The sequence below is a fragment of the Variovorax sp. PDC80 genome, assembly GCF_900115375.1.
GTDB lineage: Bacteria > Pseudomonadota > Gammaproteobacteria > Burkholderiales > Burkholderiaceae_C > Variovorax.
This window is the reverse complement of sequence record NZ_FOWG01000010.1, coordinates 279,202-394,544: the sequence shown is the minus strand read 5'-3', so window position 1 is coordinate 394,544 and position 115,343 is coordinate 279,202. Positions and strand designations below refer to the sequence as shown.

The following is a 115,343-nucleotide window of genomic DNA, read 5'->3' as shown; positions in this document are numbered from 1 at the left end:
CATCCGGTTCGGGTGTCCGCTGCGCCGGGCAGCGGGCCCACGCTACGCCTGTTTGCTTCAGAGGGCTCGACTTTCGTGCACGTCGCAGCCGTGCAGTCGCAGCGCGCGCCGCCTTGTAGGCCAACAGGCCTTTCTCGCGCGCAGGCCGATGAAACGAGCACGGGTGGCCGAAAGAGAGTACGGTCGGCAGACGTTCACAGTTCTCGCGATCGCGCGGCAGCTCTTGATCCGTCACAAGGAGCCGTAGCCATGTCAGCCCCCCTCTCGTCCATCCCTTCGCACGCCGACCTCATCGGCAGCGACGTCGATTCCCTCGCCTCCCACATGCGCCATTGCGCGCGCGCGCACGGCCGCTGGTCCTCGCTGCGCGGCCGCCTGCAGCAGCTGCACGCGCTCGCGGCCGGCCGCATCGTCACCCTGGCATGCGCCGCCGTGGTGCTCGGCATCGGCCTGTTCCTCGCGGCTTGAGCGCCGCGGCCATCGTCCACAGGCTCGACGGACTGAGCGCCTACGCGCGCAACCTGCTGCTCAACCCGCACGATCCGGTGGCGCCACCGATCCGCGCGGAGCTGTTCGGTGCCCAGCGTTTCGAACAGCATGGGCGCAGCCTCGCGCGCGCGCAGGCGGTGGTGGCGGACGACGACCGCGCGCGCCACGCATGCGAGCGCGCGCCGTTCTTCCCGCGCGTGCACGAGAACCTCGAGTCGCTGCGCAGCGCCTTCGACTACATCGCGCTGATCTCGCAGAGCGGGCGCTACGTGTCGCCGGCCGCGGAATGGCTGCTCGACAACTTCCACCTGGTCGAGGCGCAGCTGCAGCAGATCCAGGACGGCGTGCCGCGCAGCTATTACGCGCGCCTGCCCAAGCTCGCGCGCGCGCCGCTGGCTGGCCTGCCGCGCGTCTACGGCATCGCCTGGGCCTACGTGGCCCACACCGACAGCGTGCTCAACCAGGCGCTGTTCACTGCCTTCCTCGATGCCTACCAGGACGTCGACGAACTCACGCTGGGCGAACTCTGGGCGCTGCCCACCACCTTGCGCGTGGTGCTGCTCGAGAACCTGCGCCGCGTGGCCGAGAGCATCGCCGAGCACAAGGTGGCGGGCGAGATCGCGCACGCGGCCTGGGACGCGGCCGCGCGGCTCGACGCGGCCGACCTCGACGTGCTGTTCCGCGCGCTGCACAGCCACGGCCTGCAGCACAGCTACCTCACGCAGCTGTGGCAGCGCCTGCCGGGCGAGCATGGCGAGAACATGCCCGCGCTGGTGCGCTGGACCGAGCTGCACTGCCCGAACGGCGCGGCGCTGATCCGCGATGCGCAGGACGCGCAGGTGGCCGCCAACCTGACGGTCGGCAACATCATCACCACGCTGCGCATGGTCGGCCAGGTGGAGTGGAACGACCTGATCGAGCCCGTGAGCCGTTCGCTGCGCGTGCTGCGCGAGCTGCCGAGCTTCGCGGCCGAGAGCGAGCCCACGCGCCAGCAGATCACGCATGCGATGGAGCAGGTGGCGCGCCAGAGTCGGCGCTCCGAGCGCGACGTGGCGCAGGCCGTGGTGCAGCTGGCCATGGCGGCCGCGCACGACGGCAGCTATACGCGAGAACCCGATGTCGACCCGGCGGACGAGACCGCCGGCTACTACCTGTTCGGCCAGGGTCTGCCCGCGCTCGATGCGCTGCTGCGCCCGCGCGCCGACGCCGTGGGCCCTCGCGCGCGCCGCGCCGCGCGGCACGGCGCGCGCTCGTGGCGGCTGCCGCTGTACGCCTTCGCGGTCGTGCTGGTCACCGGCCTGCTGTTGCTGGCCGCCGCGCGCGGGCTGCCGCACCGCGGCGACTGGTTGTCGGTGCTGGCGCTCGTGCTGCTCGCCTGGCCGCTGTCGGAAGCGGTGACCGCGCTGGTCCAGCGCATCGTCGCGGAATCGGTGCGCGTGCAGGCGCTGCCACGGCTCGATTTCGCGGCCGGCATTCCCGCGCGCCACCGGGTGCTGGTCGCGGTGCCGGCGATGCTGGTCTCGGCCGAGGGCAACGCGCAGCTCGCGCACCGGCTCGAGCTGCACTGGCTCGCCAACCGCGAGGCGCACGCCCAGTTCGCGCTGCTGACCGACTGGGTCGATGCGCCGCTGGCGACGCTGCCCGGCGACGCGCCGCTGCTCGAGGACGCGCTCGCACGCATCGCGGCGCTCAACGCGCGCCATCCCGCGGCCGAGGGCGCGCTGCCGCGCTTCGTGCTGCTGCATCGCCCGCGCAGCTGGAGCGACACCGAGCAGCGCTGGATCGGCTGGGAGCGCAAGCGCGGCAAGCTCGAGATGCTGCTGCGCCTGCTCGCGCAGGGCGAGGCCGAGGGCTTCCTGCCGCTGGCGCCCGGCAGCTTCGCGACCGGCCGCACGCCCTACGTGCTCACGCTCGACAGCGACACCGTGCTGCCGCCCGGCGCGCTGCGCGAGCTGGTCGCGGTCGCCGCGCATCCGCTCAACGCGCCGCGTGTCGATGCTGCGCGCCGCCGCGTGGTCAGCGGCTACGGCATCCTGCAGCCGCGCATCGTCACGCCCTTCGGGCCGCGCGAGGAGCGCTCGCTGTTCCGCTGGATCTTCGCGGGCGCCTGCGGGCTCGATCCCTACAGCAACAGTGCCTCCGACGTGTACCAGGACGTCTTCGGCAGCGGCTCGTTCACCGGCAAGGGCCTGCTCAACGTGCGTGCCGTGCATGCGGTGCTCGACCGCCGGCTGCCCGACGACGCGGTGCTGAGCCACGACCTGCTCGAAGGCTCGATGGCGCGCTGCGCGGTGGTGAACGACCTGGTGCTGGTGGAGGACTTCCCGCACCACGCGGGCGTGTTCGCCTCGCGCGTGCACCGCTGGGTGCGCGGCGACTGGCAGCTGCTGCCGCTGATGCGGCGCGCTCGCCACTACGGCATCGACGGCGTGGGGCTCTGGAAGATGGGCGACAACCTGCGCCGTTCGATGGTGGTGCCGGCCTCGTTCGCGCTGCTGGTGCTGGTGGTGTTCACGCATGCGCTGCCGCTGGGCTGGACCTTGCTGGCCGTGGCCGCGGGACTGACCATCGGCCCGGTGCTCGGCGCGCTGGCCGGGCTGGTGCCGACGCGGCGCGCGATCGAGCTGCGCCATTTCTTCGACGTCGGCGCGGTCGAGTTGCTGCGCGCCCTGGCCGGCGCGGCCTGGCAGTTCGTGCAGCTCGCCGCGCAGGCGCGGATGCTGCTCGACGCGATGGCGCGCGCGCTCTGGCGGCTGCTGGTGAGCCGGCGGCGCCTGCTGCAATGGACCACCGCCGCGCAGTCGCAGGCCCAGTCGAGCCAGCGCCTGACCGCGTTCCTGCGCGGTGGCGGCGCGGTCGGGGGGGCCTGCCTGCTGCTGGCCGTGGCCGCGCACTACAGCGACTGGCCGGTGCTGGCCCCGCTGCTGTTCGTGCTGTGGGCACTGGCACCGGTCGCGGCCTGGTGGGGCAGCCGGGTCGAGACCGGGCGTCCCGATGCGCTCGACACCGGCCAGCGCGACTACCTCGAGGCGCTGGCGCGCGACACCTGGCGCTTCTTCGAGCACGTGGTCGGCGCGCAGGACAACCACCTGCCGCCCGACAACCTGCAGACCGATCCCGAGCCGGCCCTGGCGCACCGCACCTCGCCGACCAACATCGGCATGTACCTGCTGGCGGCCGCCTGCGCGCGCGAGTTCGGCTGGATCGGCAGCACCGAGCTGGTGGCGCGGCTGACCGCCACGCTCGGCAGCGTCGACCGGCTTCACAAGCACCAGGGCCACCTGTGCAACTGGTACGACACGCAGACGCTCGAGCGGCTGGCGCCGGCCTACGTCTCGAGCGTGGACAGCGGCAACCTGGCCGGCCACCTGATCGCGGTGGCGCAGGCCTGCCGCGCCTTCGCGGCGCAGGACGCGGCCGGCGGCGGCACGGCCGGGGCACCGAACGGCGAGGCCCTCGAGGCGCTCGCGCGGCGCTGCGAGGCGCTCAGCGACGGCATGGACTTCCGCGGCCTCTACGACCCGAAGCGGCACCTGTTCCACATCGGCCTGCGCGTGGACGACGACGTGCTCGACGCCAGCTACTACGACCTGATGGCCTCGGAGTCGCGACTGCTGAGCTTCCTCGCGATCGCCAAGGCCGACGTGCCGCGGCGCCACTGGATGGCGCTGGGCCGGCCCTTCCTGCTGGTGGGCTTCCGGCCCGGCCTCAAGTCGTGGTCGGGCTCGATGTTCGAGTACCTGATGCCCTCGCTGGTGATGCCCGAGCCCGACGACGGCCTGCTGCAGGTGGCCAATGCCGCCGCCATCGCCGAGCACCGCGCCTTCGCGCGCGCGCAGGACCTGCCCTGGGGCGTGTCGGAGTCGGCCTATCACGGCCGCGACCATTCGCTGGCCTACCAGTACGCGCCCTTCGGCGTGCCGCGGCTCGCGCTGCGCCGCACCCCGCCCACCGACCGCGTGGTGGCGCCCTATGCGAGCGCGCTGGCCGCGGTGCTCGCGCCGGCCGAGGCGACCGACAACCTGCGGCTGCTCGAATCGCTGGGCGCGCGCGGCGCCTACGGCTTCCACGACGCGGTCGACTTCACCGCCTCGCGCCAGCACGAGGGCCAGGCCTTCACCGTGGTGCGCAACTTCATGGCGCACCACCAGGGCATGACCCTGGTGGCGCTGTGCAACGTGCTGCGCGACGACGCGCCGCGCCGCTGGTTCGGCAGCGCGGCCGTGGTGGAGGCGCATCTCTCGCTGCTGCACGAGCGCACGCCGCGCCAGATCATCGGCAGCGCCGACCCGCGCTCGCCGCCCGAGCCCAGTCGCGGCGAGCTGCCGCCGATGTTCCAGCCACGGCTGGTCGATCCGCTGGCGCCGGGCCCGCAGCCCACGCACCTGCTGTCGAATGGTCGCTACACGGTGGCGCTGCGCGCCAGCGGCGCCGGCGTGAGCCGCTGGCGCTCGTTCAACGTGACGCGCTGGCGCGACGACCCGCTGCGCGACGGCTACGGCACCTTCTTCTACCTGCGCGACGACGCGAACGACACGCCCGTTTCGCTGACCGCGCTGCCCGCGCCCGGCATCGACTGGGATTACCGCACCCGCTTCCTCGCCGATCAGGTGCAGTTCGATGCCAGCGGGCCGGGCCTGCAGGTGCGCACCACGGTGCTGATCAGCCCCGAGGACGACACCGAGCTGCGCAGCATCACGCTGCAGAACACCGGCGAGCGCACGCGCACGCTCGAGCTGTTCTCGTACTTCGAGCCGGTGCTCTCGAACCCCAAGGCCGACGAGGCCCATCCGGCCTTCGCCAACCTGTTCGTCGAGTCGCGCTGGCGCCCGGACCTGCGCGCGCTGCTGATGTCGCGCCGGCCGCGGCTGCAGGGCGATCCGGCGGTGGCGGCCGTGCATTTCGTGGCCTCGGTCGATGCCCACGTGATCGCCATCGACTGCATGACCGACCGCCGCGCCTTCGTCGGCCGCAACCGCACGCTGGCGGCGCCGGCGATCGACATGCAGCCGCTCGATGCCACCGGCGCGCCCATCAACGGGCTCGATCCCATCGCCTGCCTGCGCGTGCGGCTGTCGATCGCGCCGGGCGCCACCGCGCGGCTGGGCTTCGCCACCGCGGCCGACGACAGCATCGAGGCGCTGATGCCCACCATCGACCGCTACCTCGAGCCGATGCACGTGGAGCGCACGAAGCGCATGGCCGCCACGCTGGCGCAGGTGCGCCTGCGCGACCTCACGATCACGCCGGCGCAGAACGTGGCGCTGCAGGACCTGACCACCATCCTCACCTACACCACGCCGCGCCCGATGGGCGAGCGCGGCCTGTTCGACCTGCGGCAGATCTGGCGCTTCGGCATCTCGGGCGACAAGCCGATCGTGCTGGTGCTGATCCATTCGGTGAGCGGCATGGGCCTGGTCAACGCACTGCTGCGCGCGCAACCGTGGTGGGGCTTCGGTGGCGTGGCCTGCGACCTGGTGGTGATCAACGGCGAGCCGGCCTCCTACCTGCTGTCGCTGCAGCGCGAGATCGAGACCTTGCGCCAGCGCGTGCTGCAGCAGACCCGCAACAGCTTTCCGCGCAACGACACGGCCGGCTTCTACCTGCTGCACGAGCAGGAGGTGTCGGCCGCCGAGCGCGCGGCGCTGTCGAGCATGGCGCGCGTGGTGTTCACCGCCGACGGGCGTGCGCTCGACGTGCAGGTGGCCGCGCTGCGCGAGGCGCGCGGCATGGGGCCGTGGGCGCCCGAGGCCGTGCTGCCGCCGGCCGTGCCGCTGGCAAGCGGAGCCGCGTCGAGCCTGCCGGCCGAAACCGTCGCGGGCGAGTTCGATGCCGCGAGCGGCGAGTTCCGCTTCGAGGTGGGCCTGGCACGCCGCACGCCGCGTCCATGGATCAACGTGATCGCCAACGCGGGCTTCGGCTTCCAGGTCTCCGAGTGGGGCAACGGCTTCACCTGGGCCGGCAACAGCCGCATGCACCAGCTCACGCCGTGGTCGAACGATCCGGTGCAGGACCCGGCCTTCGAGCACTACCTGCTGCAGGACCTGGCGACGCGCGAGCTGCTGCCGCTCACGCCGGCTGGGCGAGGTGGCGGCGGCGGTGGCGACGGTGCGCCCGACGACCTGCTGCACCGCGTTCGCCACGGCCAGGGCTACACCGTCTTCGAATGCCGGCTGGGCGGGTTGTCGCTGAGCACCACCTTCCTGGCCGACCGCGACGATGCCGTGAAGATGGTGCATGTTCAACTGCGCAACGAGGGCGGCGGCACGCGCCGGCTGCGCGCGCTCGCGATGGCCGAATGGCAGCTGGGCGCCGCGCGCGGCGAGCGCCGCAGCGTGCGGACCTGGAAGCAGGACGATCTGCCGGCCGTGTTCGGCGAGCAGCGTGAATCGAGCGGTGGCTTCGGCGGCGGCACGGCCTTCCTGATGCTCGCGGGGCTGCCGGGTGCGGCCCAGTGGACCTGCGATCGCAACGAGTTCTTCCGCGGCCGCGGCATCGTCGAGGTGCCCGACAGCCTCGGGCGCCGCGGCGGCAGCGGGCTCGATGCCTGCGCGGCCGTCGATGGCGAATTCAGGCTGGCCGCGGGCGAGAGCGCGAGCTTTACCTTCGTGCTGGGCCATGCCGACAGCGCCGAGGCCGCCATCGCGCTCGCGCGGCGCTGGCGCGAACGCGACGTGCCGGCCGCGCTCGCGCAGGTCGGCGGCTTCTGGGACGAGCTGCTGGGCCGGCTGCAGGTACGCACGCCCGATCCGCTGTTCGATGCGATGGTCAATCGCTGGCTGGTCTACCAGACCCTGGCCTGCCGGCTGTGGTCGAAGGCCGGCTTCTACCAGGCCGGCGGCGCCTTCGGTTTCCGCGACCAGCTGCAGGACGCGATGGCCTTCGCGCTCACCGATCCCAAGCGGCTGCGCGCGCAGATCCTGCTCAACGCGGCGCGGCAGTTTCCCGAGGGCGACGTGCAGCACTGGTGGCACATGCCCGGCGGCGCCGGCGTGCGCACGCATTTCTCCGACGACCTGCTGTGGCTGCCGTTCGCGGCCGCGCACTATGCGCAGGTGACGGGCGACGCCACGCTGTTCGACGAAAGCGTGGGCTTCATCGAGGGCGCGGCGATCCCGGCCGGCGCCGAGGACGCCTACTACACGCCGCAGCATGCCGGCCGCGTCGCTAGCCTCTACGAGCACGGCGCGCTGGCCATCGACCGCAGCCTCGCGACCGGCACGCATGGCCTGCCGCTGATGGGCACGGGCGACTGGAACGACGGCATGAACCGGGTCGGCCACGAGGGCCGCGGCGAATCGGTCTGGCTCGCGTGGTTCCTCTGCAGCGTGGTCGAACGCTATGCGCCGATCGCGCAGGCGCGCGGCGAGACCGAACGCGGCGCGCGCTGGCTGCGCGCGCGCGAAGGCTGGATCGCCGCGCTGCACGACGCGGGCTGGGACGGCGCGTGGTTCCGCCGTGCCTTCTTCGACAACGGCGCGCCGCTGGGCTCGGCCGCCAACGACGAGTGCCGCATCGACCTGATCGCGCAGGCCTGGTCGGTGCTGTCGGGTGCCTCGGACGAAGGCCACACCCACGCCGCGATGGCCGCCGCGAAGACGCATCTGCACGACGACACGGCCGGGCTGCTGCGCCTGCTCGCGCCACCGTTCGTGCAGTCGGCCAACAACCCGGGCTACATCCAGGCCTACCCGCCGGGCGTGCGCGAGAACGGCGGGCAGTACGCGCATGGCGCCGTGTGGGGACTGATGGCGCAGGCGCTGCTCGGCGACCGCGAGGCGGCCTGGGCGAGCTTCGAAGGCCTGAGCCCGGCCCATCGCGCCAGCGATCCGCGGCGCGGTCCGACCTACGAACTCGAGCCCTACGTGATGGCCGGCGACATCTACGGCGCCGCTCCCTACGTTGGGCGCGGCGGCTGGAGCTGGTACACGGGCTCGGCCGCGTGGCTGCACCGCGCGGCGGTCGAAACGCTGCTGGGCCTCACGGTGAAGGGCGACGCGCTGTCGCTCGCGCCGCGCGTGCCCGCGCACTGGCCGGCCTTCGAGATCGAATTGCGGCTCGGGGAGCGCGCGTTCACGCTGCAGTGGGGCGAGCCGCAAGGCGCTGCCGCCGCCACCCACCATGCGGTGGAGGGCGACTGGATCGACTGGCGGGCGTTGCCCGCGAAGGCGGTGGTTCGGATCGGCAGGCGCTCGGGCGCCTGAACCGCCGGCGCCCGGCTCACAGCAGCCCGGTCAGGGTCGCGCGGCTCACGGCCTGCGCGCGCGAATGCACGTTGAGCTTCTTGTAGATGTTCTTCATGTGGGCATTGACGGTCTGCATCGAGATGCCGAGACCTAGGCTCACGGTGCGTGTCGCCTGGCCGCGTGCCACGCAGTCGAGCACCTCGCGCTCCCGCGTCGTCAGCACGATGTCCAGCGGATGGGCGTCGGGCGTGGGCCGCTCGACCGAATGCCGCCCCATGCGCGCCAGCAGCCGCCGCGACAGCCTGGGCGTGATGGCCGCGCCGCCATTGACCACCTGCAGCACGGCCTGCGCGAAGCTCTGCTGCCACGCGTTCTTCAGCAGGTAGCCCGTGGCGCCGACCTCGAAGGCACGCAGCACGTGGGCGTCGTCCTCGAGCGCGGAGACCACGATGATCTCGCAGTGGCTCTGCTGCTTGCGCGCATCGCGGATCAGTTCGAAGCCCGAGCCGTCGGCCAGGCGCAGGTCGAGCATCAGCACGTCGAACTCTTCCGACGCGAGCAGGCGCCGCGCGTCGCGTGCGCTGCCGGCCTGGCCCTGAAGCCGGATGCGCATGTCCGACAGCAGCTCCTGCGCGATGACGCGGCGCATGCCCTCGTCGCCGTCCACCAGCAGCACGCGCACGGGGGCGTCGTCCTGCCCGGTCATGAAATGCGGCCATTGCGGCTCGCCGGGCCGGCAGACCCCGGTCCCGTCACGGGTGCGGTAGCGGGTGATGCGGCCGCCGTCGAGCCTGGCGAACGTCTCGGAATCGGACGATGTTTCGTCTGTCATGAGTAACTCCCTTGTGTCAAAGCGACCTGAATGTTTTATGGGGTCGCGGAATCCACGAATGGAGTACTTTCTAATTGCTTTGAATGTAGGCCAGGGCGCTGTCGATACCGCAAGCGAGGGGTGATGGGTACGTAGTCGAAAGGCCCAAGTTGCCCACCGCGACGGCGGAACTCCTGTACGCTGCATCACGAGTCAACCAAGGAACCGTGATGAAGAAGAAGACCGCGATCGTCACGGGCATCAGTGGCCAGGACGGCGCCTATCTGGCGCAACTGCTGCTGGCCAAGGGCTATGTGGTCCATGGCACCTACCGCCGCACCAGCTCGGTCAATTTCTGGCGCATCCAGGAGCTCGGCATCCAGGACCATCCCGATCTGCATCTGGTCGAGTACGACCTCACCGACCAGGGAAGCTCGCTCAGCCTGGTTCAGCAGACCGAGCCCGACGAGATCTACAACCTCGCGGCGCAAAGCTTCGTCGGCGTCAGCTTCAACCAGCCGGTGGCTACGGCGCACATCACCGGCATCGGGGCGCTGCACCTGCTCGAGGCGATCCGCCTCATCGACCGGCGGATCCGCTTCTACCAGGCATCGACCTCCGAGATGTTCGGCAAGGTGCAGGCCGTGCCCCAGGTCGAGGGCACGCCGTTCTATCCGCGCAGCCCCTACGGCGTGGCCAAGCTCTATGCGCACTGGATGACCGTCAACTACCGCGAGAGCTACGGCATCTTCGGCAGCTGCGGCATCCTCTTCAATCACGAAAGCCCGCTGCGCGGGCGCGAGTTCGTGACGCGCAAGATCACCGACGCCGTGGCCCGGATCAAGCTCGGCAAGCTCGAGGTGCTGGAGCTGGGGAATCTCAATGCGCAGCGCGACTGGGGCTTCGCGCAGGAGTACGTGGAGGGCATGTGGCGCATGCTGCAGACGAGCGAGCCCGATACCTACGTGCTGGCGACGAACCGTGCCGTGACCGTGCGCGACTTCGTTCGCCTGGCGTTCCGGGGCGCGGGGATCGAGGTGGAATTCAGGGGCGTCGACGAGGCCGAGACCGCCGTCGACACGGCGACCGGCAGGACGGTGCTGCGCGTGAACCCGAAATTCCACCGCCCCGCCGAGGTCGACCTGCTGATCGGCGACCCCAGCAAGGCCAGGGACCAGCTGGGATGGGCGCCCACGACCACGCTCGAGCAGCTCTGCCAGATGATGGTGGACGCCGACCTGCGGCGCAACGAGGCCGGCTTCTCGTTCTGAGCGCCGCGTCGCCTCAGGCGGGCTGCGCTTCGGGCAGGGGACGCGGGCTGTTCCACTCCACCGTCGGCGTCGCGACGGCGCCTTCGCCAGCGATCGACAGCAGCGCCTGGTTCTGCGCATCGCCGCGATCCGCCACGATGCCGCAGCGCCCGTAGCTGTCGTCGAAACGCACGATGTCGTCCTCGCCGAGATAGCTGCCGGTCTGCACCTCGATCACCTCCAGCGTCGTCTTGCCCGGGTTCTCGAGCCGATGCACGCAGCCCAGTGGCAGGTAAATCGATTCGTTCTCGCGCACCAGCCTGACCTTCCCGTCGCAGGTGGTCTTGGCCGTGCCCTGCACCACGATCCAGTGCTCCGAGCGGTGGTGATGCATCTGCAGCGACAGCTTGGCGCCGGGCTTGACCGTGATGTGCTTGACCTGGAAGCGCTCGCCGTTGTCGATGCTGTCGTACGCGCCCCAGGGCCGCACCGTGCGCCGGTGCTCGGTGGCCTCGGGACGGCCCTCGAGCGCCAGCATGCGCACCACCTCCGCGACCTGCTCCACGCAGCCCGCGCTCGCGACCAGCAGCGCATCGGGCGTGTCCACGATGATCAGGTCCTCGGTGCCCAGCGCCACCACCGGGCGGTGCGGCGCATGGATGAAGGTGTTGCGCGCGCGCAGGCTGCGGCCCTTGCCGCTCGTGCGGTTGCCGGCCTCGTCCGCGGGATGCAGGGTCGCGACCGCGTTCCAGCTGCCCACGTCGCTCCATGCGCCCTCGAAGCGCACCATCGCGATGTCGGGGTGCTTCTCGAGCACCGCGTAGTCGATGCTCTCGCTGCGGCAGGCCTGGAAGGCCTCGGCGCCGAGGCGGCGGAAGCTGCCGTCGATCGACGAAGTCGCGAGCGCGCGCTCGCAGGCGAGCAGCACGTCGGGCGCATGCGCGCGCAGGGCCGCGACCAGCGTGCCGGCGCGCACGAGGAAGATGCCCGCGTTCCAGCAGAAGCCGCCGTGCGCGAGCAGCGCCGCCGCCACCTCGGCCTGGGGCTTCTCGAGGAAGCGCGCCACTGCGTGGCTGCGGCCGTCGGCCGAGGCGGCCCCCACCTCGATGTAGCCGTAGGCTGTGCTCGCGAAGGTCGGCGCCACGCCGAAGGTCACGATGCGACCGGCGCGCGCGGCCTCGACGCCGGCGTGCACGGTGCTCGCGAACAGCTCGGCATCGGGGATGTGATGGTCGGCGGGCGCGAACAGCAGCAGCTCGTCGGCCCCGGCCTGCAGCGCCGCCACCGCCATCGCGGCCGCGGTGTTGCGCCCCACGGGCTCGAGGATCTGGCACCCGCCGACGCGGGCGGCATCCACCGTCTCGCGCACCAGGAAGCGGTGTTCCTCCGCGGCGATGCAGGTGATCTCGCCATGCAGGCCGCGCAGGCGCTCCAGCGTGAGCTGCAGCAGGCTCTTGCCGCCCACCAGCGGCGCGAACTGCTTGGGCAATGCCTTGCGCGACAGCGGCCACAGGCGCGTGCCGCTGCCGCCGCACAGCACGACGGGATGGATGATGGAAGTGGTCATGGGGTGTCCGATGAAAGAAAAAGGAGGAGAAGAGGAAGGGCGGCGGCTCAGAGCTGGCCGGTGTGCGTCGCGAAGCTCACGGCCTGCGCGCGCGAATGCACCTGCAGCTTCTTGTAGATGTTCTTGATGTGGGCATTGACGGTCTGGCCCGAGATGCCGAGCCGTTCGCTGATCTCCTTGGAGACGCAGCCGCGCGCCACGCAGCGCAGCACCTCGCGCTCGCGCGTGGTCAGCGTGGCCTCGCGCTGCGGCGCGTCGGGCGGTGGATCGCCGGCCTGCTGGCTCAGGCGCGCGAGCAGGCGGCGCGACAGCCGCGGCGTGATCGCCGCGCCGCCGTTGACCACCTGCAGCACGGCCTGCGCGAAGCTCTGCAGCCAGGCGTTCTTCAGCAGGTAGCCGGTGGCGCCGAGCTCGAAGGCGCGCATCACGTGGGCATCGTCCTCGAGCGCCGAGACCACGATGATCTCGCAGTAGCTGTGCTGCTTGCGCGCCTCGCGGATCAGGTCGAAGCCGGTGCCGTCGCCCAGGTGCAGGTCGAGCATCAGCACGTCGAACTCCTGCGTCGCCAGCAGGCGCCGCCCCTCGCGCACGCTGCCGGCCTGCGCCTGCAGCTGGATGCGCATGTCCGACAGCAGCTCCTGCGCGATCACGCGCCGCATGAACTCGTCGTCGTCCACCAGCAGCACGCGCACCGGTGCGTTCTCCTGCCCGGTCAGGAAGTGCGGCCACTGCGGCTCGGCCGGCGGGCAGACGCCCGTGGTGTAGCTCGCGCGGCGCGCGAAGGTCCGGCCGGACTCCGGCGTCTCTAGAGAGGAAGGAACGGTATCGGACATGAAGGGATCCCTGGTTGAGTGGAAGGCGTTCTGGGTAGCGGGAGCGGTGGGGGTGGCGGCGGCGGCGCGGCCTCGTCGAAGCCGTGCGGATTGCCGACCTGCCAGCGCCAGCTGTCGGCGCACATGTCGTCGAGGCTGCGGCGCGCGCGCCAGCCGAAGCGGGCCTGGGCGCTGCCCGCGTCGGCCCAGTAGGCCGGCGCGTCGCCGGGGCGCCGCGGCCCCAGGCGCAGCGCGATCGCGCGGCCGCTGGCGCGCTCGAAGGCCGAGACCACCTCGAGCACCGAGGCGCCGCGCCCCGTGCCGAGGTTGGCCATCAGGATCCCCGGCTCGCGCGTCACGTGGCGCAGCGCGGCCACATGGCCCTCGGCCACGTCCATCACGTGCACGTAGTCGCGCACGCCGGTGCCGTCGGCGGTGTCGTAGTCGGTGCCGTGCACCACGAGGTGGGCGCGCGTGCCCACCGCCACCTGCGAGATGTAGGGCATGAGGTTGTTGGGGCGGCCGTTCGGGTGCTCGCCGATCAGGCCGCTCTCGTGCGCGCCCACGGGATTGAAGAAGCGCAGGCAGGCGATGCCCCAGCGCGCGTCGGCGTGCGCCAGGTCGAGCAGCACGGTCTCCACCATGGCCTTGGTGCGGCCGTAGGGATTGACGGCGGCGTGCGGCGCGCTCTCGGGGATCGGCGAGCGCGCCGTGTCGCCGTACACCGTGGCCGAGGACGAGAACACCAGCCGGCGCACGCCGGCGCGGTCCATGGCGCGCACCAGCGCCAGCGTGCCCGCCACGTTGACCTCGTAGTAGCCGAGCGGGTCGTCCACCGAATCGCCGACCGCCTTCAGCCCCGCCAGGTGCAGCACCGCGCCGAAGGCATGCGCGGCGAACACCCGCTCGAGTGCCGCGGCATCGCGTACGTCGGCGCGCACCAGGAGCGGTGCCACGCCCGTGATGGCCGCGATCCGCTCCAGCGAGCGCGCGCTGCTGTTGACCAGCGTGTCGAGCACCACCGGCAGGTAGCCGGCCGCGATCAGCGCCACGCAGGCGTGGCTGCCGATGAAGCCCGCGCCACCGGTCACGAGGATTTTGGGAGGGGAGAAGGCGGCGTTCATGGCGATGCGGGCTGCTCGCTGCGGTTCGCGAGGCAGCGCAGCAGCTCGGCCTCGAGGCGCCGGAAGATCGCGTCCTGGTCCAGCTCGGCCTCGGCGAAGGCGCGGCCGGCCGCGCCCAGGGCCTCGCGCCGCGAACGGCAGGCCGCGAGCTGCGCGATCGCGTCGGCGAGCGCGCGCGCGTCGCCCGGCGGCACCACCACGCCGCGGCCCGTCACGGCGCGGCCGAGCTCGGTGTCGGGATGCGCGGTCACGATCACGGCCCGCCCACTCGCGAGCATGCCGGTCAGCTTCGAGGGCATCACCAGGTCGGCGGCGTCGGCGCGTTGCGGCAGCACGTGGATGTCGGCGCTGCCGAGCAGCTCGTCGAGCCGCTCGGCCGGCTGCAGGTCGAGGAAGTGCACGTGGCGCAGCCGCAGGCAGGCATCCATCAGCGCCGCGCGGCTCGGCCCGTTGCCGCAGATGACGAAGTGCAGCGCCGGCGCATCGGCCAGCAGCGCGGCCGCCTCTGCCAGCAGCTCGATGCCCTGCTTGTGGCCCAGGCTGCCCGCGTAGAGCACCAGCACCGCGTCGGGCGCGATGCCGAGCGCGGCGCGGTAGCCGCCGGCGGGATTGGGTGCCTCGGGATCGCGCGGTGGGGCCGGCCGGATCGCACGCAGGTCGACGCCGTTCGGGAACAGCACCAACCGATCCGGCGCCACGCCCTTGTCAGCGGCCTTGGCGAGCATCGCGGCCGAGATCGTCGAGACGCGGTCGAAGCGGCCCATCAGCCAGCACTCGGCCGCCAGCGCCATGCGCCGCACGCGGCCGCCGCGCACCAGGCCCAGGCCGAAGGCCGCGTCCACCTCGTAGTCCTGGATATGCAGCCACGATTTGCAGCGAAACAGCTTCGACAGCAGCAGCACGCCGGGCGCGCAGAACAGCGGCGGCTCCACCACCATCACCACGTCGGGCCGCCAGCGCGCCTGTGCCAGCAGCAGCGGCAGGCTCGACAGCATGAACGACGCGAGGTGCGCGAGGCGGGCCAGGGTGCGCGGACGCGCGGGCACCCAGGTCGGCGCGCGCCAGACATCGACACCCTGCCAGTCGCCGCGGCGGTAGGCCCAGGCCGAATGGCCCTCGGCCACCTGCCACTGCGGAAAGAAGGGCGGCGCCGCGATCACGCGCACCGCGTGGCCCCTCGCGCTCAGCCAGCGCGCCATCTCGCCCGAGTACTTGCCCACGCCGGCCAGCTCGGGCGCGAAGTTCATCGAGTGCAGCAGGATCTTCATGGCCGGCTCCGCAACGCGCCGTGCGCCAGGCCGCGCGCCATGCGCACGATGGGATAGCTGCCGAACTCCAGCCGCATGCGCAGCTCGTAGAGCACGAAGTCGCTGACGCAGGCGAGCAGGAACACGTAGTGCGGCTGGCCCGGAAAGGCCCGGATCACCACGGCGTACGACAGCAGCCGCAGCGCCACCTCGAGCAGCGCCCAGCGCGCCAGCGAGGCCACCGGCACGCGCAGCGCGAGCAGCATCTCGTGGTGCACGGTGTAGGTGCGCAGCAGGAAGTAGGGCGCGATGCACAGGAAGATCTCGAGCGCCTCGCGGCCGACCTTCAGCAGCGGCGCGGCCAGCACGATCAGCGCGGCCAGCCCCGCGAACAGGCCGCAGCCCAGCAGGAAGGATTGCCGTGCGAGCTTGAACACCGAGGCATCGAGCGCCTCGGCGCTCGCCGTGCGCATCGCCGGGGTCTTGGTGTAGAGGAAGGCCTGCACGAACTGCGAGGGCGCCTCGGCCAGCAGGAACGCGAGCTTGAAGGCGCCCACATAGCCCAGCGGCATGAAGAAGGCCACCACCAGCAGGTCGGACTTGCGCAGCAGGAACAGCAGCAGCGAATAGACGGTCGCGCCGCCCTGGGCCGAGAGCGCCAAGGTGGCGGCCCCGCGTGGCGGCCGGCTGGCGCGGCCCGCGCGCACGATGGCCACGGCCACCAGCACGAAGGCGAACAGGTTGATGGCCAGCAGCTGCGGCACGTCCAGGGCGTCGCCCGCGTGGCCCAGCGCGGCGAGGCCCGCCACGCCCAGCACCAGGATGCTCGAGCGCAGGCCGGATTCGAGGTTCAGCAGCCCCGCGTGGCCGAGCCCGCGGCTGTAGGCGAGCCGCAGGCTGTTGAACGAGAAGACGGCGAGCGTGGCGGCGACCAGCACCAGCGCCGTGCCGGATGCGGGCACGCGCTGCAGCGCCAGCATGCCGAGCGCGAGCAGCAGCGCGATCGGCAGCCCGATCGCGAGCGTGCGCACCAGGTCGCCGCGCTGGATGCGCGGGCCCGGGCCGGCGGCGTGGCGCGAGAACAGCAGCGAACTGCCGAGCGTGCCGATCACCAGCGCCGCCTCGAGCACCGACTGGTAGATCGAGTAGGCACCGAAGCGCGCGGGTGCCACGTGGGCGGCCAGCAGGAAGACGGCGAGGAAGCCCGAGAGATAGACGTAGAAGCGCGACGCCAGCGCACCCAGCCCGTGCAGCGGCAGCGCGCGCAGCAGCCCGGCGGCGGGCAGGCTGCGCAGTGCGGGCGGCAGGCGGAGCGGTCGGATCGGCATGGTGGGTGTCGCGATCGGCGCGTTACTTCGAGGGCGGCAGGTCGGCGAGGCGATCCGCGGCGGGGGCGCGCCGCGCGAGCAGGCCCATGCCGAAGGCCCGGTTCTTGGCCCGGCGCGCGAACTGCAGCCCGTAGGTCAGCAGCGCGACCCGGCGCGTGCCGCCGCGCAGCGCATGCGCCATCGCCAGCTTCGCGCGGCCCTGGAAATGCAGGGCCAGCGCGTTCACCGTCTCGCCGGCCTGCGTCGTGAGGCAGGGCTGGCCGTCGCGGTAGGTCAGGTGCTTGGCGCCGCCCAAGAGCCGGAATTCGTCGGCGCGCAGGTTGTGGGCGCTGCTGATGTTGTGGTCGATCACGCAGCCGCCGAACACGCGGTTGATCGGCCGCGCATTGCCGCTCGCCTGGGCCCACAGATGCAGCAGCGTCATGTCCGATACGCCGCCGCGCTCGCCCCGGGCCGCGAAGCGCGCGGCGATCTCGCGCAGCGTCGCGCGCCCCGCGCGGCTGGTGTAGGTGTCGAGCACGAAGGCGACGAAGCCGGCCAGCCCCGCGGCGCTCCAGTAGCTCACGTGCGGCGATATCTGGCACGGGTCCCAGCCATCGAGGGGCTCGATGAACGAGCCCGAGAAGTCGGCCTCGCCGACCAGGCGACGCACATGCGCGCCGAGGCCGCGGAACAGCAGCACGTCGCTGTCGAGCAGCACGAACTCGCGGCATTCGGGCTGCGCCTCGAGGTGGGCGGCCAGCAGGAAGTAGCGCCGGAAGCAGATCTTCTCGAACGCGGGCGTGTTGCTCGACAGGTGCACGTAGCTGCGGCACAGGCGCTCATAGTCCGCGCCGGCCTCGGTGCCCGCGAGCACCAGCAGGTTCTCCCGCGCGCGGGCCGCCGATTCGCGGCACAGCGCCAGGGTCTTGTTCTGGCGGTCTTCCACCACGATGAAAAGAAGCGGTTGGGTCATGGTCGGCGAGGCCTGGGGCGGGAGCGGTGAATTCAGGGAGCGGGCGCCGTCGCGCTGCGCACCAGCGCGACATGCGCGGGCAGGAAACGGAAGTCGGCATTGAGCGGCAGGTCGAGCGTGAACAGCCCCTTGCGCGCGACCGCCTCGGCGATCCAGCCGCGCAGCTGGGCCGCGGCGAAGCGCGGCGCGGAGACGCGGCCCCACGAGGCGGCCAGCGGCGTCAGCACGTGGAACATCAGGTCCGAGGGCGGCGCGGCCAGCTGCGCGGGCGGGTCCATGAACTCGCCGGCCATCAGGTTCTGGCATGGCGCGGCCTTCAGGCTGAAACGTTGCGGCCCCTCGCCCGCGTTGAAGGCGAGCCAGCGGTCGCTCGCGCCGCTGCGGGCGGCGCCGCACAGCGCGTTCCAGTCGGAGGGCGTCATGTCGCGCGTGTTGTAGGTGCCGTCGAACCACCAGCCGCGCGCCAGCGTGCCGTAGCGCTGCGACCACTCGCCGATCACCTGCGACCAGCCCGCGATGAAGCGCGCGGGCGGCGGCTGCTGTTCCGAGACGTCGCCGAGGCAGCCCATCAGGTAGCGATCGTCCTGCGGCGCGCGAAACGGCAGGTACAGCACCATCGCGATGCCGCGGCGGCGCAGCGCGCGGCCGATCTCCAGCGGCAGGTCGCGCGGCGGGCGGTCGCGCGCGCTGGCCGGGCACAGCGCCTCGAGCGCGGCATTGGGCGCGATGTACTGGCCGCTGTTCTGCCCCAGCGTCAGCACCAGGTAGGAGGCGCGCATCTCGGCCAGCGTGGCCGCGAAGGCCTCGACGTCGAAGCGCGCCATGTCGGCGATCGAGCGGCGGTCGGGCAGGTAGTGGACCATCACGCCGAAGCCGGGCGGTGCCAGCGCGGGCCATTGCGCGGCGAGGCTCGGGTCCGCGGGAACGGTGGTTTGGGCGGTGGCCGTCGCGGCGAACAGCGTCGTCGCCACGATCCGCGCCAGGAACGAACGAAGCGTGCGGGTCACGGCAGTGCGGCCTCGAAGGAAGCGGCCGTGCGCTGCAGCCCGAGATAGCGCGCCGCCACCGCCGCGGGCGTGCAGGCCGACGCGTTCGCCCATGCCGGGCGTGCCTGCCGGTGCGCCGCGAGATGGCGCGCCAGCGCGTCCAGGTCGCAGCACCGCTCGTCGACGAGGAAGGCATAGCCGCCGAACAGCTCGCGGTGCACGGGGATGTCCGACAGCAGCAGCGGCACGCCCAGCGTCGCTGCCTCGGCGGCGGAGAGATTGAAGCCCTCGAAGCGCGACAGCGAGATGAAGGCCTGCGCGCCGCGGTAGAGGCCGATCAGCTCCTCGCGCGACACCAGCCCGCGGTGGCGCACGCAGCCGCGCAGCGAGGGCGTCTCGGCCGCCACCATGCGCGCCACCTCGGCCGCGCCGTTGCCCGTGATGTCGAGCCGGTCGACCAGCCCCGCGCGCTTCATGCGCTCGAACAGCCGCAAGGTGCCGCCGAAGTTCTTGTGCGGGTAGTAGTGGTAGGCCGCGATCAGGTAGCGCTCGCCCGTGGGCGCGGCCTCGGGTGGGGCCTGCATGGCGACCGCGTCGACCGGGTTGAAGATCACCGTCGAATGCGCGCAAGACCCGAAATGGCGCTCGAAGTCCTGCTGGCTGCTGCGGCTGATGAACACCACCTGCGCGAGGCTGCGCGCGAGCCGGCGCAGGTTCCAGTCGAGCCACAACCGCTTGGCGCGGCTGAAGTGCTCGGGATGCGCCTTGTACTGCAGGTCGTGCACGATCACGATCGCGTCGCGGTGCCGGCCGAACAGAGCGAAGGGCAGGAAGTAGTTCGGGAACAGCGAGCACAACTGTCGTTCCGCCCGCCAGGCATGCAGCTGGTGGAGGTTGTAGAGCAGCGTCTCGAGCACGAAGCGGCTGAGCCCGGTGCGGCGTGCCAGTTCGAACAGCCGCGGGTGCCGCTCGCTGGCCGAGGCGATCGCCTCGCCGGCCGACAGCCGCATGCTGCGCAGCAGCACCTCGCAGACGTTGAGCACGCCGCCGGCGCCTCGGTTGAGCCGCAGCGTGTCGTAGAAGAGATAGTCGGGCATCGTGGGGCTCATGCGTGGGTGGCGGGACGGGGTGCGAGCGCGCGGCGCGCGGGACCGAAGCCGGTGCACAGGGCACCGACCAGCAGCGCCGCGATCAGCCCCGAGGCCGCGAACGGACCCCAGCCCAGGATCGGCCCGCGCATGAACGGCACGTAGGCCGCGAGCAGCACCAGCGCCGCGAGATAGCCGCGCGAGAGCGGGCCGTGCGTGTCGATCGCGCGGTCGACCCGGCGGAACAGGCTCGAGAGCAGGAAGCCGAACACCAGCGGGCCCGGCAGGCCGAAGTCGAAGAAGACGGTGGCGAATTGCGCCAGCGACAGGTTGCTCTGCGAGAAGTTGCCGAGCACGGCGGGCCAGCCCAGCGGGTCGAAGTCGGGAAACAGCTTCATGTCGCGCGGCAGCACGAACGAGAAGCCCGACAGCAGGTAGCGGCCGAAGCCGAGATCGGGCGACGGTGCGCGCTCCAGCAGGCCGGCCACCACGTACATCGCATCGAAGTCGGGGCTGTAGGGAAAGGTCGCGAGCGACTCGCCCCACATGCTGCCGCGCGACAGCAGGTTGAACACCGGGCCCAGGCCCGCGATGGCGGCGAAGACCACGAAGGCCAGGGTCCAGCGCCGCGAGCGGCCGAGACCGTGGATCAACAGCGGCAGCAGGCCGATCAGCAGGATCTGGCGCGCGGTGTTGACCGGGTTCGCCGCGATGGCGGCCGCGGCGAGCGCCAGCGCGGCCAGGCACCAGGCAGTGGCCGTGCGCTGACGCAGTGCATGGATCGCCAGCGCGACGAAGCACATCAGCACCACCAGCTTGGGCAGCGTCGAGTAGACGATGAAGTCCAGCGGCGGGTTCTCGATCTCGCCGGGCAGGCCGCGCGCCACGAAGTTGAGGTCCGCGCGCGCCAGCAGCACCGCGAAGGCCGTGCCCAGCAGGCCCAGCAACAGCAGCGGGTGCGCCACGCCGGGCGCCGGCGCGGTGCCCGCGATGCCCGGGATGTGGCGCAACGGTGGATCGACGACGCCGAAGCGCGCCGCCTCCACGCCGGCCATGTACAGCAGCAGCAGCATCAGCGCCTGCGTGTGCGCCACCGTGCCGATCACGCCGGCTTCCCAGAAGCTCAGGTCCTGCGCGATCTGGATCGCCGGCGCGAGCGAGAAGTAGGTCAGCAGGGTGGTGTAGTGCACGAGCAGGAAGACGCTCGCGCCCGGGCCGCCGAGCAGCGCGAGCTGCAGCAGCGACAGCAGGAACACCGCTGCGTAGCCCCACACCGGGTCGAGCAGGCCGCACAGCATCGCCGCGGCGAGGCCGCACCAGAAGCACAGGATTCTCATGAGCGTCTCGCCGTTCGTTCGTTCGCGGGCGGCGGCGCTCAGGCCGGCGCCAGGGTCTCGACCGGCCGCACCGCGCGGCTGTAGTCGGCATAGGTGCGCCGCAGCCCGTCGGTCAGCGGCATCGTGGCGTGCCAGCCGATGCTGGCGGCGCGCGACACCTCGAGCAGCTTGCGCGGCGCGCCGTCGGGCTGCGAGGTGTCGAACTGGATCCGCCCGCGGTAGCCGACCACCTCGCGGATGTGCTCGGCCAGCTCGGCGATCGACAGGTCGTCCCCGGTGCCGAGGTTGATGTGGGCGCGCATCGGCTCGGTGTGCGTGTCGTAGACGGCGCGCGAGAGGTTCATCACCGCGATGCAGCCGTCGACCATGTCGTCGACGTAGAGGAACTCGCGGCGCGCGCGGCCCGTGCCCCAGATCAGCACGCTGGGCGCGGCGGTGGACTTGGCGAGGTGGAAGCGCCGGATCAGCGCCGGCACCACGTGGCTGTTCTCGAGGTGGTAGTTGTCGCCGGGCCCGTAGAGGTTGCTCGGCATCACGCTGCGGTAGTCGATGCCGTGCGAGGCGCCGTACTGCCGGTTGTAGCTCTCGCACAGCTTGATGCCGGCGATCTTGGCGATCGCGTAGGGCTCGTTGGTCGGCTCGAGCCGGCCGCCGAGCAGCGCCTCCTCGGCGATCGGCTGGTCGGCCAGGCGCGGGTAGATGCAGCTCGAGCCGAGGAACAGCAGCCGCGTGACGTTCGCGAGGAAAGCCTGGTGCGTCACGTTGGCCGCGATCATCAGGTTCTGGTAGATGAACTCGGCCGGGTAGCTCATGTTGGCGTGGATGCCGCCGACCTTGGCCGCGGCCAGGTAGACCTGGTCGATGCGTTCGCTCGCGAAGAAGCGGCGCACCGCCTCCTGGTCGAGCAGGTCGAGTGCCTCGCGGTCGCGCGTGACGACCTCGTGGCCCATGGCGCGCAGGCGCCTCGAAAGCGATTGGCCCACCATGCCGCGATGGCCTGCAACGTAGATACGCATAGGTTCTTTCGTGAAGTTCAAAATCCGGGATCGATGACTGCGGCGGCTTCGCTAGCCCGAGCCGCGCGCGCCGGCCACCACGGCGAAGGTCTTGAACAAAATGGCGACGTCGTGGCGCAGCGACAGCGTGGCGACGTAGTCGGCGTCCATGGCGGCGCGGCGGCGGTAGCTCACCTCGCTGCGGCCGCTGATCTGCCACAGGCCGGTGATGCCGGGGCGCACCGCGCAGTAGTGGCCCCAGTAGCCGCCGTACAGGTCCTTCTGCGAGAACATGCAGGGGCGCGGGCCGACCATGCTCATGTCGCCCTTGAGCACGTTCCAGAACTGCGGCAGCTCGTCGATGCTGTACTTGCGCAGGATCGCGCCGAAGGGCGTGATGCGCGGGTCGCGGTCCAGCTTCTGGTACTTGGCCCATTGCAGCCGCGCCGCCGCGTCCTCGCGCAGGTGGCGCGCCAGCACTCCGTCGGCGTCGGCCACCATCGAGCGGAACTTGTAGAAGCGGAACACGCGGCCGTTCTTGCCGTAGCGCGGCTGCATGTAGATCGCGGGCCGGCCCGAACTCAGCAGCACGCCGATCCAGACCAGCGCATAGGCCCAGCCGAACAGCAGGAAGAAGCTGCCCGCCATGGCGATGTCGACGCCGCGCTTGGCGGCCATCAGCGCGCGCCCCTCGAGCGAAGGCGCGGCCGGCGCGGTCTGCAGCAGGCTCATGCGGCCGCTCCCGCGGTGCCCGGCGCGGCCAGCGGCGGCGCGAGGGCCGGGTACGCATGCGCGCGCACCCGGTAGGCGCCATAGCGGTAGGCGTAGCTGCCGTAGTAGCGCTGGCGCGCGTCGAGCGCGTTGAGCACCACGCCCTGGAAGCGCGCGCCCGCGTGGCGCAGTTCCTTGATGCTCTGCGTCAGGTCGCCGAGCTCGTTGTCGCCGGCGCGCGCCACCATCAGCAGCGTGCCCATGTGGACCGCCATCTCGGCCGCCTCCGAGGCCAGCAGCGTGGGCGGCGCATCGACGATCACCGTGTCGTAGCGCTGCGAGAGCCGATCGAGCAGCCGCGCGAAGGCATCGCCACACAGCAGGCCGGTGGGGTCGCGCGGCGGCACGCCGCTGGCCATCACGTCGAGCTGCGGCAGCACGGCGCGGTGGATCGCGGCCCGTTCGTCGATCTCGCCGAGCAGCAGCTCCGCCAGGCCGTCCTGCGGCGCCAGTCCGAAGTACGGCCCCAGGCTGCTGCGCCGCAGGTCGGCGTCGATCAGCAGCACGCGCCGGCCGCCGGCGGCGAGCACCACCGCCAGGTTGGCCGAGACGAAGCTCTTGCCGGCGCCCGGCGTGGCGCTCGACACCATGATGCGGTTGTTGCGCGCGCCCGGCAGCGCGAACTTGAGCGCGGTGCGCAACCGGCGCACGCCCTCGAGCGCCGGGTCTTCGGGGTGCTGCATCGCCAGCACGTGCACGCCGGGCAGGCCGTGCTGCGCCGCGCGGTCGAGCAGGCGCTGGTGCCGGCTCAGCGCCACCGTGCTGTAGACCTCGAGCCCGGTGTGGGCCTCGATCTCGGCCGGGCTCGCGACCGTGGCGCGCCACGAGCGGCGCAGCAGCACCGCGCCCAGGCCCGCGAACAGCCCCGCCACCAGCGCCAGGCCCATCGCGATCGCCGCCCTGGGGCGGATCGGCTTCTCGGGCTGCAGCGCCGGGTCGAGCACGCGCACGTTGCCGATGCGGCCTTCCTTCGCGAGCCGCATCTGCAGCGAGCTGTTGAGCAGCGCCACGTAGAGGTCGGTGTTGACCTTGATGTCGCGCTGCATGCGCAGCGCGTTCTGCTGCAGCTGCGGCATGCGCCGGATGCTGAGCTCGACGGTGCCGAGCCCCTTGCGCAACGCGGCGATCTGCGCGTCGATGGTCTGCACGCTGGGATCGCGCGCGGTGAAGCGCTCGGTGAGTTCGAGCCGCTTCTGGGTGGCGTCGAAGAGCTTGGCCTGCAGGGTCACGTTCTGCGTCAGCGCATTGCGTGCCTCGTCGTCCAGGCTGATGGTGCCGTTCTGGTTGCGGTACTGGTTGTAGGCTTCCTCGGATTGCTCGAGCTGCGACTTGAGCTTGGGCAGCTCGCCACCCAGGAAGTCGAGCGCGCGCTGCGCCTGCGCGGTCTTCTGGTCGATGTTGAGCCGCACGTACAGCCGCGCCACCTCGTTGAGCAGGGTGGCCAGCTGCATGCGGTCGTCGTGCTGCCAGCTCAGGTCCATCACCGAGGACTGCTTGCCCTTCTCGATCACGCGCAGGTCGCGCTGCAGCGCGAGCAGCGTGAGCTGCTTCGACTGGCGCACCAGCTCGAACCGCGCGCCCGGCAGGCCGGCCATCGATCCCACCAGCAGGTGCAGCGGCCCGAGCGCGGTCTCCACGTCGAGCGGCGCCCCCACCGTGCCGACGATCGGTTCGGCCAGCTTCGGATGCGTCAGCGTGAAGCTGCTGCGCGTGCCCGCCGTGAGCAGGAAGCGCGAGCCCTCGAGTTCGGGCGGCACGTCCATCTGCGCGACGACGATGCGCTCGGCGCCGTGGACGTAGCCGCCCATGCCCAGCACGCCGGGCTGCGACAGTTCCCTGGTGCCGCGCGCGAGCCAGGCGCCGATCAGCGGCAGGTACAGCGGCCGGGCCTCGATGTAGAGCTTGGTGTCCTCGATCGCCTGGCCCAGCACCAGCCGCGACTTGAGGATCTCGGCCTCGCCCGCGGTCGGCGTCTTGGCGTTGAGCGCGCTGCTCGCCGACTCGCCCAGCAGGGTGCCGCCCGAGCGCTCGGCGTCTTCCACCTGCAGCAGCACGTTGGCCTCGTACACGCGCGGACCGAACAGGGTGTAGAGCGCGCCCAGCAGCAGCGCGGCCGCGACGAACTTCGCGATCGTCCAGCGGTTGTCGAGGAAGAGGTCGATGTGTTCCCGCAGGCGCGAGCGCGCCAGGGGAGCATCGGCCGGCGGGTCCGCGGGCGCGGGGGCCGCGATGAGCGATCGGGCATTCATGGGTTCACCTCGTGGTCTGTCGGGGGCGGGAGCGGGGGAGCCTGGCGAGCGGCGTGCCATCAGCGGCGGCTCGCCGTGCCGCCGAGGTTCACGACCTGGGCGGCGGGCAGGATCAGGCTGATCACGCGGTTCCAGCGCACCAGCGGCACCGGGTCGATGTAGACCACGTCGCGCGGCCGCAGCTCGAAGCGGTCGGCCAGCGCGAGCGCCACCGGGTTCTTCGCGTCGAGGTGGTAGACGTCGGGCACGTCGCCGCTCGCGTTGCGCACCACGTAGATCTGTCCGGGCGAGGAGGTCTGCAGCTCGGGGCCGCCGGCGTCGCCGAGCGCCTCGTTGAGGCTCAGCCGGCCGTTGCGCATCAGCAGGGCCGAGGGCCGCAGGATCTCGCCCATCACGTAGACGCGGCTGTCGTCGCGCGTGCCGACGTTCACGACGTCGCCGCTGCGCAGCGGGATGCGGCCCGCGTCGTAGCCCTGGACCTGCAGCGCCGGCAGGTCGATCGTCAGCGCGCGCCCGCCGCGCGTGAGCACGATGCGCGAGCGGTCGGCGCTGGCGTTGGTGCTGCCCGCGCGGCTCAGGGCCTCGGCCAGCGTCATCGGCACGTCGGTGAAGATCTGCAGGCCCGGCATGCGCACATCGCCCTCGACGTAGACGCGGCGGCTGCGGAAGGTCTGGATGCGCGCGCTGACCAGCGGGTCCTTGACGAAGGGCGCGATGCGCCTGGCGATCATCTCGGAGGCGGCGCTCTCGGTCAGGCCTTCCAGTTTGGTGCGGCCGATGTAGGGAAAGCTGATCTCGCCTTCGCCGTCCACGATGAAGCCCGGCGCGACGCTCACGCCGGTGGCGTCGGTCTGCTGCGAGATCACGGCGCCCTGGCTGGGCATCAGTTCCGGATGGCGGTAGACCACGATGCCGATCACGTCGCCGGCGCCGATCGTGTAGGCCGGCGACTTGCCGAACAGTTCGCGGACCTCGGGCGACGGCCCCGTCGGCTGGCGCGCGGCCAGCTCGCGCACCAGCGCGGGCGTGATCGGCACGATCCGCGGTTCGCCGCGCGCGCCGGTCGGCCCGCTGCCGCCGGTGCTGCCCGCGTTGCCCGAGCTGCGCCAGGTGCCGCTGTCGGGCGAGCTGAAGCCCGGGATGCCGCAGCCGGCCAGGCCGAGCGCGAGCAGTGCGGCCACGGCCGCGACGCCGAAGCGCGCGCGGTGCCCCGGCTGCACGGCGGGGGCGGTTGAAACGAGGGGCGTCATGGGGTGTCCTTGGAATTCCGTGAGGGGTTACTGCGGCGCGAGCGCGCCCGCGATGGGCGGCTCGAGCGGGGCCGCGGCGGTGCCGGGGCTGCGGCGCTCGGCGGCGGTGCCGCGGGCGCGGGCGATCACCCAGTCGCCCACGGCGCCGAGGAACAGCTGCTGCCCCCGGGCCGTGCAGACCGTGTGATCGAGGTCGCGCAGGAAGTCGTACTGCGCGGCCTGCAGGAAGGGTTCGTCGCGGAACGCGCCGAGCTGGTCGCGCCCGCGGTCGCTGACATGCAGCGAACCCGAGTAGAGGAAGTGCAGCGCCACCTGGCGCGCCCAGAGGCGCCGCATGGTGGCGCGGAACCAGGCTTCGGCGACGACCGGCGGCAGCTCTTCGCTGAAGAAGCCCGGCAGCGGCCGCGCCGCGCCGGCGCGCGACAGCCAGCGCGACAAGCCGCGCCCGATCCAGCGCCGCACCTTGCCCGCGAAGGCGGGATGGGCGGGCGCGGCCAGCGCGCGGCGCAGCGTGCGTTCCCAGCGCGCGCGCCGCTGCGGAAAGGCGAAGCCGTCGAACAGCGACAGGCCGATCACGCGCGCATCGACCATGCCGGCGCTCATCGCATGCTCGGCGCCCGAGCACATGCCGACGATCACGAAGCGGCGGATGCCGAGCCGCGCTTCCACCAGGTCCATGGCCGCCTGCAGGTCGTGCACCGCGCGCAGCGCCAGCGGCACCGCGCTCGCGCCGCCGGGCGCCTCGCTGTCGCCGATGCCGCCGAGGTCCAGCCGCAGGCTGCTCATGCCTTGGGCGGCCAGCGCATGGGCCAGCTTGACGTTGATGCGCCGCGGTCCGACGCGGTGGTTGGCGCCCATGTTGAGCATCAGGCAGCACACCGGCAGCGGCTGGCATTGCACGGGCTCGGTCAGCATGCCGAGCAGGCCGTCGCCGTGGCCGAAGCGCACCGGGCTTTGGGTCATGTCACTCATGGAGGGCCCCTTGCAGGCGGTGAAGCGCATCGGCCGGAACCATGGCGCTGTTGGGATAGGGATCGGCGGTCCAGTCGAGCCGGTGCTGGAAGTAGGCGAGGCGCACCGGCATGTGGCGCGACTGCTGCTCGGCCGCCCACTGGGCGGTGTGGGCCTCGTCGGGGCGCGCGAGCACCAGCGTGTCGTGCAGCGCGGTCAGCGGCAGCGAGGCCGGCACGAGCGTCGAGAGCTGGGCGCGCAGCTGCGTCGAGAGCGACACGCCCAGCGCCTCCTCGGGCACGGCCTGGGTGTCGCGCAGGTAGCCGCGCCGCCAGCCGAGGTCGGGGATGCAGAAGCTGGTGTCGACCGCCTCCACGTGCCGCTCGCGCAGCATGCGCGCATAGCGCGGGCCGTCGATCACCGGCTCCCACAGCACCAGCCGGGCCGGGTCGCAGCGCCCGTTGCGCGCCGCGAGCACGGCGAGGGTGGCGCCCAGGCGCGCGCCGACCCAGACGATGCGCGCGTCGGGCGCCAGCGCGCGCAGCGTCTCGTGCGCCGAGCACAGGTCGCGGCGCCAGCCGTCGAGTTCGCCCGAACGCTCGTCGCCGGGCGAATCGCCGGTGCCGTGGAAGTCGAAGCGCAGGGTGGCGATGCGCGAGCGGGCGAGCCGCTCGGCCAGCACCTTGAAGAAGCGGTGCGTGCGCAGGCCTTCCTGGCCGAAGGGCGGGCACAGCAGCACCGCGGTGTCGCCCGGGTGCGCCTGTTCGGCGGGATGGAACAGGCCGAAGAGCTGGCGCGAGGCCGGCCCGAACATGAGCGGGCGGGCCATCATCGCGCCACCTCCACGCCACGGACCGGGTCGCCGGCGAAGGCCGCGCCCGGGTTGGCGCGCAGAGCCTGCATGGCGAGCATCTGCGACAGCGCCTCGGGCGTGTCGAACAGCGTCTCGGGCGCGCGCCATTCGGCGAGCGAGGCCACGCTGCCGGCCCGCGCGGGCGCCGGGCCCACCACCAGCCACAGGATGCGGCCGCCCAGCGGGACCTCGACGCTGCGCAGCTCGGGCCGCAGGCCCACCTCGACCGTATCGGGCCGCACCCGCAGGCCCAGGCCGATGGCCTTGAGGCAGGCTTCCTTGCGCGTCCAGCAGGTGAGGAAGGCGAGCCCGCGCCGTGCGGCCGGCAGCGCGAGCAGGGCCTCGTACTCCCGGGGCGTGAAGTGGCGCTCGGCCAGCGTCAGCGCGTCGGGCACGGGGCGCAGGTGTTCCACGTCGGCGCCGAGCGGGCCGCGCGTGCCGACGGCGATCAGCGCCAGCGCATGGCTGTGGCTCAGCGAGAAGCGGATGCGCGGGCGCTCGGGCATCCACGGCTTGCCGAACGGTCCGCAGACCAGGCACAGCGTGTCGGCGCGCAGCGCGCTCTGCTCGGCCAGCGCCCGCCGCAGCGCGACGTGGGCGGCGATGAAGCGCTCGCGGTCGATGCCGAAATGCAGGCGCGATGCGCGCACGCGCTCCTCCTCGGACAGCTCGCGTTCGCAGTCCGGGTCCAGCCGCAGGTCGAGGTCGACGTAGCGGCACACGGGTGCGTCGATGGACAGGGCGTAGCTTGTCACGTTCATCGAAGTACCTTCGTGCTTCGCACTGCGGTGCGAGCTTGCTTGGGGCGGCCCGGCGCGGCGCTCATGCCCGGTCCCCGCGCAGCCAGCCGCTGAGGGTGCGTCCCAGCAAGCCGAGCGTGCGGCCGGGGGTCGGCGCGCGCTTCGGGCCCCCGGCCTCGGCCGGCGTGATATCCGCGGAGGGCGGCGAGGCCGCCAACTGCGCCAGGTTCTCGAACAGGTAGCGGCGCGGCTCGACGCGGTGGCCCAGGGTCAGCGCGGTCCGCTCGACCGAGCGCTGCACCAGCAGCGAATCGCCGCCGAGGTCGAAGAAGTTGTCGCTGGCGCGGATCTCGTTGACGTCGATGCCGATCACGTCGGCCCAGATCTGCGCCAGCCGCGCATGCTCGGGCGGCAGCACGTCGGCGAGCGGCAGCGCCGCCGCGGCGGCCTGCGGTGCCAACGCTTCCGGCGGCTCGGCCGCGAGCTTGCGCAGGTAGGCGGCGCTGGGCGAGCCTTCCTCGCTGGCCAGCTGCGCGAGCGTCGCGTGCGGGCGGTCGGCCGCGCGGCGCAGCAGTTCGAGGTAGCGCTCGCGCAGCCGGGCGCCGGTCTCGCGCAGGTAGATGTCGGCGTTGTAGATCAGCGCGCCCTCGAGCCCGTGCGGCGTGTCGAGCAGCCACACGCCGATATCGTCGGTGGCGCCGCGCTGCAGCAGGTGCATCTGCTGCGTGCGCAGGCTGCCGATGCGGGAACCGCGTTCGCGCGCATCCTGGAACGAGAACATCGTCTGGTAGGCGCCGGCCGCCCGGGCCGGGCCGCCGGGCTCGGCCACCAGGCGCTCGAACGGTACCTGCTGGCAGGCCATCAGCGCGAGCAGCTCCTGCTTCACGTAGCGCAGGTACGCGGGCAGCGTCAGGCCGAGGTCGATGCGCAGCGACACCGGCAGCATGTTGTTGAAGACGCCCATCACGTTCTCGGTCTCGGGCTGCTGCCGGCCGCGCACCGGGTTGGCGACCACGAGGGTGTCGCTGCCGATGGTGCGGCCCATCGCGAGCGCATGGATCGCGAAAGTGAACATGCTGAGCGTCACGTCGAGTTCGCGCGCGGTCTCGCGCAGCCGCTGGGTGGCGGGCAGGTCGATGGCGATCCATTGCGAACCGCCCTGGCCGCTCCTGCCGGCGCGGCGCGGCATGTCGGTGCGCGGCAGGCGCGGCGCGGCCACGGCGGCGGCGCGCTCGCGCCACAGCGCGCGCTGCGCCTCGAAATCGGGCGTGGCCATCCAGCCGGCCAGCCACTCGGCATAGTCGCCGTGCGTGGTCGCGAGCGCGGGCAGCGCGTGCGGGCGGCCACGCTCGGCCGCGTCGTAGAGCGCGGCCAGCTCGGCCTGCAGCAGGTCGAAGGACCAGCCGTCCCAGACCAGGTGGTGCGGCACGAACACGAAGACATGCGCGTCCTCGTCGATGCGGAACAGCGCGGCGTGCAGCATCGGCGCGCGGTGGATGTCGATCGGGCGGTCGGCCAGCTCCTGCATGCGCTCGGCGAGCTCGGCCTCGCGCTGGTCGGCCGGCAGCTCGCGCAGGTCGATCACGGGCAGCGAGAAGTCGACCGCGCGGGCGATCGACTGCACCGGCGCGCCGTTGGCCGGATCCACGCCCATGCAGGTGCGCAGCGCGGGCTGGCGGCGGATGATCTCGCGCAGCACGGCCTCGAAGCGCGCGGCGTCGAAGGCGCCGAGCAGCCGCTGCGCCGAGGGCGCGTTGTAGACCGAGCGGCCCGGGTGCAGCTCCTCCATGAAGCGGATGCGTTCCTGCGACGGCGTCATCGGCGCCAGCTCGCGCTCGAAGTGGCAGGGCAGTGCGGTCTGACGCGTTTCGCCCGCGCCGCGCAGGGCGGCGATGGCGGCGGCCAGCCGCTGCGCCGTCGGCGCCTCGAACAAGGTGCGCAGCGGCAGCGCCAGATCGAACTCGCGGCTCAGCAGCGTGGCCAGCCGCGCGGCCAGCAGCGAATGGCCGCCCAGGGTGAAGAAGTCGTCGCCCATGTCCATGCCCGGCAGGCTCAGCACCTGCTCCATCGCCGCGAGCACCTTGCGCTCGATCTCGTTGGCGGGGCCGGCGCCGCGCTGCGCCACCTCGCGCGGCAGCGCGCCCGGCGGCGGCAGCGCGACGCGGTCGAGCTTGCCGTTGGGCAGCGTGGGCAGCACGGGCAGGGTGACCACGTGCTGCGGCAGCATGAAGGCCGGCAGGTTTTCGCGCAGCTGCTGCATCAGCGCCCCGAGCTCGAAGGCCGCGCCCGCGGCGCCGGGCTGCAGCGCCAGGTAGGCCACCAGCCGCACGTCGCCGGGCCGGTCCTCGCGCGCCACGACCACGCTGCGCGAGACGCCCGGCGCCTCGTTGCAGCGGGCCTCGATCTCGCCGGGCTCGATGCGGTAGCCGCGCACCTTGACCTGGAAGTCCAGCCGTCCCAGATGCTCGAGCAGGCCGTCGTTGCGCCAGCGGCCGCGGTCGCCGGTGCGGTAGATGGCGGTGGCCTGCCCGAGGATGCGCGCGCCGACGAAGCGCTCCGCTGTCAGCTCGGGCCGCTCGAGGTAGCCGAGCGCGAGGCCCTCGCCGCCGATGCAGAGCTCGCCCGGCACGCCGACGGGGCAGGGCTGCAGCGCGGCATCGAGGATCCAGACGCTGGTGTTGTCGATCGGCTGCCCGATCGACACGCCATGCGCGGCGATGGTGTCGCGTCGCATGTTCCAGGCCGTGGACCAGACGGTGGTCTCGGTCGGGCCGTAGACGTTCCACAGCTGCGCGCAGCGCTCGAGCAGCTCGAGCGCGAGCCGCCCGCGCACCGGCTCGCCGCCGATCCAGCCGCGCAAGCCGGGCGCGCCCGGCCACTGCGCATCGAGCAGCAGCTGCCACATGCCGGGCGTGGCCTGCAGCACGGTGACGTCCTCCTCCTCGAGCAGCGCGCGCAGGCGGCGGCCGTCCATCGCGGTCTCGCGCGGGACCATCACGATCTCGGCGCCGGCGGCCAGCGGCAGCAGCAGCTCGGCCACCGCGATGTCGAAGGACAAGGTGGTGACTGCGGCCAGCCGGTCGCCCTCGCCGAGGCCCGGCGCCTTGCGCATCGACTGCAGCAGGTTCGCCACCGCGCGGTGCGGCACGCACACGCCCTTGGGCGTGCCGGTCGAGCCCGAGGTGTAGATGACGTAGGCCGCGTCCTCGGGGCCGGCATCGTCGCCACTGGGCGGCAGGGCGCCCGCGGGCGCGCGCAGCCAGGCCGTGTCGCGGTCGAGCTCGAACACGCGCTCGGCCGCATCGGCACGCCAGCCGCGCGGCGCGGTCGCGATGTCGGACGTGGTGAGCAGCAGGCCGAGGCGGGCATCCTCGGCGTAGTGGTCGAGCCGCGCCTGCGGAAAGCCCGGGTCGAGCGGCACGTAGGCCGCGCCCGACTTCAGCACCGCCAGCAGCGCGACGACCATGTCGATGCCGCGCTCCAGGCACAGGCCCACGCGCTGGCCGCGGCCCATGCCGCGTTCGCGCAGCGCATGCGCGAGCCGGTTCGACTGCGCGTCGAGCGTGCCGTAGCTGCAGCGGCGCGCGCCGTCGCGGATCGCGGGGCGATCGGGCTGCAGCAGCGCGCTGGCCTCGAAGCCGGCATGCGCGAACGGCAGGCCCGCCAGCGGGCTCGGCGCGGGTTGCAGCGCGAGCAGCTCGCGCGCCGCCTCGGGCGAGAGCAGCGCCAGCCGACCGATGGGCTGGTCCGGTGCCTGCACGGCCGAGCGCAGCAGGCACTCGAACATGTCGAGCCAGCGCCGCACGCTGGCCTCGTCGAACAGGCCGGTGTTGTACTGGGCCTCGACCACCAGGCCGCCCTCGGCCGGCCGCAGGTTGAGGAACAGCTCGAAGTTCTCGTAGCGGCGCGGCACCGTGTCCTGCGTGACCGCGAGGCCGGCGAAGTTCTGCGCGCTGCCGGCCACGTCGGGGTCGAGGTTGAACATCACGCTCACCAGCGGCTGGCGGCTCGCGTCGCGCTCGAGCGAGAGCTTGCCGAGCAGCGCGCCATAGGTCAGCGACTGGTGCTCGAAGGCGTCGAGCACGGCCGTGCCGCATTCGCCCATCAGCGCGTCGAAGCGCAGTTGCCCGCCCACCGCGAGACGCAGCGGCAGCAGGTTCACGCAGTGGCCGACCAGCCCCGGCATGTCGCGCGAGAGTTGGCCCGAGGCGGGAATGCCGATCACGATGTCGTCCTGCCCGCTCAGGCGGTGCAGCGTGGCGGCGAAGGCGGCCAGCAGCCCCGCGAACAGGCTGGTGCCGGACTTCGCGCTCGCGGCGCGCATCGCGCTCACCAGCGTGCGGTCGAGCCGGCGCTCGATGCGTTGCGAATCGAAGCCGCGCACCGCCGGGCGCGGGCGGTCGGTCGGCAGCTCGAGCACCGGCAGGCTACCGGCGAAGCGCGCCAGCCAATGATCCACGTGCGCCTGCATGGCGGGCCCGGCCGCCTCGGCGGCTTCCTCGGCCGCGAAGGCCGCGTAGCTCGGCGCGGCGCGCAGCGGCAGGCCCTCGCCGATCTCGTCGGCATAGAGATGGCCGAGCTGCTCGGCGATGACCGCCCACGACCAGCCGTCGCACACCACGTGATGGGCCGACATCACGAGCTCATGCTCGGCATCGCCGAGCCGGTACAGCGCAGCCCGGAACAGCGGACCCTGCTCGAGCGGGAACGGGGTGCACACCGCGTCTCGGTGCGCGGCGTCGAGCGCCTGCGCACGGCCCGTCGCGTCGAGCGTGCGCAGGTCGCGCAGCTCGAGGGCCGGCGCGTCGCCGCCGCCGACCAGCATGCTGCGGCCGTCGGGCGAGAGGGTGGCGCGCAGCGACTGGTGGCGCTGCACCAGCCGCGCCAGCGCGCGCGACAGCGCCGGGCCATCGAGCGTGCCGCGCAGCCGCAGCAGCACCGATTCGTTGTAGGCCAGCGAGGCCTCGGCGCTCAGCATGGCGCCGAGCCAGACCTCGCGCTGCGATTCGGTGGTGGGAATCACGCACTCGACGCTGCCGCGGGCCGGCGCGGCATCGATGGCATCGGGGGTGGGGCGAAGCACGGCGTTCATGCGACCGCCTTGGCGTTCGCGCCACCAACCGGGGCCGGGTCCGTCACCGCGGGCACCGCGCCGCCGTCGACGGCCGGCACGTACCAGAAGGGCTGGCCGTCGACGTCGCGGGCGAGCACCGAGCCGTCCCGCGCGTTCTTGCGCACCTCGAAGCTCAAGGGACTGGGCGCGCGGCGCGGCAGGAAGTCCGACTCCTGCAGCTCGGCCACCGAGGCCTTGAACGCCGCCTGGATGGCCGCGATGTCCTGCGCGTCGTGTGCGCTGGTCAGGAAGCAGGGGAAGTTGTCGAGGATGTGGATGCCGCGGCTGCGCATCATGGCGAACAGCAGGTCCTGCAGCGGATGCTCCTCGAGCCAGTGCACGCGCCACAGCGATCCGCAGTGGCGTATGGCGATCGGCGCGCCGACCTCCAGGCACCAGGCGCTCAGTTCGTCGGCCATGGCGCCGGTGCGCTGGTTCAGGCCCTCCTGCAGCGCCGCGCCGGCTTCCTTCAGGTGCGTCAGCGCGGCCTTGGCCGCGGCCAGCGCGAGCGGATGGCGCACGAAGGTGCCCGCGAAGTAGGTGACGCCGACGCCCGGGATGGAGTCGTCGCCGTACTGCCAGCCGCCGCCGTCGAGTGCATCCATGTAGGCGCGCCGACCCGCGACCACGCCGATCGGAAAGCCGCCGCCGATGACCTTGCCGTAGGTGGCGAGGTCGGCGCGCACGCCGAACAGCGCCTGCGCGCCGCCGAGCGCGACGCGAAAGCCGGTGATGACCTCGTCGAAGACCAGGCAGCAGCCCTGCTGCTCGGTGATGGCGCGCAGCGCGTGCAGGAACTCGCGCGGCTGGAAGTCGGGCCGCCGGCTCTGGACCGGCTCGACCAGCACGGCCGCCAGCTCGCCGGCGTGCTCGCGGATGAAGGCCAGCGCCTCGGGCGTGCCGTAGTCGAGCACGCGGATGTCGCCGAACATGCCGCTCATCACGCCGGGCGCGGCGGACAGGCCCTTGGCGTTGCGGCCCGCGCGCACCAGCACCTCGTCGAAGGTGCCGTGGTAGGCGCCGGTGAACACCACCACCGTGCTGCGGCCGGTGACGGTGCGCGCGATGCGCAGCGCCGCCATCACCGCCTCGGAGCCGGTGTTGCAGAGGCCGGCGCGGTCGCTGCCGGTGAGCTCGCAGACCAGGCCGGCGACGTCGGCCGCCAGCGGGTGCTGCGGGCCGATCTCGTAGCCGGCGTCGAGCTGTCGGCGCACCGCCTCCTGCACGAAGTCGGGCTGCCAGCCGAACATGTTCATGCCGAAGCCGTTGAGCGCATCGACGTACTCGTTGCCGTCGATGTCCCAGAGCTTCGAGCCCTTGGAGCGCTCGACCACGATCTGGTAGACGATCTCCTTGGTCAGCGGCCGGAAGCCGTTGACCACGCGCGGATCGGCCATGTGGGGCCGGTTGTCCTCGGTGAACTGCTTGCTGCGGCGCGTGCGCTCGACATAGCGGCGCACGAAGGCCGCGAGCCGCGCCTGCTGCCGCGCGCTGGGCTCGGCCGTGCGCTGGGTGTGGATGCGCGCGATGGCGCCGAAGGCCTTGGCCACGTCGTAGCGCTGCGGCGGGCTCGCGGCCGGGACCGCCTCGGCGGCGGGCTGCGGGACGGCGGCGGGGGCGGGTGCGACCGAGCCAGTGCCCGACAACAGCGCGAGTTGCTGGCGCATGATTTCCATTTGCTGCGCAATCAGTTGTGGCAGCTGGAATGCGCCCGCGTTTTCATCGAGCCGCGGCACCGCCATCGCGGGTATCACGGCGGCGATCGGCGCCTCGTCCGGCAGGCTCTGGCGCAGGAAGGCGGCCAGCGCGTCGAAGCTGCGGTGGTTCTCCATCAGTTGCCGGAAGCTCAGCTCGACCTTGAAGTGCTTGCGAATCTGCGTCGCGGCCTGCGTCAGCGTCAAGGAGTCGAGCCCGAGTTCGGCGAACGGCACATGCCCGTCGGCCTGCGCCATGTCGAGGCCGCAGATGTCCTCGAACAGCGCGCGCAGGCGAGCGTCCAGGGTGGACGCGGACGCGGGAGGAAGAGGCGAGGGCGTTGCAACGGTCACGGTGGACTCCAGGGCGATCGAGGGGACGAGGGGTGCGGCGGCTGGCGTGGCGGCCGTGGCGGAAGCGGAAAGAGGGGGCGCGATGTCGACCCAGCAGCGCTGGCGCTCGAACGGCGTGGTCGGCAAGCGCACGCGCCGCGCGCCGGCATGGGTCGATAGGCGCGCGAGCTCGATCTCGGCGCCGCAGGTCCACAGCCGCGCGCAGGCCAGCCGCAGCAGCGCCACCTCATCGGCCGGATCGCCATGCAGCAGCGACACCGCCGTGCCCGCGTGCTGGCGCGCGAGCGTGGCCAGCGTGTTGCGCGGTCCGGTCTCGACGAACAGCGGCTGCGACAGCCGCGCGAGGGTGTCGCGCAGCGCGGGCGAGAAGCGCACGGTGCCGCGCACATGCTGGGCCCAGTAGGCGGCGCTGGTGGCTTCCACCTCGCCGAGCGGCTGGCCGGTGAGCGTCGAGACGATGGGAATCCGCGGGGCGCGCAGCGCGACCTGCCGCACCAGCGCCTCGAAGGGCGCGACCACCTCGTCCATCATCGACGAGTGGAAGGCGTGCGAGGTCTGCAGCGCGCGGCTCGCGATGTCCTCTTGCTGCAGCGAGGCCTGCAGGGCGGCGATGGCCTCCGACGGCCCCGCCGCCACGCAGGCCGTGGGGCCGTTGTCCGCCGCGAGCGACAGCGAGGGATCGAGCCGCGCGAGCAGCTCGGCCGCGCCGAGGCGCACCGACAGCATCGCGCCCGCCGGCTGCGCCTGCATCAGCGCGCCGCGACGCGCGACCAGGCGGGCCGCCTCCTCGAGCCGCATCACGCCGGCCAGCACGGCGGCGACGAACTCGCCGACGCTGTGGCCGATCAGCAGCTGCGGCCGGGCGCCGAGCGACAGCAGGCGGCGCGCCAGCGCGTATTCGAGCGTGAACAGGGCCGGCTGCGCGACGGAGGTCGGCAGCAGGGCCTGCGGATCGTCCGAGAACATGCGCTCGCGCAGGTCGAAGTCCAGTTCGCCCGCGAAAGCCGCGAGGGTGTCGTCGAAGGCGGCCGCGAACACTGGATCGCCCGCGTGCAGCGCCCTGCCCATGCCGGCGTACTGGGCGCCCTGGCCCGGGAACATCAGCACCAGTTGCGGTACTCGCGCGCCCACGCTGCCATTCGCGCGCCACGGCGAGCCGGGGTCGCGCAGCGCGGCCACCGCGTCGTCCGCGCGGGCCGCCACCACCGCGCGGCGGAAGGCGTGCGCCTTGCGGCCGACCGCGAGTGTGTGGGCCACGTCGGCCAGCGAATCCTCGGGATGCATCTCGAGGTGCGCCGCGAGGCGCTCGGCCGCCATCGCCAGCGCGGCCTCGGAACGCGCGGCCAGCGGCAGCACGTGCATGCCCTCGTCGGGCGCCGAGGGCGCGCGCGCGGGCGCCTCCTCGACGATGACGTGGGCATTGGTGCCGCCCACGCCGAAGGAGCTCACGCCGGCGCGGCGCGGCTGCGCGCCACGTGGCCAGGGTTTCGGCTGCGGGTTGACGCGAAAGGGCGTGCGCTCGAAGCCGATCGCGGGATGCGGCTCGGTGAAGTGCGCGGTCGGCGGTATGCATTCGTGCTGCAGCGCCAGCGCCGTCTTGATCAGTCCGGCCGCGCCCGCGGCCGTGACCATGTGGCCGACATTGCTCTTGAGCGAGCCCAGCGTGCAGAAGTCCAGCGCATCGGTGTGCTCGGCGAAGGCGCTGGCCAGCGCCTCGACCTCGATCGGGTCGCCCATCGGCGTGGCGGTGCCATGCGCCTCGACGAAGGAGATGCTGCGCGCATCGACCCGGGCCGCGGCCAGCGCCGCGCGGATCACCGCGGCCTGCCCGTCCACGCTGGGCGCGGTGAAGCTGGCCTTCGCGCCGCCGTCGTTGTTGACGCAGGCGCTGCGCAGCACGGCATGGATGGTGTCGCCGTCGGCCTGCGCGTCGGCCAGCCGCTTCAGCAGCACCACGGCCGCGCCGTCGCTGAAGACCGTGCCCTGCGCCTTCGCGTCGAAGCTGCGCGTATGGCCGTCGGGCGAGAGCATCGCGCCCTCGTTGTAGAGGTAGCCGCTGCGCGGCGGGCAGGTGACCGCGGCGCCGCCGGCCAGCGCCATGTAGCACTGGCCGCTGCGCAGCGCATGGAAGGCCTGGGCCACCGCGACCAGCGAGGTCGAGCAGGCGGTGTGCACGCTGACCGCCGGCCCGGTGAGGTTGAGCCGGTGCGCGACGCGGGTGGCGATGTAGTCCTTCTCGTTGGCCAGCATCGTCTGGAACTCGCCGACCGCCTCGACCAGGTCGGGCCGGGTGCTCAGGTGCCGCTGCGCGTAGCTGGCGTTGTACATGCCGGCATACACGCCGACCGGACCCGGCGCGGCATCGGGCACGTAGCCCGCGCGCTCCAGGCATTCCCAGCAGATCTCGAGAAACACGCGTTGCTGCGGGTCCATCAGCGCGGCTTCCTTCGGCGCGATGCCGAAGAAGGCCGCGTCGAAGTCCTCGATGCCGTCGATCACGCCGCGCGCCCGCACGTAGGCCGGGTCGCGGCGCAACGCTTCGCTCACGCCGGCGTCGAGCGTGGCGTCGTCGAAGAAGCTGATGCTGTCGCGGCCGGCCACGAGGTTGTCCCAGAACTGCTCGACATCGGCCGCGCCCGGAAAGCGGCCGGCGGTGCCGATGAGGGCGATGGCCTCGACATCGGCGTCGGCGGCCACGGCGCGTTCGCGCGGCGCTTCGATGGCGGCGCGGGCTTTCACCTTGCCGCCCGGGCGCAGCCGGGCCGCGATCGCCGCGGGCGTGGGATGGCTGAAGAACAGGTTGGTCGACAGCGGCGCGCGCTGGTCGCGTTGGTCGCGCTGGAGCACGGCGAGCACCTGCAGCACGCGCATCGAGTCGCCGCCCAGGTCGAAGAAGTTGTCGTGCCGGCCGACCTCGGCGAGCTGCAGTGCGTGCGCGAAGGCCTCGCACACCGCCTGCTCGGCGGCATCGCGCGGCGCCTCGTAGGCCTGCGCGAGCGCGGGGCGCTCACCGGCCGGCTCGGGCAGGGCCTGGCGGTCGAGCTTGCCGTTGGGTGTGAGGGGCAGCCGGGGCAGCCACAGCTGGGCCGAAGGCAGCAGCGCGGCGGGCAGCCGGGCCGCGAGGTGGGTGCGCAGCGCCTCCCAGGGCAGCGGCTGCGCACGCGCGACCAGGTAAGCGACCAGGCGCAGTGCGCCGCCCGCATCGGGCCGCGCGGCGACCGCGCAGGACTGGATGGCCGGATGCGAGAGCAGGGCGGTCTCGATCTCGCCGAGCTCGACCCGGTGGCCATGGATCTTGACCTGCCCGTCGCGGCGGCCGACGAACTCGATCGTGCCGTCCGGCAGCCAGCGCGCCAGGTCGCCGCTGCGGTAGAGGCGGTCGCCCGCCGCGCCGAAGGGGTCGGCGACGAAGCGCTGGGCGCTCAGCGCGGGCTGGCCCAGGTAGCCGCGCGCCAGGCCATGGCCGCCGATGCAGAGCTCGCCCACCAGGCCCGCCGGCAGCAGCGCGAGCGAAGGGCTCAGCACGCGCAGCACCGTGTCCTGGATCGGGCGACCGAGCGGCACCGAGCGCAGCGTGTCGGGCAGCACGGCGGGAATGCGGTGGGTGGCCGCGAAGGTGGTGCACTCGGTCGGGCCGTAGCCGTTGCTGAGCACCAGCCCCGGCAACGCAGCGAGCGCGCGCCGCACGTGCGGCAGCGACAGCGCCTCGCCGCCGGTGATCAGGTGGCGCAGGCCCGCGAGGTGGGCGGGATCGTCGTCGACCACCGCATTGAAGAGCGCGGCCGTGAGCCAGGCGGTGTGCACGCCGTGCCGGGCAATGGTGCGCGCGAGCCCCGCGCCGGTGGGCAGCCGTTCGTCATGGACCACGCAGCCGCCGCCATTGAGCAGCGGCCCCCAGATCTCGAACGTGGCCGCATCGAACCCCAGCGGCGCGGCATGCAGCATGGACAGGCCATGGCCGAAGGCGGCGAAGTCCGAGCCGACGACCAGGCGCAGGATCGCGCGATGGCAGATTGCTATGCCCTTGGGCGTGCCGGTGGAGCCCGAGGTGTACATGAGGTAGGCCAGCGATTCGCCGTCGACGTCCGGCTCACGCCAGCTGCCGCGTGGGCCGTCATCGGCGCATGCATTCACGCGCAGCAGCGGGGTCGACGGTGGCAGCAGCGCGTCGAACGCCTCGGTCGTGATCGCGAGCCGCGCACCGGCCTGGGCCAGCATCGCGGCGATGCGCTCGCGCGGTTGCTCGGTCGGGATCGGCAGGTAGGCCGCACCGGCCTTGAGGATCGCGAGTTGCGCCACCACCGCGTCGATCGAGCGTTCGAGCACGAGAGCGACCGTGTCGCCCGCCTGCACGCCGTGCTGTTGCAGGCACTGCGCGAGTACGTCCGAGCGCCGGTCGAGTTCGCGGTAGCTCAGGCGCGCCTGGCCCTGGACCAGCGCGATGGCGTCGGGCACGGCGGCGGCCTGGGCGCGGAAGCGGCCCGTCACGGTCAGCGCGCGGTCCAGCGGTGCCACCGGGCGGTTCCACTCGGCGAGCTGCCGTTCGCGGTCGGCCTGCGGCAGGCCGCGAATCTCGGCGATCGGGGCGTCGGGGCGCGACAGGAGGTCGGCCGCCGTGTCGGCCACTGCCGCGAGCAGCTGCTGCAGCGAGATGGCATCGAGCCAGCCGGCGGCGGCGTCGGCATGCAGGCAGGGGGGCTGGGCGCTGAAGCGCAGCCGGATCGGCGCGGGCGCCGCGGCGGCGTCGATGGCATTGATGGCATCACGCAGCCACAGCACGGCGGGCAGTTCGGCGGGCAGCGGCATGGCGCTTGCCTCGCCGCGCTGGCGGTCGATGGCGGCGATCCATTCGCCGGCGGTCGGCGCCGCATCCCAGGCGAAGGACGAGGCGAATGCATCGTCGGCGCTCGCGGCCTCTTGCAGGACCGGCGCGGGCTGGCCCAGCCAGCGCGATTGCAGCAGCACCCAGGCCGCGGCCCACGGTGCGTCGGGGAATCGGTGGGCGTTGGCCGGATGCCGCGCCGCGTCGATCGGCAAGGGCAGGGTGGCCGCCAGCCTCGGACCGGCGCCGGGCCCGGAGCGCGACGCGAACAGGTCCTCCCATGCGAGGCTCCGGCTTTCCGGGAGCTCCGGAAACATCGTCTGAATGTCCATATCACCGTCCGATTCGAAATTGCAAAAGACAGCGAAAAAACAGCTTCGAACGGCTATTGATTCGACGGCGCAAGAGGTTGTTTGTTATGAATTTGTGTCGAAATAGTAGGAGGTTTGAAGATGTGCGTGGGCCCTATTTGGAAGGTCAATTACGTTTGGACTTGCTTATTTCAGATGGGAACTACCGAATTTCGATTAAACGAGGTAGCCATTTGGCTTTTCGGCCGGAAAAGCCTGGCGAAGGCTCTCGCGATGGGTATGCCGGGTCCGTTCCAAGGGTGGTTCCCCTGGGGAAATCCGCGTTTTCTCGAAGCATCGCAGCGAGTGCGAGCGGGCTGGAATAGTGGCTCCCAGGGCTGGCGGGAAAAGGGAGGATCGGCTCTTCAATTCGGCTCGACGCGATTTCAATTGCGCGATCCGCGGCGCGGGCGTTATTAATTCATCCGACTCGTAAGCAGAATCGAAAAATCGGCCCGCGATTTGTAATTTCCCGAAATCGCAAGCAGCATCGGCCTCGACGCGAAAAATCAATTCCTTCGAAAGGAGCCTGCAATGCTCTCGAACCTGCTGGCGCGGCTGCCCCGCGCGAACGCCTATCGGCGCAAGTTCCTCGACAACCAGGACGACAACCTCTTCATGGGCTCGTTCGAGAGCTTCGCCGCGGCCGAAGCGGGCGCGCCGCCCTCCAAGGCGGTGGGCTACGACAACGCGCAGGCGGCCACGCAGCTCTACAGCCACCAGATCTACTTCTACGACTACCCGGCGCTGTTCTGGCTCGGGCGCTCGCTCGAGGACGGCATGACGCGGATCTTCGACCTCGGCGGCCACGTGGGGATCAAGTACTACGCGTTTCGCCGCGTGCTGCCCTATCCCGATGGCCTGCGCTGGACCGTGTGCGACGTGCCGGGCGTGGTGCGCGCCGGCGAGGCACTGGCGTTGCAGCGCGACGCGGCGGCCCAGCTGGGCTTCACCACGGCGCTGGCCGACGCCAGCGGCTGCGACGTGCTGTATGCCTCGGGCAGCCTGCAATACCTGCCGCAACGGCTGTCGGAGATCCTCGCCGCGCTCGCGGTGAAGCCCCGGCGCATCGTGCTGAACACCACGGCGCTGCATCCCGATCGCACCCTCTACACGCTCAACAGCATCGGCTTCGCGGTCTGCCCCTATCGCATCGAGCATCACGACGACCTGATGGCGCAGCTCAAGCAGGCCGGCTACCGTCGCCGCGATGTCTGGCGCAACGAAGGCAAGCCGATCGAGGTCCCGTTCGTGGACGGCGGCGACAAGGCCTATTACGCGGGCTGCTGCTTCGATCTGGCCGGCTGATCCGGCACCCGCCCGCGCCGTCCGCATCCCGCCCGCATGCCCGGTGCAGGCGCGGTGTCGGAGGTTCGTTCCCCCACGGATGGGAGAGTCAAGCTAGCCAGAACGTCTAGCTATGATTTATTTTCCATCCATCGGAGGACCTAGCCTCTAGACTATGAGCATTCATAGACTGATTCGCGAAGGGCGCCGACGGCTCGGGATGAGCGAGCAGCAGTTTGCTGACGCCGTCGGTGTGAGTCGGGGTGCAGTCCAGCAATGGGAAAAAGCCGGGGGCACCGCACCCAAGCGCGCCAACCAGCCGCGCGTTGCCGAACTGCTCGGCATCTCCGTCGGCGAACTGCTCTCGGGCGGGCCGAACATCAGCCAGGGCACGGTCATGCGCGCTGAGGTGCCGCTGGTGTCCGAGGTCGAGGCCGGCAACTACACGGTCATCGACAACTTCAAGCCACGCGGCAATTTCGAGACCGTCCCCGTGACGGTCCCGGTCAAGCGCCACACCTATGCGCTGCGCGTGCATGGCGACAGCATGGCCAGCGAGTCGGGCGACTCCTTTCCCGAGGGATCGATCATCGTCGTCGAGCCCGACCTCGAGGTGCTGCCCGGCGACTACGTCATCGCGCTCAACGAGCACGCGCAGACCACCTTCAAGCAACTGGTCAGGGACGGGGGCGAGTTCTACCTGCGGCCCCTCAATCCGCGCTACCCCATCAAGCCGCTCGGCGCGGCGCGGGTGATCGGGGTGGTGCGCGAATTCAGCAAGCGCTTCCGTTGAAAGGCGTGCTGGCGCCGCAAGACCGAGCCTCAGGGTCGATTCGGATAGATAGAATTGCTACTCATTGATATATTTACTATCAATCCAATCTCGAGCTATTCCCGCTTGGCGAACGGCGCCTTGCCTGCCATGACTCCCGACACCGAACTCGACTTCTGCTACCGAGGGTGGCACGTGAAGATTCGCGTCACGACCGCGCAAGGCGCGGCCTTCGCATCGGGCCATGCCGATCTGGATCTGGGCGGCATCGTCCGGCGCCGCCTCGTCGTGGCGGGCACGGACGGCCCCGATGTCGTCGGTGCGTTGAAAGAGGATGCGAGGACCTTCGTCGAGCAGTGGAGCCGCGAGCGCCATCTCGATTCGTGACGCACTGAACGGCGCCACGGGCCGCGAAGGCCTCGTGGCTTTGGCCTACGACTCCGCCGTGAAGCCGATGCGCTTGACCAGCGGTCCCCAGCGTTCGAACTCGGCCTGCTGCGACATCGCCATCTCGTTGGCGGTGGAGCCGCGCGCGATCAGGCCGACGACGCCCAGGCTATCGATCACGGCGCGCTCCTTGACCGCGGCATTGACGGCGGCGTTGGCGCGCGCGATCGCGGCCGCCGGCGTCTGCGCCGGGGCATAGAAGCCGAACCATTCCTCGGTCGTGAGCTCGGCGAAGCCCTGTTCCGCGAAGGTCGGCACCTCGGGCGAGAACGGCGAACGCTGGCGGCCCGAGGTCGCGATCATCCGCAGCTTGCCCGCGCGGTGGTTGGCGAGGAAGTCGCCGCTCGGCGTGACCATGGCGGCGATCTGTCCGCCCACCACGTCGGTGATGCCGGGCACCGAACCGCGATAGGGCACGTGCCGCAGGTCGACATTGGCCGTGAGGCCGAGCAGGGCGCCGATGAAGTGCGGCGTGGAGCCCGCGGCCGGCGAGCCGTAGTTCGCCTCCTGCGGGTTGGCCTTGGCCCAGGCCAGGAAGTCCCGCACTGTGACCACGCTGGTGGGCACCTTCGGTCCCACCGCGAGGCCGTGATGCATGACCGCGCCGATCGAGACGGCGGCGAAGTCCTTGTTCGCGTCGTAGCTGAGCTTCGAGTAGACATGCGGATAGATCGAGGTGCAGGAGAACGGCGACAGCGCCAGCACCGATCCGTCGGCCGGCGCCGACTTCAGCACCTCGAGCGCGATGCGCCCGCCGGCCCCCGGGCGGTTGTCGACCACCGCGACGTTGCGCGAGTACGCGGAGCCCGCGACCTTCTCGCCGATGCGGCGCGCCACGCTGTCGCCGGCACTGCCGGCGGGAAAGCCGTAGTAGATCTTGACCTGGTCCAGTGCCTGGGCCGATGCCGCGAGCGGCAGCAGCGAGGCGAGGGCGCCGCCGCCCGCTGCCTGAATGAAGGTCCGTCGTGTCTGCATGAAAGTCTCCTCGGTCGTTGTGAATGTCGTGGCTCAGGCGGCGGGCGCGATGTCCGCGCCGGCCTGCGGCGTGCGCACCTTGGCGCCCGCGCCGTCGAGGAAGGCCTGCACGCGCAGCTTCGCCTCGGGCGCGCTCTGCGTGATGGCGCTCATCAACGCTTCGGTCATCAGCCCGTGGTCCGCGGGCTGCTCCGCGATGCGCGGCAGCGCCTGCATCACCGCGAAATTGGTCAGCGGCGCATTGCGTGCCACCTGGTGGGCCAGCGAGAGCGCGTGCGACCAGGCCTTGCCCTCGGCCACGAGGTACTGCGAGAAGCCGACGCGCTCGCCCTCGTCGGCGCGGTACACGCGGCCGGTGAGCATCATGTCGGCCATGCGCGAGACGCCGATCAGCTTGGGAATGCGCACCGATCCGCCACCGCCGACGAAGATGCCGCGCGTGCCTTCGGGCAGCGCGTAGAAGGCGGTGGCATCGGCCACACGCACATGGCAGGCCGCGGCCAGCTCGAGGCCGCCGCCGATCACGGCCCCGTGCAGCGCGGCGATCACGGGCACCGGGCCGAACTGGATGGCATCGAGCGCCGCATGCCACATGCGCGAGTGCTGCACCGCCTGCGGCGGATCGCGGTGGGCCAGTTCGGACAGGTCGAGCCCGGCGCAGAAGTGCGCGCCCCGGCCGCCGAGCACGGCGGCGCGCACATGGCCGGGCAGGTTCTCGAACGCATGCCGCAACTCCAGCACCAGGCCGTCGTTGAGGGCATTGCGCTTGCCGGCGCGGTTCAGGTGCAGGTGGGCGATCTCCTCCTGGAGTTCGAGGGTCAGGAACTGGTACTGCATGGCTTTCGATGAGGTCGGGGAAGGAGCTTTTTCGCGTTTATCAATACACGTACAGATGTGTATGGTGCGGCGATGCTATCAGCCGGATCCGGACGAGCGGCTCAGGGTTTGCCCAAGGGAATGGGCCCTGACTCTGGTGCATGCGGGCCTCCGCTATCATCGGCGCATGCTGACGACCACCCCTGGCAAACCGCGCCCGCGCAAGGCTTCGGCCGCCCTGCAGCGCAAGAGCGAGGCCGGCGCCAAACCGGCCTCCGAGCGGTCCCAGCTCGGGCCCGCCGACTGGATCGTGGCCGCGACGGAACTGCTGATCGACAAGAGCATCGATGCGGTCCGCGTCGACGTGCTGGCCAAGCTCCTGCAGGTGACGCGCGGTTCCTTCTACTGGCACTTCGTCGACCGCGACGACCTGCTCAAGCGCATCCTCGTGAGCTGGCAGGAGGCGCAGACCGAGCAGATCATCGCGCGCTACCGCAAGCAGGGCGTCGAGGCGCAGGACCTGATCGTCGAGCTGGTCGAGCTGCCGTTCCATGGCCGCGCGGCCATGAAGGGCGCGTCGGTCGAGCTCGCGGTCCGCGCCTGGGCCCGGCGCGACGAGATGGCGCGCATGATCGTCGACGAGGTCGATGCCAAGCGGCTCGCCTACATCGAGGAATGCTTCCTCTCGTGCGGCTTCGACGCCAAATCCGCGCGCTCGCGCGCCTTCACCCTCTATTGCTACATGCAGTCGGAGTCGCTGTTCAGGAACCAGGGCTCCACCGCCGACAAGGCCGAGCGCCGCCGCTTCGTGGCCCAGATGCTGCTGGCGCCGGAGCCCGGCAAGGCCCCGGCTCGCTAGCACGCCGCTGCTTCAGTCGTAGGCGCAGCTGAAGCTGGCCGCCAGGTTCTGGTCGCCCGAGCCGCGGTACTTCGGCCAGGTCGGATAGCGGCACAGCGGACGCGTCATCTCCACGCGCTTGCCGTCGGCCGCGAGTCGCGCCGCCGTGAGCGAATCGTCGGGCGCCTTGCCCTTCTCGACCCAGTTCTCGAGGATCGCGAGGTTGTCGACGATGCCGGCACCCGGGCCGCCCGGGCCATGGACCACGCCCGGCAGCATGTAGAAGCGCATGAAGGCATCGGTGGTCTCCTGGCCCAGCTTGCCGACCACGCTCTGGTAGTAGTCCGTGGCATAGCCGGGCGGCACCAGGTTGTCGCTCGCACCGGCCCACAGCAGCAGTTTGGCGCCGCGTCCCGCGAAGGCCGACAGGTCGGGATTCGTCGCATTGACCTTCTCGGAGAGCTCGAGCCAGCGCGCCGGATCGGATCCCGGCGTGTAGCCGAGCACCGTCGTGTTGACGTTCGAGGTCACCTGGTACTTGAGCCACCAGTCGGAGAAGAAGTAGAGCTGGCTCGCGGGCGCCGTCGGGCTCGCGCCGAACTGCGCGATGGTCCAGTTGCCGGCCGCCGCCGCCTCGCCGCCCACGCCCCAGGCCGGCGCCCTGGTGATGCCGTTCGCCACCGGCACGGGCAGCGTGAAGTCCGTGCGCATGAAGTCGACCGAGGCGATCTGCGGATCCGACAGGCAGCTGTCGCCGCTGTCGGCGCCGCCCGGGCAGCGCAGCGTGCGCACATCGAAGCGGCAGGCGTTGACGTTGGAGATGACGCCGTCGACCGCGCCGTCGAGGCCGTCGCACGCCGCCATCTGGGCATCGCCGAACAGCTTGATCTTGGCCGGACTGAGCCAGCCCGCGCCGTTGTTCGAGAACGCCAGCTTGGCCAGCGCGATCCCGCGCTGGATCACGTTGCTGTAGTCGACCACCGGTTCGCCGGCCACGATGCCGTCGTAGCTCTGCGGATAGCGCTGCGCCTGCAGCAGCGCCTCGCGGCCGCCGGTGGACATGCCGTAGAAGTAGGTCCTGGCGGCGGGCTTGCCGTAGATCGACTGGATCGCGGCACTGGCCACCTTCAACACCTGCGGGTGGTAGGCGAAGGCGAAGTTGTCGAAGGCCGAGGGGTTGTTGAGCGTCGAGCTCAGGTCGGGCACCTGCACCCCGCCGTCCGCGCTGACCCATGCGTAGCCGCGCTTGTAGACGTCGCCATTGGCCAGCATCACGAGGTCGGGCCCGACGACCACGCCGTCGTAGCCGCCACCGCCGATCTGCACCAGCCGCTGGTTCCACACCGAGTCCTCGGGCAGGTCGATGCGGAAGTTGATGGTCGAGGTGGGCGAGCTCACGATCGCGCCACGCACCTGGCAGGTCTGCAGCGTGGTGGCGGACGCGGCCATCACTTCGGCCGTGGCGATGCTGCCCGGTCCGACGGCCTTGCCGACCAGTCCGCTGCAGCGCTCCTTGAACGCGGCCCGCGGGGCCGGCGGCGCGGAGCCCGGCCCGTTGGCCCCGGCGGCGGCCGCATTGGCCGCCGCGATCGCGGCCGCCAGCGCGGCCGCGTCTCCACCCCCGCCGCTGCCGCCTCCGCAGCCGGCGGCGAGCGCGACCAGGGTGCAGGAAAGAGCAAAGGCTATCGATCTGTTGCGAGTCATGTTGTCTCCGGTTTGGGTCGCCAGTTCGATCATTCACCATACACATGTGAATGGTCGGAGCGGATGATAGGGAGGACAAAGCGACACGCAGCCCGGGCTTACCCTGACTTTTCCATACAGTAGTGAATGTTCAAGAACGCGACGACTGCTGCGTCGTCGCGGCTCAGCGCGCCTCGATCTTCAGCCCGTCGAGCACCCGCCCCCAGCGCTGCCGCTCGTCGGCCACGAAACGCGCGGTCTCGGCCGGCGTCAACGCACGCGGGAACACGCCGAGCTCCACGAAGCGCGCCGCGAGCCGAGGATCCTGCAGCACCTGGCGGACGTCGCGGTTCACGCGCTCGACCACCTCGGCGCTCGCGTTCTTCCGGCCGAACAGCACGAACCAGCCGCTGAGTTCCGGGCTGCCCGGCAGCGTCTCTGCCAACGTCGGGAGTCCGGGCTCGCCCGGCAGGCGCTCCGAGGCGGTGGTGGCCAGCGCCTTGATGCGCCCGGACTGGCGCATCGCGCCCACGCCCGGAATGCCGTCGACCATCAGTTGCGCATCGCCATTGACGAGGGCATTGAGGGCGCCTCCGGTGCTGCCGAAGGAGACGATGTTGACATCCAGCCCCGCGGCCTTCCGGATGTACTCGGCCGACAGGTGTGGAATGGAGTACTGGCCCGTGGCGGCCACCGTGATCGGCTGCCGGCCCGAACGCGCCAGCGCGAAGGCCTCGGCGAGCGTGTTCGCGCCGAAGTCCTGGCGCGCGAGGATCACCATGGGGCTCAGCGCGACGAGCGCGATCGGCGTCATGTCCGCGCCGACATCGAAGCGCGGGTTCGCCAGCGTGCGCGGCGTCACCGCGATGACCGCCGCCTGCGCGAGCAGGAAGCCATGCTGGTCGGCCGGCGCCTGCTTGAAGGCCGAGATACCGATGACGCCACTGGCGCCCGGCTTGTTCTCCACGATCACGGGCTGCTTCCAGAGCTGGCCGAGCCGCTCGCCGAGCAGGCGCGCGATGACGTCCGGCGCGCTGCCCGCCGCCGTGGGCAGGACCACGCGCACCGGCTTCACGGGCCAGTCGTCGGCGCATGCGCCCGGCGAGAGAAGCAGCGCGGCCGCGGCGGCGGCCAGATGGGCAAGGACTTTCATGCGGCGGGAGTCTAGGCAGCGCCTTCGCACGGCGGCAGATGCCGCGGCGTCGATGAAGATAGGTCGCGGTTATGGCTGCGTGCCGCCGCGGTGGGCCGTGACGTGGTACTCGATGTGCCGGCGCAGCAAGGTCAGCATGTGCTCGGCCGCGGGCGTGAGCGGCATGGCGGCTTTCGCGATCAGCACGATCTCCGCGCCCGGCAGCGTCTCGCCGATCGGGATCTCGACCAGGAAGCTGTCGAAGGGCCGGGCGTCCGCGTACTGGCGCGGAACGATGGCGAGCATGTCGGTGCGGGCCAGCAGCGAGAGCAGGGCCGTCGGGTACTCGCACTGCACCACCGATCGCGGCACCGGCAGGCCCAGCCCCAGGAAGACCTGGTCGTGCTCCGCCGCGGCCAGGCCCATCGCACCGGGCACCAGCCACTGGGCCTCGGTGAGTTCGCCCAGCGATCTCGCATGGCGCAGCGGATGGCCGGCGCGGCACACGACGGCGCGCGTGTTGGTGAACAGCTGCTCGACGCAGAACTCCTCGCTCAGCGACACGGCCGGCCGGGGCCCGATCGAGAAGTCGAGCGCGCCCGCGCGCAGCTCGCTGAACATCACGGCGAAGGTGCCCGAGACCACGCGTACCGCGGCATCGGGATAGCGCCTGCGGAATTCGGTCAGCGCCTCGGGCAGGGCCGTGAGCGCGGCGGCCGCCGACACCGCCATGTTCACATGGCCGCCCGCGCCCCCGAGGTGCTGGAGTTCGGAGGCGGCGCGCTGCAGTTCGTTGAGCACCGTCTCGGCGCGCGGCAGGAAGGCGCGGCCCGCGAAGCTCAGCACGGCGCCGCGCGCATGCCGCTCGAACAACGCGCTGCCCAGTTCCTTCTCGAGCTGCTGGATGCTCTTCGAGAGCGAGGGCTGCGTGAGCCCCAGGCGCCGCGCCGCCGCGCGCAGGCTGCCGGTGGAGGCCACCGCCACGAAGTCGCGCAACTGGTGCAGTTTCATCGAGCGTCCCCGGTGCCAAACGCCACGCGCTGGCGATAGCCGCCGGCGATCGAGCGCGAGAAATTGCCGTCTTCTGGCCCCGCGAGGCCATGGCTACCGTGCGGGGGCCGTCGATGCGGCGCACCCGCGAAGACCGGCATCCACCCCCACGAGGACCAGAAGACATGAGACAAGAAAAACGGGCCGTCATGGCCCTCGCGCTCGTCGCGGCGCTCGCCGCGGCCACGCCCGCCCGGGCGCAGGGCGGCCTGCAGACTTACGGCCTGCTCGACCTCGGGATCGAGCATGTGCAGGGCCATGGCGGGCCGGGCGCGATCGGCATCACGCGCATGCAGTTCGGCACCCTGCCTTCGCGCCTGGGCTTCCGTGGCGCCGAGGACCTGGGCGGCGGCACGCGCGCGATCTTCAACCTCGAGATGGGCTTCAACGCCGACACCGGGGTCATCGCCAACGGCGGGCGCAGTTTCGGCCGCACCTCCACGGTCGGCCTGGCGGGCGACTGGGGCACGGTCACGCTGGGCCGGCAACTGACCTTCCTGTTCTGGTCGATGACCGAGTCGGACATCATGGGACCCGGTGCCTACAGCTCGAGCTCGCTCGATCCCTACCTCGCGAACATCCGTGCCGACAACGCGATCGCCTACCGCGGCAGCTTCGGCGCGTGGAGCGTCGGCGCGCTCTACAGCCTGGGCCGCGACGTGGTCGCGACCAACAGCCCGGGCGGCACCAACTGCGCGGGCGAACTGCCCGGCGATGCGCGGGCCTGCCGCACGCTGTCGGGCATGCTCAAGTATGAGCAGGCGTCGTGGGGCGTCGCGCTCGGCGCCGACCGGATCCAGGGCGGCCCCGGTGCCTTCGGCGGCCTCTCCAGCAGCGACCGCAGCGACACGCGGGCCACGCTCAACGGCTACCTGAAGCTGGGCGAGGTCAAGCTCGCCGCGGGCTACCTGCGGCGCGACAACGAAGGCAGCGCGACGCAGCCGCGCAGCGACCTGTGGTGGCTCGGCGGCACCTACCCGAGCGGCCCGTGGCTGTTCGAGGCGCAGCTGTTCAAGCTCGATGACCGCCACACCGCCAACGGGGCGCGGCTGGCCGTGTTCCGCGCCAGCTACTTCCTGTCGAAGCGCTCGCTGGTCTACGCGACCGCGGGCCACATCCGCAACAGCGGCAGCCTGGCGCTGCCGGTCAACGGCTATCCCGGCCTGAGCAACACGCCCGGCGGCTCCCAGAGCGGCTTCATGCTGGGCGTGAAGCACACGTTCTGAACCTCCCATCCCGGGGCGCGATGCGCCCTTCACCCTCGAGAAAGCGCCATGCCATCGAAGACCGAACCTATCCTCCACCAGGCCGCCATCGCCGAACTGATCCAGCGCTGGGCCTTTTGCCGCGACAACGCGCGCTGGGCCGCGCTGACCGACTGCTTCACGCCCGCGGGCGACATCGCCGTGAGCTGGTTCCGCGGCCGCCATATCGATTTCGTCGAGGCCTCGCGCCGATTGCAGGGCCGCAGCTTCAACCGGCACCGCATGCTCGGCACGCTGTGCGAAGTGGAGGGCGAGCGCGCCTGGGCCGAATCGGCCGTGATGATGATCGGCTTCGGCAGCCTGGACGGCACGCCGGTGCGATGGGAATGCCACTTCCGCTTCATCGACCTGCTCGCGCAGGAGGAGGGCGCGTGGAGGCTGGCGCGGCGCACGGCCGTCTACGACATGGACAGCCTCGTCGCGGACGCCGAGGGCGCCGCGCTCGCGCTCGATACGAAGCGGCTGTCGCGCCTGCCGCGGCCCTACCGCTACCTCGGCTACCGCCTGCTGCAAGCCGGACACGAGGTTCCCCTCGACCTGCCGACCGCCGACTCGGAGGCAGAGCGCGAACTGCGCGAGCAGGCACGCGCGTGGCTGCAACGGCCCTGAACCCGCGCGATGCGGAGAACGCACGCCGCGCTCAATCGAGCTTGACCCGCGCCTCGCGGATCACCTTGCCCCACATCGCGCGATCGGCATCGATGAAGGCCTTGAACTCCGCGGGCGTGTTGCAGCGCAGCTCGCCGCCGTAGTCGCGCCACTTGCGCGCGAGTTCGCTCGACTGGCAGGCCTTGCGCATCGCCGCGCTGAGCTTCTCGAGCACGGGCTTGGGCGTGCCCGCGGGCGCGAGCAGCCCTTGCCAGGCGATCGGCGCGTAGTCGGGCAGGCCGGCCTCGGCGAAGGTGGGCACGTCGGGGAAGCTCGGCGCGCGCTCCTTGCCGGTGATGGCCAGCAGCTTGAGCTTGCCGGTGTGGATGTTGCCCGCGGCGGCCGGCAGGCCGTCGAACATCAGCTGCACCTGTCCCGCGATCAGGTCGACGTAGGGGCTGCTGCTGTTGTAGGGCACGAGGTTGGTCTTCACGCCCGCGGCGCTGTTGAACCACAGGGCCGACAGGTGCGAATAGCTGCCGATGCCCGCGGTTGCGACCGCCACCGAATCGGGCCGGGCCTTGAGCGCGGCGATCAGTGCGCGCGCGTCGCGCGCCTCCACGCCGGGCGTGGCGATCAAGCCGGTGTTGAGCACGCCGAGCAGGCTCACGGGCGCGAAGTCCTTCTCGGCATCGAAGGGCAGCTTCGAATAGAGATGCGGCACCACCGACAGCGAACTGGTGGTGCCGATGTAGAGCGAGTAGCCGTCGGCCGGCGCCTTCGCGGCGACCTCGGTGCCGATGATGTTCGAGGCCCCGGGGCGGTTCTCCACATAGAAGCTCTGGCCCAGCAGCTTCGTGAGCTCGGCCGCGATCTCGCGCGCGTTCGCGTCGGGGCCGCTGCCGGCGGGGAAGGGGGCAATGATCCGCACCGCCTTGCTCGGGTAGTCGGCCTGGGCCCAGGCCGCGCCCGCCAGCAGGCCCGCGACGGCGATGCATCCAGGGGCCAGCCAGCGGCGGCCCCGCGTCTTCGAAACGTTCATCGGTTTGTCTCCATTCGATCTTGGGTGCGGTTTGCACCGGTCGTGATGATAGATAAAACGTTGTTATTGTCAAAATACGATAATAACTATAGTATTTCGACATCGAAACGGAAAAGCTCCGTGCGGTTTATCGTTTGGAGACATTGAGATGACGGATTTCGTCCCTTCGGACCTGCAGTTCAGCCACATCGGCCTCTATGTGAGCGACCTGCCGCGCATGGCGCGCTTCTACAAGCAGGCGCTGCGCTTCACGCAGACCGACGCGGGCGACCTGGGCCCGGTGCAGCTGGTGTTCCTGAGCCGCGATCCGCGCGAGCACCACCAGCTCGTGCTGGCCACCGGCCGGCCCGCGAACCCGGGCTTCAACGTGGTCAACCAGATCTCGTTCCGCGTGCCCGACCTCGGCGCGCTGCGCCGCTTCCACGACCGGCTGCTGGCCGAAGGCGCGAGCGAGATGCACCCGGTCACGCACGGCAACGCCATCTCCGTCTACTGCCGCGACCCCGAGGGCAACCGGCTCGAGCTGTTCATGGACACGCCCTGGTACTGCGACCAGCCGCTGCGCGAGACCATCGACCTGTCGCAGTCCGACGAAGCCATCCTCGCGCAGGCCGAGGCCATCGCGAAGCGCTTCCCCAAGTTCATGAGCCGTGCCCAATGGCAGGCCGAGGTGGCGCGCCGCATGCAGGAAGACCAGCGTGGCTGAAGCGATGGAGATGCACGACGTCGCGGTCGTCGGACTCGGGCCGACCGGTGCCACGCTCGCCAACCTGCTGGGCGCGGCCGGGCTGTCGGTGCTGGTGCTCGAGAAGGAGGCCGGCATCTTCCCGCTGCCGCGCGCGATCCATTTCGACGGCGAGGTGCTGCGCATCCTGCAGGGCGCGGGCCTGCGCGAGCAGGTGCTGGCCATCGCGCGCCCCGGCGAGCAGGGCATGCATTTCGTCAACGGCGCGGGCGAGACGATGCTGATCCGCGGCGGCAGCGCCGCGCTCGGCCCGCATGGCTGCGCCAACAACTACTACTTCCACCAGCCCGAGCTCGAGGCCGTGCTGCGCGAAGGGCTCGCGCGCTTTCCCAACGTGGAGCTGCGGCTGCGGCACGAGCTGACCGGCATCGCGCAGGACGCGGACGGCGCCACGCTGAGCGTGCGCGACCTGCACCGGCAAGAGAACACCACGCTGCGCGCGCGCTATGTCGTCGGCTGCGACGGCGCGCGCTCGCCGGTGCGCCGGCAGATGGGCAGCGCGATGGTCGACCTCGGGCTGCGCCAGCCCTGGCTGGTGTTCGACGTGCTGCTGCGGCAACCGGTCGCGCTGCCCGACCACACGGTGCAGCACTGCGACCCGGCGCGGCCCATGACCTACTGCAACGTGGTCGGCGACCGGCGGCGCTGGGAGATCATGGTGCTGCCCGACGACGACCGCGAAGCGCTGGTGCAACCCGACACGCTGTGGCGGCTGGTCGCGCCCTGGGTGAAGCCCGAGCAGGCGCGGCTCGAACGCGCCGCCATCTACACCTTCCATTCCGTCATCGCGCAGGGCTGGCGCCAGGGTCGGTTGCTGCTGGCCGGCGATGCCTGCCACCAGACGCCGCCGTTCCTCGGGCAGGGCATGTGCGCGGGCATCCGCGACGCGGCCAACCTCGCCTGGAAGCTCGAGGCCGTGCTCGCGCGCGGCGCGCCCGAGGCCCTGCTCGACACCTACGAGTCGGAACGCGCGCCGCATGTGCGCGCGCTGATCGAGCTCGCGGTGCGGCTCGGCAACATCATCCAGACCACCGATCCCGCGCGCGCGGCCGAACGCGATGCGCGCTTTCGTGCCGGGCGCCCCGAGATCTTCGAGCTGCCGCCGCAGCTGCTGGGCCAGGGCGCCTTCGATGCCGACGCGGGCTCGCCCGCCGGGCGGCCCTTTCCCCAGCCGCGGCTGGCCGACGGCCGCCTGCTCGACGAGCTGCTGGGCCGGCGCAGCGCGGTGATCGGCAGCCCCGACGCGCTCGCGGCCGCCGCGCCCGCCACCGCCGAACGCTGGCGCCGTGCGGATGCCATCGTCATCGACCGGCCCGACGCGCCGCTGCGCCACTGGCTCGAGGCCCACGAGGCGCGGGCGGTGATACTGCGCCCCGACCGATATATCGTCGGCGTCGCGCGCACGGGGCACGATCTGGATCGCATCTCGCAACACCTCCCCGTCGCGCCATGACACTCTGGAGGAATTGGCGTGCCGGAAAAATCCATGTCCAGCCTGGGGCGCATGCTGGGGGTGCTCGACCTGTTCGACGACACCCACCTGACGCGCACGGCGGACGACATCTCCGCGGCGCTCGAGGTCTCGCTGCCCACGGGCTACCGCTACGTGCGGCTGCTGCTCGAGGCCGGGCTGCTGCAGCGCGTGGAGGACTCGCACTACGCGCTCGGTCCGCGAATCATCCTGCTGGACCACTACATCCGCAATGCCGACCCGGTGCTGCGCGAAGGCATCCCGGTGATGCGCGAGCTGGTGGCCGCCACCGGCTTCGACTGCGTGAGCTCGGGCATCTTCGGCATGCAGGTGCTCGACACCCACCGCGAGATGGGCGGCGCGCCGCCGACGCTGGCCTACGGGCGCGGCCGGCCGCGGCCGCTGTTCCTGGGCGCCGCGCCCAAGGTGCTGCTCTCGACCTTCGCGCCGCCGCAGCTGCGCAAGGTCTTCGATGCCCGCCACGACGAGGTCGTGCGCAGCGGGCTGCCGGCCGAGTGGAGCGAATTCCGCCGTCTCTACGCGGGGATCCGCAAGGCCGGCCACTACGTGTCGATCGGCGAACTCGAACCGCAGCTCGCGGCCGTGGCCGCGCCGATCCCGAAGGCCGACGGGGGCGCATGGGCCGCCATCCAGCTGGTCTTCGACACCTCGCGCCTGTCCATCGTCGACCTCGACAAGATGGTTCACCTGATCACCGAGGGCGCGCAGCGCATTGGAGGTCGGCTGGCGTAGTTCTATTCCCATCACTCCTCACGGACAGACCATGAAACTCATCAGCTACCAACTCAACGGCACCGACAGCTACGGCGCGGTGACCGGCGACCGCGCGGACCGCGTCGTCGACCTGCGCCAGCTCTTCGGCGAGCGCGCCGCGGACCTGAAGGCGCTGATCGCGGCCGACCTGCTGGCCGAGGCCGCCACGGCCGTCGGCCAAGCGAGCGCCACGCTGGCGCTGAGCGAGCTTCAACTGCTGCCCGTGATTCCCAACCCCGGCAAGATCGTCTGCGTGGGCCTCAACTACGGCGAGCATGTGCGCGAAACCGGCCGCGAGATCACCGAGCAGCCCACGCTGTTCCTGCGCGTGGCCGAATCGCAGCTCGCGCACGGCGAGGACATCGTGCTGCCGCCCGAGTCGACGCGCCTCGACTACGAGGGCGAGATCGCGGTCGTGATCGGCCGCGGCGGCCGGCGCATCGCCGAGGCCGATGCCTGGGAGCACATCGCGGGCTATGCCTGCTACAACGACGGCAGCCTCCGCGATTGGCAGACCGCCACGCCGCAATGGACCGCCGGCAAGAACTTCTGGCGCACCGGCGGCTTCGGCCCCTGGATGGTCACGCGCGACGAGATCGCCGACGGGCGCGTGATGACGCTGGTCACGCGGCTCAACGGCCAGGAGATGCAGCGCACCACCACCGACAAGCTGATCCACGGCATCCCGCGCCAGATCGCGCACATCTCGGCCTTCACGCCACTGGCCGCGGGCGACGTGATCGTGACCGGCACGCCGGGCGGCGTGGGCGCCAAGCGCAACCCGCCGGTGTGGATGAAGCCCGGCGACATCGTCGAGATCGAGGTCGACGCCATCGGCGTGCTGCGCAACGGCATCCGCGCCGAGTAACCCGCCGGCGGCATTCCCATGAACCGACGATTCGATCGCCGCAGCGCGCTGCTGCTCGCTGCGCTGTGCGCCGCGCTGCCCGCCGCGGCAGCCTCCGACTATCCCTCGCGCCCGATCCAGATGATCGTGCCCTTCGCCGCCGGCGGCGGGCTCGACATCAATGCGCGCAGCCTTGCGCAAGCCATGTCCGAGAACCTCGGCCAGCCCTTCGCGGTGATCAACCGCGACGGCGCGGCCGGCACCATCGGCCTGAACATGGGGGCCGGCGCGCGCGCCGACGGCTACACCGTGGTCTTCACGCCCGCCGTGCCGCTGACCAGCGAGCCGCACCGGCTCAAGGCGCTGAACTACGGGCTCGATTCCTTCCGCTACGTCTGCAAGGTGTTCGACAACATCTTCGCGATCGCGGTGCCGGCGAAGTCGCCGTACCGCAGCGTGCAGGACATCCTGGCGGATGCGAGGAAGGAACCGGGCAAGGTCAGCTACGGCACCTCGGGCACCGGCTCGATCCCGCACCTGGGCACCTCGGACATCGAGGCCGCCACCAAGGTCGCGCTCACGCACGTGCCCTACAAGGGCGACGCGCCGATGCTGCAGGACCTGCTGAGCGAGCGCCTGAGCTTCGGCGCCGTGCTCGCGAGCTCGATCACCGGCCACCTGCAATCGGGCGCGCTGCGCCTGGTCGCCGTGTACACCGACAAGCGCCATCCCTCGTTCCCCGACGTGCCCACCCTCAAGGAGTCGGGCGTGCCCGTGGTGCAGGCGAGCTTCGGCGGCGTGCTGGTGCCCGCGAAGACGCCCGACGCGGTGGTCGCGCGCCTCGAGTCCTCGTGCCGCGAGGCCGTGGCCTCGCCCAGGTACCAGGCCTGGGCGCGCGGCGCCAACCAGGTGGTCGACTTCCAGCCGGGCAAGGACTTCGAGCGCCAGGTGCGCGAGGACAGCCGCCTCAAGGCCGCGACCCTCGCGCGCCTCGGGCTGGCCACGCCATGACTTAGGATTCGGCGATGACCCGTCCCATCCTCCATACCCTGATCTGCAGCACGCGGCCCGGCCGCGTGGGCCCGGCCGTCGCCCAATGGGCGCACGGCATCGCCGAAGCGCACGGCGGCTTCGACGCCCGTCTCGTCGACCTGGCCGCCTTCGGCCTGCCGGTGTTCGACGAACCCGAGCATCCGCGCCTGCAGCGCTACACGCACGAGCACACGCGCGCCTGGAGCGCGAGCGTCGCCGAGGCCGATGCCTTCCTGTTCGTGCTGCCCGAATACAACTTCGCGCCGCCGGGCGCGCTGGTCAATGCCCTGAACTACCTCGTGCGCGAATGGCAGTACAAGGCCGTCGGCTTCGTGAGCTACGGCGGCATGTCGGGCGGCATCCGCGCGGTGCAGGTCACCAAGCAGCTGCTCGGCACGCTCAAGGTGGTGCCGATGCTCGAGGCGGTCGCGTTCACGAACGTGGGCCAGCAGCTGCAGGCCGAGGGCGGCCTGTCGGCCAACCCCGCCAATGCGGCGGCCGCGACGGCGATGCTCGACGAACTGCTGCGCTGGACCTCGGCGCTGCAGACGCTGAGGTCGTAGGGCGCCAGCGAGAATGCGCGCATGAACCCCATCGCGCGCGAAGACATCACGGGCCTGGTGCTGGCCGGCGGCCGCGGCAGCCGCATGGGCGGCGTCGACAAGGGCCTGCAGGACCACCGCGGCACGCCGCTGGCGCTGCATGCGCTGCGCCGCCTGCAGCCGCAGGTGGGCACGGCCATGCTCAGCGCCAACCGCAACCTCGCAGCCTACGAGGCGATGGGCGTGCCCGTGTGGTCCGACTCCATCGAAGGCTATGCGGGGCCGCTCGCGGGCCTGCTGACCGGGCTCGAGCATGCGCGCACCGATTGGCTGGTCACCGTGCCCTGCGACACGCCGGACTTTCCGCCGGACCTGGTCGACCGGCTGGCCGAGGCCGCGGCCGCGCAGGGCGCCGAGATCGCGATGGCCGCCACGCGCGAAGACGGCGAGCTGCGCGCGCAGCCCGTGTTCTGCCTGCTGCGCACCGGCCTGGCGCCGAGCCTGCTCGCCTTCCTGCAGGCGGGCGAGCGCAAGTTCGGCCAATGGACCGCGCAGCACCGCATGGCGCAGGTGACGTTCGACGACGCGGCCGCCTTCTTCAACGCCAACACCAGCGACGAGCTGCGCCAGCTGCAGCGCTGAGCGCCGCGTTCACAGCCGCGCCCGGTAGCTCGCCGGCGTCTCGCCGAAGGTGCGGCGGAACAGCCCGATGAACGCGCTCGGGGTCGAATAGCCGAGGTCGAGCGCGATCGCCGTCACCGGGACGCCGGCCGCGAGCATCTCGAGCGAGCGCATCATGCGCGCGCGCTGCCGCCAGGCCGTGAAGTTGAAGCCGGTCTCCAGCACGAAGCGCCGGCTCAGCGTGCGCGAACTCACTGCCGCCCAGTGCGCCCATTGCTCGAGGTCGCGCTCGTCCGCGGGCTCGGCGATCAGCGCGTGCGCGATGCGCTGCAGCCGCGGGTCGCTCGGCAGCGGCAGGCCGAAGGGCTCGACCGGCAGGCTGCGGATCTCGTCGAGGATGACCGCGGCCACATGCGCGCGGCTTTCGTCCAGCGGCTGCGGCGCCTCGATCGGCCAGCTGCAGGCGCGCAGCACCGCCTCGCGCAGCAGGCCCGAGGTGCGGATGGTGCAGGGCCGCGAGGGCAGGGTGGCGCAGGCGGGTTCCGCCACGTAGACGCTCCAGCCATGGAAGGGCCCGTGCGAACGCCCCGAATGCTCCTGGTGCGGCGGCAGCCAGACCGCGTGGATGGCCGGCACGATCCAGACGCCGTCCTCGACGCCGACCGACAGCAGCCCGCGCAGCGAGCCGAACAGCTGGCCGCGCGCATGGCGGTGCGGGCCCGAGGCCAGCTCCTCGCCCTGGCTGCCCTCGGCCGCGATGAGGACCGGGCCGTCCGGTCGGTCGACCAGGCCGGCCAGGCGAAGAATGGGATCGGTCATGGCGGATGAGAGCTATCGATTGGCCGATCCAGTCTACAGCCGCCAAGGCCTTTGTCCGTACGCTGGGTGCCATGAACCCAAGACCTCGCCCTTCCTTCGACGACCCGGCCCCCGAACCCGACCTCGACGCGCTGTATGCCGCGCCCTCCGAGATGATCCAGAAGGCGGTGCTCGATCGCCTGGTCGACTTCCACGAAGCCTATCTCGCGCAGGCCACCTTCTTCTGCCTCGCCACCGGCAGCGAGCAGGGGCTCGATGCCTCGCCGCGCGGCGGCCCGCCGGGCTTCGTCCATGTGCTGGATGCGCACACGGTCGCCTTCGCCGACTGGCCCGGCAACAACCGCATCGAGTCGATGCGCAATCTGCGGCGCGACGAGCGGCTCGCGATGGTGTTCCTGTTCCCGGGCCTCGAACTCTTCCTGCGCATCAACGGCCGTGGCCGCGTCTCTACCGATGCCGGGCTGCTGAACGAATTGCGCGAGGGCGAGCGCATCGCCAAGACCGCGACCGTGGTGCGGATCGACGAGGTGCTGCTGCACTGCGGCAAGGCCATCAACCGCGCCCGGCTGTGGCAGGACAGCGCCCGCCTCGCGCGCGATGCGCTGCCGACCGTGGGTCAGATGCTGGCCGCGCTGGGCAGGCGCGCCGATGCCGCGGCCGAGCTCGGCACGGACCAGATCGCGCAGATCGACGCGCACTACGACCACGCGGTCAAACACGAGCTGTACTGACGAATCGAGCGCCCCACGAAGGCTTCCCATTTTTTTTTCTGGAGAGAACGCGATGCTGTTCGACACGACGAGATTTCCGCTGGTGTTCCTGAAGGAAGACCCGCAGGCCCATTCGCAGGACGCCGACACCGAGGCGCAACTGGCCACGCTGCTCGGGCGCGGCGAGCGCTTCGTGCTGCTGACCGACCACCTGCCCGGCGACCACCCCGAAGAAGGCCACGAGGACCGCAAGCGCCGCGCGCTGTTCTTCAAGCGCCACAAGGAACACCTGCGCGCGTTCTGCGCGGGCCTGGTGTTCGTCACGGGCGAGCGCACGATTCCCGCGGCGGTGCGGCTGGCGGCGCAGGGCGCGGGCAAGGTGCTGGGGCTGTCCTTCGACTTCGTGCGCAGCGAGAGCGATGGGGTGGCGGCGGCCGAGCGATTCCTGGCGCGAAGTTAGGCGGACCGTGCCGCATCGAACGCCCGGCGCCTTTCCCTGAATCCCTCGGCGTTGTCGATCACCCAGGTCCACAGCGGGATCATCTGGTAGAGCAACCCACGGCCCAGGGTCGTGAGCTCGTACTCGACGCGCGGCGGCACTTCCTGGTGGTCGAAGCGCAGCACGAGGCCGTCGCGTTCCAGCGCCCGCAGCGTGCGCGTGAGCATGCGCTGCGTCACGCCCGAAAGCCGACGCCCGAGCTCGGCATGGCGCAGCCGGCCCGACACGCCCAGCGCATGCACCACGCCCAGTGACCAGCGGCTGCCGGCATGCGCAAGCACTTCGCGCTTGAGTCCGTCGTCGTCGTCGCTGAGCGCATCGCAAGCGGCTTGCGATTGCCGGATCAGCGCTTCGATTTTTTCCTGCGGTATCACGCGTGTGCCTTCTTTCATTGGGGGGTGCCGGGTCCAACTGCCGATTTTGATCGGAGATGCATCCATGCCGCAGACAAGACAAGACGCCCTCGAGATCCTGGTGGTGGGCGCCGGGGAACTGGGATCGCGCGTGATTCGCGCACTGGCCGCGAGGGCCGGGCGCGAGGGCGCGCGGATCTCGGTGCTGCTGAGGCCCGACACGGCGTCGTCGCCATCGCCCGTGCGGCGCGCGCTGCTCGAAGAACTGGCGACGTTGAAGGTGGCCGTCATCCATGCCGACATCGCCGCGTCGGATGCGCACGGGCTGGCCCGGATCTTTCGCGCGTTCCATACGGTGGTCAATTGCACGGGCTTCGTCGGCGGTCCGGGCACGCAGCGCAAGCTCACGGCCGCGGCGCTCGAAGCCGGCGTCGCGCGCTATGTGCCATGGCAGTTCGGCATCGACTACGACACCGTCGAGACCGGCAGCGCGGGCGGGCTGTTCGACGAGCAGATCGCGGTGCGCGCGATGCTGCGCTCGCAGCGGGCGACGCGCTGGCTCATCGTGTCGACCGGGATGTTCACGAGCTTCCTGTTCGAACCGGCCTTCGGCGTGGTCGACCTCGAAGGCCTGCGCGTCAACGCGCTGGGCAGCTGGGACACGCGCGTGACGGTGACCACGCCCGAGGACATCGGCCGGCTCACGGCGGACATCCTCTTCACCCAACCGGTCGACCACAGTGGCATCTTCTTCACCGCGGGCGAGACCTTGAGCTATGGCCGGCTGGCCGATCTCGTCGAGCAGCGCTTCCAGCGCCGGGTCGAACGCATCGAGTGGAGCGTGCCGATGCTCGAGGACGAGCTCGCGAAGCGGCCGCAGGACACGATGCGCAAGTACCGGCTGGCCTTCGCGCGCGAGCCCGGCGTGGCCTGGGATGTCGGTGTTACCTACAACGCGCAGCGGGGCATCGCGACCGAGGATGTCGCCCGCTTCCTGCGCGGCCATCGGGGTGTCGCGGCGATGTAGTAACAAATCAGTCATCGTCGGGCGCCAAGATCGCGGGTTCCCAACAGTGCCTGCGCCGTGTCGGTCCTCCCTCTTTTCCCATCGTCCCGCCCGCGGCCACGCCCTGGGCGCGGCACGGCCGCCGTCGAGACCCGCCGCGGATGCGCCTTCACGCGCGCCTCCTGAGCAGGCTCCGGGCCGCGACCTGCATGGTGTGCACGCTGGCGACTCCCGCCTGGGCCGCGGACGGTGCGATGCAGCCGCCGGTTCCCGAGGCGGCCGCGGCGCTGCTCGACTTCGACATTCCCGCCCTGCCGCTGGACGATGCGCTGGGCCGCTATGCCGCGCAGTCGCGGCGCTCGACGCTGTTTCGCAGCGCGACCGTGCAGGGGCGCATCTCCTCGGCCGTGCAGGGCCGCCATTCGCCCGAATCGGCGCTGCGCCTGCTGCTCGAGGGCACGGGCCTGGTCGCCGAGCGGCCCGACGAGGGACCGGCCGAGGCCTTCGTGTTGAAGGAGGCGACGGCACCGGCGCCGCCGCCGGTCCTCGGCAACGCGCCCGCCGCCGACGAGGAAGACGACGGCTACGACGCCCGGCTCCAGGCCCGCGTCTGGGCCGCGCTGTGCGCCAATCCGCGCACCGCGCCGGGCAGCTACCGTTCGCTGCTGCGCTTCGAGGTGGACGCGGCGGGCAGCATCCTGCGCCCGCGCCTCCTGGGCTCGAGCGGCGACGGCGCGCGCGATGCGGCGCTGCTGCAGACGCTGCGCGGCGTGCGCATGGACCAGCCGCCGCCCGCGGCCATGCCGCAGCCGCTGACCCTGATCGTGCTGCCGCGCACCCGGCGCGACGCGCCTTACTGCAACGCGGCGCGCTGACATGTCCGAGGGCGCGCAACCCGCATTGCTCGACTACCTGGTCGAGCGCTACGCCAGCCTCAAGCTGCGGCTCACGCGCGTGCTGCGCAACGGCGACCTGGCCGGCGACGCGCTGCAGGACACCTGGCTGCGCGTGCAGAGCCAGCCCGCCGACGACGCGATCCAGAGCCCGACCGCCTACCTGATGCACATGGCGGTCAACATCGCCATCGACATCCGGCGCAAGCAGGGGCGCACCCTGTCGAGCGACGACGTCGAGGACCTGCTGGAGCTGGCCGATCCCGCGCCGGACCCGGCGCGCAGCGCCGAGGCGCGTTCCGAGCTCGATGCGCTGGTGAAGGTGATGCGCGGCCTGCCGCAGCGCCGGCGCGAGATATTGATCCTGGTGCGCTGGGAGGGCATGGCGCAGAAGGACGTGGCGCGCCTGCTGGGCGTGTCGGTGCGCACGGTCGAGCACGAACTCAAGCGCGCCCACGACTATTGCGAAGCGCGCATGAACCATGACAAGAGATAGTTGGGGGATTTGGCCGGTGCCGAACGTCATAGCAGGTGAAGACAAGGATTCCCGCGAGGCATCGCCGGCCCTGAAGCCATGAAGACATCGCCCCACGACGGCATCGCGCCACCCGAGGAACTGCAGCGCCAGGCCGCGGCCTGGCTGCGCCAGCTCACCTCGGGGCGCGCGAGCGACACCGACGCCGAGGCCTTCCTGCAATGGAAGCGCGCCAGCCCCGCGCACCAGGCCGCCTTCGAGGAGGCGCGGCGCCGCTGGCAGCTGCTCAAGCCCGCGCTCGGCGAGCTGCTGCGCGAGGATCCGCAGACCCTGGCCCATCACCGGCAGGCGCTGCGCGGGGCGATACCCAAACCGGCCCTGGGCCGCCGCGCCTTCGTCGGCGCGGCCGTGGGCGCGCTGGCCGTGGCCGGCATCGCGGTGGTGCGGCCGCCGCTCGGCCTGTGGCCCGCGGCCAGCACCTGGACCGCCGACTTCCACACCGGCACCGGCGAGCAGCAGGCCATCGCGCTGGCCGAGCGCATCGACGTGCTGCTGAACACCCAGACCAGCGTGCGGCGCGTCGAGGCCGGTGGCCGCGTCGTCGGCATGGAGCTGCTGGCGGGCGAGGCCGCCATCGACCTGCGCGCGGGCAGCCCGGCCTTCCAGGTCGCGGCCGGCCCGGGCCGCAGCATGGCCGAGTCCGGCCGCTTCGAGGTGCGCTACCTCGCGGGCCGGGTCTGCGTGAGCTGCCTCGAGGGCACGGTGCGCGTCGCGCATCCGGCCGGCGAACGCCTGCTGCAGGCGCGGCAGCAGACCCTCTACGACACGGCGTCGATCGGCGGCGTGGTCGGCATCGAGCCCGCGGCCGTCTCGGCCTGGCGCAGCGGCGAGCTGGTGTTCAGCCAGGTGCCGCTCGCGCAGGTCATCGACGAGATCAACCGCTACCGGCCCGGCCGCGTGCTGCTGATGAACGAGGCCGCCGGCAGCGATCCCGTCAGCGGACGCTTCTTCGTCGCCTCGCTCGAATCGGCGCTCTCGCAGCTCCAGCACTCGTTCCAGCTCAAGGCCCGGCGGCTGCCCGCGGGCGTGCTCGTGCTGAGCTGAGCTGAGCGCCTTCGTTTTTTTCCATCCCCGGATGTGACCGCGCGATGACGCGCGCGGCTTCACGCGCGCGCCATTCCCGGCGCGAAAAATAGTTGGGGGATCGCGCCGAGGTCGCACGTCATAGCCGCAATGGGGTGTTGCTTTGCATGGCGTGCGAAGCGAGTGCCTCTGCATCCATGGCTGCCCGTCGCAGGGCGGCCGCATGGCATCGACTCAACCACGGCGGAACTGGCATGAACACAAGAGGGCGCGGCGCGAAGGACAACGGAGTGGGCGGGGAGCTTTCCGTCTTCAGGATGGCACCGGTGGCGAGGGTCATCACGCTGATGCTGGCCGCGATCGGCGCGGCGGGTGCGGCGCATGCGCAGCAGCGTGCGTTCAGTGCGGCGTGGATGGCGCAGAAGAACATCGCGCAGGGACAGGCGATCGCGACGGGGCGGCTGCCCAATGGCTTGCCGGTGTCTTCGCTCAATACGCCGAGTGCGCAACAGCAGCAGGCGCGCGAGCAATTGCAGCGTTCGCTCGGCAATCTGAACCTGGCGGCGCAGAGCATTGCGGCGCAGCAGGCCGCGCAGGCTGCCGCGCGGCAGGCGGCGCTGGATGATCCTTCTTCCGTGCCTGATGGTCTGGCCGATGGCGGGTTGCGCGTCGACACCAATTCGTTGACCGCGGGCTGGCTCAATGCCCAAGCGCCCGTGCAATCGCAAGGTACCGATGGCCGCACCACGGTCACCATCCAGCAGACCGGCGATCGCGCGATCCTCAATTGGGAGACCTTCAACGTCGGCAAGCGCACCACGGTCGATTTCAGGCAGCAGGCCGACTGGGCCGTGCTCAACCGCGTCAACGACCCACAGGCACGGCCCTCGCAGATCCAGGGGCAGATCAAGGCCGATGGCACGGTGCTGATCGCGAACCGCAACGGCATCGTGTTCAGCGGTTCGAGCCAGACAGATACACGCAATCTCGTGGCCGCGGCCGCGAAGATCGGCGATGACCAGTTCAAGACGCGCGGCATCTACAGCGCGCAGGCGAGCGGGGCCTACACGCCGAGCTTCACCGATGCCGACGGCAAGGTCGACGTACAGGCAGGCGCTCGCATCAACACCACGCCGACCACCACGGTTACGCAGGGCGGCGGCTATGCGCTGCTGCTCGGCAAGGAGGTCGTCAACGCGGGTGCCATCGCCACACCGCGCGGCCAGGTGCAGATGGCCGCGGGCGATTTCTTCATCGTGCGACCCGGCCAAGGCCCCGCGGCGAACCAGACCTCCACCACGCGCGGCAATGAAGTGGCGCCGCAGTTCAATGCCGACAGCACGGCGGGCGCGGTCACCAACACCGGCCTGCTGCAGGCACCCGAAGGCGACATCACGCTCGCGGGCCGCAAGGTGGTGCAGGACGGCGTGGCCGTGTCCACGACGACGGTCGACACGCGCGGCACCATCCATCTGCTGAACGCGGCCAGCGACAAGCTCGGCAGCGTCACGGTGACAGCGCGTGGCCTCAACGCCATCCTGCTCGACGACCAGAACGGCCGCACCGCGCTCGACAGCCAGCGCGATGCGCTGATCGCCGACTCCGCAGTGCAGGACCTGGCGCGCCGTGTCGCGGCGGCCGATGTCTTCGACAACCTCGCGCGGCTCGACGACCGGCGCGACCAGTCGCGCATCGAGATCGTCTCGGGCGGTGGCGTGGTGTTCGAGGGCGGCTCGACCACGCTGGCCACGGGCGGTCAGATCGCGGTCAGTGCCAAGACGGGTCGCAGCACCGTCGCCAATGGCGCGCGGCTCGATGTCTCGGGCGCGGTCGGCGTGCAGGTCGCGATGTCCTCGAACAACGTCGAGATCAACATCCAGGGCAACGAGCAGCGCGATGCCCCGTTGAACCGCGACACCACGATGCTCAACAACAGCAACGTGTGGATCGACCGGCGCAAGCTGCTGCGCGTGGCGGCCGGCACGGGTGGCTACGACAAGGAGCGCTGGTACACGCCGGGCGGCCTGCTCGAGGTCGGCGGCTACCTGGGCCTGCAGGGTCATACGGTGGGCGAGTGGGGCGCGCAGGGCGGCAGCGTGGTGTTCGCGGGCAACGAACTCGTCGCGCAGGCGGGCTCGAACATCAACCTCTCGGGCGGCACGCTGGACGTGCAGACCGGGATGATCAAGCAGAGCTGGCTCAAGGGCGCCGACGGCCGCCTGTATGAAGTGTCGAGCGCACCAGCCGATGTGCAGTACACGGGCCTCTACAAGGGCTACGAAGACGCGCACAAGCGCTGGGGCGACAAGACCACGGGCTTCTTCTACAACCCGCTGATCGGGCCGCAGCAGCGGCTGGAGAACGGCTACACGGTGGGGCGCGACGCGGGGCAATTGATCGTCTCGACCGGCGCGGCCGTGCTCGAGGGCGACATCAGCTCGGGCGTTTACCAAGGCCCGAGGCAGACGATCAAGCGCGACGGCGGCATCGATGGCTATGCGCAGTCGCACGACGCCGCGGCGCTCGCCGCGCAACTGATCCTCGGCAGCTACACCAGCGCCTTCAACACCAATGCGAAGAACGGCCCGACCGGCGTGTTCCACAACCTCGCACCGACCCTGGACCACATCGTGTTCGGCAGCGACCAGCCCACGCTCGGTGACGGCATCGCACCCGATGGCCCGCTGCCGCAGGCGCGCAAGGATGCGCTCCATGTCGACAGCGACCGTCTCGATGGCTGGGGCCTTGGCGCGCTGATCGCCGTGGGCCGCGACAGCGTGCGCGTCGACGGCGCGCTCGCGGTGGCGCCCGGCGGCCGCATCGCGCTGCATGCGCAGCAGGTCGAGGTGAATGCGGACCTCATAGCGCGCGGCGGCAGCATCGCGCTGGGCAATGTGCTCAAGACGACCGCCACCACCGGCGTGACGGTCGAGACGCTGATGCCGTCCGACCCCGGCCATCCGACGGCGGTGACGGTGGCGAATGGCGCGACGCTCGACACGCGCGGCCTGTGGACCAACCTGCAGCTCGATCCGAGCAACGGCCAGGGCCTGCCCTACGTCGACGGCGGCACGGTCGACATCCGCAGCGCGGGCGCGGTGACGCTTGCGGCCGGCAGCCTGATCGACAGCTCCTCGGGCGCGGCCTTGAAGGCCAATGGCGCGCTGGTCGCGGGCCATGGCGGCGACGTGACGCTGTTCGCGGGCTATGCCGTGCTGCCGGGCGACGCGCCGATCGACGCACCGCTGCGGCTGGATGGCGAGATCCGCGGCTTCGGCGTCGCGGGCGGCGGCACGCTGACCCTGGGCTCGGGCCGCGCGGTGGGCATCGGCGCCGGCGTGCATGGCCTGAACGGCACGCTGGCCGCGGGCGAGACCACCGCGGTCAACCTGCAGCTCGAGCGCGACTACCTGGTGGCGGCCGGCGGCACCGTGCCCGCGGACTTCGCGGTGACGGTGCGCGCGGTCGCGGCGGGACAGACGCTGGCCGCGGCCACGGCACCGCAGATCGATGCCGGCGCCTCGCTCACGGTCGCGGCCGACTGGGTGGTGCCGGCCGGCGGCCTCTACGTGCAGTCGACCAGCGGCATCTACTACTTCGGCGGCAGCGTGGTGCCCGCGGGCACCGCCCTGGCCCGCTTCAACGGCACGCTGCCCGCGGGCTACACCATTCCGGGCGATGCCTTCCCCGCCGGCGTGCCGATCGCGCCGGTGACCACGCGCTATGCCGCGGGCACGGTGGTCGACAGTGCGCTGCGCATTCCCGCCGGCGCGCTGGTGCTGGGCGGCAGCACCGCGCTCGCGGCGCTGCCGGTACGTGCGGGCACGCTGCTCGACACCGGCCTGTTCCAGCAGGGCTTCTCGCGCTACGCCGTCCAGGGTCGCGACGGCCTCGAGGTCGGCGACGGCACGCGGCTCGAGGTCGCGATGCCGGTGCTGCGCATCGATGCCGAGCGCACGCGGCTCGTGCCCACGGGCGCCGCGCCCGAGGCGGCGCTGTCGCGCTGGACGCCGCCCGTGTATGCGGAGGACGCGGAGGCCGCCACGCTCACGCAGCGCGCGGGCGCGAGCCTGTCGCTCACGGCCGGCGCGCTGAACGCCACCGACCATGCGCCGCTGCGCATCGGCCGCGAAGCACGGGTCGCGGTCGATCCGGGCGCGGCGATCGCGCTGCGTGCCGACGGGCAACTCAGCGTCGAAGGCCGGCTCGATGCCTGGGGCGGCCGCATCGACCTCGCGAGCCTGCCGCAGGCGCAGGGCGCGAACGTGCTGCTCTCGACCGCGGGCCAGTCAGTGTGGATCGGCGAGGCCGCGGTGCTCGACGTGGCCGGCCGCGCCCACGTGGCGCGCGACACGCAGGGCCGCGCCTACGGCGTGGCGCCCGGCGGCGGCACCATCGCCGTGGGCCTCAGCGATGCCTACGTGATCGTGCGCCCCGGCGCCTTGCTCGATGCCTCGGGCGCGGCGGCCGAGGTCGACGCGGCCGCGGGCGCGAACGGTCCGGCGCTGTCGCGCACGGTGATGCTGGCGGGCGATGGCGGCGGCATCGAGATGCGCTCGTACAGCGGCATCGTGCTCGACGGCACCTTGCGCGCGCAGGCCGGCGGCGCCAACGCCTTCGGCGGCTCGCTGGGCCTGTACCTGCAGGAACGGCTGCAGGACCCCACGCGCGAGCCGGTCGGCGAGGCACGCAACCAGCTCTACACGGTGCGGCTGGTGCAGAACGCCGCGCCCAGCGGCCTGGCGTCCGACCTCGCGCCCGGCGAGGCCGATGCGCGGCTGGTCTACGGCCAGGCCACGCTCGGCGCCGACCAGGTGCGCGCTGGCGGCTTCGACGCGCTCACGCTGTCGGCGCACGACCGCATCCTGTTCGACGGCGACCTCGACCTGCAACTCGGCCGCAGCCTGAACCTGAAGCGCGGCGTGCTGACCGTGGCCGACGGCACGCCCGATGCGCAGGTGCGCATCGCCGCACCCTACATCCGCCTGGACGGCGGCAACTGGGACCTGAAGGAGACGCTGCCGCCGACCTTCATGCCGGGCCTGGCGCTGGCCGGCGGCGGTGCCGCGCCCGCGGGCCGCAGCGCGCTCACCCTGTCGGCCGACCTGATCGACCTCTACGGCGCCGTGCTCTCGGGCGCCACCGGCGTGAAGGGCGCGGGCTCGCCCGACGGCGTCGGCTCGCTGCCGCAGACCCGCGTCGTGCTCGACGGCTTCGCCGACGTGGCGCTGCACAGCAGCGGCGACGTGCGCCTGGCCGGCGGCTTCAACGTCAGCGGCAACCTCGAGGTGCGCGCCGCGCAGGTCTATCCGATGTCGGGTGCCTACGCGGCGCTGGTCGCGGGCAACCGCCCCACGGGCATCGCGCCCGACAGCACGCTCACCATCCGCTCGAGCACCGGCAGCGTGCCCGAGGTGCCGTACTCGGCCTTCGGTCAGTTGGTGCTGCTCGGCGGCACCGTCGACCAGGGCGGCGTGGTGCGCGCGCCGCTGGGCAACATCTCGATCAACACGCTGGGCGGTTTTCTGGGCACCGACTGGCAGGCCGTGCTGGTGCTCAACGGCGGCCCGGGCTTCGGCCCGGTGAACGCGAAGCTCACCGATCCCACGGTGATCCTGCGCGACGGCAGCCTGACCTCGGTCAGCGCCGCCGGCATGGAGATGCCCTTCGGCGGCACGGTGGACGGCGTGAGCTACGCCGGCCTCGCGAAGAACGGCCGCTACACCACGCAGTACAACCTCGCCGACACCTACGTGAGCCGCGGCGACAACAGCGGCACCAAGTCGGCCGACACCGACGCGCTGGTCAGCGGCATCAGCATCGGCGCCACGCGGCTGGTGGGCGAGGCCGGCGCGGTGCTCGACCTCTCGGGCGGCGGCGTGCTGCACGGCGAGGGCTTCACCTCGGGCCGCGGCGGCTCGGTCAACGTGCTCAACACGCCGCTGGTCAATACCAACCCCGCCAATGCCTCGCTGCGCCGCTTCAGCCAGCCCGGCAACGGCGTCTACGCCATCGTGCCGGGCCACGATCCGGGCTATGCGCCGGTGATCCTCGACAAGGGCGCGGGCGATCCGGCCATCGGCGCGCAGATCGAGATCGGCGCCGGCGTGCCCGGCCTGCCGGCGGGCACCTACACCTTGATGCCCGCGAGCTTCGCGCTGATGCCCGGCGCCTTCCGCGTCGAGCTCGGCGCGCAGCTGCCGCTGCGCAGCCTGGGCACGGCGGGTGCCGTGACGGCCGCGGGCGGCTCGTGGCTCGCCAGCGCCGTGCAGCGCGTGGCCGGCACCGCCAAGCGCGCCGCGGTGCCCACGCAGGTGCTGCTCACGCCGGCCGATGCGGTGCGCGACCTGGCCCAGTACAACGAGACCGGCTTCAGCGAGTTCCTGCTCGCGCAGGCCGAGCAGTTCGGCACGGTGCGCTCGCGCCTGCCCGAGGACGGCAAGATCCTCGACCTGCAGCTGCGCGCCAGCGACAAGATGCAGGAGCCGCTGCGCTTCGAGGGCACGGCTTTGTTCGGTGGCGCGACGCGCGGCGAGGCGCGCGGCATCGACGGCCTGATGTTCGTCGGGTCCGACGGCAAGCTCATCGAGGTCCGCCCGCGCGATGCCGTCGACGCGGTGCGCGACGGCAGCCGGCTGTCGCTGGCCGACAGCGCGCTCAACGCCTTCGCGGCGCCTTCGCTGGCCATCGGCGGCGCCTGGCGCTACTTCGACGGTGCCAGCACCCTGGGCGAGAGCGCACGCATGTACTTCGGCCAGGACGGCCGCGAGCATCCGGGCGTGGTGCTGCGCGACGGCACGGTGCTCAAGGCCGGCCAGGTGTTCCTGGTCGGCGACGCGATCTCGCTCGAGGGCGGCGCCGGCATCGACACGCGCGGCTTCGGCGGCCGGGTCATCGATTCGGCACTCGGCTACGTCTATGCCAACAGCCTCGCGTCGGGGCAGTTCGCGGGCGGACCGGCGGTGCTGGCCGTGGGCAACGGCCTGCTCGACTTCCTGCCCTCGGCGGGCACGAGCACCATCGCCGTGGCCGACGGCGCGCGGCTGCGCACCGAAGGCACCATCGCCTTCGCGGCACCGGGCGCGCTCGAGCTCGGCGAGGTCGACATGGGCGCGCGCTACCTCACGGTGGCGCAGAACCAGATCAGCATCGGCACCGCCGAGAGCCTGGCCGCGGCCGCGGCGGCGGGCGTGCAGCCGCAGGGCTGGCACCTGACGCAGGCCGTGCTCGACCGGCTGCTGCGCCCCTCGGCCGAAGCCGGCGTGCCGGCGCTCGAGCGGCTGAACCTCACGGCCGGCGGCGCCTTCAACTTCTACGGCACGGTCACGCTCGACACCGGCGATTCGCCGGTGCAGATGGTGTTCGCCACGCCGGCCTTCTACGGCTGGGGCAGTGCCGGCGACACCGTGCGCATCGCCACCCGCAACCTGGTGTGGAACGGCATCGGCACCGGCGTCGGCAGCGCCGACAACCCCTATGCCAGCGTGGCGCCCGCGCCGGTGCAGCCCGGCGGGCCGGGCACCGGCGGCGGCCGGCTGGTGATCGACGCGCAGACGGTGCTGTTCGGCTACGACGCGCTCAGCCGGCCGCAGCGCCAGACCGCGCTCGACCGTCTCGCGCTGGGCTTCGCCGGCGTGGAGATCCATGCCGCGGACCGCGTGAGCGCGAACAACGCCGGCAGCCTCACCGTGGGCGGCACCCAGGCCGCCGACGGCAGCCGCACGGGCGGCGACCTGCGCATCGTCACGCCGCTGTGGACCGGCGAGGCCGGCTCGAGCATGAAGTACGTGGCCGGCGGACGGCTGGAAGCGATCGCGCCCGACGCCGGCGCCCGTGCCGACACCGCGGCGCTCGACACGCTCGGCGCCAGCCTGGCGCTCGAGGCGCGCTCGGTGCGGCTCGACACCGCGCTGGCGCTGCCCAGCGGCCGGCTCTCGGTGCGCGCCGACGGCGACATCGCGCTCGGCGACGGCGCGGCCATCGATCTCGCGGGCCGCAGCATCGACTTCTTCGACGTGCGCAAGTCGAGCTGGGGCGGCGACCTGAAGCTCGAGAGCGCGCAGGGCAACATCGACCTGGCGGCCGGTTCGCGCGTGGACGTCTCGGCCGCGCGGCAGGACGCGGGCTCGTTCTCGGCCAGCGCCGCCAACGGCAGCGTGAGCCTCGCGGGCACGCTGCGCGCCGCGGGCGGCGGCGCGGACTTCGCCGACGGCCGCTTCGCGCTGACGACCGCGCGCCTCGGCGACGACGCCTTCGCGCAGCTCAACCGCCAGCTCGGCGAGGCCGGCTTCTTCGGCGCGCGCAGCTTCACCGTGAAGAACGGCGACCTGCGCGTGGGCGACGGCGTGCGCGCGCACGAGATCACGATCGCGGTGGACGGCGGCAGCCTGCGCATCGGCGGCACGCTCGACGCCTCGGGCCGCGGCGTCGGCAGCATCGTGCTGTCGGCGCGCGACGAGCTCGCGCTCGAGGCCTCGGCGCTGCTCGACGCGCATGCCGGCGCGCTGGCCGTGGACAGCCGCGGCGCGCCGATCGATGCCGCGAACCGCGCGCGCATCGCGCTGAGCTCGAGCCAGGGCACGGTGCGGCTGGCCGGCGGCGCCAGCTTCGACCTGCGCGCGGCCGACGGCATCGCGCGCGGCCAGCTCGACATCAACGCGCCGCGCACCGGCGAGACCAGCGGCGACCTGCGCATCGACGCGCCCGCGCCGCTGAACATCCGCGGCGCGAAGAGCGTGGCGGTCAATGCCTTCTGGACCTACCAGCCCACCGACGCCAACGGCAGCGTCAAGCAGAACAACGGCGATGCCAACGGCAGCCCGGTCGGCGCCGACGGCATGGTCGGCCTCGACCAGATCGACGCGCGCAGCCGCGCCTTCATCGACGCGGCCTGGAACAACGCCGGCCTGCAGGGCCGCCTGGCGGGCCTGAAGATCGACGGCGATGCCTTCCACCTGCGCCCCGGCGTGGAGATCCGCAGCAGCGGCGACCTGCACACCGTGGGCGACCTCGATCTCTCGGGCTACCGCTACGGCCCCGGCGCGAACGGCACGCGCGGGGCGGGCGAGGCCGGCGTGCTCACCTTGCGCGCGGGCGGCGAGCTGCACATCGACGGCAGCATCAACGACGGCTTCGCGCCGCCGCCCGACTCGCCCGACAGCAAGGTCTACCGCGAGGTGCTGAACTCGGTGACGCTGGAGACCGACTACCAGGTGCCCGCGGGCGGCCTCACGCTCGCCGCGGGCAGCCAGCTGCCGTATGGGGGCGTGCTCGGCTTCGACCTCGCGCTGCCGGCCAACACGCTGCTGACCTTGTCGGACGACGCACCGCTGCCGATGGACGTGGTGCTCGGCGGCAACACCCTGAACAACCGCGTGAAGGCGAACGTGGTCACCACGGCCGACATCATCCTGCCGACCGGCCGCGTGATCCCCGCGGGCACCAACACCTCGACGCTGGTCGGCGTGATCGGCACCACCACGGCGAACCTGCGGCTGCCGGCCGGCACCGTGCTGCGCGCGGGCATGAACGCGATCCAGTTCAGCAACGTCGCGATCTACGGGATGCGCATGGTGGCCACGACCTGGCGCGCCGGCACCGACGTGGCCGTGCTCAACGGCCTCGAGCTGGCCGACCCGGTCGAGCTCGCGGCCGGCAGCGTGCTGCCGGCCGGCATGTTCGTGAGCAGCGCGCTGGCGCAGACCGGCAGCCGCGCGATCTGGGCCATCGCGCCGATGCTCGGCGCGGGCAGTGCCTCGTGGTCGATGCGGCTGGTGGGCGGCGCCGACCTCGGCAGCAGCGATTCGCGCGTCGTGCGTTCGCAAGGCGGCGGCATCACGCTCAACGATCCGTTCCAGGTCAACCTGCAGGGCAAGGGCCTGGGGCCGCAGGCGCCCGGCACGAGCGTGGTGCGCACCGGCACCGGCGACCTCGAGCTGTTCGCCGCGGGCGACTACACGCAGCAAAGCCTCTACGGCGTGTACACCGCGGGCACCTGGGTGCCGGGCACGGGCGCCGGCACGGTCTGGAACGCGCCGCGCGAACTGCAACCCGACGGCACCACGCTGGGCAGCAACCTCGGCGACCGCGACGGCTACCTCGCGGCCATCGACCCGAACCGCATGTGGTACACGACCGGCGGCGGCGACTTCACGCTGGCGGCCGGCGGCAACATCCGCGGCCTGCAGGGGAGCAATTCCGAGCTGGTCGGCGGCTGGCTGCTGCGCCAGGGCGCCGGCGAACTCGGCCAGGCCACCGGCTGGGGCGTGATGTTCGGCTCCTACGTGCTCGACGGCCCCGGCGTGTACGCCGACTACGCGGGCCTCGGTCTCGCGGCCTACGCGGGCCTGGGCGCCTTGGGCGGCGGCAATGCGCGGGTGCGCGCGGGCGGCGACATCGGCACCGACCTCGCCGACACCGACCTGCCCACCAGCGGCCGCGGCATCGTGGTCGCGGTCGGCGGCAGCGGCCGCGTGATCGACGGCGCGGTGGCGCAGACCGGCGGCGGCTTGCTCTCGGTGCAGGCCGATGGCCGGATCTACGGCGGCCAGTACGCCAACCTGCGCGGCGACACCGCGCTGCGCGCGGCCAGCCTCGGCGTGATGCAGCTCAAGAGCTACAGCGTGAGCCTCAACGACGACCCGCGCGGCCTCGACCCCTACATCGCCTATTCGGCCGCCAGCCGCGGCGGCGCGGTGTTCGCGCCGGGCGACGGCCGGGTCAGCGTGCAGACGCTGGGCGACCTGGTGCTGCGCGGCGTGATCGATCCGGGCCGCGGCATCCAGCGGCTGGAGACCCGGGTCAGCCTGGCCGACGGCAGCGAGGGCGCCGCCTCGAGCTGGTACACGCTGTGGACCAACGCCACCGCGATCGAGCTGTTCTCGGCCGGCGGCAACCTCTCGCCGCTGGGCACCGCGTCCGACACCACGACCGCGTTCCTGCCCTCGGTGCTGCGCGCGGTGGCACCCGGCGGCAGCATCTACTTCGCGGGCCGGCAGCAGGACGACTACCTGATGCCGTCGCCCACCGGCCAGCTCGAACTGCTGGCCGGCAACCGGGTGTCGGGCGTGAGCGCGAACAACACCAGCAACGCCGGCTCGCCGATCGGCCTGCTGGGCACCTCGGCCGACGCCATCGCCACGCCGTTGCGGCCGGCCTGGCGCGCGATGACGCCCGGCGATTTCGACGATGCGGCGCTGCTCGCGAGCAACTACTGGCGCGGCGGCACCTCGGCGATCGACGGCATCGCGAACCTGATCATCTACGCGAACGCCTACAGCCCCTACAACGGGCGCTACAACGGCACCGGCGGCACGCCGTTCATGTTCGGCCCCAACACGCTGAGCGACGACAGCATGGCCGGCAGCGGCACCGTCTCGCACGTCTATGCGCTGCGCGGCGACATCCAGAGCGTCGCGATCGGCGAGGTGCGCAACATCGGCAGCAGCTTCGACGGCACGCAGGGCCAGTACTTCCTGGCCTCGAAGCCGCTGCGCATGCTGGCCGGCGGCGACGTCGTCAACAGCGGCGGGCTGATCGCGCACGGCAGCGCCGCCGAGGTGTCGATGGTGGCCGCGGGCGGCGACATCTTCAACCAGGGCAGCGCCACCGGCTTCGCGATCCTCGGCCCGGGCACGCTCGAGGTGAGCGCGGGCGGCGACATCTACCTCGGCAACCGCGCGAGCCTCACCAGCCTCGGGCCGGTCTCGGCGGCCGACAAGCGCCCGGGCGCCGGCATCGTGCTGCAGGCCGGCCTGGGCGCGGGCACGCCGGGCGAGGGCGCGAGCGATGTCGCGGGCTTCGCGAAGCGCTACCTGGACCCCGCCAACCTCATCGATGCCTCCGGCGCACTGGCCGACCAGCCCGGCAAGGTCGCGAAGACCTACGACGCGGAGCTGGCGGCCTGGCTGGGCGAACGCTTCGGCTTCTCGGGCACCAGCGCCGAGGCGCTGCGCTATTTCGAGGCGCTGCCCGGCGAGCAGCAGCGCGTGTTCGTGCGCCAGGTGTTCTATGCCGAACTCACGGCCGGTGGCCGCGAGTACAACGACGTGGACAGCAAGCGCTACGGCAGCTACCTGCGCGGCCGCGAGGCCATCGCCGCGCTGTTCCCCACGCTCGACGCGGCCGGCCGGCCGGTGGCGCGCAACGGCGACATCACGCTGTTCCAGGGCGCCAGCACCAACGCCGGCGTGCGCACCGTGGCCGGCGGCGCGATCCAGACCCTGACGCCGGGCGGCAGCACGGTCGTGGGCGTGGAAGGCGTGGTGCCCGCGACGGGCGACGAGGTCACGCCCGCCGGCCTGCTCACGCAGGGCGAGGGCGACATCCAGATGTACAGCAAGGGCAGCATCCTGCTGGGCCTGTCGCGCATCATGACCACCTTCGGCGGCGACATCCTCGGCTGGTCGGCCGAGGGCGACATCAACGCGGGGCGCGGCTCGAAGACCACGCTGGTCTACACGCCGCCCAAGCGCGAATACGACGCGCTGGGCAACGTGAAGCTCTCGCCCAACGTGCCGAGCACCGGTGCCGGCATCGCCACGCTCGACCCGATCCCGGAAGTGCCGCCGGGCGACGTGGACCTGATCGCGCCGCTGGGCACCATCGATGCGGGCGAGGCGGGGATTCGCGTCTCGGGCAACGTGAACCTCGCGGCGCTGCAGGTGGTGAATGCGGCCAACATCCAGGTCAAGGGCGAGTCGGCCGGGTTGCCGGTGATCGCGTCGGTCAACGTCGGCGCGCTCACCAATGCCAGCGCCGCGGCCTCGCAGGCCACGATGGCGGCGCAGGACACGGTGCAGCGCGAACGCACGGCCGCGCGCCAGGCCTTGCCCTCGGTCTTCACGGTGCGCGTGCTGGGCTTCGGCAACGAGCAGCCCGAGGGCCGCGATGGCCGCGACGACGCGCCCAAGTCCTCGACCGGCGCCAGCCTGCCGCCCAAGGAACGCTACGACCCGGCGAACCTGGTGCAGCTGGTCGGCCGCGGCCAGGACTTCCGGCCCGGCCAGCTGGCGCGGCTCACCGAGGACGAGCGCCGCCGGCTGCTGCAGGACCGCTAGCGCTCCCGCCACGGACCTCCCCGCATCCCGCCTGCCTCGCGCAGCGCGGGCGAGGGAGGGCTTCGCCGCGCACCGCGGCCCCGAACCCAGGTCAAGGATCGAACCGCGATGGACATGAGCATCCAGCACGCGCTGAAGCGGCCCGAGGGCATGCCCCAGGGCGCGGCGCTGCGCGACTTCCTGGTCGCGAACTACGAGCGCCTGCGCCAGCGCCTCGCGCGCCGCCTCGGCTGCGGCGACCTCGCGGCCGACTGCCTGCACGACACCTGGCTGCGCCTGGGCGAACTCGGCGCGATGCAGGCGGTGCAGGCGCCCGAGGCCTATGTGTTCCGCATGGCCTGCAACGCGGCCGTCGACCAGCTGCGCGCCAACCGCCATGCGCGGCAGGGCGGCGAGATCGAACTCGACCAGCTGGTCGACCCGGCGCCGGGGCCCGAGCTGATCAGCGAGTCGCGCTCGAGGCTGCAGGCCGTGGACCGCGCGATGCAACGCCTGCCGCGCCGCCATCGCGCGGTGCTCGAGGCACTGCGCATCGAGGAGATGACGCGGCACGAGGTCGCGAGCCGCTATGGCCTGTCGCTGCGCAGCGTCGACACCGCCCTGCAGCAGGCGCTGAGCTACTGCGCGCGGCACAGCGGGCAGCCGGTGCTCGCGGGCCCGAGCACCGCGCGGCGGCCGCTGCGCTGAAGCGGCATCAATCGGCGGCCGCGCACGGCGCGCAATGCCGCAGCGCCAACCGCAACGCCGTGTCGACATTGCGCAGCGAGAGCTGGTAGTGCCGCGCCACTTCCTGGCGCGTCATTTCCTCGATGCGCAGCGCCTCGAGCACCGCGCGGTGGCGGCGCGGCAGCCGCTGCATCGCGCGCTCGAGCGCCCGCAGCTCGGAGCGCGCCTCGGCCACGGCCTCGGGGCCCGGCGAGGGATCGGCGAAGGCCTCGAGCTCGGGCTCCTGGACCTGGAACGACGCGCGCTCGCCGCGCAGCCGGTCCAGCGCCACGTTGCAGGCGACGCGATAGACATAGGCCTCGGGCGCCTGCACCGCCGGCAGCACCGCCATGTCGCCGAGCCGCAGCCAGGCATCGTGCAGGCAGTCGCTGGCGCGGTCGGCGCAGCCCAGGTGCCGCTGCAGCCGGCGATGCAGCCGCTGGTAGTTCGCCACCAGGCAGTCGCGCAGCGCGCGGCCGGGCTCGGCGCCGGCCTCGGGCGTGGCCAGGTGAACGTGGATGCTCATGTCCATGACGGGTCTGCTCTCCTGAGGGCGGGAACGGCGGGGCCGCGCCCCGTCCCGCCGGGACAGGGCGCGCTCGCTGCGCGTGACGGACGCGTCAGTCGCGCTGTTGCAGGCGGCGCCGCTCTTCCTCGGTCAGCCGTGCCAGCAGGTCGGGCTTGAGTTCGGCGCCATGCCCGATCACCTGCACGCGGTGGTTCGGCTCGTAGCGCACCACGCCGGGCCGGGCGTCGGGCGGCGGCTCGCGGCCCTCGGCCGGTTCGTTGCCGAAGCCCAGCACGCGCACCGTGAACACCGAGGGCAGGGCCTGGCGGCTCGCGGCGCGCTCGCGCTGCACCGTCTCCTGCGCGGCGTTGGCGGCCTGCGAGGCCGCGGCGCTGGCGTTGGTGAGCGCGCCGACATTGACGGCCGTCACCACCGGCAGGCCCTTCGACTCGCCCTTGACCTCGATGTTGGCGGCGTTGAGCACGTGCAGCGCGGCGATGTTGAGGTTGCCGCTGACGCGGATGCCCGCGTCGCCCGCGTTGACCGTGCCCTTCGGCGCCACCAGGTCGACGTCGCCCGGCACCACGTTCTCGAAGCCCTCGACGGTGCCGATGCCCGAGCCCGTGATGTCGGCCTTCTCGAGCGCGCGCGTGATGCCGTCGGCATCGGTCTCTATCACCGGTTGGCGGAACGAGCGCGTGGTCTTCGCGCCGCGGCCCGCGTCGATGTCGCCGAGCGTCGACCAGATGATCTCGTCGCCGCCCGCGAAGGTCAGCATGCGCGAGCGGTTGAGCAGCACGTCGCGCGCGGTGAACACGTGGATGTCGCCGTCGCCCAGCGTGACCAGCCCGCGGCCGTCGGCCGGCGCCTGGCCCAGCGCCGCCACCTGCAGGCCGCCGCCGGGCGCCAGCACCTCGATGCCGCCGCCCTGCAGGGTGCGCACGCTGCCGTCGGCCATCTGCACGTCGCCCTTCCAGCCGTTGCCGGGGAACAGCGTCGCGATGGCGCCGTAGCCGCGGTTGTAGCCGCCGTTCCGCGGCAGGTCGTCGACCCCGGGCAGCAGCTGGTCGCGCCCGGCGTTGCGCAGCTCCTGCATGTAGACCTCGCGCAGGAAGCGTTCGCGCGCGGGCGCGGGCAGGGTCTGGAAGCGGGCCCAGGCATCGAGCGGGGCCAGCGTCTCGCCCACGGCCTCCTGCACGAACGAGACCAGGCCGCGGCGCTCGAACTTCTTGCCGCCGCCGTCGAGCAGGCGCACGTCGTCGGTGAGGTACAGCGGCAGCGTGCGCCCGTCGAGCGTCTGCGTCAGGTAGGCCGGCATGCTGGCCGCGCGCGCGGGATCGAGGTAGGCCTGCGCGAAGGCGGCGTAGTCGGGCTCCTTGCCCTGCAGGCCGGCCATCAGCGTGATCGAGGCGCCGCGCTCGGGCAGGCCCTTGACGAGGGTCTGGGTGCGCGGCTCGCTCGCGTTGAAGGCATAGCTCTGGTTGCCGACCGACTGGATGGTCAGCGGGAAGGTGTTGCCGTCGCGCGCACCGGGCGCGAAGATGTCGCGCCCCGCGCTCACCAGCAGCGCGCCGGGCCCCTCGATCACGATGCCGGGGCTGCTGCCGACCACGTCGGTCGCGCTGCCGATGACGTCGTTGCCGGCCGAGACGATCGAGACGTCGCTGCCGTGCAGGTTGCGCAGGTTGTATGAGACCTGGCGGATGTCGTGGCCGGCGCGGATCCAGCTCTCCTCGTTGGTCGCCACGGTGGCGCCGAGGATGGAGCCGCCGAGCGCATAGATGCGGCTCGGCGAGTGGTCGCCGTCGAGCGGCATCTTCTCGGGATTGTTGAGCCCGAGCTGGCGCGAGTAGGACGAGCCGAAGGTGTTCTGCAGCACGCCGTCCAGGCCGATGCCCGAGCCCGATTCCTCCTCGCGGCCGCGCGGCATCAGCGGCGAGGGGATCAGTTCGGGCGCCGCGCGCGAGAGCACGATGCGCGGCACGCTGACCAGCGAGCCGGTGCCCTCGGAGCGGAACACCAGGTCCTGCGCCGCCAGCAGCTGGAAGTCGGCCTGCGGTGCCGGCGCGCCCGGTGCGCGCGCCGCGATATAGCCGAGCTCCGGCGTCACGGCCATCGGCGCGGTCATGGTGTAGACCGGACCCTGCACGATCACCGAGCCGCTCATGGCCACGACCTGCGTCGCGGCCGGGTAGCGGTTGCCGCCCTGGCCGATCGCGCTCTCGGCATAGGGCGAGCCGTCGGGGTCGCGGAAGATCGGCATGTAGGGAATCTGGCGGCTCTCGGCATAGGTGGTGTCGACCAGCGTGAGGTCGCCGCCGAGCGAGACCAGCCGCAGCGCCGTGCGGTTGGTGTGGCCGCTCATGTAGGCGCCCGGATCGACCGGGCCGCAGCAGGGATCGAACACCAGCGGCGCCTGCAGCAGCAGCGGGTCGACCACGGTCTCCAGGCGCAGGTTGCCCTGCGTGCGCACGTCGAGCGTGGCGTCGCCGAGCGCGAGGATCGGCGCGATGTCCCAGGTGTGGACGCCATTGGCGTCGGTGGCGGTGACGGTGCGGCCGACCGCCATCTCGCCGGCCGTGATGCTGCCGGCGCCGCGGCCGACGTAGTAGTGGCCGGCGCGGATCGTGCCGCCCGCCTTGATGTCGAACAGGCCGCCGTTGCGCATCTCGAGCGTGGCCGCCTGGCCCGGTGCCAGCGCGCCGCGCAGGCGGGCATTGGTCGGCAGCACCGCCACCACGTTGTCGAGGTCGCCGCCGGCTTCCAGCGCCAGGTTGCCGCCGCCGAGCGCGCCCAGGCCCTGGAACTGGCCCGGGTCGATCCACCAGCTCGGCTGCATGCCGGTGAAGCGCGTGCCCCATTCGTCGGACCAGTCGGAGAACAGGCCGGTGCGCCAGTTGCCCTGGCCCTGGCGCCGCAGCCATTCGACGAAGCTCTGGTCGGTGGGCTTGGCATGCACCGAGCCCTGCGCCACCAGCCGCATGCTGCCGCCGTCGATGCCGTAGGCCGCTTCGGCCGGTGCGTTGAAGTCGTCGTAGGTGGTGGTGTCGCGGCGTCCGGCCGTGTAGATGGCCGACACCTTGTCGGCCAGCACCAGGTCGCGCCCGGCGCGCAGCTCGATCTCGCCGGTGCCGGTGCGCACCAGCTTGCCGGCATCGGCCGCGCCGAGCGTGATCGTGCCCTGGCCGGCCGCCTGCGCTGCCAGCGGCACCAGCGCCAGCGCATCGGCCGAGCCACGGTCGGCGCCGGCCACCAGCGCGAGGTTCCACGAGCGGCCGGTCTGCAGGCTGCCGGCGGTGGTCGCGTCGGAGAAGCCGTCGCTGATCGATCCGTTCAGCAGCAGGTTGCCGCCGGCGCGCAGGGTCAGCGAGCCCTCGCGCGCGGTGGCGAAATCCTGCGCCAGGTTCCAGTCCGACTGCAGCGCGAGGTCGCCCGCGCTGCCGATCTCGATGCCGGGCATCACGGCGATGCCGCTGGCGCCGAGCCGCGCCGCGATGGCCTGCGCCTTGCCCTCGAAGGTGCGTGCATGCGCGATCGCGTCGGCCTTCACCGAGTCGACGCTCAGGCCGTCGTAGTCGGCCACGTCGTAGCGCGCCACGCCCTCGAGCACGGCCGATTGCGCGCCGACGATGTCGGCCTGGAGCGCCGTCACCCGCAGGTCGTCGTGCGCCGCGGTCTGGCCGGCGCGCAGGCGCACGCGGCCGCCCTGGCCGCCCCCCACGTCGATGCGGCCGCCACGCAGGTCGAGCGCGCCATCGGCGGCATCGAGCGTGACCGAGCCATAGCCCAGCGGGCCGGTGGCGCCTGCGAGCAGCGCGGCGTTCGCGTTCATCGTGATGCCGTCGCCGGCCACCACGCGGATGCGCCCGCCGTAGGCCGAGCGCGTGTCGAGCATGCCGGCTAGCGTGACGTGGCCCTGGTCAGCCACCAGCAGGAAGTCCTCGGCCCGCGTGGTGCCGTCGAGCAGCACGTCGCCGCTGCGCACGCGGAACGAGCGCGAGGCCCGGAAGCCGGCGTCGTTGAGCCGCGCGCTCAGGCCCGCGAAGTCGGGCAGCGAGGCGCTGTCGTACGAGATCGAGCCGGCGCGCTGGCCGCTCGCGGCATGGGCATCGAGCAGGCCGTCGAGCACCACGGCGCCGTTGCCGGTCACGGTGAGCGCGAGGTTGCCGGCCGCGCCGCCGGCCGGCGCGCCCGCCAGGCGCAGCGCGGCGCCGGCGTCGAGCCGCACCGAGCCGCCGATCGCGGTGAGGGCGATCGAGCCCGCGTCGCCGTACTGGGTGACGTCGAAGAAGCGCTTCTCGAAGCCCGAGACGTCGATCGCCGCGCCTTCGCGCAACCGCAGGTCGCCGCTGGCCGCGGTCACGTTGACCGAACCGCCGCGCGCGAGCACCTGCGATGCCAGGTCGACGCGGCCGCCGGCCAGCGTGAGGCGCGCGCCCTGGCCATCGGCCGGGTCGGCCTCGGTCGCGGCGCCTTGGCCGCCCGAGAGCGCCAGCAGGCCGGTGGTGCGCAGGGCCTGCGTCGCCGCAGCGCGCGCCGTCAGCAGCGGCGTGGCGAGCCGGATGTCGGCCGCGCCGGCATCGAGCGAGCCGCTGCCTTCGCCGAGGATGCGCCGCGTCGCGGCCAGCTCCAGCTGGCCGAAGCCCTGCACCGACTTGTCGCCCGTGCCCAGCACCAGTTCGTCGGCACGGATCGCCAGCGTGCCGGTGCCCACCGGCAGCGCGGCGGCATCGGCCACCGCCGCCACGCTGTTCTCCAGCGTCAGGCCCTGGGCGCGCAGCACCACGCTCGCGTTGCCGTAGCCCGCCAGCGTGGCCGCGTCGAGCGTCACGTTGCCGAGGCCGGCGCGGCCGAAGTCGATGTCGCCGTGGAAATCCATGCTGGTGTAGCTGCGCAGCCGCAGCCGCTCGGCATTCGCGAGCTGGGCCAGCGCGCGCTGGTCGAACACCAGCCCCTCGCTGCCGCCGCCGAAGCCCACGCGGCCGCCGCTCAGGGTGATGCCGCTGCCCGAGACCTGCGCCGACGAGGCGAGGGTGGTGCCGCGCGTGGCATCGATGGTCAGCGAGGCGCCGCCCTGCAGCACCGCGCCTTCCTGGATCAGCGCGCGGCCGCCTTCGCTCAGGTCCACGCCCTCGCGCAGCACGCGCGCATCGCCCGCGTTCGACAGCCGGATCAGCGCGCCCCAGTCGCGCGCCTTCGCGGTCAGCACGTCGTCGAGCGCATCCTTGGCGTCGATCACGCCGTCGTAGTTGTCGTCGAGCCAGCCATCGGGGTCGGTGTAGATGGCCTTGGCCTGCGGCGCGATCACCAGGCTGCCGGTGCTGGCCGTGCCGCCGCGCGCCGTCAGCACGCTGCCCGACTCGACCGTGACCTGGCCGCTCGCCGCGAGGATCAGCTCGGGCCCCGACAGCGCCGACTGCCCGTCGTTGCGCACCACGATGTCGCTGGCCGTCACCTCGACGCGCATGCCCAGTGGGTCGCCGGTGCGCACGCCGCCGATCAGCAGGCTGGCCGCGCCGGTGTTCGACAGCGAGGCCGCGTCGATCACCAGGTAGCCCTGGGCGCGCAGCGCGCTGCCGTCCTGGCCCGCGCCCACCACGGCAATCTTCTGCGCCGCGATGTCCAGCATGCCGCCGCGCCCGCCGGCCGCCGCCTTCATGTCGAGGCGGCCGTCGAGCTTGAGCGAGTCGGTGGCGCGCAGCACCAGCGAGCCGGCATCCACCGGCAGCCGCGGGATCGCGATGTCGGTGCCGGTGCGCCGGTACTGCGTGAGCCGGAAGGCGTCGGACGAGAAGAACTCGCTGGCCAGCGCCTCGTTGTATTCGCTGTAGCCGCGCAGCGCCTGGCCCGGCAGCACGCGCCAGCTGGTGTAGCCGGCCTCGCGCGCGCCGGTCAGCCCGTCGCCCCGGTAGCCCGAGACCACCATCGAGCCGTCGGCCACGGCCACGGTGCGGGTCGCGCCGGCCGAGGCCGCGCCGCCGCCGGGCATGACCGCGAAGGCGCCCGGCAGCGCCGCGTAGCTCGCGGGCAGCACGGCATACCAGCCGGCCTCCAGGCCCTGGCCGCCCGCGAGCCAGATGCGTTCGCCCACCGCGGCGCCCGGCGCCATGGCGGCCCGGCTCGCGGGCAGGATCGCGAACACGCCGGGCATGGCGAGCAGGTCGTGCGAGCCGCCGGTGCCGGGCACGAACTCGCGCGCATGCAGGTCGCCGCCGCCGGCCACGTCGACCACCGAGCCCGCCGCCAGCTCCACGCTCGGCGCATCGAGCGTGATGCGCTTCTCGGGCGGCGCGTTCAGGTCGACCGCGGCCTCGGTCTGGGGCCGGGTCGGGTCGGTCCAGAACTCGTTGTTGCGCAGCGCGCCGTAGGGCAGCACCAGGCCGTCGCCCGACACCGAGGTGATGCTGCCCGCGCCGAGCGTCACGCTTTCGCCCGCCTTCAGCACGATCTGGCCGAAGGGCGCGCGCAGCACGCCGTTCTGCGCGATGCGCGGCGCTTCCAGCGTCAGGCTGCCGGCGGCCGACAGCGGCGTTTCGGCCTCGCCGTTGCGCTCGATGCGGATCGCATCGGTGGCGCGGATCGTGGCCTTGGCGCCGGTGGCCGGATAGACCTGCGCCGCCTGCATCAGCAGACGGCCCTCGACGTCGAGCACGGCACCGGGCGCCTCGACGTTGTCGGCAATGCGCAGGTCGCGCGCCGTCAACACCGTGTCGGCGAAGCCGCGGATCGCGGCGCCGCCGTCGATGTCGATCAGCGTGGCATCGAGGTTGAGGCTGCCGGCGCGCTCGGCGGCCGCGTTGCCGGGCGTCACCTGGGGCGTCGACAGCACGATGCGCGGCGCCCGCAGGCTGGCATCGGCACGGCCCGCGTTCGCGAGCGTGCCGCCGATGGCGATCGAGCGGCCGAGCTGGAGGTGCACGCCGTCGAGGCGCACCGTCTTCGGCGTCTGGATCGCGAACTGGTCGAAGCCGCCCTCGTTGACGGCCGAAGCCAGCAGCACCGAGGGCGGCTTGGCGCTGGCGGTGCCCGTGAACACGCCGCGCAGGTCGAAGCCGGGGCCGAAGTTGAGGATCTCCTCGAGGTAGCCATCGGCGAAGAAGGCCGTGGCATCGGGCAGGGCGGGGCCGCCGCCGGCGGCCGGCGCCTTGTTCACGACCCGGAAGTCGGCCGCGTCGGGCAGGGCCTCGAACAGCTCGACCATCTCGCGCGTGAACACGAAGGGGCCGGCGGCCGTCGAGAAGTAGCTGCTGTAGTCGACGCCGATCGCGTCCTCCCACTTGGCGACGCCTTCGCCGCCCGCGAACTGCAGCATGATCCATTTGAGCTGGTCGGCCGGTGATTCCGCGCCGCCGGCACTGGTGAGCTTGAGGCTGCCGCCGCGCGCGCCGGCACCGCCCGCGCGGGCGCGCAGGGTGCCCAGCACCTGGGCATGGCCCTCGATCTCGATGCTGCCGCCATCGCTGGCCAGCGCGAGCGTCGCGGCACCGCGATCGCGCGCGAAACCCTGGCGCGGCACGTCGATCTCGCCCGCGCTGCCCGAGACGTCGATCAGGCTGCCCGCGTCGAGCTGCACGTCGCCGCGCAGCAGCACGCGGCCGCCGTCGAGCACGCTGCCGCTGCGGCCGACGGGCCCGTCGCGATGGATCGCCGGCACGCCGCGCGCCAGCAGGCTCGCGCCGTCCGCGAGCCGGAGCTCGCCGGCGCTGTAGAGGCCGATGCGGCCGGCCGGCGCCTCGAGCGTGCCGCGCACGACGATGCTGCCGGGCACGACGCCGATCGCGCCGCTGTCGTTGCCGAGCTGGAGCGAACCGCCGGTGTCGACCTCGATGCGCGCGCCCGTGCCGACCTCCACCGTGTTGCCCGCCAGCAGCAGCGAGGCGGGTGCGCGCGCGAGCCGCTGTTCGAGCGGCAGCGCGCGCAGCGGGCCCAGCTCGGCCAGGTTCGCGCCCGAGGCGATGCGCGTGGCATCGACGCCGCCGAGATCGATGGCCTGCGGCCGCAGCGAGACCGCCACGCCCTCGGGCACCACGATGCCCTTGGCGTTGTCGACCGTCAGCGAACGGAAACCGCGCGAGGCGTAGAGGTCGGCGGGCAGGTGCAGCAGCGCGTCGCCGCCGTCGTTGTTGCCACCCAGTTGCACGTCGTAGCCGTTGGCGTTGATCGACAGCGCGCCGCCCGAGCCGGCCGAGAAGGCGCGCAGGTCGAGCCGATCGAGGGTGTCGGCGCTGCCCAGCGTCAGCAGCTGGATCGCGCCGGCGTTGCCGGTCGTGACGCTGCGCTTGGTCGCGCTGCCCGAGACCTGGCCGCCGCCCGACACGTCGAGCACCGCGCCGGCTTCGGCCTGCAGCGCGCCCAGGATGATCGAGCCGCCCTTGATCGCGTGCTGCAGCCGGTCGGGTCCGTCGGCGACGGTGTTGACCCAGGACCCCGAGACGTCGATGCGCGCGCTCGCGCCGAGCCTGATCTGCCCCGATGGCAGGTTGACCGAGCCGCCGGGCGCGCGGACCGTGCCCTCGATGGCCACGGGCACGTTGGTGTCGAGGGTCGCCAGGCCGACGTTGAGCGTGGCGCCGGGCTCGAGCCGGAGCACGGCATCCTTCTCGAGCAGGAAGCCCTTGCCGACGTTGAAGGTCATGGCGCCGAGGCCGGCGGCCTCGAGCGTGTCGGTCGAGAGCCAGCTGGTCTTGGTGTAGCGGCCCTCGCCGTCGACCGTGAAGAAGCGGCTGTCGACCGGGCTCTCGAGCGTGAAGTCGGCCGGCAGCAGTTCGGGTCGGTTGCCCAGGATCAGCTGGCCGGGCGAGAACGCGAACGCGGGGTTGTCGGCGTTGCCCAGCACCAGGCGGCCGCCGCGGCTCTGCGTCACCGGCTGGGTGGCGCGTTCGCCCGCGACCGTGCCGCCCCAGATGCCGCCTTCGAGGATGTAGGCCTCGCCCGCGAAGACCTGGATCGAGCCGGCATCGCGGCCCTCGGTGTAGCCCGGCTCGAAGCGCGGCCGGCCGATCAGCGCGCTGCGCCAGTCGTCGGTGACGCCCCAGCGCGCATGGCTGTCGCTGAAGCGCCCGGCGATGCCGACGTACTGCATGTCGGGCGTGGCGCGGCCGATGTCGACCACGCGGCCGTCGGCGCTCAGCAGCTTGGTGGTGTCGATCCAGCCGTCGCCGTACTTCACGGAGCCGCCCGCGATGTCGAGCATCGAGCCGGCGCGCGTGATGACCGAGCCGCCGGCCTTGAGGTTGATGTGGCCGCCCAGGGTGGCGAGTTCGCCGACCGTGGTCTTGCTGAGATTGACCCAGGTCGACACGTCGGCCAGCGGCGTGCCGACCCAGGCGCCCGGATCGTTCTCGCCGATCCACAGCACGCCGGCCATCGGGCCGTTGCCGAACACGCCGCGCACGCGCCGGTCGACCACCACCTTCTGGCCGCGCAACCACGAGTCGCGGTACAGCGGCGAGTCGCGCAGCTCGTTGATGCGCAGGTCGGCCGTGACCAGGTTGCTCGCCATCGAGAGCGGAATGTCCTGCAGCCCGGCCACGCTGAGCCAGGCGCCGTCGTCGATGTAGATGCGGCTGCCGTCGCGCAGGCTGGCGTCGTTGTTGGCGGGCTTGTCGGGCACCACGCCCGAGGGCTGGGCGGTGGCCAGCAGGCGGATCTCGCCGGCGGGCGCGACCAGGCGCGCGTCCTGCTGGACGTCGATGCGCTCGCCGCCCACGACGATGCGCCCGGGCCGGTAGCGCGTGGCCAGCGCGCCGAGCTCGAGCTCGGTCTTGTCAGTGAGGTCGGGCATCACGGCGGTCACGCTGCCGCGCCCGAAAGTGACCGTGCCCGCGTCCCAGAACATCGGCACCGCGAACTCGCCCTCGCGGCTCAGCAGGCCCTGGCTCCAGCCTTGCAGCCGGATCGAGCCCTCGCGGTTGTTGAGCGCCGAGCTCGCCTGCAGGATGCCGTTCTGCGCGATGGTGCGGCCGGTGAGCGTGATGTCGCCGCGCGGCGCGTCGATCTGGCCGCTGTTGTCGACCTGGTAGCCGACCTCGGCGGCGCGCGCCACCATCGCGGGCATGACGGTGTCGCGCACGCCCTTGACCCAGCGCTGCTGCGAATCGGAGGGCGAGAGCTGGCCGATGCCGTACATCGCGCCGTAGTAGCCGAAGGCGATGGCCGGCACCGCGGAGGCCGCGACCTCGAAGCCGCGCGCCGGGCTCAGGTAGTAGGGCACGGTGTCGGGCCCGGCGTTCGAGGGCACGCTCGACAGCCACACGTTCTCGCCGGCCGCCATCACCACCTGGCCGTCGGGCGCCGAGAGGGTGCCGGCATTCGCGACCTTGGGCGCGAACAGCATCAGCTTGCCGCCCTTCTGCGCCGTGAGCCGCGCGCCGGCCTGCACGCTCACGTTGCCGGGCACGTGCGAGGGCGTGAACCAGGGCGCCGAGTTCTCGACCGTGGTGTCGATGGTGTAGGGCGCGACCTCGGGGAACTCGCCGAACTGCGGCGCCGGCGTGTTGGTGGGGCTGCCGTAGGGGTCCTTGAGCAGCTCGTTGGTGTTGATGCCGGCCATGAACTGCCGGTCGGTCAGGCGCAGCGCGCTGGCCACCAGCGAGCGCGTGTCGACCTGGCTGCTGCCGGTGAAGACAATGCCGTTGCGATTGACGATGTAGACCGAGCCGTCGGCCTTGATCTGCCCCGCGATGCGGCTCGGCCGTCCGCTGGGATCGTTGACCCGGTTGAGCGCCACCCAGCCGTTGCTGCCGTCGGGCAGGGTGCCGGCGCGCTGGTCGAACTGCACCGTGGTGTTGCGCCCGACGTTGAAGCTCTCCCAGTTGAGGATCGCCTTCTCGGCGGTCTGCTCGATGCGCACCTGCGTGCGGCCCTCGGCCAGGCTCTGCTGCGGCGCCCTGGCGTTCAGCCAGCCCGCGCTGAGGCTCTGGCTGTCGACCTTGAGGCCGCCGTCGACCAGGCCGTCGGGCACCGAGTCGTCGTTCTGCGCCGCCTGCCGTGCCGCCGCCTGCGCGGCCTGCTGCGCCGCGATCGACTGCGCGGCCAGGTTCAGGTTGTTGAGCGAGCGCTGCCATTGCGCGTTGTTGCGCTGCTGCAGCGCCTGCGGGTTCGTGAGGCTGGAGGCCGGCTGGCCGTTCGGCAGGTAGCCCGTGGCCGCGGCCGTGCTCTGCGCCGTGCCCTTTGCATTGAACCAGGCGCCGCTGAAGGCGCGCTGCGCCTGGGCCGGGCCGACCACGCCGCCGGCCACCAGCACCAGCGCGATGGCGCGCGCGATCGGCGCCAGACTGAAATGCTCCCGCCCTGGTTCCAGGGACTGCCGTGGCCTGCCGATGCGCGCGCGCGTGTTCATGTGAGATTCCCGCCAATGAGTGAAGTCGTCGTGTGGTGCCGCCCGTCGCATTGCGACGGGCCGTCCTTGCAAGACACGGGAGGGCGGTGGAATCCGCCAACTTTTTCTTCTCTCTTTTTCGCGCGCTCTTTTCTTGCGCGGCCGGCTCAGCTCAAGACCAGCAATCCACCGGGCAACGAACGCGCCTGCAGGCCGAACGAGTGCTGGATCTGCAGCAGCGCCTCGTCGAGCACGGCGATCGAGAAGCGCCCGCTGACCGGGTCGTCGCGCCGCGAGGCCGCCAGCAGCACCACGCGGCCGGGCCGGTAGCGGTTGATCTCGTCCACCACGCGCGCGAGCGGCGTCTGCCGGAACACCAGCTCGCCGCGGCGCCAGGCCGAGAGGTCGGCCGGCTCGATCGCGCGCACGCCGCTGATGGCCTGCGCGTCGTACACCAGCTGCTGGCGCGCCTGCAGCTGCCGCGTGCCCGCGGGATGCTCGAGCCGCACCGTGCCTTCGAGGCAGCTGAGGCAGGCCTTGCCCTGCAGGTAGCTGAGCTCGAAGCGACCGGGTCCGTCGCCGCCTGCCAGCGCGCGGCCCGCGCCCGCGCTCACGACGAAGGGGGCGCCGCCTTCGGCCGGCAGGTCGATCGCGGCCTCGCCCGCGATCAGCTCGAGGCCTTCGGCCTGGCGGCGCACGCTGGTCTGCGTATTCAGCGTGACGCGCACCTGCCGCGCCAGCACGAGCTGCCGCTGCTCGCCGGTCGCGGTGCGCTCGTCGGCGCGCCATTCGCCGGCCGCGGGCCACAGGCCCAGCGGCGGATGCACGACCGCGACCACGCCGGCCGCCACCGCCGCGCCGGCGGCCGCGCCCAGAAAGGCCCGGCGGCCCGGCTGCGCCGAGGCGCCATGGCGCAGCCGCTCGTGGCGCGCGGCGATCTTGGGGTCGGTACGCAGCAGGCCGCCGAGCGCGAGCCGCATCGAGGCCCACTGGCGCCTGGCCTCGTCGAAGGCCGCCGCGTGCGCGGGGCTGGTGCGCTGCCAGCGCTGGAAGGCCTGCACGTCCATCTGCGTGGGCTCGGCACCCGCCAGCCGGCTCAACCAGATGCGCGCCTCCTCGCGCAGCGCCTCGGCGGCTGCGGCGGGATCGTCGATCGGTGCGGAGGGTGTCTTCATGGCGTCACTGGTGCAAGACAGTTGGCGGGGCGCGAATCCGCCAACTATTTTTTCTTTCCCATCTGGGCGGCGCAGAAATCCTGCGCGCGCTTGAGTTCGTGCTCGACGGTGTGCAGGGAGATGCCCAGGCGCTGCGCCACCTCCTTCTGCGGCAGGCCTTCCCAGCGCACGAGCAGCAGCACGTCGCGGCGCCGCTGCGGCATGCGCGCGATGATCTTCTGCAGCGCCTCCATCTCGGAGCGCGACTCGGCGATCTGCTCGGGGCCCGGCGCCGCGTCGGGCACCTCGAGCAGCGCATCGACCTCGCTGCGCGGCACCACGCGGCTCTGGCTGCGCAGGTCGTTGATCGCGATGTTCACGGCCATGCGCATCAGGAAGGCGCGCGGATTCACGATCGGCGCCTGGTCCTCGAGCCGGCGCAGGCGCAGCCAGGTGTCCTGCAGCGCGTCGCCCGCGAGGTCGTCGTTGCCCAGCACGCGCGTCAGCCGGCGCTTGAGGTCGCCATAGCGCTGCGACAGGAAGTCGAGCAGCAGCAGCCGGACTTCTTCCGACATCGCTAGCGCCCCCGGCTCGCGCAGGCCGGCGTGCCGCCCTGCTCGGGCAGGATCAGCATGGTCACCGGCTGCGGCATCTGCGGCGGCGGCGCGCGGCCGATGCGCACGCGCTCGAGCGCCTCGACCAGCAGCAGGTCGCGCCGCGCATCGCCGCTGCCGCCGAGCAACTGCGCGCGCTGCACGCGGCCGGCGGCATCGATGCGAAAGCGCAGCAGCGAGCGGTAGCCACCCTGCGCGGTCAGCGGGGCGGCGCACAGCGCCTCCCAGACCCGCGCCTGGATCAGGCTGTCGTAGTTCTCCTGGCCCGTGCTCGGGGCGGCGGCGACAGGGGCCGAGGGCGACGGGCCTGCGGGCTTGAGCACCAGCGCGGCGACGCGGCCCGCGCTGACTTCCTCGGCCTCGAGTCCCGTGCCCTGCAGCAGCGCCTGCAGCGCGGCCAGCGGCGCGAGGCGCCCGCGCACGGCCGCGGACGTGCGGCCGGCCACCAGCGTGCTGCTGAAGAGCGCGGCGCGGCCCGTGAGGTCGGCGAAGCGGTCGAGCGCCAGCGCGAGCGGCTGCGCGGGCAGGTCGAACTCGAAGGCCGGCGCCTCGATGGCGTCGGGCGCGGCGGCGAGCGGCGGCGCCACGGCCGGCTCAGCGGCGGCCAGCATCGGCGCCGCGAGCCCGCAGAGCATCCAGAGGGCGGCGCGCCGGCAGCGCGAACGACGCGCACGATCGGAAGAGGAGTCGCATCGGTGCGGCAAAGACGGGGCGCCTTGTGAGAACCGCGCATGCTCGCACCGCCCGGTGACGGTTTTGTTACTGGCGTGACAGCGCGGGCAGGTCGAGTTCGATCCAGGCCGGCGCGTGGTCGCTCGCCCCGGGGCGGCCGCGCACGTCGCGGTCCACGCCGGCATCGCGCAGCAGCGGCGCGAGTTCGGCGTTGAGCAGCAGGTGGTCGATGCGCAGGCCGGCATCGCGCGGGAAGCGGTTGCGCCAGTAGGTCCAGAAGGTGAAGGGCGCGCGCTCGGGATGGCGCGCGCGGATCGCGTCGGTCCAGCCCTGCTTCAGCAGGCGCGCGTAGGCGGCGCGGCTCTCGGGCTGCAGCAGCGCGTCGTCGCGCCACGAGGCGGGGTTGTAGATGTCGGCATCGGTGGGCACGACGTTGTAGTCGCCCGCGAGCACCACGGGCAGGCCGCTCGCGTACAGCTTCTTCGCATGCTTGCCGAAGGCTTCGAACCAGCGCAGCTTGTAGTCGAACTTCGGCCCGGGCTGCGGATTGCCGTTGGGCAGGTAGAGGCAGCCGACCAGCACGCCGTCGACCACGGCCTCGAGGTAGCGGCTCTGCGGGTCGTCTTCCATGCCCGGCAGGCCGCGCCCGGTTTCGATCGGCTCGCGCCCGCGCGCGAGGATGGCCACGCCGTTCCAGGCGGGCTGGCCGTGCGCGACCACGCCGTAGCCCGCGCGCCGGATCGCTGCGAGCGGAAGCTTGGCATCGGGCGACTTGAGTTCCTGCAGGCAGGCCACGTCGGGCTTCGATTCGGCGAGCCATTCGAGCAGCCGGTCGAGCCGGCTGTGGATGCCGTTGACGTTGAAGGTGGCGATCTTCATGCAGCCATCTTCCGGCGCGTGCCGGCGCTTCGCGCGTCGGACAACGCGTCCTCCTGCCCGCAGAAATCACCCGGCCATGACGTCGCGCAGGTAGATGCCTTGCGACAGCGCGCCCTTGACCTGGCGCGTGCCCTCGTCGACCAGCACCTCCTCCTGGCTGGCCTCGATGGCCGCGAAGGACTGGCGCACCACGTCCTCGGGCGAGGCCTTGGGCACCTCGAGCGCGCGCACCATGTCGGTATCGATCGGGCCGGCATGGAAGCCCACCACCTGCGTGCCCTGCGCGCGCAGCTCGTGGCGCAGGCCGTTGGTCAGCGCCCAGGCCGCGGCCTTGCTCACGCCGTAGGCGCCGATCATCGGCGTGTTGGCCCAGCTGAAGAGCGACAGCAGGTTGAGCATCGCGCCGCCACCGTTGCGGCCCAGCACGCCCGCGAAGGCGCGGCTCATGTGCAGCATGCCGAACAGGTTGGTCTCGAGCTGCTCGCGCAAGGTGGCGACCGGGTCGGTCTCGGCATCATCGCCGACGAAGCCGCCGAGCCGGCCGATGCCCGCGTTGTTGATCAGCAGCGTCACGTCGCGGCAATCGGCCGCGGCCTGGGCGACCTGCGCGGGATCGCGCACGTCGAGCCGGATCGGCAGCACGCCCAGCAGCGGGATCTGCGAGGGCTCGCGCGCGGCGGCATAGACCTTGGCGGCGCCGAGCGTCAGCGCCTGGCGAGCGAATTCGAGGCCGAGGCCCCGGTTGGCGCCCGTCACGAAGACGACGGAACCTTGGATCTTCATGGTGCTTCCTTGTGCGCCGGAGCGCGGGGTGAGTCAAACGGTGGCCAGGGCGATCTGGTGCAGGAACAGGGTGCGGCGATGGCGGAAGCCGAGCCGCTCGTAGAGCGCGATGGCATTCGCGTTGTCGCTGAGCACGTGCAGGAAGGCGGTCTCGCCGCGCGCCTCGATGCGCGCGCGCAGCAGGTTCACGAGGCCGGCGGCGAGGCCGCGTCCGCGCCAGGGGTCGTCGACGCAGACCGCGCTGATCTCGGCGTGGCCGTCGAAGCGCATGCGCTCGCCGGCCATGGCCACGAGCAGGCCCTGGTCGCGGACGCAGAGGTAGTCGCCCATCTCGAGCGTGCGCGGGCCGAAGGGGCCGGGCCGGGTGCGGCCGACCAGCGCCAGGGCATCGGGCACGTCGGAAGCGTTGAGCGGCGTGGCCTGCAGCTGCGCCGCCCGGCCCGTGCCGGGCTGCAGCGCGACCATCTGGTGGACCTGGCCCAGCAGCCTGGCCTGCAGGCCGTCGATGCCGGCGACGGGCGCGAGCGTGGGCACCATGACGCGATCGTCCGGGCCCAGCAGCGCGCGCAGCGCCTCGAAGGCGGCCGGGCTTTCCTCGACCAGCCCCGCGAACGGCGCGACCTCGGGGTGGTAGCGGCGGGCCAGGGCATTGCCGTGGCCCAGGTGGGCCTGCCGGCCGACCAGCGCGGTCCAGGCCGAACGGTCCAGGGGGGAGTCGATGGGCGATGTCATGGTCCCTAGCGTAGGCGGGTCCTCTCCAGGGCGCCATGGTCGTAAATGACAATATTGGTATCATTCGCGCCATGATGAAGCTCGCGATCCTGGCGCTCGATGGCGTGTTCGACACCGGCCTCAGCGTGTTCCTCGACCTGTTCTCCGCGGCCAACGAGGTGGCGGCCGAGCAGGGCGCGGCGCGGCCGCCCTTCGAGCTGCGCGTGGTCGGCGTGCGCCAGCGCATCCGCACCGCGCATGGCCTGACCATGGGGGTGGAACCCGCGGACGAGATGCGCCAGCCCGACTGGGTGCTGGTGCCCGCGCTCAACACCAAGCAGCCCGCGCGGCTGGTCGAGGCGCTGGGCCGGCGCGACGTGCGCGATGCCATGGCCATGCTGCGCAGCTGGCATGCGCAGGGCAGCGGCGTGGGCGGCGCGTGCATCGCGAGCTTCCTGCTGGCCGAGACCGGCCTGCTCGACGGCCAGGAGGCCACCACCATGTGGCCGCTGGCGCCGCTGTTCCGCGAACGCTATCCGCGGGTGCGGCTCGACGAGTCGCGCATGGTGGTGGCCTCGGGCCGCGTGGTCACGGCCGGCGCGGCGATGGGGCATCTCGATCTCGCGCTGTGGCTGATGCGCCAGGCGAGCCCCGAGACCGCCGCGCTGGTGTCGCGCCTGATGCTGGTCGACAAGCGGCCCTCGCAGGCGCAGTACATCATTCCCGACCACCTCGCGCATGCCGATCCGCTGATCGAGCGCTTCGAGCGCTGGGCCCGCGAACGCCTCGCGCGGGGCTTCTCGCTGCACGATGCGGCGGACGCGCTCGCGGTCAGCCCGCGCACCTTGCAGCGGCGCATGGAGGCCGTGCTCGGCAAGTCGCCGCTGGCCTTCTTCCAGGACCTGCGCGTCGAGCATGCGCAGCACCTGGTCTCGATCGGCCAGGGCCTCGAGGCGATTGCGAGCGAGGTCGGCTATGCCGATGCGGCAACCGTGCGCAGCCTGCTGCGGCGCAAGCTGGGGCGCGGGGTGCGGGAGCTGCGTTCGGCGCTGGCGTAGGGCGCGGTCGTCGATGCGCGGATTGCCGTTCGCGCATGCCCATGTCGCCATGGAGACTCGGTCCGCAATGCATTCGAATTGGCGCGCCAATGCCAGGAGGCATTGCCATTTCTATTTGCGTTGCTCAACGCATTGGCGAAATAGCGATGTCCCGCTCGACAAATGCGACGTCTTCGAGGGCATTCGGCGCTCTGCATCACCGCAATTCGACGCATGAGCGGGCGCACGCAGCACGCCTTTTATTCGTAATGAGATAAGTTCTCATTTGAATTCATCGCGTCGTCAGACGGCAACAAGTTCTGCAAACCAAAGGTAAAGATGCCGTAAATCGATAGTGCGAGTCATTATCATTTGCGGATACTTTGTTACGCCGATGTCACCTCCAGTGCACAGCCGCGTGACCGCCGGCGCCGCGCGCCGGCAGCGCTTTCACCTCGACAAATCACTCACAACATGACCTACATCAGAAGCCGCAAGCACTCGACTTCGCGCTATCTCAACGCGCACGCCGCCACCAGGACCGCCGCCACCCTGGTCGCGCTCGGATCGGTCGGCGCGGCGCATGCGCAGGGCGCGCTGAAGGAGGTGCAGGTCGATGCGGCGCCCGACTACAAGGTGGAGCAGTCCTCGTCCTCGAAGCAGACCGCGCCGCTGCTCGACACGCCCAAGTCCGTCACCGTCATCCCGCAGGAAGTGATGACGCAGATCAACGCGACGACGCTGACCGAGGCGCTGCGCACCACGCCCGGCATCACCTTCGGCGCCGGGGAGGGCGGCAACCCGGTCGGCGACCGGCCGTTCCTGCGCGGCTACGACAGTCAGGCCAGCACCTTCGTCGACGGCCTGCGCGACATCGCGCCGAGCACGCGCGAGGTCTTCAACCTCGAGTCCGTGGAAGTGGTCAAGGGACCGGACTCGACCTCGGGCGGACGCGGCGGCGCCGGCGGCACGATCAACCTCTACACCAAGGCACCGAAGCAGGAGAACTTCTTCCTCGGCTCGGTCGGCCTGGGCAGCGACAAGTACCACCGCGAGACGATCGACTGGAACCGCAGCTTCGGCGAGAACGGCGCCTTCCGCCTGAACCTGATGGACTTCGGCGCCGATGTCGCGGGCCGCAACGGCCCGAGCAACAAGCGCTTCGGCATCGCGCCCTCGATCAGCTGGGGCCTGGGCACGCCCACGCGCGTGACGCTGTCGCTGTTCCACATGCGCACCGACGACGTGCCCGACGGCGGCATTCCCTACTACCTGCCCGCGAGCTTCCCGCGCTTCGGCGTGGTCGAGCTCCAGCCGACCTACGGCTTCGACCGCAAGAACTGGTACGGCGTCGAGGGCCGCGACTTCCGCAAGGACAAGTCCGACTCGGTCACCTTGCAGGTCGAACACGACATCTCGCCCGAGATGAAGCTGCGCAACATCACGCGCTTCACCAAGAGCAGCATGGACTACATCTGGACCCAGCCCGACGACAGCCAGGGCAACGTGGCGCGCGGCCTGGTGTGGCGCCGCTTCAACGGCAGCATGCGCGACATCGACACCTTCGCGAACGCCACCGAGCTCAGCGGCAAGCTGCAGACCGGCAGCGTCAAGCACAGCTACGTCACGGGCCTGGAGCTGTCGCGCGAACGCGCCGACAACGACAGCTACACCCAGGTCAACCGCGCCTACACGGCGCAGCAGAAGTGCCCGGGCGGCGCCGGCGTGGGCTCGAGCTTCGTCTGCACGAGCCTGTACTACCCCACGTCCAGCGACCCGTGGCTGGGCACCTTCGTGCCCAACGGCAACCCGACCAGCTACCGCACCGACACCGCGTCGCTCTACGGCTTCGACAGCATCGAGCTGTCGCCGCAGTGGATCGTCAACGCGGGCCTGCGCCTGGACAGCTACAAGACGCAGCAGACCAACCCCTATCCCAGCACCACCGCCACCGGCGGCATGGCGCTGCCGGTGCTCACCAGCGGCATCCGCACGAAGTTCGAGCGCAACGACACGCTGCTGAACTACCAGCTCGGCGTGGTCTACAAGCCCGCCAGCAACGGCAGCATCTATGCGTCGATCGGAACCTCCTCCACGCCGGGCGGCAACAGCCTGGGCCAGGGCTCGGAGAGCCAGGCCCTCAGCGGCACCGTGGGCGGCGTGGCCAACACCGCGATCGACCTGAAGCCCGAGAAAAACCGCAGCATCGAGCTCGGCACCAAGTGGGACCTGCTGGAGCGCAAGCTGTCGCTGACCGGCGCGATCTTCCAGATCGAGACCACCAACGCGCGCATCACCAACCCGACCGACGGCACCGTGTCGCTGGCGGGGGACAAGCAGGTGCGCGGCTTCGAGCTCGGCTTCTCGGGCAACATCACGCACCAGCTCTCGGTCTTCGGCGGCTACACCCTGCTCGACAGCAAGGGCAAGAACCTCGGCCAGAGCAGCACCACCGACGCCAGCGGCCGCACGGTCTACGTGCCCAACGCCGGCACGGGCCAGCCCTTCCCGAACACGCCGAAGCACAGCGCGAGCATCTGGGCGACCTACAAGCCCACCTCCGACTGGACCTTCGGCCTGGGCGCCTTCTACCAGAGCGAGGTCTACGGCGGCTTCGCCTGGGCGGCCGGCACGGGCGGCGCCACGCTGATCAAGCGCAGCGTTCCGGGCTACACCCGCATCGACGCGATGGCCGGCTACCGCGTGAACAAGAGCTTCAACCTGCAGCTCAACGTGCAGAACCTGACCGACCGCATCTACTACAACACGGCCTACTCGACGCACTACGCGAACATCGCACCGGGCCGTTCGGTGACGCTGACGGGCAACTTCTCGTTCTGATCGCCGAAACGCTTGATGCGACGACGAGCGTGAGCAGCGAAGGCGCATCCCCCGCGTTCGTGTTCCCCAACGCGAGCGCGCTCAACACCCTGACGCGCGCGCAATGGGACGCGCTGCTCGCCGGCCCGCCCGAGCGCGCCGCGACCTGGCTGTCGGCGGCCGCCCATGCGGGGCATGCCGAAGCGCAGGCGGTGCTCGGGCAATGGCTGCTCGACGGCCGGGGCGTGGCGCGCAACGAGGCCTCGGCCTTCGCCTGGTTCCAGCGCGCGGCCGAGCACCGCCATCCGATGGCGGCCAACATGCTCGGACGCTGCTTCGAGCATGGCTGGGGCACCGCGCCCGATCCGCAGCGCGCTGCCAGCGCCTACCGCGCGAGCGCCGAGCTCGGCCTCGACTGGGGCATGTACAACCTCGCCAACCTGCTGGCGACCGGTCGTGGCGTTGCGCTGGACCACGCCGCGGCCTTCGACTGGTACCGGCGCGCGGCGGCGCTCGGGCATGCGCGTTCGATGAACATACTCGGCCGCTACCACGAAGACGGCCTCGTCGTGCCACGGGACCGGGACCGGGCCCGCGCGCTCTATCGGGCGTCGGCCGAGGCCGGCGACTTTCGCGGGTGCTTCAGCCACGCGAGCATGCTGGCCGAGCAGGGCGAGATCGACGCGGCAGTGCGCTGGTTCGAACGCATTCCGGAAACCGCGCCGAAGCACTACCTGGCCGAGGTCGTTCAGCGGCTGCGGGCCTCGCCGCTGGCCGCGCTCAGGGAGGTCGCGGACCGCCTGGAGGCCCAGGCGGCGGCGCGCACCTGAAAACGGCCCCGCGGTCCGCTACCTGCGCAGCCCGCGCAGCACGCGCAGCACGAACCAGAAGACCACCGCGAGCGGGATCGCCAACGCGAGGTCGGCCGCCCACTTGAGCGCCGCGTCGGTCGTGACGCAGGCCACGCCGAGCCCCACGCAGATGCACAGCGCGAGCAGTTTCGGCATGCGCCAGGTCGATGGGCTGCCTTCGGTGGCCGCCTCGGGCTCGCCGCGTGGACGTGGTTGCGGCACCTCCGTGGCGCGCCGCCGCCGCACGACCCACAGGTACAGGCCGCTGACCAGCACCGCGATCGCGAGCAGGTCCAGCACCAGCCACATCCACTTCATCGGCAGCCCGCCGTAGTCGCCGAAGTGCAGCGGCTGCGAGACGAACAGCGCCTTCACGTACCAGGGCATCTCGCGGATGTCGCTCAGCGCCCCGCTGGCCGCGTCGACCAGCGCCGGCTTGAGGATGCGCATCGACAGCGGCGTGGCACCGCGTAGATAGACGCCGAAGTGATGCGGCGTGGCGAAGCTGGTGCCCGGCAGGAACACCGACTGCACCTCCATGCCCGGCGCCGCGGCGCGCGCGGTGGCGACGGCGGCATCGATCGAGCCGATCCGCCCGGGCGGCGGCAGGCCGCGGTAGGGCCCGGTCATCTGCGGCAACACCTCGGCGCGCCAGTGCGCGGCGATCGGGTCGTGCAGCGTGTTGATCGCGCCCGTGGTGCCCACCACCAGCAACCAGGCCGCGATGCCGATGCCGACCAGGTTGTGCAGGTCGAGCCAGCGCGCGCGCCGGCCGGCACGCACGGTGCCGAAGCGCAGCTTGCGCATGAAGGGCCCGTAGACCACCACGCCCGAGACCACCGAGGCCACCAGCAGCAGGCCCATGGCGCCGAGCAGCAGCGCGCCCGGCAGGCCCGCGAGCAGGTTCTTGTGCAGCTCGAGCACGGTGTCCATGAAGCCGCCGGTGCGCGGCGGCGGCAACTGCAGCAAGGTGCCGTCGCGCAGGTCGAAGGTGTGGCGGCGCAGTTGCGCGAACGGCGCCTGCGCGTCGGGGCCGGTGGCGATCACGACCGTGGGCGGTTCGGTGGAACCCGGCGCGGGGCGCGAGAAGCCGAGCGACACCGCCACGCTGCCAGGATGCTCCGCGAGCGCGCGCGCCACCAGCGCGTCGAGCATGGGCGCGACGGCGTTGGTGGCCGGCTGCTGGCGCGCGGGCGGCGGATCGAGCCAGTCCTCGATCTCGTCGTGGAAGATCAGCGGCAGCCCGGTGACGCAGGTCAGCAGCAGCAGGGCGGTCGCGATCAGGCTGGTCCAGCGGTGCACCGCGGACCACAGCCGAAGCCGGGCCGGGCTCACCATTGGTAGCTCAGCGAGGCGATCACCGTGCGGCGGTTGCCCAGGGTGCAGCCCGAGGTGGTGTTGCAGGTGGAGATGTAGTAGCGGTCGGCGAGGTTCGAGGCCGTGAGGCTCAGGCGCGCGCCGCGCAGCGAGGGGCTGGCGCGGCCCAGGTCGTAGCGCAGGCCGATGTCGACCAGCGTGTAGGCCGGCATGCGGTAGAGGTTGCTGGCGTCGAAGGTGGCGCCGATGCGGCGCACGCCGGCCGACAGGCCCAGGCCCGCGAGGGCGCCGCGCTGCAGTTCGTAATCGAGCCACAGCGAGCCCTGGTGGTCGGGCGTGCCGTAGAGCCGGGCGCCCACTTCCGAGGGCGTGTTGCTGCGCGTGATGCGGTGGTGCAGCCAGGCGTAGGCGGCCGTGAGGTTCAGGCCCGGCATCAGCTCGGTCTTGGCCTCGAGCTCGAGGCCGCGCACGCGCACCTCGCCGGTCTGCACGTTGAAGCCGGTGTTCGCGAGGTCGGGCGTGACGCGGTTCTGCTCGGTGAGCTCGAAGGCCGAGGCCGTGAACAGGCCGATGCCGCTGGCGGGCTGGTACTTGAGGCCGGCCTCGACCTGCTTGCCGGTGGTGGGCTGGAAGGGCACGCCGCCGAAGCTGCTGCCCGACACCGGCTGGAACGAGGTCGCGTAGCTCACATAGGGCGCGACGCCGTTGTCGAACAGGTAGCCCAGGCCGATGCGGCCGGTGGTCTTGCTGTCGCTCTGCTGCGTGGCGGTGCTGGCACGCCGGTTCACGGTGCGGGTCTTGGCATCGTCGTGCCGCAGGCCCAGCGTGGCGATCCAGCCGCCCAGGCGCATCTGGTCCTGGAAGTACAGGCCGGTCTGTTCGAGCCGCGACGTGGTGTTGCTGAGGTTGAAGCCGGGGTCGACGATCGGCTGCCCGTAGACCGGCGCATAGACGTCGAGGCTGGGCGCGGCGCGACGGCCGAAATCGAAGTCGCCGATCTCGCGGCGGTGGTCGATGCCGATCAAGGCATCGTGGCGCACGGCGCCGGTGTCGAAGCGCAGCGCGAGCTGGTTGTCGATGCTGAAGGTGCTGGCGTTGGCCGCGGTGTTGGCGGCGGTGCGCCGCAGGGTGCGCTGGTCGGGCAGCAGGCCGCCGGTCTGCAGGATGGTGATGGCGCGGCCCTCGAACTCGGTGCGCGCGGCGCGCATGTTCTGGCGGAAGCTCACGGTGTCGCTGAAGCGGTGCTCGAAGCTGTAGCCGAGCCAGCTCTGGTCGCGGCTGAGGCGGTCGAAGTCCGGCTCGCCCGCGTAGCGCTCGAACGGCAGGCGGCCGTTGATGTTGGGCCGCAGCGTGCCCTGGATCGGCAGGTAGTTGAACAGCGTGTGGGCGTTGCGCTCGGTCTGGTGGTAGGCCTGCAGCGTGAAGCTGGTGCGCGCGTCGGGCTGCCAGGTGATGGAGGGCGCGATCAGCCGGCGGTCGTTGTCGACGAAGTCGACCTGCGTGCCCGCCTCGCGCGCCAGCGCCACCAGCCGGTAGCGCAGCGTGCCCTCGGCGTTGAGCGGGCCGCTCAGGTCGGCCGCGACCTGCTTGCGCCCGAAGCTGCCGGCCTGCAGCTCGATCTCGCGCTGCGGCGTCTCGGTCGGGCGCTTGCTCACCATGTTCACGATGCCGCCGGGGCCGCTCTGGCCGTAGAGGCCCGACGAAGGTCCCTTGAGCACCTCGACGCGCTCGAGCACGTAGGGATCGACCACCGCGCTCGCGAAGCCGCTGCCGGCGGCGCCGTAGGGCAGCTGCACGCCGTCGAGGTAGAGGTCGGGGCGGAAGCCGCGCACCTGGGTGTAGATGTCGAACTGCGAGGTGGCGCCGAAGGTCTCGGACAGCACGCCGGCCGTGTAGCGCAGGGTCTGGCCGAGGTTCTGCGCGCCCTGGGCGTCGATCTCGCGCGCGGTCACGACGTTGACGGTCTGCGGCACCTCGAGCAGCGGCGTGTCGGACTTGGTCGCGGTGGCGCTGCGCGTGGCGGCGAAGCGCACGGGCGGGCCCAGCGGGTTCTCGCGGCCGGCATCGGCCGTGACGCGGATCTCGGGCAGCGCGGCACCGGCGGCGGCCGCGGGCGAGGCCGGCTCCACCGTGAAGGCCTGGCCGCCCTGCGGCCGCGCCGCGAGGCCCGTGCCCTGCAGCAGCCGGTCGAGCGCCTCCTGCGCGCTGAAGCTGCCGCGCAGCGCGGGCGCATTGCGCCCCTGCGTCAGCGAAGAGGCGAACAGCACCTGCACGCCGGTCAGGCGTGCGAGCTCGTTGAGCGAGCGCTCGAGCGGGGCGGCCGGCAGGTCGAGCGCATGGCGCACGGCCTGCGCCTGCGCCATGCAGGCGACCAGCGCGCAGGCCGAGGCCAGCGCGGCACGGCGCGGGAAAGGGCCGCGCAGTTGCAGCGGCAGGACGATCTGGTGCCGGGTCTGGCGAAGAAGCCCGGCAATGCGGGCAGTAGGGCGGCTCACGGGGTCGGTTCCTTCGGAAAGTGATGGGCTCTCTGAAGGTCTGTCGGATCCGGCCGCGGCCAACCCTACCTCGCGGCGAAAAAAATTTTCCGGGCTCAGCGCGCCCGCACCTCGACCGTGCCGTCGGGCAGGCGCGCGACCTGCACCGGCAGGATGCGCGGCAGCAGCTCGAGCGCGCGGTCGGTCTGGGCGCTGTCGAAGGTGCCCGAGAGCGCGAGCTCGCCGATCGGGCGCGCCGGGTCCTCGCGCAGCCGCACCGGTTCGCGCCGGTAGCGCTGCATCTCGGCCAGTGCCTGCGACAGCGGCATGCGGCTGAAGACCAGCCGGCCCTGCTGCCAGCCGCCCTCGGCATCGATGTCCACGGGCTGCGCCGCGGCGGGCTGGCCGTTGCCGCTGTCGTTGCCGACGCGCAGCGCGCGCCCCGGCGTCACCAGCGCGGCCTGCGCCTCGCCCGCGCGCCGCACCTCGACCTTGCCCTCGTACACCACCACCTGCACCTCGGCCGGATCGCGGCGCACGTCGAACACCGTGCCCACCACGCGCACCTGGGCCCGGCCCGCGTCGACCTCGAAGGGCCGCACCACGGCCTTGGCGACGGCGAAGCGCGCGCGCCCCTGGCGCAGCTCGACGCGCCGGCTGCGCAGGTGCCACGACACCGCGAGCTCGGTGCCGGTGTCGAGCGTCAGGCGGGAGCCGTCGGCCAGCTCGAGCTGGCGGCGTTCGCCGACGGCAGAGGCGAACTGCTCGTGACGGTAGGCCGGATCGAGCACCCAGAGGCAGGCCAGCGTCGCGAAGACCAGCGCCAGCGCCGCGCCCACCGTGCGCCCGGTGCGCCGTGGCGCGGCCTTGGCGCGCGCCGGCGGCAGCGGGAACAGGGCCTTGAGCGTGTCGCGGCCGGCATCGAGCGCCTCGTCGAGCGCGGCGCCGCCGGGCTGCGCGAGTGGCACGCTCGCGGGTTCGCCAGCAAGGGCACGCGGCGATGCGTCGCGACGCTCAGCCATGGAAATCCACCAGCGCGCGGGCGCAGGCCTCCATGCCGCGGCGCAGATGCTTCTCGACCGCCTTGACCGAAATGCCAAGGTGCGCCGCCACCTCGGCCTGCGGCAGCTCGTGCACCTTGTGCATCACGAACACCTCGCGGCAGCGCTGCGGCAGCACCGCGATGGCCTCGGCCAGCACCTCGATGCCCTCGCGCGCGGCGACGATGCGCGCCGGCTCGTGCAGGTCGAGCGCCTCGGGCGGCTCGGCCATCAGCTCGATCAGCACGTCGCGGCTGCGCTCGGCACGCCAGCGGTCGACCGCGCGGCGCTTGGAGAGGATGCGCAGGAAGGCCAGCGGCGTGTGGATCGGCGTGCGCGGCGGCGTCTCGATCAGGTCGGCGCAGACCTCGTGCACGATCTCGCGCGCGGCGCCGCGCTCGCCGCGGCCGAAGCTCAGGCGCCGCACGTGGTCCACCAGTTCTTCGTAGTGGCTCACGAGCGCGGCGATCAGCGGGGAGTCGATGGAGTGCTTGTGCGACACGGGCGGCGTGGCGGCGGTGCGGGTATAAGCGTTTGATTCTAATTGCGAATCGTTTGCAACTTCAAACTGGGCCGGACCCAGGTCTGAAGGCGACTGCTACAATTGAGAACCATTCGTATTAAATCCTGAGCGCAGCCAGTCGCTGCGGGGAGATGCCATGTCGGCCGCCGAGTTCGCGCCTCCGCACGAAGTGCAATCGCTCTACAGCAACCACCACGGGTGGCTGCAGGGGTGGCTGCGCCGCAAGCTGGGCTGCCCGCACAACGCGGCCGACCTCGCGCAGGACACCTTCGTGCGCGTGCTCGGCAAGAAGGAGCCGGTGGCCGCCGCCGAGCCGCGCGCCTACCTCGCGACCATCGCCCACGGGCTGGTGGTCGACTTCCACCGCCGCCGCGCGCTCGAGCGCGCCTACCTCGAGACCCTGGCCGCGCTGCCCGAGCCGCAATCGCCCTCGCTCGAAGAGCGCGCGATCGTGCTGGAGGCGCTGAGCGCCATCGACGCCATGCTCGACGGCATGAAGCCCGCGATCCGGCAGGCCTTCATCCTCTCGCAGCTCGAGGGCCTGACCTATGCGCAGATCGCGCAGCGGCTGCAGGTGACGGTGCGCACGGTCAACAACTACATGCTCAAGGCGCTCGAGCATTGCTACCTGCTCGCGCCATGAGCGCATTCGAACTCGATTCGCCAGCCGGCGATATCGGCCTGCCCGCCGGCCACGAGGCCCGCGTGCGCAAGGAGGCGATCGCCTGGTACGCGCAGCTGTGCTCGGGCGAGGCCACGCCGGCCGACCACGAGGCCTGGCGCCGCTGGCACCGCGCGCATGCGGAACACCGCCGCGCCTGGGAGAAGCTCGAGGCGATGCAGGCCACGCTGCAGCGCGTGCCCGGCCACATCGCGGCCTCGACCCTGCGCGCGGCCGGCGCGGCGCGCACCGACCGCCGGCGCCTGCTGCGCGGCGTCGCGCTGGTTGCCTCGGGCGGCGCGCTCGGCTACCTGTCGTGGCAGGTGGCCGATGGGGGCGGGAGCTGGCCCGCGCTGCTGGCCGACTACCGCACCGGCACCGGCGAGCAGCGCAGCATCGACCTCGCCGACGGCTCGAGCCTGCTGCTCAACACGCGCAGCGCGGTCGACGTCGTGTTCGACGGCACGCGGCGACTGATCCGGCTGCGCGAGGGCGAGCTGCTCGCGGAGACCGCGCGCCACCGCGTGCCCGGCAGCCACGACGCGCGCCCGTTCATGGTCGAGACCCCGCAGGGGAGCATCCTCGCGCTCGGCACTCGCTTCACCGTGCGCAGCGAGGGCGGCATCACGCGCGTCACGGTGCTCGACGACGCGGTCGAGGTCCGGGCCGCGAATGCGCCCGAACGCGCGCTGCGGCTGCAGGCCGGCCGGCAGGTCGACATCGGCAGCGACGGCGTGGGCGTGGCGCATGCGGCCGACGCGGCCTCGGCCACCTGGGCCCAGGGCAGCCTGGTCGTCAACGACTGGACGCTGCGGGAGGTGGTGGCCGAGCTCGGGCGCTACCGGCGCGGCCGGCTGGCCTGCGATCCGGCGGTGGCGAACATCAAGGTGTCGGGCGCCTTCCCGATCCACGACACCGACAAGGCGCTGTCGGTGATCGCGCGCAGCTTCCCGGTGCGCGTGGCCAGCCTCACGCGCTACTGGGTCTCGCTGGTGCCGGCCTGATTCCTGCATCCGGGGTCCGCGCAAAAAAATCTTCCGCCGCCTTTCATCTTTTTCGATTTCGTTCGGCCTTCCTCCTGAGAACCATGGCGAGCGCCATGGATTGCAGTTCTGCCGAAGGAATCCCATGCACGCGCACCCGTCCTCACCCACCCCCGTCTCCAAGGCGTTGCTGTGCCTGCTGGCGCTGGCGGCCGCCATGCCCGTCGCGGCCCTGGCCGCCGAGCCGGCGCGGCCCGCCGCGAGCGCCAACACGCCGGGCGCCGCGCGCGCCTACCGCATCGAGCCCGGCCCGCTGGCCGCGGTGCTGGGCCGCTTCGCGGCCGCGGCCGGCGTGGCGCTGTCCTTCGATCCCGCCCACACCCGGGACCTGAACTCGCGCGGCCTCGACGGCAGCTTCACGGTGCAGGCCGGCTTCGCCACGCTGCTCGCGGGCACGGGCCTCGAGGCGGTCGAGGGCGGCGCGGGCGAATTCATCCTGCGCCGATCGGCGAGCGCGCAGGCCGAGCCCGGCGTGATCGAGGGCACCGGTGCGCTGCCCGCCGTGCGCGTGGTGGCGCGCGCGGCACCGGCGCCCGGCGACGCCGACGACCGCTACCAGCCCACGCCCGATGCCTCGACCCTGCGCACCACGGCGCCGGTGCTCGAGATCCCGCAGGTGGTCAACGTGGTGCCCGCGCAGGTGATCCGCGACCAGCGCCCGCGCAACATCGACGATGCGCTCGCCAACGTCAGCGGCATCAACCAGGGCAACACCCTGGCCAGCACGCAGGACACGCTGATGAAGCGCGGCTTCGGCGGCAACCGCGACGGCTCGATCATGCACAACGGCATGCCGCTGGTGCAGGGCCGCGGCCTCAACGCCGCGGCCGAGAGCGTGGAGGTGCTCAAGGGCCCATCCTCGCTGCTCTACGGCCTGATGGACCCGGGCGGCGTGATCAACGTGGTCAGCAAGAAGCCGCAACTGACCCAGCGCACCGCGCTGTCGCTGGGCGCCTCGGGCTACGCGGGCGGGCGCAACGGCAGCGGCCAGACGCTCGACACCACCGGTCCCATCGGCGAGAACGGCCTGGCCTACCGGCTGATCGTCGACCGCATGGACGAGGACTACTGGCGCAACTTCGGCACCCACCGCGAGACGCTGGTCGCGCCCTCGCTGGCCTGGTATGGCGAGGACACGCAGGCTGTGCTCTGGTACGAGTACCGCAAGTTCGTGACGCCCTTCGACCGCGGCACCGCGCTCGACTCGCGCACCAAGAGCCCGCTGGACCTGCCCAAGACCCGGCGCCTGGACGAGCCCTGGAACGAGATGCGCGGCGAAAGCCACCTGGCCCAGCTTTCGGTCGACCACCAGTTCGGCGGCGGCTGGGCCGGCCACCTGAACCTCAGCTACAACCGCGAGACCTACGATGCCAACCAGCTGCGCATCACCGGCCTCAACACCACGCGCGGCACGCTCACGCGCAGCAACGACGCCACGCACGGCGCGCTGAGCACCGACAGCTATGCCACCGCCTATGTCGACGGCCGCGTCGAGCTCGGCGGCATGCGCCACGACCTGCAGTTCGGCTGGGACGCCGAGTACCGCAAGATCTACCGCGCCGACCTGCTGCGCCAGGCCGTCACGCGCAGCTTCAGCTACCTCAACCCGGTCTACGGCCTCGAGTTCCCCTCGGCCACCGTGTCGGCCAGCGACAGCGACCAGACCGACAAGCTGCACAACCAGTCCTTCTTCTTCCAGGACTCGATCCATCTTAGCGAGCGCTGGATCGCGGTGGCCGGGCTGCGCTACCAGGCCTGGTCGCAGACCGCGGGCCGCGGCCGTCCGTTCAAGGCCAACACCGACACCGATGGCTCCAAGGTGCTGCCGCGCGTGGGGCTGGTCTACAAGTGGAGCGACAGCCTGTCGCTCTACGGCAGCTACACCGAGTCGCTCAAGCCCACCTCGACCATCGCGCCGCTGTCCTCGGGCTACATCGTCGATGCCTCGGTCGCGCCGGAGCAGGGCAAGTCGTGGGAGCTCGGCGCCAAGCTCGACCTGGCCGGCGGCCTCACCGGCACCGTGGCGCTGTTCGACATCCGCAAGAAGAACGTGCTGGTCTCGCAGTTCAACGACGTGACCAAGCTGACCGACTGGCGCACCTCGGGCGCGGCGCGTTCGCGCGGCCTCGAGCTCGACGTGGCCGGCGAGCTCGGCAGGAACTGGAGCGCGATCGCGAGCTACGCCTACATCGACGCCAAGACCACCGAAGACCCGCTGTACGCCGGCAACCGCCTGTGGAACGTGGCGCGCCAGACCGCGTCGCTGTCGGCCGTGTACGACTTCGGCCAGGTCTTCGGCGCCGAGGGCCGGCTGCGCGTGGGCGGCGGCGTGCACTACGTGGGCAAGCGGCCCGGCGACTCGGCCAACAGCTTCGTGCTGCCGGGCTACACCACCGCCGATGCCTTCGCCACCTACGACACGCGCATCCATGGCCGCAAGGTCAAGTTCCAGCTCAACGTGAAGAACCTGTTCGACAAGACCTACTACCCCTCGGCCGCGAACACCTACTTCATCTCCATGGGCGACGCGCGCCAGGTGTCGCTGCTCACCACCTTCGAGTTCTAGGCATGAAGGACGCTGTTTCCATCGACCGCCGTGGCGCGCTGCTGCGGCTCGCGCTGCCCCTCGCCGCGGGACTGGCCGGCACAGCCGGCGCACAGGCGGCACCCGGCCGCAAGCTCGTGCTGCTGGTGCAGCGCGGCAGCCCGAACGCGGCGGTCGACGAGCAGGTCGCGCAGCACCTGGGCACGCGCGGCTTCGCGGTCGCCATGCTCGACCAGGCGGTGGAGCCGGCCGCGGCGGCGGGCGCCGAGCTGGTCGTGATCTCCTCGACCGTGGCCGCGAAGGACGTGCATCCGGGCTGGCGCCAGCTGCCGGTGCCGCTGCTGACCTGGGAGAACGACCTGCTCGACGACCTCGCGATGACGGGCAAGCGGCACGACGTCGATTTCGGCGAGGCGGCCAAGGAGCGTTACCTGTGGCTGGTGAACGCGCCGCATCCGATGGGTGCCGGGCTGCCGGCCGGCGTGGCCAACGTCTACCAGCGGCAGGCCGGCATAAGCTGGGGCCGCCCCGGTCTCGGCGCCACCACCATCGCCACCCTCTACGGCCAGCCCGAGAAGGCGGCCCTCTTCGGCTACGAGAAGGGCGCCACCATGGACTACGAATCGCTCGCGCCGGCGCGCCGCGTGATGGTCTTCCTCGGCAACGACGGCTTCACCAACCTGGCACCGGCCGGTCGCGCGCTCTTCGACGCGGCCGTGGACTGGGCCGCGGGAGCGCGCTGAATGACGATGCCGACATGGCGCCAGGCCTGGTTCCAGCTGCACTGGTTGCTGGGCATCACCGCGGGCAGCGTGCTGCTCGTGATCGGGCTCAGCGGCGCGGTGCTGTCGTTCCGCGAGGAGCTGATCGATGCGCTCAATCCCGGTGGTCGCCATGTGGCGGTGCAGGACAAGGAAGCGCTCGCGCCACCGCAGCTGCTCGCGGCCGTGCGCGAGGCCTTCCCGGGCCGCCAGGTCGGCACGCTCGCGCTGTTCGCCGAGCCCGGCGCCGCGGCGCGCGTGATCTTCGCGCCGCGCCCCGGCGAGCGCCGCGGTGACACCGTCTACCTCGATCCCTACGCGGGCCGGCCGCTGCCGCCGCTGGCGGGCGCCGAATTCTTCGAATGGGTCGAGGCGCTGCATCGCTGGCTGCTGCTGCCGCGCGAGCCGGGCCGCGTCGCGGCCGGCGTGCTGGCGATCGGACTGTTCGTGCTGGCCCTGTCGGGCCTGTACCTGCGCTGGCCGCGGCGGCCACTCGACTGGCGCGCCTGGCTGACCTTCGACCCGGCGCTCAAGGGCCGGCCCTTTCTCTGGGGGCTGCATTCGGTGGCCGGCACCTGCGCCTTGCTGCTGTACCTGGTGTTCACCACCACCGGCGTCTACTGGGCCTTCGACGCCGTGCGCGACCGCGTCGATGCCTTCGCGGGCCAGCCGCGCGCGCCCGCGCAGGCACGCAATGCGCCGCGCGTGCGCAACATGCAGCGCGACGACGCCGGTGCGGTCGACGTGGCGCCCGCCTGGGCCACGTTCCAGCGCCAGGCCGCCGCCAGCGGCTGGAGCGAGGTGATCCTGCGCGTGCCCACGGGGGCCGCGCCCACGGTGCTGTTCACCTGGCTCGATGCGCATCCGGCCCACGAACGCGCGCGCAACCGCATGACGGTGCGCCTGCCGGGCGGCGAGGTCGCGCAGGACGAGCGCCATGACGCCAAGCCCATGGGCGGCCGCTTCCTGGCCGCCATCTATCCGCTGCACATGGGCACCTATTTCGGGCTGCCGGGCCGCATCGCGATGATGCTCGCGGCGCTGATGCTGCCGGTGTTCACCGTCACGGGCTGGATGCTCTACCTCGACCGCCGGCGCAAGAAGCGCGCGGTGGCCGCGGAACGCGCAGCGCTTGCCGCTGGGGCGGGGCGGCCGTCGGCAGATGGCGCGACAGCGCCCGAAGGCGTGCTCGTGGCCTTCGCGAGCCAGTCGGGCACCGCCGAGGGCATCGCGCTGCGCAGCGCCGCCGCGCTCGAGGCCGGCGGCCTGCGCGTAACCGTGGCCTCGCTCGCGCGGCTCGATCCCGAGCAGTTGCGCCATCACCAGCGCCTGCTGCTGGTGGCCAGCAGCTTCGGCGAAGGCGGCCCGCCCGATGCGGCGCGGCGCTTCGCGCAGCGGCTGGTGCAGGTCGGCGGCGATGCGCTCGCGCACCTGCGCTACGGCCTGCTGGCGCTCGGCGACCGGCACTACGCGCGCTTCTGCGGCTTCGGCCATGCGCTCGACCATGCGCTGGTGGCGGCGGGCGCGCAGTCGCTGTTTCCGATGATCGAGGTCGACAACGGCGACACGGCCGCGCTTGCGCGCTGGCGCCGGCAACTGGTGACGTTGCGCGGCGCCGATGCAGTGCCGGCCGAGGCGCTGGCCGATGAACCGCTAGCGCCCGCGTTCGAACCCTGGACCTTGAGCGCGCGCCGGCTGCTGAATCCCGGCAGCCTCGGTGCGCCGCTCTACGAGATCGAACTCGCCGCGCCGCCCGAAGCGGCCGCCGCGTGGCGGCCCGGCGCGCTGGCCGAACTGCAGCCGCGGCTCGCGGCCGACACGGTGGCGGCCCTGTTGCGTGCCACGTCGTGGACAGCGGATGCACCCGTCGTCTTCCAAGGCCGGCACTGCACGCTCGCCGAGGCCCTGGCCCGCAGCGCCGTGCCCGCGCCGCAGGCCCTGGTGCAAGGCCTCGACGCGCAGGCGCTGGCCGATGCGTTGGTGCCGCTCGCCACGCGTCGCTATTCGATCGCGAGCCTGCCCTCGGAGGGCCACGTGCGGCTGCTCGTGCGGCAGGCGCGCCATGAACAGGGCCTCGGCATTGCCTCGGGCTGGCTCACTGCGCATGCGCCGTTGATGGCACCGGTGCCGCTGCGCCTGCTCCCCAACCCCGGCTTCGCGCCCGTGGCCGACGACCGGCCCTGCATCTTCGTCGGCAACGGCTCGGGTTACGCCGGCCTGCGCGGCCATCTGCGCGAGCGCATCGAGCGCGGCCACCGGCGCAACTGGCTGGTGTTCGGCGAACGCCAGCTGGCGCGCGACGCCTTCTTCATGGACGAGCTGCGCCACTGGCAGGCCGCGGGCCAGGTCGAGCGCGTCGACCTCGCGTTCTCACGCGACCATGCGCCGCGCATCTACGTGCAGGACCGCCTGCGCGAGCACGCGGGCGATCTGCGCCGCTGGGTGGGCGAGGGCGCCGCGATCTTCGTCTGCGGCAGCCTGCATGGCATGGCGGCGGGCGTGGACGAGGCGCTCGAGGCCGCGCTGGGGCGTGCCACGCTCGACGACCTGATCGCCGAAGGGCGTTACCGGCGCGACGTGTACTGAGAGGGCGCGCGCGGAGGCGGCGCTTCAGCCGCCGTTCAGCTTGATCGGCAAGCTCGGGGCTTTGGCCATTCTTTCGCGCATGCCCGAGCTTTCCCGTCCTTCCGCCCCCGCCCACCTGTCCATCGAGGGCCTGCGTGCGTTGCACGTCGGCCCCATCGCGCTGCAGGCCGCGCGCGGCGAATGCATCGCCATCCTCGGCCCCTCGGGCTCGGGCAAGAGCGTGTTCCTGCGGCTGGTGGCCGACCTCGATCCGGGCGAGGGCCGCGTGGTGCTCGACGGCATCGATCGCGCGGCGCTGTCGGGCCCCGAGTGGCGCCGCCGCGTGATCTACCAGGCGGCGGAGCCGGCGTGGTGGGGCATGGGCGTGGCCGAGCACTTCCCGGCCGGCCTCGATCGCGACATGCTCGCGGGATGGATCGCGGAGCTGGGCCTGCCGCGCGACGTGCTTCAGGCCGACATCGCGCGGCTGTCGACCGGCGAGCGCCAGCGGCTGGCCCTGCTGCGCTCGCTCGCGCACCGCCCCATGGTGCTGTTGCTCGACGAACCCACCGCCTCGCTCGACCCCGCCACCACGCTCGCGGTCGAAGCGCTGCTGGCGCGCGAACAGGCCGCGGGGCTGACGCTGCTGTGGGTCACGCATTCCCATGAGCAGGCCGCGCGCGTCGCGGCACGTCATCTCGAACTGAACGCGGGCCGGCTGCAGCCGGCAGGGAGCGTCGCATGAACCCCATCCACCTCGACGCCACCGATCTGGTGCTCGCCACGGTGCTCGTGCTGCTGAACGCGCTCGCCTCGCTGCTGCTGGGGCTGCAACTGCATCGGCAGGTGCTGTGGGCGGCCGCGCGCATGGTGGTGCAGTTGCTGCTGGTGGGGCTGGTGCTGCGTTTCGTGTTCGCGGCGGCTTCGCCGGGCGCCACCCTGGCCATCGTGCTGCTGATGATCCTGGCCGCGGCACGCGAGGTGGCGGTGCGGCCCGCGCACCGGCTGCGCGGCGGCGGCAACTTCGGCATCGGCGCGGCGGCCGTGGGCGTGTCGAGCGTGGCGACGGTGGTGCTGGCGCTGATGACCGCGATCCGGCCGCAGCCCTGGTACGACCCGCGCTATGCGATCCCGCTGATGGGCATCGTGCTCGGCAGCGTGCTCAATTCGGCCAGCCTGGGCCTCGACAGCTTCTTCGAGGGCGTGACCGCGGGGCGCGCGCGCATCGAGGCCCGGCTGGCGCTGGGCGCGACCATTCACCAGGCGATGGCGGCGCTGATCCGCGCGTCCATCCGCAAAGGGATGATCCCGATCGTCAACCAGATGTCGGCGGCCGGTGTGATCACCTTGCCCGGCATCATGACCGGCCAGCTGCTCGCTGGCATGGACCCGGTCGAGGCCGCCAAGTACCAGATCCTGCTGCTGTTCCTGCTGACCGGTGCCGGCGGCGTGGCGGCCGCCGGCGCGGTCTACCTGGCGGCGCGCTCGCTGACCGACGATCGGCAGCGGCTGCGCGCCGACCGCCTGCGCTGAACCGATCATGCGGATGCAGCCATCTTTACCTGCTGTTTTCAATCCATCCGGCAGTTTTGCAACTGCGCTGCATCATGCTTTTGGAGAGCGCGCCGCGCCGCGGCGGCCACCGTATAGCCCCATCGACCATGCCCATGCCTGCTGAAAAACACCGGGAAGCAACGCTCGACGACGCCGCCATTCAGCGCCGCCTCGAGGACGCGGACATCCGCGTCAACCCCGAGCGCCTGCAGATCCTCGGCCGGCTGATGTCGAACGCGGGCCAGGCCTGCACGGCCCAGGAGCTCTATCCGCGCGGGGTCGAGGAATCGAATGCCGCCGCGGTGTCGCGCGTGTACCGCACGCTGCACCTGCTCGAGAAGAAGCGGGTGATCGAACGGCGGGTGCGGCAGGTGCGCGGGCGGCCCGTGTTCACCTACCTCTACGGCGAGGAGAGCGCCTCGTCGCGCATCCGCTTCCAGTGCCGAAGCTGCGGCGCCAGCGTGGTCGCCGACGACATCCAGTTGCGCGAGCAGGTCGCGAAGGTCGGGGCCGACCAGGGACTGCCCGTGGCCTCGAAGGAGGACATCGTGGTGTGGATCGCGTGCAACCGCTGCAGCGCGGGCACGCGGGACTGAACTACTCGACGCGCGCGGCCGTCTCCGACCACCAGCCGCGCAGCACCCAGTAGAGCGGCGGCAGC

The 115,343-nt window shown here is 72.0% G+C and carries 75 protein-coding genes (1 of these 75 running past the window's edge); 35 read left to right on the top strand and 40 right to left on the bottom strand.

Going from position 1 to position 115,343, the window contains the following annotated elements; genetic code table 11:
• Positions 1-249: 249 nt before the first annotated feature.
• Positions 250-468 carry a hypothetical protein gene (locus tag BM109_RS27890; protein ID WP_093350115.1) on the top strand — a complete coding sequence of 73 codons (219 nt, stop codon included), beginning with the start codon at positions 250-252 and terminating at the stop codon, positions 466-468.
• Positions 465-8,693, top strand: coding sequence for a glycoside hydrolase family 94 protein (locus tag BM109_RS27885; protein ID WP_093350112.1), 8,229 nt, complete (start codon positions 465-467; stop codon positions 8,691-8,693). The genes BM109_RS27890 and BM109_RS27885 overlap by 4 nt, the downstream gene beginning before the upstream one ends.
• 16 nt (positions 8,694-8,709) lie before the next feature.
• On the opposite strand, the gene BM109_RS27880 is transcribed toward BM109_RS27885, so the two are convergent.
• Positions 8,710-9,507 (bottom strand): LuxR C-terminal-related transcriptional regulator, encoded by a 798-nt coding sequence (locus BM109_RS27880; protein WP_093350109.1) that lies wholly within the window; start codon positions 9,505-9,507, stop codon positions 8,710-8,712.
• A 209-nt stretch (positions 9,508-9,716) separates the two neighbouring features.
• Between BM109_RS27880 and gmd the strand changes: the two genes are divergently transcribed.
• Positions 9,717-10,757 carry a GDP-mannose 4,6-dehydratase gene (gmd, locus tag BM109_RS27875; RefSeq protein ID WP_093350106.1) on the top strand — a complete coding sequence of 347 codons (1,041 nt, stop codon included), beginning with the start codon at positions 9,717-9,719 and terminating at the stop codon, positions 10,755-10,757.
• Between the two features lie 13 nt (positions 10,758-10,770).
• Here gmd and BM109_RS27870 read toward each other — a convergent pair whose 3' ends face one another.
• From BM109_RS27870 to BM109_RS27785, 18 genes are all read right to left on the bottom strand, one after another.
• Positions 10,771-12,303, bottom strand: a complete 1,533-nt coding sequence (locus tag BM109_RS27870) for a mannose-1-phosphate guanylyltransferase/mannose-6-phosphate isomerase (protein WP_093350103.1) — start codon at positions 12,301-12,303, stop codon at positions 10,771-10,773.
• 47 nt (positions 12,304-12,350) lie between these two features.
• Positions 12,351-13,136, bottom strand: coding sequence for a response regulator transcription factor (locus BM109_RS27865; RefSeq protein WP_093350099.1), 786 nt, complete (start codon positions 13,134-13,136; stop codon positions 12,351-12,353).
• The gene (gene galE, locus BM109_RS27860; protein ID WP_093350096.1) at positions 13,109-14,239 is read right to left on the bottom strand and encodes a UDP-glucose 4-epimerase GalE; all 1,131 of its coding nucleotides are present in this window, start codon (positions 14,237-14,239) and stop codon (positions 13,109-13,111) included. The genes BM109_RS27865 and galE overlap by 28 nt, the downstream gene beginning before the upstream one ends.
• Positions 14,236-15,507, bottom strand: a complete 1,272-nt coding sequence (locus tag BM109_RS27855; RefSeq protein ID WP_093350093.1) for a glycosyltransferase WbuB — start codon at positions 15,505-15,507, stop codon at positions 14,236-14,238. The genes galE and BM109_RS27855 overlap by 4 nt, the downstream gene beginning before the upstream one ends.
• Complete coding sequence (locus BM109_RS27850) at positions 15,504-16,814, bottom strand: lipopolysaccharide biosynthesis protein (protein WP_093350090.1); 1,311 nt, start codon at positions 16,812-16,814, stop codon at positions 15,504-15,506. Before BM109_RS27850 ends, BM109_RS27855 begins: the two co-directional genes overlap by 4 nt.
• 22 nt (positions 16,815-16,836) lie before the next feature.
• Positions 16,837-17,769: a hypothetical protein gene (locus BM109_RS27845; RefSeq protein ID WP_093350087.1), complete on the bottom strand. Its 933-nt coding sequence runs from the start codon at positions 17,767-17,769 to the stop codon at positions 16,837-16,839.
• A gap of 32 nt (positions 17,770-17,801) precedes the next feature.
• Positions 17,802-18,776, bottom strand: a complete 975-nt coding sequence (locus BM109_RS27840) for a hypothetical protein (protein ID WP_093350084.1) — start codon at positions 18,774-18,776, stop codon at positions 17,802-17,804.
• The gene (locus BM109_RS27835; protein WP_093350199.1) at positions 18,773-19,852 is read right to left on the bottom strand and encodes a glycosyltransferase; all 1,080 of its coding nucleotides are present in this window, start codon (positions 19,850-19,852) and stop codon (positions 18,773-18,775) included. Before BM109_RS27835 ends, BM109_RS27840 begins: the two co-directional genes overlap by 4 nt.
• Before the next feature lie 8 nt (positions 19,853-19,860).
• On the bottom strand, positions 19,861-21,180 hold the full coding sequence (locus tag BM109_RS27830) for a hypothetical protein (RefSeq protein ID WP_093350082.1): 1,320 nt from the start codon (positions 21,178-21,180) through the stop codon (positions 19,861-19,863).
• Between the two features lie 38 nt (positions 21,181-21,218).
• The gene (locus BM109_RS27825; protein WP_093350079.1) at positions 21,219-22,196 is read right to left on the bottom strand and encodes a GDP-L-fucose synthase family protein; all 978 of its coding nucleotides are present in this window, start codon (positions 22,194-22,196) and stop codon (positions 21,219-21,221) included.
• Between the two features lie 51 nt (positions 22,197-22,247).
• Positions 22,248-22,907 carry a sugar transferase gene (locus BM109_RS27820; RefSeq protein WP_093350076.1) on the bottom strand — a complete coding sequence of 220 codons (660 nt, stop codon included), beginning with the start codon at positions 22,905-22,907 and terminating at the stop codon, positions 22,248-22,250.
• A complete protein-coding gene (locus tag BM109_RS27815) occupies positions 22,904-25,195 on the bottom strand; it encodes a polysaccharide biosynthesis tyrosine autokinase (protein ID WP_093350073.1) in 2,292 nt (763 codons plus the stop codon). Before BM109_RS27815 ends, BM109_RS27820 begins: the two co-directional genes overlap by 4 nt.
• A gap of 59 nt (positions 25,196-25,254) precedes the next feature.
• Positions 25,255-26,445 carry a polysaccharide biosynthesis/export family protein gene (locus BM109_RS27810; RefSeq protein WP_093350070.1) on the bottom strand — a complete coding sequence of 397 codons (1,191 nt, stop codon included), beginning with the start codon at positions 26,443-26,445 and terminating at the stop codon, positions 25,255-25,257.
• 27 nt (positions 26,446-26,472) lie between these two features.
• Positions 26,473-27,417 (bottom strand): alpha/beta hydrolase family protein, encoded by a 945-nt coding sequence (locus tag BM109_RS27805; RefSeq protein WP_093350068.1) that lies wholly within the window; start codon positions 27,415-27,417, stop codon positions 26,473-26,475.
• On the bottom strand, positions 27,410-28,228 hold the full coding sequence (locus BM109_RS27800; protein WP_093350065.1) for a serine aminopeptidase domain-containing protein: 819 nt from the start codon (positions 28,226-28,228) through the stop codon (positions 27,410-27,412). Before BM109_RS27800 ends, BM109_RS27805 begins: the two co-directional genes overlap by 8 nt.
• Positions 28,225-29,010 carry a 4'-phosphopantetheinyl transferase family protein gene (locus BM109_RS27795; protein WP_093350063.1) on the bottom strand — a complete coding sequence of 262 codons (786 nt, stop codon included), beginning with the start codon at positions 29,008-29,010 and terminating at the stop codon, positions 28,225-28,227. The genes BM109_RS27800 and BM109_RS27795 overlap by 4 nt, the downstream gene beginning before the upstream one ends.
• A gap of 61 nt (positions 29,011-29,071) precedes the next feature.
• Positions 29,072-34,081 carry a non-ribosomal peptide synthetase gene (locus BM109_RS27790; RefSeq protein ID WP_093350060.1) on the bottom strand — a complete coding sequence of 1,670 codons (5,010 nt, stop codon included), beginning with the start codon at positions 34,079-34,081 and terminating at the stop codon, positions 29,072-29,074.
• The gene (locus BM109_RS27785) at positions 34,078-41,289 is read right to left on the bottom strand and encodes a hybrid non-ribosomal peptide synthetase/type I polyketide synthase (protein ID WP_256222816.1); all 7,212 of its coding nucleotides are present in this window, start codon (positions 41,287-41,289) and stop codon (positions 34,078-34,080) included. The genes BM109_RS27790 and BM109_RS27785 overlap by 4 nt, the downstream gene beginning before the upstream one ends.
• Before the next feature lie 567 nt (positions 41,290-41,856).
• Between BM109_RS27785 and BM109_RS27780 the strand changes: the two genes are divergently transcribed.
• From BM109_RS27780 to BM109_RS27770, 3 genes are all read left to right on the top strand, one after another.
• A complete protein-coding gene (locus tag BM109_RS27780; RefSeq protein ID WP_093350055.1) occupies positions 41,857-42,630 on the top strand; it encodes a TIGR04325 family methyltransferase in 774 nt (257 codons plus the stop codon).
• 154 nt (positions 42,631-42,784) lie between these two features.
• Complete coding sequence (locus BM109_RS27775; RefSeq protein WP_093350053.1) at positions 42,785-43,402, top strand: LexA family protein; 618 nt, start codon at positions 42,785-42,787, stop codon at positions 43,400-43,402.
• A 129-nt stretch (positions 43,403-43,531) separates the two neighbouring features.
• A complete protein-coding gene (locus tag BM109_RS27770; RefSeq protein WP_093350050.1) occupies positions 43,532-43,768 on the top strand; it encodes a hypothetical protein in 237 nt (78 codons plus the stop codon).
• A 45-nt stretch (positions 43,769-43,813) separates the two neighbouring features.
• Here BM109_RS27770 and BM109_RS27765 read toward each other — a convergent pair whose 3' ends face one another.
• On the bottom strand, positions 43,814-44,803 hold the full coding sequence (locus BM109_RS27765) for a Bug family tripartite tricarboxylate transporter substrate binding protein (RefSeq protein ID WP_093350048.1): 990 nt from the start codon (positions 44,801-44,803) through the stop codon (positions 43,814-43,816).
• Positions 44,804-44,836: 33 nt separating this feature from the next.
• Entirely contained in the window at positions 44,837-45,640 is an 804-nt protein-coding gene (locus BM109_RS27760) for a crotonase/enoyl-CoA hydratase family protein (RefSeq protein ID WP_093350045.1), read from the bottom strand.
• Between the two features lie 166 nt (positions 45,641-45,806).
• On the opposite strand from BM109_RS27760, the gene BM109_RS27755 reads away from it, so the two are divergent.
• Entirely contained in the window at positions 45,807-46,478 is a 672-nt protein-coding gene (locus BM109_RS27755) for a TetR/AcrR family transcriptional regulator (RefSeq protein WP_093350042.1), read from the top strand.
• Positions 46,479-46,490: 12 nt separating this feature from the next.
• Here BM109_RS27755 and BM109_RS27750 read toward each other — a convergent pair whose 3' ends face one another.
• The 3 genes from BM109_RS27750 to BM109_RS27740 all read right to left on the bottom strand — a co-directional run bounded on the left by BM109_RS27750 (position 46,491) and on the right by BM109_RS27740 (position 50,283).
• Positions 46,491-48,161, bottom strand: a complete 1,671-nt coding sequence (locus tag BM109_RS27750; protein WP_143129280.1) for a tannase/feruloyl esterase family alpha/beta hydrolase — start codon at positions 48,159-48,161, stop codon at positions 46,491-46,493.
• A gap of 163 nt (positions 48,162-48,324) precedes the next feature.
• On the bottom strand, positions 48,325-49,293 hold the full coding sequence (locus BM109_RS27745) for a Bug family tripartite tricarboxylate transporter substrate binding protein (protein WP_093350038.1): 969 nt from the start codon (positions 49,291-49,293) through the stop codon (positions 48,325-48,327).
• Positions 49,294-49,362: 69 nt separating this feature from the next.
• Entirely contained in the window at positions 49,363-50,283 is a 921-nt protein-coding gene (locus tag BM109_RS27740) for a LysR substrate-binding domain-containing protein (RefSeq protein ID WP_093350035.1), read from the bottom strand.
• Positions 50,284-50,471: 188 nt separating this feature from the next.
• Between BM109_RS27740 and BM109_RS27735 the strand changes: the two genes are divergently transcribed.
• Together BM109_RS27735 and BM109_RS27730 are read left to right on the top strand one after the other, a co-directional pair.
• Positions 50,472-51,548 carry a porin gene (locus BM109_RS27735; RefSeq protein WP_093350032.1) on the top strand — a complete coding sequence of 359 codons (1,077 nt, stop codon included), beginning with the start codon at positions 50,472-50,474 and terminating at the stop codon, positions 51,546-51,548.
• Positions 51,549-51,596: 48 nt separating this feature from the next.
• The gene (locus tag BM109_RS27730; protein ID WP_093350030.1) at positions 51,597-52,196 is read left to right on the top strand and encodes a nuclear transport factor 2 family protein; all 600 of its coding nucleotides are present in this window, start codon (positions 51,597-51,599) and stop codon (positions 52,194-52,196) included.
• Between the two features lie 31 nt (positions 52,197-52,227).
• On the opposite strand, the gene BM109_RS27725 is transcribed toward BM109_RS27730, so the two are convergent.
• Positions 52,228-53,217, bottom strand: coding sequence for a Bug family tripartite tricarboxylate transporter substrate binding protein (locus BM109_RS27725; RefSeq protein WP_093350027.1), 990 nt, complete (start codon positions 53,215-53,217; stop codon positions 52,228-52,230).
• A 148-nt stretch (positions 53,218-53,365) separates the two neighbouring features.
• On the opposite strand from BM109_RS27725, the gene BM109_RS27720 reads away from it, so the two are divergent.
• Genes BM109_RS27720 through mobA form a run of 7 tightly spaced genes read left to right on the top strand, consistent with a single transcriptional unit; the run spans position 53,366 to position 59,270 of the window.
• Positions 53,366-53,923: a VOC family protein gene (locus BM109_RS27720; protein WP_093350025.1), complete on the top strand. Its 558-nt coding sequence runs from the start codon at positions 53,366-53,368 to the stop codon at positions 53,921-53,923.
• Entirely contained in the window at positions 53,916-55,415 is a 1,500-nt protein-coding gene (locus BM109_RS27715; protein ID WP_093350022.1) for a bifunctional 3-(3-hydroxy-phenyl)propionate/3-hydroxycinnamic acid hydroxylase MhpA, read from the top strand. Before BM109_RS27720 ends, BM109_RS27715 begins: the two co-directional genes overlap by 8 nt.
• Positions 55,416-55,448: 33 nt before the next feature.
• Complete coding sequence (locus BM109_RS27710; RefSeq protein ID WP_057596260.1) at positions 55,449-56,186, top strand: IclR family transcriptional regulator; 738 nt, start codon at positions 55,449-55,451, stop codon at positions 56,184-56,186.
• A 31-nt stretch (positions 56,187-56,217) separates the two neighbouring features.
• Positions 56,218-57,075 (top strand): fumarylacetoacetate hydrolase family protein, encoded by an 858-nt coding sequence (locus BM109_RS27705; protein WP_093350019.1) that lies wholly within the window; start codon positions 56,218-56,220, stop codon positions 57,073-57,075.
• An 18-nt stretch (positions 57,076-57,093) separates the two neighbouring features.
• Positions 57,094-58,065 carry a tripartite tricarboxylate transporter substrate binding protein gene (locus BM109_RS27700; RefSeq protein ID WP_093350017.1) on the top strand — a complete coding sequence of 324 codons (972 nt, stop codon included), beginning with the start codon at positions 57,094-57,096 and terminating at the stop codon, positions 58,063-58,065.
• A gap of 14 nt (positions 58,066-58,079) precedes the next feature.
• The gene (locus BM109_RS27695) at positions 58,080-58,649 is read left to right on the top strand and encodes an NADPH-dependent FMN reductase (RefSeq protein WP_093350014.1); all 570 of its coding nucleotides are present in this window, start codon (positions 58,080-58,082) and stop codon (positions 58,647-58,649) included.
• Between the two features lie 21 nt (positions 58,650-58,670).
• The gene (mobA, locus tag BM109_RS27690) at positions 58,671-59,270 is read left to right on the top strand and encodes a molybdenum cofactor guanylyltransferase MobA (RefSeq protein ID WP_093350012.1); all 600 of its coding nucleotides are present in this window, start codon (positions 58,671-58,673) and stop codon (positions 59,268-59,270) included.
• 9 nt (positions 59,271-59,279) lie between these two features.
• On the opposite strand, the gene BM109_RS41840 is transcribed toward mobA, so the two are convergent.
• On the bottom strand, positions 59,280-59,660 hold the full coding sequence (locus BM109_RS41840; protein WP_371268849.1) for a helix-turn-helix domain-containing protein: 381 nt from the start codon (positions 59,658-59,660) through the stop codon (positions 59,280-59,282).
• 479 nt (positions 59,661-60,139) lie between these two features.
• On the opposite strand from BM109_RS41840, the gene BM109_RS27680 reads away from it, so the two are divergent.
• Positions 60,140-60,799, top strand: coding sequence for a pyridoxamine 5'-phosphate oxidase family protein (locus tag BM109_RS27680; RefSeq protein ID WP_093350007.1), 660 nt, complete (start codon positions 60,140-60,142; stop codon positions 60,797-60,799).
• A gap of 52 nt (positions 60,800-60,851) precedes the next feature.
• Positions 60,852-61,238 carry a hypothetical protein gene (locus tag BM109_RS27675; protein ID WP_093350004.1) on the top strand — a complete coding sequence of 129 codons (387 nt, stop codon included), beginning with the start codon at positions 60,852-60,854 and terminating at the stop codon, positions 61,236-61,238.
• Here BM109_RS27675 and BM109_RS27670 read toward each other — a convergent pair.
• Positions 61,235-61,669, bottom strand: a complete 435-nt coding sequence (locus tag BM109_RS27670; RefSeq protein WP_093350002.1) for a winged helix-turn-helix transcriptional regulator — start codon at positions 61,667-61,669, stop codon at positions 61,235-61,237. The genes BM109_RS27675 and BM109_RS27670 overlap by 4 nt on opposite strands.
• A 46-nt stretch (positions 61,670-61,715) precedes the next feature.
• On the opposite strand from BM109_RS27670, the gene BM109_RS27665 reads away from it, so the two are divergent.
• The 6 genes from BM109_RS27665 to BM109_RS27640 all read left to right on the top strand — a co-directional run bounded on the left by BM109_RS27665 (position 61,716) and on the right by BM109_RS27640 (position 78,832).
• On the top strand, positions 61,716-62,657 hold the full coding sequence (locus BM109_RS27665; RefSeq protein ID WP_093349999.1) for an aromatic alcohol reductase: 942 nt from the start codon (positions 61,716-61,718) through the stop codon (positions 62,655-62,657).
• Positions 62,658-62,890: 233 nt separating this feature from the next.
• The gene (locus BM109_RS27660; RefSeq protein WP_143129279.1) at positions 62,891-63,511 is read left to right on the top strand and encodes a TonB C-terminal domain-containing protein; all 621 of its coding nucleotides are present in this window, start codon (positions 62,891-62,893) and stop codon (positions 63,509-63,511) included.
• Position 63,512: 1 nt separating this feature from the next.
• Positions 63,513-64,025, top strand: a complete 513-nt coding sequence (locus BM109_RS27655) for an RNA polymerase sigma factor (RefSeq protein ID WP_093349994.1) — start codon at positions 63,513-63,515, stop codon at positions 64,023-64,025.
• 78 nt (positions 64,026-64,103) lie between these two features.
• Positions 64,104-65,108: a FecR family protein gene (locus BM109_RS27650; protein ID WP_093349992.1), complete on the top strand. Its 1,005-nt coding sequence runs from the start codon at positions 64,104-64,106 to the stop codon at positions 65,106-65,108.
• Positions 65,109-65,404: 296 nt separating this feature from the next.
• Positions 65,405-78,145, top strand: a complete 12,741-nt coding sequence (locus BM109_RS27645) for a filamentous haemagglutinin family protein (RefSeq protein WP_371268848.1) — start codon at positions 65,405-65,407, stop codon at positions 78,143-78,145.
• A gap of 114 nt (positions 78,146-78,259) precedes the next feature.
• On the top strand, positions 78,260-78,832 hold the full coding sequence (locus BM109_RS27640) for an RNA polymerase sigma factor (RefSeq protein ID WP_177239484.1): 573 nt from the start codon (positions 78,260-78,262) through the stop codon (positions 78,830-78,832).
• Between the two features lie 7 nt (positions 78,833-78,839).
• On the opposite strand, the gene BM109_RS27635 is transcribed toward BM109_RS27640, so the two are convergent.
• The 8 genes from BM109_RS27635 to BM109_RS27600 all read right to left on the bottom strand — a co-directional run bounded on the left by BM109_RS27635 (position 78,840) and on the right by BM109_RS27600 (position 95,512).
• Positions 78,840-79,376: an RNA polymerase sigma factor gene (locus BM109_RS27635; RefSeq protein WP_177239483.1), complete on the bottom strand. Its 537-nt coding sequence runs from the start codon at positions 79,374-79,376 to the stop codon at positions 78,840-78,842.
• A gap of 94 nt (positions 79,377-79,470) precedes the next feature.
• Positions 79,471-90,699 (bottom strand): filamentous haemagglutinin family protein, encoded by an 11,229-nt coding sequence (locus tag BM109_RS27630; protein ID WP_177239482.1) that lies wholly within the window; start codon positions 90,697-90,699, stop codon positions 79,471-79,473.
• Positions 90,700-90,845: 146 nt separating this feature from the next.
• On the bottom strand, positions 90,846-91,853 hold the full coding sequence (locus BM109_RS27625; RefSeq protein ID WP_093349978.1) for a FecR family protein: 1,008 nt from the start codon (positions 91,851-91,853) through the stop codon (positions 90,846-90,848).
• A gap of 44 nt (positions 91,854-91,897) precedes the next feature.
• Positions 91,898-92,407: an RNA polymerase sigma factor gene (locus BM109_RS27620; protein ID WP_093349976.1), complete on the bottom strand. Its 510-nt coding sequence runs from the start codon at positions 92,405-92,407 to the stop codon at positions 91,898-91,900.
• Positions 92,408-92,409: 2 nt separating this feature from the next.
• Entirely contained in the window at positions 92,410-93,057 is a 648-nt protein-coding gene (locus BM109_RS27615) for a secretin and TonB N-terminal domain-containing protein (protein WP_143129278.1), read from the bottom strand.
• Between the two features lie 148 nt (positions 93,058-93,205).
• A complete protein-coding gene (locus BM109_RS27610) occupies positions 93,206-93,997 on the bottom strand; it encodes an exodeoxyribonuclease III (protein ID WP_093349971.1) in 792 nt (263 codons plus the stop codon).
• Positions 93,998-94,063: 66 nt separating this feature from the next.
• On the bottom strand, positions 94,064-94,780 hold the full coding sequence (locus BM109_RS27605; RefSeq protein WP_093349969.1) for an SDR family oxidoreductase: 717 nt from the start codon (positions 94,778-94,780) through the stop codon (positions 94,064-94,066).
• A gap of 33 nt (positions 94,781-94,813) precedes the next feature.
• Complete coding sequence (locus tag BM109_RS27600) at positions 94,814-95,512, bottom strand: GNAT family N-acetyltransferase (RefSeq protein ID WP_093349966.1); 699 nt, start codon at positions 95,510-95,512, stop codon at positions 94,814-94,816.
• A 74-nt stretch (positions 95,513-95,586) separates the two neighbouring features.
• Here BM109_RS27600 and BM109_RS27595 point away from each other — a divergent pair, with 74 nt between their 5' ends.
• From BM109_RS27595 to BM109_RS27585, 3 genes are all read left to right on the top strand, one after another.
• Complete coding sequence (locus BM109_RS27595) at positions 95,587-96,549, top strand: GlxA family transcriptional regulator (protein ID WP_093350196.1); 963 nt, start codon at positions 95,587-95,589, stop codon at positions 96,547-96,549.
• Between the two features lie 453 nt (positions 96,550-97,002).
• Positions 97,003-99,369 (top strand): TonB-dependent receptor, encoded by a 2,367-nt coding sequence (locus BM109_RS27590; protein ID WP_093349963.1) that lies wholly within the window; start codon positions 97,003-97,005, stop codon positions 99,367-99,369.
• Positions 99,370-99,398: 29 nt separating this feature from the next.
• The gene (locus tag BM109_RS27585) at positions 99,399-100,178 is read left to right on the top strand and encodes a tetratricopeptide repeat protein (protein WP_371268842.1); all 780 of its coding nucleotides are present in this window, start codon (positions 99,399-99,401) and stop codon (positions 100,176-100,178) included.
• An 18-nt stretch (positions 100,179-100,196) separates the two neighbouring features.
• Here BM109_RS27585 and BM109_RS27580 read toward each other — a convergent pair whose 3' ends face one another.
• The 4 genes from BM109_RS27580 to BM109_RS27565 all read right to left on the bottom strand — a co-directional run bounded on the left by BM109_RS27580 (position 100,197) and on the right by BM109_RS27565 (position 105,532).
• Complete coding sequence (locus BM109_RS27580) at positions 100,197-101,537, bottom strand: PepSY-associated TM helix domain-containing protein (RefSeq protein WP_218159420.1); 1,341 nt, start codon at positions 101,535-101,537, stop codon at positions 100,197-100,199.
• Positions 101,531-104,011 (bottom strand): TonB-dependent siderophore receptor, encoded by a 2,481-nt coding sequence (locus BM109_RS27575; protein WP_093349961.1) that lies wholly within the window; start codon positions 104,009-104,011, stop codon positions 101,531-101,533. The genes BM109_RS27580 and BM109_RS27575 overlap by 7 nt, the downstream gene beginning before the upstream one ends.
• A 95-nt stretch (positions 104,012-104,106) precedes the next feature.
• Positions 104,107-105,012 carry a FecR family protein gene (locus BM109_RS27570; RefSeq protein WP_093349958.1) on the bottom strand — a complete coding sequence of 302 codons (906 nt, stop codon included), beginning with the start codon at positions 105,010-105,012 and terminating at the stop codon, positions 104,107-104,109.
• Entirely contained in the window at positions 105,005-105,532 is a 528-nt protein-coding gene (locus tag BM109_RS27565; protein ID WP_093349956.1) for an RNA polymerase sigma factor, read from the bottom strand. Before BM109_RS27565 ends, BM109_RS27570 begins: the two co-directional genes overlap by 8 nt.
• Positions 105,533-105,689: 157 nt before the next feature.
• Between BM109_RS27565 and BM109_RS27560 the strand changes: the two genes are divergently transcribed.
• The 8 genes from BM109_RS27560 (at position 105,690) to BM109_RS27525 (ending at position 115,278) form a co-directional block, all read left to right on the top strand.
• A complete protein-coding gene (locus tag BM109_RS27560) occupies positions 105,690-106,196 on the top strand; it encodes a sigma-70 family RNA polymerase sigma factor (protein ID WP_093349953.1) in 507 nt (168 codons plus the stop codon).
• Positions 106,193-107,218, top strand: a complete 1,026-nt coding sequence (locus BM109_RS27555; RefSeq protein ID WP_093349950.1) for a FecR domain-containing protein — start codon at positions 106,193-106,195, stop codon at positions 107,216-107,218. Before BM109_RS27560 ends, BM109_RS27555 begins: the two co-directional genes overlap by 4 nt.
• A 124-nt stretch (positions 107,219-107,342) precedes the next feature.
• Entirely contained in the window at positions 107,343-109,823 is a 2,481-nt protein-coding gene (locus BM109_RS27550) for a TonB-dependent siderophore receptor (protein WP_093349920.1), read from the top strand.
• Between the two features lie 2 nt (positions 109,824-109,825).
• Positions 109,826-110,545: a hypothetical protein gene (locus BM109_RS27545; RefSeq protein WP_093349917.1), complete on the top strand. Its 720-nt coding sequence runs from the start codon at positions 109,826-109,828 to the stop codon at positions 110,543-110,545.
• A gap of 6 nt (positions 110,546-110,551) precedes the next feature.
• A complete protein-coding gene (locus tag BM109_RS27540; protein ID WP_093349915.1) occupies positions 110,552-113,149 on the top strand; it encodes a sulfite reductase flavoprotein subunit alpha in 2,598 nt (865 codons plus the stop codon).
• Between the two features lie 79 nt (positions 113,150-113,228).
• A complete protein-coding gene (locus BM109_RS27535) occupies positions 113,229-113,873 on the top strand; it encodes an ABC transporter ATP-binding protein (RefSeq protein ID WP_093349912.1) in 645 nt (214 codons plus the stop codon).
• Positions 113,870-114,661, top strand: a complete 792-nt coding sequence (gene fetB, locus BM109_RS27530) for an ABC transporter permease (protein ID WP_093349909.1) — start codon at positions 113,870-113,872, stop codon at positions 114,659-114,661. The genes BM109_RS27535 and fetB overlap by 4 nt, the downstream gene beginning before the upstream one ends.
• Before the next feature lie 134 nt (positions 114,662-114,795).
• Positions 114,796-115,278, top strand: coding sequence for a transcriptional repressor (locus tag BM109_RS27525; RefSeq protein ID WP_177239481.1), 483 nt, complete (start codon positions 114,796-114,798; stop codon positions 115,276-115,278).
• Between the two features lies 1 nt (position 115,279).
• On the opposite strand, the gene BM109_RS27520 is transcribed toward BM109_RS27525, so the two are convergent.
• Positions 115,280-115,343, bottom strand: partial view of an FTR1 family protein gene (locus BM109_RS27520; protein WP_093349904.1) — the 3' end only. It continues 692 nt past the right edge of the window; the window shows 64 of its 756 coding nt (coding positions 693-756); the start codon falls outside the window, past its right edge; it ends in the stop codon at positions 115,280-115,282.

Excerpts from the sequence above, each read along its gene's own strand:
- BM109_RS27775 (WP_093350053.1), top strand. The coding sequence starts at position 42,785 with ATGAGCATTCATAGACTGATTCGCGAAGGGCGCCGACGGCTCGGGATG.
- BM109_RS27665 (WP_093349999.1), top strand. The coding sequence starts at position 61,716 with ATGCCGCAGACAAGACAAGACGCCCTCGAGATCCTGGTGGTGGGCGCC.
- BM109_RS27870 (WP_093350103.1), bottom strand. The coding sequence starts at position 12,303 with ATGACCACTTCCATCATCCATCCCGTCGTGCTGTGCGGCGGCAGCGGC.
- BM109_RS27705 (WP_093350019.1), top strand. The coding sequence starts at position 56,218 with ATGAAACTCATCAGCTACCAACTCAACGGCACCGACAGCTACGGCGCG.
- BM109_RS27545 (WP_093349917.1), top strand. The coding sequence starts at position 109,826 with ATGAAGGACGCTGTTTCCATCGACCGCCGTGGCGCGCTGCTGCGGCTC.
- BM109_RS27555 (WP_093349950.1), top strand. The coding sequence starts at position 106,193 with ATGAGCGCATTCGAACTCGATTCGCCAGCCGGCGATATCGGCCTGCCC.
- BM109_RS27880 (WP_093350109.1), bottom strand. The coding sequence starts at position 9,507 with ATGACAGACGAAACATCGTCCGATTCCGAGACGTTCGCCAGGCTCGAC.
- BM109_RS27790 (WP_093350060.1), bottom strand. The coding sequence starts at position 34,081 with ATGAACGCCGTGCTTCGCCCCACCCCCGATGCCATCGATGCCGCGCCG.
- BM109_RS27765 (WP_093350048.1), bottom strand. The coding sequence starts at position 44,803 with ATGCAGACACGACGGACCTTCATTCAGGCAGCGGGCGGCGGCGCCCTC.
- BM109_RS27815 (WP_093350073.1), bottom strand. The coding sequence starts at position 25,195 with ATGAATGCCCGATCGCTCATCGCGGCCCCCGCGCCCGCGGACCCGCCG.
- BM109_RS27800 (WP_093350065.1), bottom strand. The coding sequence starts at position 28,228 with ATGATGGCCCGCCCGCTCATGTTCGGGCCGGCCTCGCGCCAGCTCTTC.
- BM109_RS27600 (WP_093349966.1), bottom strand. The coding sequence starts at position 95,512 with ATGACATCGCCCATCGACTCCCCCCTGGACCGTTCGGCCTGGACCGCG.
- BM109_RS27560 (WP_093349953.1), top strand. The coding sequence starts at position 105,690 with ATGTCGGCCGCCGAGTTCGCGCCTCCGCACGAAGTGCAATCGCTCTAC.
- BM109_RS27540 (WP_093349915.1), top strand. The coding sequence starts at position 110,552 with ATGCCGACATGGCGCCAGGCCTGGTTCCAGCTGCACTGGTTGCTGGGC.
- BM109_RS27760 (WP_093350045.1), bottom strand. The coding sequence starts at position 45,640 with ATGCAGTACCAGTTCCTGACCCTCGAACTCCAGGAGGAGATCGCCCAC.
- BM109_RS27725 (WP_093350027.1), bottom strand. The coding sequence starts at position 53,217 with ATGAACGTTTCGAAGACGCGGGGCCGCCGCTGGCTGGCCCCTGGATGC.
- BM109_RS27675 (WP_093350004.1), top strand. The coding sequence starts at position 60,852 with ATGCTGTTCGACACGACGAGATTTCCGCTGGTGTTCCTGAAGGAAGAC.
- BM109_RS27835 (WP_093350199.1), bottom strand. The coding sequence starts at position 19,852 with ATGCCCGACTATCTCTTCTACGACACGCTGCGGCTCAACCGAGGCGCC.
- BM109_RS27720 (WP_093350025.1), top strand. The coding sequence starts at position 53,366 with ATGACGGATTTCGTCCCTTCGGACCTGCAGTTCAGCCACATCGGCCTC.
- BM109_RS27735 (WP_093350032.1), top strand. The coding sequence starts at position 50,472 with ATGGCCCTCGCGCTCGTCGCGGCGCTCGCCGCGGCCACGCCCGCCCGG.
- BM109_RS27680 (WP_093350007.1), top strand. The coding sequence starts at position 60,140 with ATGAACCCAAGACCTCGCCCTTCCTTCGACGACCCGGCCCCCGAACCC.
- BM109_RS27710 (WP_057596260.1), top strand. The coding sequence starts at position 55,449 with ATGTCCAGCCTGGGGCGCATGCTGGGGGTGCTCGACCTGTTCGACGAC.
- BM109_RS27525 (WP_177239481.1), top strand. The coding sequence starts at position 114,796 with ATGCCTGCTGAAAAACACCGGGAAGCAACGCTCGACGACGCCGCCATT.
- BM109_RS27830 (WP_093350082.1), bottom strand. The coding sequence starts at position 21,180 with ATGAGAATCCTGTGCTTCTGGTGCGGCCTCGCCGCGGCGATGCTGTGC.
- BM109_RS27805 (WP_093350068.1), bottom strand. The coding sequence starts at position 27,417 with ATGAGTGACATGACCCAAAGCCCGGTGCGCTTCGGCCACGGCGACGGC.
- BM109_RS27850 (WP_093350090.1), bottom strand. The coding sequence starts at position 16,814 with ATGCCGATCCGACCGCTCCGCCTGCCGCCCGCACTGCGCAGCCTGCCC.
- fetB (WP_093349909.1), top strand. The coding sequence starts at position 113,870 with ATGAACCCCATCCACCTCGACGCCACCGATCTGGTGCTCGCCACGGTG.
- galE (WP_093350096.1), bottom strand. The coding sequence starts at position 14,239 with ATGAACGCCGCCTTCTCCCCTCCCAAAATCCTCGTGACCGGTGGCGCG.
- BM109_RS27825 (WP_093350079.1), bottom strand. The coding sequence starts at position 22,196 with ATGCGTATCTACGTTGCAGGCCATCGCGGCATGGTGGGCCAATCGCTT.
- BM109_RS27650 (WP_093349992.1), top strand. The coding sequence starts at position 64,104 with ATGAAGACATCGCCCCACGACGGCATCGCGCCACCCGAGGAACTGCAG.
- BM109_RS27890 (WP_093350115.1), top strand. The coding sequence starts at position 250 with ATGTCAGCCCCCCTCTCGTCCATCCCTTCGCACGCCGACCTCATCGGC.
- BM109_RS27630 (WP_177239482.1), bottom strand. The coding sequence starts at position 90,699 with ATGAACACGCGCGCGCGCATCGGCAGGCCACGGCAGTCCCTGGAACCA.
- BM109_RS27645 (WP_371268848.1), top strand. The coding sequence starts at position 65,405 with ATGGCACCGGTGGCGAGGGTCATCACGCTGATGCTGGCCGCGATCGGC.
- BM109_RS27655 (WP_093349994.1), top strand. The coding sequence starts at position 63,513 with ATGTCCGAGGGCGCGCAACCCGCATTGCTCGACTACCTGGTCGAGCGC.
- BM109_RS27625 (WP_093349978.1), bottom strand. The coding sequence starts at position 91,853 with ATGAAGACACCCTCCGCACCGATCGACGATCCCGCCGCAGCCGCCGAG.
- BM109_RS27865 (WP_093350099.1), bottom strand. The coding sequence starts at position 13,136 with ATGTCCGATACCGTTCCTTCCTCTCTAGAGACGCCGGAGTCCGGCCGG.
- mobA (WP_093350012.1), top strand. The coding sequence starts at position 58,671 with ATGAACCCCATCGCGCGCGAAGACATCACGGGCCTGGTGCTGGCCGGC.
- BM109_RS27740 (WP_093350035.1), bottom strand. The coding sequence starts at position 50,283 with ATGAAACTGCACCAGTTGCGCGACTTCGTGGCGGTGGCCTCCACCGGC.
- BM109_RS27610 (WP_093349971.1), bottom strand. The coding sequence starts at position 93,997 with ATGAAGATCGCCACCTTCAACGTCAACGGCATCCACAGCCGGCTCGAC.
- BM109_RS27845 (WP_093350087.1), bottom strand. The coding sequence starts at position 17,769 with ATGACCCAACCGCTTCTTTTCATCGTGGTGGAAGACCGCCAGAACAAG.
- BM109_RS27855 (WP_093350093.1), bottom strand. The coding sequence starts at position 15,507 with ATGAAGATCCTGCTGCACTCGATGAACTTCGCGCCCGAGCTGGCCGGC.
- BM109_RS27620 (WP_093349976.1), bottom strand. The coding sequence starts at position 92,407 with ATGTCGGAAGAAGTCCGGCTGCTGCTGCTCGACTTCCTGTCGCAGCGC.
- BM109_RS27745 (WP_093350038.1), bottom strand. The coding sequence starts at position 49,293 with ATGAAAGTCCTTGCCCATCTGGCCGCCGCCGCGGCCGCGCTGCTTCTC.
- BM109_RS27635 (WP_177239483.1), bottom strand. The coding sequence starts at position 79,376 with ATGAGCATCCACGTTCACCTGGCCACGCCCGAGGCCGGCGCCGAGCCC.
- BM109_RS27590 (WP_093349963.1), top strand. The coding sequence starts at position 97,003 with ATGACCTACATCAGAAGCCGCAAGCACTCGACTTCGCGCTATCTCAAC.
- BM109_RS27570 (WP_093349958.1), bottom strand. The coding sequence starts at position 105,012 with ATGGCTGAGCGTCGCGACGCATCGCCGCGTGCCCTTGCTGGCGAACCC.
- BM109_RS27820 (WP_093350076.1), bottom strand. The coding sequence starts at position 22,907 with ATGAGCCTGCTGCAGACCGCGCCGGCCGCGCCTTCGCTCGAGGGGCGC.
- BM109_RS27595 (WP_093350196.1), top strand. The coding sequence starts at position 95,587 with ATGAAGCTCGCGATCCTGGCGCTCGATGGCGTGTTCGACACCGGCCTC.
- BM109_RS27780 (WP_093350055.1), top strand. The coding sequence starts at position 41,857 with ATGCTCTCGAACCTGCTGGCGCGGCTGCCCCGCGCGAACGCCTATCGG.
- gmd (WP_093350106.1), top strand. The coding sequence starts at position 9,717 with ATGAAGAAGAAGACCGCGATCGTCACGGGCATCAGTGGCCAGGACGGC.
- BM109_RS27535 (WP_093349912.1), top strand. The coding sequence starts at position 113,229 with ATGCCCGAGCTTTCCCGTCCTTCCGCCCCCGCCCACCTGTCCATCGAG.
- BM109_RS27615 (WP_143129278.1), bottom strand. The coding sequence starts at position 93,057 with ATGCTGGCCGCCGCTGAGCCGGCCGTGGCGCCGCCGCTCGCCGCCGCG.
- BM109_RS27730 (WP_093350030.1), top strand. The coding sequence starts at position 51,597 with ATGCCATCGAAGACCGAACCTATCCTCCACCAGGCCGCCATCGCCGAA.
- BM109_RS27550 (WP_093349920.1), top strand. The coding sequence starts at position 107,343 with ATGCACGCGCACCCGTCCTCACCCACCCCCGTCTCCAAGGCGTTGCTG.
- BM109_RS27750 (WP_143129280.1), bottom strand. The coding sequence starts at position 48,161 with ATGACTCGCAACAGATCGATAGCCTTTGCTCTTTCCTGCACCCTGGTC.
- BM109_RS27660 (WP_143129279.1), top strand. The coding sequence starts at position 62,891 with ATGCAGCCGCCGGTTCCCGAGGCGGCCGCGGCGCTGCTCGACTTCGAC.
- BM109_RS27795 (WP_093350063.1), bottom strand. The coding sequence starts at position 29,010 with ATGAACGTGACAAGCTACGCCCTGTCCATCGACGCACCCGTGTGCCGC.
- BM109_RS27640 (WP_177239484.1), top strand. The coding sequence starts at position 78,260 with ATGAGCATCCAGCACGCGCTGAAGCGGCCCGAGGGCATGCCCCAGGGC.
- BM109_RS27810 (WP_093350070.1), bottom strand. The coding sequence starts at position 26,445 with ATGACGCCCCTCGTTTCAACCGCCCCCGCCGTGCAGCCGGGGCACCGC.
- BM109_RS27580 (WP_218159420.1), bottom strand. The coding sequence starts at position 101,537 with ATGGTGAGCCCGGCCCGGCTTCGGCTGTGGTCCGCGGTGCACCGCTGG.
- BM109_RS27700 (WP_093350017.1), top strand. The coding sequence starts at position 57,094 with ATGAACCGACGATTCGATCGCCGCAGCGCGCTGCTGCTCGCTGCGCTG.
- BM109_RS27605 (WP_093349969.1), bottom strand. The coding sequence starts at position 94,780 with ATGAAGATCCAAGGTTCCGTCGTCTTCGTGACGGGCGCCAACCGGGGC.
- BM109_RS27785 (WP_256222816.1), bottom strand. The coding sequence starts at position 41,289 with ATGTTTCCGGAGCTCCCGGAAAGCCGGAGCCTCGCATGGGAGGACCTG.
- BM109_RS27670 (WP_093350002.1), bottom strand. The coding sequence starts at position 61,669 with ATGAAAGAAGGCACACGCGTGATACCGCAGGAAAAAATCGAAGCGCTG.
- BM109_RS27755 (WP_093350042.1), top strand. The coding sequence starts at position 45,807 with ATGCTGACGACCACCCCTGGCAAACCGCGCCCGCGCAAGGCTTCGGCC.
- BM109_RS27770 (WP_093350050.1), top strand. The coding sequence starts at position 43,532 with ATGACTCCCGACACCGAACTCGACTTCTGCTACCGAGGGTGGCACGTG.
- BM109_RS27695 (WP_093350014.1), top strand. The coding sequence starts at position 58,080 with ATGACCCGTCCCATCCTCCATACCCTGATCTGCAGCACGCGGCCCGGC.